General features: G+C 59.4%; 106 protein-coding genes and 1 pseudogene (1 of these 107 running past the window's edge). 40 read left to right on the top strand and 67 right to left on the bottom strand.

Features of this window, described 5'->3' with window-relative positions; translation table 11 throughout:
- From AACY31_RS13220 to rpmH, 23 genes are all read right to left on the bottom strand, one after another.
- Positions 1-166 carry the 5' end (the start) of a trypsin-like peptidase domain-containing protein gene (locus AACY31_RS13220; protein WP_339479843.1) on the bottom strand. 971 nt of this gene lie to the left of the window's left edge, so only the first 166 of its 1137 coding nucleotides appear in the window; the start codon lies at positions 164-166; the stop codon falls past the left edge of the window.
- A 68-nt stretch (positions 167-234) separates the two neighbouring features.
- Positions 235-1233, bottom strand: coding sequence for an ATP-grasp domain-containing protein (locus AACY31_RS13215; RefSeq protein ID WP_339479841.1), 999 nt, complete (start codon positions 1231-1233; stop codon positions 235-237).
- Positions 1234-2115: 882 nt separating this feature from the next.
- Positions 2116-3948 (bottom strand): glutamine--fructose-6-phosphate transaminase (isomerizing), encoded by a 1833-nt coding sequence (gene glmS, locus AACY31_RS13210; protein ID WP_339479839.1) that lies wholly within the window; start codon positions 3946-3948, stop codon positions 2116-2118.
- 1 nt (position 3949) lies between these two features.
- On the bottom strand, positions 3950-4726 hold the full coding sequence (locus AACY31_RS13205; RefSeq protein WP_339479838.1) for a DeoR/GlpR family DNA-binding transcription regulator: 777 nt from the start codon (positions 4724-4726) through the stop codon (positions 3950-3952).
- A 206-nt stretch (positions 4727-4932) separates the two neighbouring features.
- Entirely contained in the window at positions 4933-6300 is a 1368-nt protein-coding gene (gene glmU / locus AACY31_RS13200) for a bifunctional UDP-N-acetylglucosamine diphosphorylase/glucosamine-1-phosphate N-acetyltransferase GlmU (RefSeq protein WP_339479836.1), read from the bottom strand.
- Positions 6301-6415: 115 nt separating this feature from the next.
- Positions 6416-6841 (bottom strand): F0F1 ATP synthase subunit epsilon, encoded by a 426-nt coding sequence (locus AACY31_RS13195; RefSeq protein ID WP_003207087.1) that lies wholly within the window; start codon positions 6839-6841, stop codon positions 6416-6418.
- 45 nt (positions 6842-6886) lie between these two features.
- Complete coding sequence (atpD, locus tag AACY31_RS13190; protein ID WP_339479834.1) at positions 6887-8263, bottom strand: F0F1 ATP synthase subunit beta; 1377 nt, start codon at positions 8261-8263, stop codon at positions 6887-6889.
- A 27-nt stretch (positions 8264-8290) separates the two neighbouring features.
- Positions 8291-9151, bottom strand: a complete 861-nt coding sequence (gene atpG / locus AACY31_RS13185) for a F0F1 ATP synthase subunit gamma (RefSeq protein ID WP_003207090.1) — start codon at positions 9149-9151, stop codon at positions 8291-8293.
- Positions 9152-9201: 50 nt separating this feature from the next.
- Positions 9202-10746 (bottom strand): F0F1 ATP synthase subunit alpha, encoded by a 1545-nt coding sequence (atpA, locus tag AACY31_RS13180; protein WP_339479832.1) that lies wholly within the window; start codon positions 10744-10746, stop codon positions 9202-9204.
- Positions 10747-10767: 21 nt separating this feature from the next.
- Entirely contained in the window at positions 10768-11304 is a 537-nt protein-coding gene (locus tag AACY31_RS13175; RefSeq protein WP_339479830.1) for a F0F1 ATP synthase subunit delta, read from the bottom strand.
- Positions 11305-11316: 12 nt separating this feature from the next.
- Positions 11317-11787 carry a F0F1 ATP synthase subunit B gene (locus tag AACY31_RS13170; protein ID WP_003187193.1) on the bottom strand — a complete coding sequence of 157 codons (471 nt, stop codon included), beginning with the start codon at positions 11785-11787 and terminating at the stop codon, positions 11317-11319.
- Positions 11788-11845: 58 nt separating this feature from the next.
- Entirely contained in the window at positions 11846-12103 is a 258-nt protein-coding gene (gene atpE, locus AACY31_RS13165) for a F0F1 ATP synthase subunit C (RefSeq protein WP_003097235.1), read from the bottom strand.
- A 131-nt stretch (positions 12104-12234) separates the two neighbouring features.
- Entirely contained in the window at positions 12235-13104 is an 870-nt protein-coding gene (gene atpB, locus AACY31_RS13160; protein WP_339479828.1) for a F0F1 ATP synthase subunit A, read from the bottom strand.
- A 16-nt stretch (positions 13105-13120) separates the two neighbouring features.
- Positions 13121-13528 carry a F0F1 ATP synthase subunit I gene (locus AACY31_RS13155; RefSeq protein WP_339479827.1) on the bottom strand — a complete coding sequence of 136 codons (408 nt, stop codon included), beginning with the start codon at positions 13526-13528 and terminating at the stop codon, positions 13121-13123.
- A gap of 148 nt (positions 13529-13676) precedes the next feature.
- Positions 13677-14549, bottom strand: coding sequence for a ParB/RepB/Spo0J family partition protein (locus tag AACY31_RS13150; protein WP_003207098.1), 873 nt, complete (start codon positions 14547-14549; stop codon positions 13677-13679).
- Between the two features lie 9 nt (positions 14550-14558).
- Positions 14559-15356, bottom strand: a complete 798-nt coding sequence (locus tag AACY31_RS13145) for a ParA family protein (RefSeq protein WP_339479826.1) — start codon at positions 15354-15356, stop codon at positions 14559-14561.
- A gap of 18 nt (positions 15357-15374) precedes the next feature.
- Entirely contained in the window at positions 15375-16010 is a 636-nt protein-coding gene (gene rsmG, locus AACY31_RS13140; RefSeq protein ID WP_339504567.1) for a 16S rRNA (guanine(527)-N(7))-methyltransferase RsmG, read from the bottom strand.
- A gap of 5 nt (positions 16011-16015) precedes the next feature.
- A complete protein-coding gene (gene mnmG / locus AACY31_RS13135) occupies positions 16016-17914 on the bottom strand; it encodes a tRNA uridine-5-carboxymethylaminomethyl(34) synthesis enzyme MnmG (protein WP_339479825.1) in 1899 nt (632 codons plus the stop codon).
- A gap of 565 nt (positions 17915-18479) precedes the next feature.
- Positions 18480-19850 (bottom strand): tRNA uridine-5-carboxymethylaminomethyl(34) synthesis GTPase MnmE, encoded by a 1371-nt coding sequence (gene mnmE / locus AACY31_RS13130; protein ID WP_339479824.1) that lies wholly within the window; start codon positions 19848-19850, stop codon positions 18480-18482.
- Between the two features lie 79 nt (positions 19851-19929).
- Positions 19930-21612 carry a membrane protein insertase YidC gene (gene yidC / locus AACY31_RS13125; RefSeq protein ID WP_339479823.1) on the bottom strand — a complete coding sequence of 561 codons (1683 nt, stop codon included), beginning with the start codon at positions 21610-21612 and terminating at the stop codon, positions 19930-19932.
- A 2-nt stretch (positions 21613-21614) separates the two neighbouring features.
- On the bottom strand, positions 21615-21860 hold the full coding sequence (yidD, locus tag AACY31_RS13120) for a membrane protein insertion efficiency factor YidD (RefSeq protein ID WP_010465488.1): 246 nt from the start codon (positions 21858-21860) through the stop codon (positions 21615-21617).
- Entirely contained in the window at positions 21853-22254 is a 402-nt protein-coding gene (rnpA, locus tag AACY31_RS13115; RefSeq protein WP_197685723.1) for a ribonuclease P protein component, read from the bottom strand. The genes yidD and rnpA overlap by 8 nt, the downstream gene beginning before the upstream one ends.
- A gap of 16 nt (positions 22255-22270) precedes the next feature.
- The gene (rpmH, locus tag AACY31_RS13110) at positions 22271-22405 is read right to left on the bottom strand and encodes a 50S ribosomal protein L34 (protein ID WP_003213577.1); all 135 of its coding nucleotides are present in this window, start codon (positions 22403-22405) and stop codon (positions 22271-22273) included.
- Positions 22406-22971: 566 nt separating this feature from the next.
- Between rpmH and dnaA the strand changes: the two genes are divergently transcribed.
- The 5 genes from dnaA (at position 22972) to gabP (ending at position 31028) form a co-directional block, all read left to right on the top strand.
- Entirely contained in the window at positions 22972-24498 is a 1527-nt protein-coding gene (gene dnaA, locus AACY31_RS13105) for a chromosomal replication initiator protein DnaA (RefSeq protein WP_339479822.1), read from the top strand.
- A gap of 39 nt (positions 24499-24537) precedes the next feature.
- Complete coding sequence (gene dnaN / locus AACY31_RS13100; RefSeq protein WP_339479821.1) at positions 24538-25641, top strand: DNA polymerase III subunit beta; 1104 nt, start codon at positions 24538-24540, stop codon at positions 25639-25641.
- A gap of 165 nt (positions 25642-25806) precedes the next feature.
- Positions 25807-26910, top strand: a complete 1104-nt coding sequence (gene recF / locus AACY31_RS13095) for a DNA replication/repair protein RecF (RefSeq protein WP_003196148.1) — start codon at positions 25807-25809, stop codon at positions 26908-26910.
- Positions 26911-26915: 5 nt separating this feature from the next.
- On the top strand, positions 26916-29333 hold the full coding sequence (gene gyrB, locus AACY31_RS13090) for a DNA topoisomerase (ATP-hydrolyzing) subunit B (protein ID WP_339479820.1): 2418 nt from the start codon (positions 26916-26918) through the stop codon (positions 29331-29333).
- Between the two features lie 300 nt (positions 29334-29633).
- Positions 29634-31028: a GABA permease gene (gene gabP, locus AACY31_RS13085; RefSeq protein WP_339504545.1), complete on the top strand. Its 1395-nt coding sequence runs from the start codon at positions 29634-29636 to the stop codon at positions 31026-31028.
- Between the two features lie 62 nt (positions 31029-31090).
- Here gabP and AACY31_RS13080 read toward each other — a convergent pair whose 3' ends face one another.
- Positions 31091-31825, bottom strand: a complete 735-nt coding sequence (locus AACY31_RS13080) for a response regulator transcription factor (protein WP_339479818.1) — start codon at positions 31823-31825, stop codon at positions 31091-31093.
- Positions 31826-32047: 222 nt separating this feature from the next.
- On the opposite strand from AACY31_RS13080, the gene AACY31_RS13075 reads away from it, so the two are divergent.
- Positions 32048-33565 carry a sensor histidine kinase gene (locus AACY31_RS13075; RefSeq protein ID WP_339479817.1) on the top strand — a complete coding sequence of 506 codons (1518 nt, stop codon included), beginning with the start codon at positions 32048-32050 and terminating at the stop codon, positions 33563-33565.
- Between the two features lie 205 nt (positions 33566-33770).
- Positions 33771-34091 carry a phytanoyl-CoA dioxygenase family protein gene (locus AACY31_RS28910; RefSeq protein ID WP_445261539.1) on the top strand — a complete coding sequence of 107 codons (321 nt, stop codon included), beginning with the start codon at positions 33771-33773 and terminating at the stop codon, positions 34089-34091.
- A 509-nt stretch (positions 34092-34600) separates the two neighbouring features.
- Here the strand turns inward: AACY31_RS28910 and AACY31_RS13070 are convergent.
- The 4 genes from AACY31_RS13070 to glyQ form a co-directional block, all read right to left on the bottom strand.
- Complete coding sequence (locus AACY31_RS13070) at positions 34601-35371, bottom strand: lysophospholipid acyltransferase family protein (protein WP_339479816.1); 771 nt, start codon at positions 35369-35371, stop codon at positions 34601-34603.
- An 80-nt stretch (positions 35372-35451) separates the two neighbouring features.
- The gene (gene gmhB, locus AACY31_RS13065) at positions 35452-35991 is read right to left on the bottom strand and encodes a D-glycero-beta-D-manno-heptose 1,7-bisphosphate 7-phosphatase (RefSeq protein WP_339479942.1); all 540 of its coding nucleotides are present in this window, start codon (positions 35989-35991) and stop codon (positions 35452-35454) included.
- A gap of 4 nt (positions 35992-35995) precedes the next feature.
- The gene (glyS, locus tag AACY31_RS13060; protein WP_339479815.1) at positions 35996-38047 is read right to left on the bottom strand and encodes a glycine--tRNA ligase subunit beta; all 2052 of its coding nucleotides are present in this window, start codon (positions 38045-38047) and stop codon (positions 35996-35998) included.
- On the bottom strand, positions 38044-38997 hold the full coding sequence (gene glyQ, locus AACY31_RS13055) for a glycine--tRNA ligase subunit alpha (RefSeq protein WP_003177094.1): 954 nt from the start codon (positions 38995-38997) through the stop codon (positions 38044-38046). Before glyQ ends, glyS begins: the two co-directional genes overlap by 4 nt.
- Positions 38998-39078: 81 nt before the next feature.
- On the opposite strand from glyQ, the gene AACY31_RS13050 reads away from it, so the two are divergent.
- From AACY31_RS13050 to AACY31_RS13035, 4 genes are all read left to right on the top strand, one after another.
- A complete protein-coding gene (locus AACY31_RS13050; protein WP_339479814.1) occupies positions 39079-39636 on the top strand; it encodes a DNA-3-methyladenine glycosylase I in 558 nt (185 codons plus the stop codon).
- A gap of 43 nt (positions 39637-39679) precedes the next feature.
- Complete coding sequence (locus AACY31_RS13045) at positions 39680-40567, top strand: lysophospholipid acyltransferase (protein ID WP_339479813.1); 888 nt, start codon at positions 39680-39682, stop codon at positions 40565-40567.
- A gap of 278 nt (positions 40568-40845) precedes the next feature.
- The gene (locus AACY31_RS13040) at positions 40846-41901 is read left to right on the top strand and encodes an NAD(P)/FAD-dependent oxidoreductase (RefSeq protein ID WP_339504544.1); all 1056 of its coding nucleotides are present in this window, start codon (positions 40846-40848) and stop codon (positions 41899-41901) included.
- 44 nt (positions 41902-41945) lie between these two features.
- Positions 41946-42299: a VOC family protein gene (locus AACY31_RS13035; RefSeq protein ID WP_339504543.1), complete on the top strand. Its 354-nt coding sequence runs from the start codon at positions 41946-41948 to the stop codon at positions 42297-42299.
- 463 nt (positions 42300-42762) lie between these two features.
- Here AACY31_RS13035 and AACY31_RS13030 read toward each other — a convergent pair whose 3' ends face one another.
- Positions 42763-43887 carry a GGDEF domain-containing protein gene (locus tag AACY31_RS13030; RefSeq protein WP_339479940.1) on the bottom strand — a complete coding sequence of 375 codons (1125 nt, stop codon included), beginning with the start codon at positions 43885-43887 and terminating at the stop codon, positions 42763-42765.
- A gap of 349 nt (positions 43888-44236) precedes the next feature.
- Positions 44237-44611, bottom strand: a complete 375-nt coding sequence (locus AACY31_RS13025) for a lysozyme inhibitor LprI family protein (protein ID WP_339479809.1) — start codon at positions 44609-44611, stop codon at positions 44237-44239.
- 1577 nt (positions 44612-46188) lie between these two features.
- On the opposite strand from AACY31_RS13025, the gene AACY31_RS13020 reads away from it, so the two are divergent.
- The gene (locus AACY31_RS13020; protein WP_339479807.1) at positions 46189-46548 is read left to right on the top strand and encodes a DUF6124 family protein; all 360 of its coding nucleotides are present in this window, start codon (positions 46189-46191) and stop codon (positions 46546-46548) included.
- Positions 46549-46650: 102 nt separating this feature from the next.
- On the opposite strand, the gene AACY31_RS13015 is transcribed toward AACY31_RS13020, so the two are convergent.
- The 3 genes from AACY31_RS13015 to AACY31_RS13005 all read right to left on the bottom strand — a co-directional run bounded on the left by AACY31_RS13015 (position 46651) and on the right by AACY31_RS13005 (position 49197).
- Positions 46651-47424 carry a MetQ/NlpA family ABC transporter substrate-binding protein gene (locus AACY31_RS13015; protein ID WP_339479806.1) on the bottom strand — a complete coding sequence of 258 codons (774 nt, stop codon included), beginning with the start codon at positions 47422-47424 and terminating at the stop codon, positions 46651-46653.
- Positions 47425-47515: 91 nt separating this feature from the next.
- Positions 47516-48190, bottom strand: a complete 675-nt coding sequence (locus AACY31_RS13010; RefSeq protein ID WP_014335809.1) for a methionine ABC transporter permease — start codon at positions 48188-48190, stop codon at positions 47516-47518.
- Entirely contained in the window at positions 48190-49197 is a 1008-nt protein-coding gene (locus tag AACY31_RS13005; RefSeq protein ID WP_339479805.1) for a methionine ABC transporter ATP-binding protein, read from the bottom strand. The genes AACY31_RS13010 and AACY31_RS13005 overlap by 1 nt, the downstream gene beginning before the upstream one ends.
- A gap of 221 nt (positions 49198-49418) precedes the next feature.
- Between AACY31_RS13005 and katE the strand changes: the two genes are divergently transcribed.
- The gene (katE, locus tag AACY31_RS13000; protein WP_339491685.1) at positions 49419-51599 is read left to right on the top strand and encodes a catalase HPII; all 2181 of its coding nucleotides are present in this window, start codon (positions 49419-49421) and stop codon (positions 51597-51599) included.
- Positions 51600-51704: 105 nt separating this feature from the next.
- Here katE and AACY31_RS12995 read toward each other — a convergent pair whose 3' ends face one another.
- From AACY31_RS12995 to zur, 4 genes are read right to left on the bottom strand one after another with little or no spacing between them, the layout of a single operon-like run.
- A complete protein-coding gene (locus AACY31_RS12995) occupies positions 51705-52418 on the bottom strand; it encodes a PA5502 family lipoprotein (RefSeq protein WP_339479803.1) in 714 nt (237 codons plus the stop codon).
- Between the two features lie 37 nt (positions 52419-52455).
- Positions 52456-53244, bottom strand: a complete 789-nt coding sequence (znuB, locus tag AACY31_RS12990) for a zinc ABC transporter permease subunit ZnuB (protein WP_339479802.1) — start codon at positions 53242-53244, stop codon at positions 52456-52458.
- A complete protein-coding gene (znuC, locus tag AACY31_RS12985) occupies positions 53237-54019 on the bottom strand; it encodes a zinc ABC transporter ATP-binding protein ZnuC (protein ID WP_018602784.1) in 783 nt (260 codons plus the stop codon). The genes znuB and znuC overlap by 8 nt, the downstream gene beginning before the upstream one ends.
- Positions 54019-54501, bottom strand: a complete 483-nt coding sequence (gene zur / locus AACY31_RS12980; RefSeq protein WP_109752856.1) for a zinc uptake transcriptional repressor Zur — start codon at positions 54499-54501, stop codon at positions 54019-54021. The genes znuC and zur overlap by 1 nt, the downstream gene beginning before the upstream one ends.
- Positions 54502-54567: 66 nt before the next feature.
- Here zur and znuA point away from each other — a divergent pair, with 66 nt between their 5' ends.
- The gene (gene znuA / locus AACY31_RS12975; RefSeq protein ID WP_339479797.1) at positions 54568-55497 is read left to right on the top strand and encodes a zinc ABC transporter substrate-binding protein ZnuA; all 930 of its coding nucleotides are present in this window, start codon (positions 54568-54570) and stop codon (positions 55495-55497) included.
- 149 nt (positions 55498-55646) lie between these two features.
- Here the strand turns inward: znuA and AACY31_RS12970 are convergent, their stop codons facing one another.
- Together AACY31_RS12970 and AACY31_RS12965 are read right to left on the bottom strand one after the other, a co-directional pair.
- Entirely contained in the window at positions 55647-56597 is a 951-nt protein-coding gene (locus tag AACY31_RS12970; RefSeq protein WP_339479795.1) for a homoserine kinase, read from the bottom strand.
- Between the two features lie 59 nt (positions 56598-56656).
- On the bottom strand, positions 56657-56944 hold the full coding sequence (locus AACY31_RS12965) for a DUF2782 domain-containing protein (RefSeq protein WP_307573019.1): 288 nt from the start codon (positions 56942-56944) through the stop codon (positions 56657-56659).
- A gap of 74 nt (positions 56945-57018) precedes the next feature.
- On the opposite strand from AACY31_RS12965, the gene polA reads away from it, so the two are divergent.
- Entirely contained in the window at positions 57019-59787 is a 2769-nt protein-coding gene (gene polA, locus AACY31_RS12960; RefSeq protein ID WP_339504542.1) for a DNA polymerase I, read from the top strand.
- 417 nt (positions 59788-60204) lie between these two features.
- Here the strand turns inward: polA and yihA are convergent, their stop codons facing one another.
- Positions 60205-60846, bottom strand: coding sequence for a ribosome biogenesis GTP-binding protein YihA/YsxC (gene yihA / locus AACY31_RS12955; RefSeq protein ID WP_339479791.1), 642 nt, complete (start codon positions 60844-60846; stop codon positions 60205-60207).
- Positions 60847-61037: 191 nt separating this feature from the next.
- Here yihA and AACY31_RS12950 point away from each other — a divergent pair, with 191 nt between their 5' ends.
- The 7 genes from AACY31_RS12950 (at position 61038) to AACY31_RS12920 (ending at position 68368) form a co-directional block, all read left to right on the top strand.
- Positions 61038-61328, top strand: a complete 291-nt coding sequence (locus AACY31_RS12950) for a c-type cytochrome (RefSeq protein WP_057449291.1) — start codon at positions 61038-61040, stop codon at positions 61326-61328.
- 46 nt (positions 61329-61374) lie between these two features.
- Positions 61375-61986 (top strand): c-type cytochrome, encoded by a 612-nt coding sequence (locus AACY31_RS12945; RefSeq protein ID WP_339479788.1) that lies wholly within the window; start codon positions 61375-61377, stop codon positions 61984-61986.
- Between the two features lie 198 nt (positions 61987-62184).
- Positions 62185-62826 carry a thiol:disulfide interchange protein DsbA/DsbL gene (locus tag AACY31_RS12940; protein ID WP_339479786.1) on the top strand — a complete coding sequence of 214 codons (642 nt, stop codon included), beginning with the start codon at positions 62185-62187 and terminating at the stop codon, positions 62824-62826.
- A gap of 15 nt (positions 62827-62841) precedes the next feature.
- Complete coding sequence (locus AACY31_RS12935) at positions 62842-63720, top strand: endonuclease/exonuclease/phosphatase family protein (RefSeq protein WP_339479784.1); 879 nt, start codon at positions 62842-62844, stop codon at positions 63718-63720.
- Positions 63717-65795 (top strand): GGDEF domain-containing protein, encoded by a 2079-nt coding sequence (locus AACY31_RS12930; protein WP_339492886.1) that lies wholly within the window; start codon positions 63717-63719, stop codon positions 65793-65795. The genes AACY31_RS12935 and AACY31_RS12930 overlap by 4 nt, the downstream gene beginning before the upstream one ends.
- A gap of 104 nt (positions 65796-65899) precedes the next feature.
- Entirely contained in the window at positions 65900-66679 is a 780-nt protein-coding gene (locus tag AACY31_RS12925) for an N-acetylmuramoyl-L-alanine amidase (protein WP_339479782.1), read from the top strand.
- A gap of 75 nt (positions 66680-66754) precedes the next feature.
- Positions 66755-68368: an EAL domain-containing protein gene (locus tag AACY31_RS12920; protein WP_339479938.1), complete on the top strand. Its 1614-nt coding sequence runs from the start codon at positions 66755-66757 to the stop codon at positions 68366-68368.
- 19 nt (positions 68369-68387) lie between these two features.
- On the opposite strand, the gene AACY31_RS12915 is transcribed toward AACY31_RS12920, so the two are convergent.
- Both AACY31_RS12915 and algB read right to left on the bottom strand, forming a co-directional pair.
- Positions 68388-70178, bottom strand: coding sequence for an ATP-binding protein (locus AACY31_RS12915; RefSeq protein WP_339479780.1), 1791 nt, complete (start codon positions 70176-70178; stop codon positions 68388-68390).
- Between the two features lie 10 nt (positions 70179-70188).
- The gene (gene algB, locus AACY31_RS12910) at positions 70189-71535 is read right to left on the bottom strand and encodes a sigma-54-dependent response regulator transcription factor AlgB (protein ID WP_339479778.1); all 1347 of its coding nucleotides are present in this window, start codon (positions 71533-71535) and stop codon (positions 70189-70191) included.
- A gap of 438 nt (positions 71536-71973) precedes the next feature.
- Between algB and AACY31_RS12905 the strand changes: the two genes are divergently transcribed.
- From AACY31_RS12905 to AACY31_RS12885, 5 genes are all read left to right on the top strand, one after another.
- Positions 71974-72294 (top strand): hypothetical protein, encoded by a 321-nt coding sequence (locus tag AACY31_RS12905; protein ID WP_339479777.1) that lies wholly within the window; start codon positions 71974-71976, stop codon positions 72292-72294.
- Between the two features lie 79 nt (positions 72295-72373).
- Positions 72374-72538: a DUF1328 domain-containing protein gene (locus AACY31_RS12900; RefSeq protein ID WP_003177151.1), complete on the top strand. Its 165-nt coding sequence runs from the start codon at positions 72374-72376 to the stop codon at positions 72536-72538.
- Between the two features lie 2 nt (positions 72539-72540).
- The gene (locus AACY31_RS12895; RefSeq protein WP_339479775.1) at positions 72541-72981 is read left to right on the top strand and encodes an inhibitor of vertebrate lysozyme family protein; all 441 of its coding nucleotides are present in this window, start codon (positions 72541-72543) and stop codon (positions 72979-72981) included.
- 704 nt (positions 72982-73685) lie between these two features.
- Positions 73686-75017 carry a glutamate/aspartate:proton symporter GltP gene (gene gltP / locus AACY31_RS12890; RefSeq protein ID WP_339479774.1) on the top strand — a complete coding sequence of 444 codons (1332 nt, stop codon included), beginning with the start codon at positions 73686-73688 and terminating at the stop codon, positions 75015-75017.
- 190 nt (positions 75018-75207) lie between these two features.
- Complete coding sequence (locus AACY31_RS12885; protein ID WP_339479772.1) at positions 75208-76437, top strand: nucleoside recognition domain-containing protein; 1230 nt, start codon at positions 75208-75210, stop codon at positions 76435-76437.
- A 31-nt stretch (positions 76438-76468) separates the two neighbouring features.
- On the opposite strand, the gene AACY31_RS12880 is transcribed toward AACY31_RS12885, so the two are convergent.
- The 10 genes and pseudogenes from AACY31_RS12880 to AACY31_RS12835 form a co-directional block, all read right to left on the bottom strand.
- Positions 76469-77104 carry an ABC-type transport auxiliary lipoprotein family protein gene (locus tag AACY31_RS12880; RefSeq protein WP_339479770.1) on the bottom strand — a complete coding sequence of 212 codons (636 nt, stop codon included), beginning with the start codon at positions 77102-77104 and terminating at the stop codon, positions 76469-76471.
- Positions 77101-78039, bottom strand: coding sequence for an MlaD family protein (locus AACY31_RS12875; RefSeq protein WP_339504541.1), 939 nt, complete (start codon positions 78037-78039; stop codon positions 77101-77103). The genes AACY31_RS12880 and AACY31_RS12875 overlap by 4 nt, the downstream gene beginning before the upstream one ends.
- Position 78040: 1 nt before the next feature.
- Positions 78041-78844: an ABC transporter ATP-binding protein gene (locus tag AACY31_RS12870; RefSeq protein WP_339479766.1), complete on the bottom strand. Its 804-nt coding sequence runs from the start codon at positions 78842-78844 to the stop codon at positions 78041-78043.
- A complete protein-coding gene (locus AACY31_RS12865) occupies positions 78841-79989 on the bottom strand; it encodes an ABC transporter permease (protein WP_339479765.1) in 1149 nt (382 codons plus the stop codon). Before AACY31_RS12865 ends, AACY31_RS12870 begins: the two co-directional genes overlap by 4 nt.
- 52 nt (positions 79990-80041) lie before the next feature.
- Positions 80042-81067, bottom strand: coding sequence for a DUF5924 family protein (locus tag AACY31_RS12860; RefSeq protein WP_339479764.1), 1026 nt, complete (start codon positions 81065-81067; stop codon positions 80042-80044).
- Between the two features lie 203 nt (positions 81068-81270).
- Positions 81271-82653 carry a M16 family metallopeptidase gene (locus tag AACY31_RS12855; protein ID WP_339479763.1) on the bottom strand — a complete coding sequence of 461 codons (1383 nt, stop codon included), beginning with the start codon at positions 82651-82653 and terminating at the stop codon, positions 81271-81273.
- Positions 82654-82838: 185 nt separating this feature from the next.
- Positions 82839-84497 carry a Na/Pi cotransporter family protein gene (locus AACY31_RS12850; protein ID WP_339479762.1) on the bottom strand — a complete coding sequence of 553 codons (1659 nt, stop codon included), beginning with the start codon at positions 84495-84497 and terminating at the stop codon, positions 82839-82841.
- A 343-nt stretch (positions 84498-84840) separates the two neighbouring features.
- Positions 84841-85608 carry a TerC family protein gene (locus tag AACY31_RS12845; RefSeq protein WP_122567730.1) on the bottom strand — a complete coding sequence of 256 codons (768 nt, stop codon included), beginning with the start codon at positions 85606-85608 and terminating at the stop codon, positions 84841-84843.
- Positions 85609-85669: 61 nt separating this feature from the next.
- A pseudogene (locus AACY31_RS12840) lies at positions 85670-86245 on the bottom strand (citrate:proton symporter); the annotation flags it as partial.
- Between the two features lie 128 nt (positions 86246-86373).
- Entirely contained in the window at positions 86374-86700 is a 327-nt protein-coding gene (locus tag AACY31_RS12835; protein WP_339479760.1) for a DOPA 4,5-dioxygenase family protein, read from the bottom strand.
- 85 nt (positions 86701-86785) lie between these two features.
- Here AACY31_RS12835 and AACY31_RS12830 point away from each other — a divergent pair, with 85 nt between their 5' ends.
- Positions 86786-87445, top strand: coding sequence for an NAD(P)-dependent oxidoreductase (locus AACY31_RS12830; RefSeq protein ID WP_339479758.1), 660 nt, complete (start codon positions 86786-86788; stop codon positions 87443-87445).
- A 23-nt stretch (positions 87446-87468) separates the two neighbouring features.
- On the opposite strand, the gene AACY31_RS12825 is transcribed toward AACY31_RS12830, so the two are convergent.
- Complete coding sequence (locus AACY31_RS12825) at positions 87469-88419, bottom strand: choline sulfate utilization transcriptional regulator (RefSeq protein ID WP_339479757.1); 951 nt, start codon at positions 88417-88419, stop codon at positions 87469-87471.
- Between the two features lie 114 nt (positions 88420-88533).
- On the opposite strand from AACY31_RS12825, the gene betC reads away from it, so the two are divergent.
- The 3 genes from betC (at position 88534) to AACY31_RS12810 (ending at position 92782) form a co-directional block, all read left to right on the top strand.
- Complete coding sequence (gene betC / locus AACY31_RS12820; RefSeq protein ID WP_339492884.1) at positions 88534-90048, top strand: choline-sulfatase; 1515 nt, start codon at positions 88534-88536, stop codon at positions 90046-90048.
- A 16-nt stretch (positions 90049-90064) separates the two neighbouring features.
- Positions 90065-90985, top strand: coding sequence for a choline ABC transporter substrate-binding protein (gene choX, locus AACY31_RS12815; protein ID WP_339479754.1), 921 nt, complete (start codon positions 90065-90067; stop codon positions 90983-90985).
- 228 nt (positions 90986-91213) lie between these two features.
- Positions 91214-92782, top strand: coding sequence for a SulP family inorganic anion transporter (locus AACY31_RS12810; RefSeq protein WP_339479752.1), 1569 nt, complete (start codon positions 91214-91216; stop codon positions 92780-92782).
- 113 nt (positions 92783-92895) lie between these two features.
- Here AACY31_RS12810 and aroE read toward each other — a convergent pair whose 3' ends face one another.
- On the bottom strand, positions 92896-93717 hold the full coding sequence (aroE, locus tag AACY31_RS12805; protein WP_339492883.1) for a shikimate dehydrogenase: 822 nt from the start codon (positions 93715-93717) through the stop codon (positions 92896-92898).
- A 13-nt stretch (positions 93718-93730) separates the two neighbouring features.
- Positions 93731-94645: an oxygen-dependent coproporphyrinogen oxidase gene (gene hemF / locus AACY31_RS12800; protein WP_339479749.1), complete on the bottom strand. Its 915-nt coding sequence runs from the start codon at positions 94643-94645 to the stop codon at positions 93731-93733.
- Between the two features lie 163 nt (positions 94646-94808).
- Between hemF and AACY31_RS12795 the strand changes: the two genes are divergently transcribed.
- A complete protein-coding gene (locus AACY31_RS12795) occupies positions 94809-95786 on the top strand; it encodes an NADPH:quinone reductase (protein WP_339492882.1) in 978 nt (325 codons plus the stop codon).
- A gap of 113 nt (positions 95787-95899) precedes the next feature.
- On the opposite strand, the gene AACY31_RS12790 is transcribed toward AACY31_RS12795, so the two are convergent.
- A complete protein-coding gene (locus AACY31_RS12790; protein ID WP_339479746.1) occupies positions 95900-96814 on the bottom strand; it encodes a LysR family transcriptional regulator in 915 nt (304 codons plus the stop codon).
- Between the two features lie 108 nt (positions 96815-96922).
- On the opposite strand from AACY31_RS12790, the gene AACY31_RS12785 reads away from it, so the two are divergent.
- A complete protein-coding gene (locus AACY31_RS12785; RefSeq protein ID WP_339479744.1) occupies positions 96923-97687 on the top strand; it encodes a sulfite exporter TauE/SafE family protein in 765 nt (254 codons plus the stop codon).
- A gap of 192 nt (positions 97688-97879) precedes the next feature.
- Here AACY31_RS12785 and AACY31_RS12780 read toward each other — a convergent pair whose 3' ends face one another.
- From AACY31_RS12780 to AACY31_RS12770, 3 genes are all read right to left on the bottom strand, one after another.
- The gene (locus AACY31_RS12780) at positions 97880-98437 is read right to left on the bottom strand and encodes an L-threonylcarbamoyladenylate synthase (protein WP_339479742.1); all 558 of its coding nucleotides are present in this window, start codon (positions 98435-98437) and stop codon (positions 97880-97882) included.
- A 60-nt stretch (positions 98438-98497) separates the two neighbouring features.
- The gene (gene dprA / locus AACY31_RS12775) at positions 98498-99592 is read right to left on the bottom strand and encodes a DNA-processing protein DprA (RefSeq protein WP_339479741.1); all 1095 of its coding nucleotides are present in this window, start codon (positions 99590-99592) and stop codon (positions 98498-98500) included.
- 81 nt (positions 99593-99673) lie between these two features.
- Positions 99674-100699 carry a LysM peptidoglycan-binding domain-containing protein gene (locus AACY31_RS12770; RefSeq protein WP_339479739.1) on the bottom strand — a complete coding sequence of 342 codons (1026 nt, stop codon included), beginning with the start codon at positions 100697-100699 and terminating at the stop codon, positions 99674-99676.
- A 169-nt stretch (positions 100700-100868) separates the two neighbouring features.
- Here AACY31_RS12770 and def point away from each other — a divergent pair, with 169 nt between their 5' ends.
- The 5 genes from def (at position 100869) to AACY31_RS12745 (ending at position 105595) form a co-directional block, all read left to right on the top strand.
- A complete protein-coding gene (gene def, locus AACY31_RS12765; protein WP_030138961.1) occupies positions 100869-101375 on the top strand; it encodes a peptide deformylase in 507 nt (168 codons plus the stop codon).
- 71 nt (positions 101376-101446) lie between these two features.
- Positions 101447-102406 (top strand): methionyl-tRNA formyltransferase, encoded by a 960-nt coding sequence (gene fmt / locus AACY31_RS12760; protein WP_339479737.1) that lies wholly within the window; start codon positions 101447-101449, stop codon positions 102404-102406.
- On the top strand, positions 102403-103713 hold the full coding sequence (gene rsmB / locus AACY31_RS12755; protein WP_339479735.1) for a 16S rRNA (cytosine(967)-C(5))-methyltransferase RsmB: 1311 nt from the start codon (positions 102403-102405) through the stop codon (positions 103711-103713). The genes fmt and rsmB overlap by 4 nt, the downstream gene beginning before the upstream one ends.
- Positions 103714-103737: 24 nt before the next feature.
- A complete protein-coding gene (gene trkA / locus AACY31_RS12750; RefSeq protein WP_339479734.1) occupies positions 103738-105111 on the top strand; it encodes a Trk system potassium transporter TrkA in 1374 nt (457 codons plus the stop codon).
- A 178-nt stretch (positions 105112-105289) separates the two neighbouring features.
- Complete coding sequence (locus tag AACY31_RS12745; RefSeq protein ID WP_339504540.1) at positions 105290-105595, top strand: tetratricopeptide repeat protein; 306 nt, start codon at positions 105290-105292, stop codon at positions 105593-105595.
- 12 nt (positions 105596-105607) lie between these two features.
- On the opposite strand, the gene AACY31_RS12740 is transcribed toward AACY31_RS12745, so the two are convergent.
- The 8 genes from AACY31_RS12740 to AACY31_RS12705 form a co-directional block, all read right to left on the bottom strand.
- On the bottom strand, positions 105608-105841 hold the full coding sequence (locus AACY31_RS12740) for a hypothetical protein (RefSeq protein WP_339479732.1): 234 nt from the start codon (positions 105839-105841) through the stop codon (positions 105608-105610).
- 266 nt (positions 105842-106107) lie between these two features.
- Positions 106108-106338 carry a hypothetical protein gene (locus AACY31_RS12735; protein ID WP_339479730.1) on the bottom strand — a complete coding sequence of 77 codons (231 nt, stop codon included), beginning with the start codon at positions 106336-106338 and terminating at the stop codon, positions 106108-106110.
- Positions 106339-106804: 466 nt separating this feature from the next.
- Positions 106805-107977, bottom strand: a complete 1173-nt coding sequence (locus tag AACY31_RS12730; RefSeq protein ID WP_339479729.1) for a hypothetical protein — start codon at positions 107975-107977, stop codon at positions 106805-106807.
- A 268-nt stretch (positions 107978-108245) separates the two neighbouring features.
- Positions 108246-109154: a DMT family transporter gene (locus AACY31_RS12725; RefSeq protein ID WP_339504539.1), complete on the bottom strand. Its 909-nt coding sequence runs from the start codon at positions 109152-109154 to the stop codon at positions 108246-108248.
- Positions 109155-109157: 3 nt separating this feature from the next.
- Positions 109158-110132: an aKG-HExxH-type peptide beta-hydroxylase gene (locus tag AACY31_RS12720; protein WP_339479726.1), complete on the bottom strand. Its 975-nt coding sequence runs from the start codon at positions 110130-110132 to the stop codon at positions 109158-109160.
- A 678-nt stretch (positions 110133-110810) separates the two neighbouring features.
- Positions 110811-112211, bottom strand: coding sequence for an MATE family efflux transporter (locus tag AACY31_RS12715; RefSeq protein ID WP_339504538.1), 1401 nt, complete (start codon positions 112209-112211; stop codon positions 110811-110813).
- Positions 112212-112698: 487 nt separating this feature from the next.
- A complete protein-coding gene (locus tag AACY31_RS12710) occupies positions 112699-113058 on the bottom strand; it encodes a hypothetical protein (RefSeq protein WP_339504537.1) in 360 nt (119 codons plus the stop codon).
- A gap of 117 nt (positions 113059-113175) precedes the next feature.
- Positions 113176-113538, bottom strand: a complete 363-nt coding sequence (locus AACY31_RS12705) for a DUF6124 family protein (RefSeq protein ID WP_339492877.1) — start codon at positions 113536-113538, stop codon at positions 113176-113178.
- A gap of 515 nt (positions 113539-114053) precedes the next feature.
- Here AACY31_RS12705 and AACY31_RS12700 point away from each other — a divergent pair.
- Positions 114054-114470, top strand: a complete 417-nt coding sequence (locus AACY31_RS12700) for a hypothetical protein (protein ID WP_445261540.1) — start codon at positions 114054-114056, stop codon at positions 114468-114470.
- Between the two features lie 12 nt (positions 114471-114482).
- Positions 114483-114725 carry a hypothetical protein gene (locus AACY31_RS12695; protein WP_339492876.1) on the top strand — a complete coding sequence of 81 codons (243 nt, stop codon included), beginning with the start codon at positions 114483-114485 and terminating at the stop codon, positions 114723-114725.
- The last annotated feature ends 186 nt before the right edge of the window (positions 114726-114911 follow it).

Genomic DNA, 114911 nt, shown 5'->3' with positions numbered 1-114911 from the left:
TCTGGGGCGCATGGAAAAGGGCCGGTGTGCCTTTAGGGCTACGTTTTTCATCAACCGGAAGAAGAGCAATGGCCGCCGTCGATCCGAAGGCTGTCAGCTGATCGGATTCTAAGGTCCAGGCGGCTTTGCTTCCTGATAAAGCGGTGTTAGCGCCTGGCGCGAGCATGCACTCCCTCCCTGAGTAAAATCGTATTGACTGTACAAAAGTGTAACAACTTGAGAGGCAATTTAATATCAACCAGAGATAGTCACAGCGACGGTGATCGGTTTGACCCGCACACCGTCAATCCAGTCGCTGATAGGTACAGGGAAGCCCAGTCGACGGGTCGCAAAGATACCGGCGAGGTTGATGCCGGTTGCACGGGTGTAACCGATCCCTCCGGAGTAGCGCGCATTGATTTCAAGAAGATGAGGCTGGCCTGCGGCATCGTCGCGGGTTTGAACATTGACGATACCGTCACAGCCAAAATGCTCTGCGGCGCGCAAAGCTAAACGGGTAGCCGGGGTGTCACGTTCGAAAAACTGATGCACACCCTCCTTGCGACGACCGACAAATTCGATGACTTTTCCACCCTCGCACACCATATCTACAGAGCACTCGCTACCCATCATGTAGGGCATGACCAGCATCGGGGGTTGCTCTACAGCCTGCTTGTAAAGGCTCAGGTACGCATTGAAACTGACCTCGCGAGCGTCAGGATTAGCGAAGCAGCGGAAAGGATCGCAGTGTTCATTGAAGCGCCAGAATCCCTGCCCATAAATCCCGACCACCGGCTTGATGCACACCGCACCTTGGGCCGACAGTAGCTGATAGGCAGACACCAGCTCATCGGCATTGTTGACCGTGATAGCAGGTACACAGGCAAGGCCCGCGCGCTCGGCTTCGGCAGTAAACAGGCTTTTGTTATCGACGAGCTCAAACGTTCTAGGTGAGGTACCTCCGGTGACCAGTGCCAGCCCAGCATTTTCGAACTCATGTCGATGTGCCTCATAGGCTCCGCCCACGCGACCCGCTACGACGACTTTGACTGCATTGGCGCGGGCCGTTTTGATCACCCACAGAAGGCGCTCGTCACGATCCAAAGGCTCAACGAAGCTGTGGTCAGCCAGACGGGTGATTTCAGGGCGATCAGCGCGGTGGGAGGCAAAGATTTTAATGCCCACGGGTAAAGCTTCGCGGGCGCCCAGGATGATCTCACGCTGAGAAGCTTGCCCTTCAAGAAACCAGATCATCAGAATCCCTTGGTCAATTGTGTTGGAGAAGACTGGTCTGACATGAAGCACTGCCGATGAGCCGAGCACCAAACGGCACCGGATGGCATTCAAGGCGCAACTATTATGCCCAAGGTATCATCATGCGTTGCTATTAAATCTCTCGCACTGAAGATAAAAAAAATGTATCCAACTGTAACAAATTATCAGCACACGCTGAATAATAGACAGCAACACTTTTTAACCAAGCCCCCCTTGAACTCGAACTACCATGAGTTCCTCGCTGACAAAAACCTCAATCGACCAAACACCTTACACCTCCATGAGCAGATACATATGTAAATAAAGTCATGTGCTGTTGATGCTGCCCCCGGATTGACCTAATTGCCGACGCAAGACTGTCCCATCTCTAAAACTACAACAATCGAGCACAAACAATGATTCACGAGGAGTCAGACTGGGTCAGTAAAATCTCGGCAACTGGGTCAACTCGGCATCGGCGCCAACAGTTAGTGTCCTTGAACACACCAACAAGTGCATAACTGGTGTGTTCATGAAGTAAACGATTGAAGCCGTAGCATCCTGGCCAATTCAGAACTGACGCAATGATTTTTATCGTCAGCTTATCGATTTTGTACGGTAGGAGTTTTTTTAGCTTCGAGAAATCCGGATTTCCCAAATTGAGGTAAAGGATTCGCTGCATATACGAATGTAGCGATTCATCGCGCCGGATTCTCGGAGTCATATGCAGATCGGAGCGAGGCTGCTTCGTGCAGGCAATAGGGATTTTGGGCACGTCCGTAACAGGCGCTGATCAGAACAATCAGCAACCTGCGACAGATTTAATTCACCAGCGACAGTTTTAATTCTCTAAAACCACAATCCGTTACCCGCGCAGCATCCTTACTCAACCGTGACCGATTTCGCCAGGTTACGCGGCTGGTCCACATCGGTACCCTTGAGCACGGCGACGTAGTACGACAACAACTGCAATGGGATGGTGTAGAGAATCGGCGACAGGATGTCGTGGATGTGCGGCATGTGCACCACGTGGGTGCCTTCGCCGTTGGTCATGCCAGCCTTTTCGTCGGCAAAGACAATCAACTGGCCGCCACGGGCGCGCACTTCCTGCAGGTTGGACTTGAGCTTTTCCAGCAGCTCGTTGTTCGGCGCCACGGTGACCACCGGCATATCGTTATCCACAAGCGCCAGCGGGCCGTGCTTGAGTTCTCCGGCCGGGTAGGCCTCGGCGTGGATGTAGGAGATCTCTTTGAGCTTCAAGGCCCCTTCCATCGCCACCGGGAACTGCGCGCCACGGCCCAGGAACAGGGTGTGGTTTTTCTCAGCGAACAGCTCGGCGATTTTTTCCACAATAGCGTCCATGGCCAAGGCTTCGCCCAGCCGGGCGGGCAGGCGACGCAGTTCTTCCACCAGCTTGGCCTCGACGCCTTCACCCAGGGTGCCGCGGACCTGGCCCAGGGACAGCGTCAGCAACAGCAGACCCACCAGTTGCGTGGTGAACGCCTTGGTCGATGCCACGCCGATCTCACGACCGGCCTGGGTCAGCAGGGTCAGGTCAGACTCACGCACCAACGAGCTTATGCCCACGTTGCAGATCGCCAGGCTGGCGAGGAAACCCAGTTCCTTGGCATTGCGCAGGGCGGCCAGGGTGTCGGCGGTTTCGCCGGACTGGGAGATGGTGACGAACAGTGAATCGGGTTGCACCACGACTTTGCGATAGCGGAACTCGCTGGCCACTTCGACCTGGCAAGGAATACCGGCCAGCTCTTCCAGCCAGTAACGGGCGACCATACCGGCGTGATAGCTGGTGCCGCAGGCCACGATCTGCACGTTACGGACCTTGGCGAACAACTCGGCCGCTTGTGGACCGAACGCCTGGACCAACACTTGGCTCTGGCTCATGCGGCCTTCCAGGGTGCGTTGCACCACAGTCGGTTGTTCGTGGATTTCCTTGAGCATGTAGTGGCGGAACTCGCCCTTGTCGGCGACTTCAGCACCGTCGCGGTACTGGACGGTCTCACGTTCCACGCCTTTGCCGTCGAGGTCCCAGATCTGCACGCTGTCGCGGCGAATTTCGGCGATATCGCCTTCTTCCAGGTACATGAAGCGGTCGGTGACCTGGCGCAGCGCCAACTGATCAGACGCCAGGAAGTTTTCCCCCAGGCCCAGGCCGACGACCAATGGGCTGCCGCTGCGGGCCGCCACCAGTCGATCAGGTTGTTTCGAGCTGATGACCGCCAGGCCATAGGCACCGTGCAACTCCTTGACCGTGGCCTTGAGCGCGACGGTCAGGTCCATCAGGTCCTTGAGCTTGTGATTGAGCAAATGGGCGATGACTTCGGTGTCGGTGTCCGAGGTGAACACATAACCAAGCGCCTGGAGCTGTTCACGCAGGGCTTCGTGGTTTTCGATGATGCCGTTGTGCACCACCGCCAGATCGCCGGAGAAATGCGGGTGAGCATTACGCTCGCACGGCGCGCCATGGGTGGCCCAACGGGTGTGAGCGATGCCCAGGCGACCGAGCAGCGGTTCGGCTTGCAGCGCATTCTCCAACTCGCTGACCTTGCCCGGGCGACGCATGCGCTCAAGCTTCTGGTCGTTGGTGAACACCGCCACACCGGCGCTGTCGTAGCCGCGGTATTCCAGGCGCTTGAGGCCTTCAAGCAAGATTGCTGTGATGTTGCGTTCAGCAACGGCGCCGACAATTCCACACATGCTATTTCTCCTGGCTGACAGGCGCACAGATCACGGTGATGCCGCGGGCCTGAATCTGATCGCGGGCCTCTACGGGCAGGCGATCATCGGTAATGAGGGTATGGATGCTGCTCCACGGCAGCTCCAGGTTGGGGATCTTGCGGCCGATCTTGTCGGCCTCCACCATCACGATCACTTCGCGGGCAACCTCAGCCATCACACGGCTCAAGCCCAGTAATTCATTGAAGGTGGTGGTACCTCGAACCAGATCGATGCCGTCGGCGCCGATGAACAACTGGTCGAAGTCATAGGAACGCAGGACCTGCTCGGCCACCTGGCCCTGGAACGACTCGGAGTGCGGGTCCCAGGTGCCACCGGTCATCAACAGCACCGGCTCGTGCTCCAGTTCGCTCAAAGCATTGGCGACGTGCAGGGAGTTGGTCATCACCACCAGGCCCGGTTGTTGGCCGAGTTGCGGGATCATGGCGGCGGTGGTGCTACCACTGTCGATGATGATGCGCGCGTGCTCGCGGATCCGCTTCACGGCGGCCCGGGCAATGGCCAGTTTGTACTTGGAGACGCTTTGCCCGTTATCGGCCACCAACTCCTGCGGCATCGGCACCGCACCACCGTAGCGACGCAGCAGCAAACCATTGGTTTCCAGGGCCGCGAGGTCCTTGCGAATCGTAACTTCCGAGGTTTCGAAGCACTTGGCCAACTCATCCACACTGACCTCACCCTGCTCCTGGAGCAAGGCTAGGATGTTGTGACGGCGTTGTGGTGTGTTGCGTTTCGACATGGCGATATAAGTTTCGATTCGAAAGATAACGTAAGCAATCAAAACCTATTGAAGGGATGTCGTCAAGGTGCCGGGAGAAAAATTCAGAAATCTGCTCACAAATGTGTGCGGGCTTGCTCGCGAATGGGCCAGATCAGGCAATACGGCTTTGCCTGACAGACCGCTTTCGCGAGCAAGCCCGCTCCCACAAGGGTCTGTGGATAACTTTACGGCTTCTTGATTTTTTCCGGTCGCTTCCAGCCGTCGATATTGCGCTGACGGGCGCGTCCGACTGCCAATTGGCCGTTATCCACATTCTGGGTGAGGGTCGAACCGGCCGCCGTGGTCGCGCCGCTGGAGATATCCACAGGTGCTACCAAGGAGTTGTTCGAGCCGATGAACACATCTTCACCCAACACGGTTTTCCACTTGTTGGCGCCATCGTAGTTACAGGTAATGGTCCCGGCACCGATGTTGGTGCGGGCGCCGACTTCAGCGTCACCGAGGTAGGTCAGGTGCCCAGCCTTGGCGCCTTCGCCCAGATGAGCGTTTTTCAGTTCAACGAAGTTACCCACATGGGCACGGGCTTCCAGCACCGAACCTGGGCGCAGGCGGGCAAACGGGCCGGCGTCGCTGCCTTCCCCCATGATAGCGCCGTCGAGATGGCTGTTGGCTTTGATCACCACGCCTTTGCGCAGGGTGCTGTCCTTGATCACGCAGTTCGGGCCGATGACCACGTCGTCTTCGATGACAACCTTGCCTTCGAGGATGACGTTGATGTCGATGACCACGTCGCGACCCACGCTGACTTCACCGCGCACGTCGAAACGGGCTGGATCGCGCAGGGTCACGCCTTGCGCCATCAGGCGGCGGGCGGCGCGCAATTGATAGTGGCGCTCCAGCTCGGCCAGTTGCCGGCGATCGTTGGCGCCCTGCACTTCCATGGCGTCCAGCGGCTGCTCGGTGGCGACCACCAGCCCGTCGCTGACCGCCATGGCAATCACGTCGGTCAGGTAGTACTCGCCCTGGGCGTTGTTGTTCGACAGACGACTCATCCAGTCACCCAGACGCTCGGCCGGTACGGCCAGAATCCCGGTATTGCCTTCAGTGATCGCGCGCTGGGCTTCGTTGGCGTCCTTCTGCTCGACGATGGCGGTTACTTGGCCGTCCACGTTACGCACGATGCGGCCATAACCGGTGGGGTCGTCCAGCTCGACGGTCAACAGGCCCAACTGTTGTGGCGCGACATGCTTGAGCAGGCGTTGCAAGGTGTCGACTTCGATCAGCGGCACATCGCCGTAGAGAATCAGCACCGTATCAGCCGTGATGAACGGCACGGCCTGGGCGACCGCATGACCGGTGCCCAGTTGTTTGTCCTGCAGGACGAAATTCAGGTCATCCGCCGCCAGGCGTTCGCGTACCGCATCGGCGCCGTGGCCGATCACCACGTGAATGCGCTGTGGATCAAGTTGCCGGGCGCTGTGGATAACATGGCCAAGCATGGAATTGCCGGCTACCGGGTGCAAGACCTTGGGCAGCGCCGAACGCATGCGGGTGCCTTGACCGGCCGCGAGGATAACGATTTCGAGAGACATGACTGGCTACCAATCCTGGGTGGTCAGCGGTTGCGACCAGATGATGAGTGTCGGGAAAAGAAAAAAGGGTAGCCGAGGCTACCCTTTTTAATCAATCGCACAGGAAGCAGACGGCCTAGCCGCCGAACTTCTTGCGGATCTGCTGGACGGTGCGCAGCTGAGCTGCGGCCTCGGCCAGACGTGCAGCAGCAGAACCGTAATCGAACTCCGCGCCTCGCTCGTGCAGGGCCTTCTCGGCAGCCTTGACGGCTTCCTGAGCGGAGGCTTCGTCCAGGTCGGCAGCACGTTGCACAGTGTCGGCAAGGACCTTGACCATGTTCGGCTGAACCTCGAGGAAACCACCGGAGATGTAATACACCTCGGCTTCCCCGCCCTGCTTGATCAAGCGGATCGGACCCGGTTTCAGATTAGTGATCAGCGGTGCGTGACCCAGAGCGATACCAAGATCACCCAGCTCACCATGCGCAATCACCATCTCGACCAGACCGGAGAAGATTTCCCCTTCCGCACTGACGATATCGCAATGGACTGTCATAGCCATCTGATTGCCTCAACCTAAATTAGCGCCCGTTGCCGGGCGCCGGGATTACAGTTTCTTGGCTTTCTCGATCGCTTCTTCGATGCCGCCGACCATGTAGAACGCTTGTTCTGGCAGGTGGTCGTAGTCACCGTTGAGGATGCCTTTGAAGCCAGCAATGGTGTCTTTCAGGGAAACGTATTTACCCGAGGCACCGGTGAAGACTTCAGCCACGAAGAACGGCTGCGACAAGAAGCGTTGGATCTTACGAGCGCGGGATACCAACTGCTTGTCGGTTTCCGACAGCTCGTCCATACCCAGGATCGCAATGATGTCCTTCAGCTCTTTGTAGCGCTGCAGTACGTACTGGACGCCGCGAGCGGTGTCGTAGTGCTCCTGGCCGATCACGTTCGGATCCAGCTGGCGCGAAGTCGAGTCCAGTGGGTCAACCGCTGGGTAGATACCCAGGGAAGCGATGTCACGGGACAGAACGACGGTGGCGTCCAAGTGGGCGAAGGTGGTCGCTGGCGACGGGTCGGTCAAGTCATCCGCAGGTACGTATACCGCTTGGATCGAAGTGATCGAACCTTCCTTGGTCGAAGTGATACGTTCTTGCAGAACGCCCATCTCTTCAGCCAGGGTCGGCTGGTAACCTACTGCCGAAGGCATACGGCCCAGCAGTGCGGATACTTCAGTACCGGCCAGGGTGTAACGGTAGATGTTGTCGACGAACAGCAGAACGTCGTTACCTTCGTCACGGAACTTCTCGGCCATGGTCAGGCCGGTCAGGGCTACGCGCAGACGGTTTCCCGGCGGCTCGTTCATCTGGCCATAGACCAGTGCCACTTTGTCCAGAACGTTGGAGTCCTTCATCTCGTGGTAGAAGTCGTTACCCTCACGAGTACGCTCACCCACACCGGCGAACACGGAATAACCGCTGTGCTCGATGGCGATGTTACGGATCAGTTCCATCATGTTTACGGTCTTGCCTACACCGGCACCACCGAACAGACCCACTTTACCGCCCTTGGCGAACGGGCAAACCAGGTCGATAACCTTGATACCGGTTTCCAGCAGGTCGTTGCCGCCCGCTTGTTCAGCGAAGGATGGCGCAGGACGGTGAATGCCCCAGCGCTCTTCGGTGTCGATCGGACCAGCTTCGTCGATCGGGTTACCCAGTACGTCCATGATCCGGCCCAGGGTCGCTTTACCGACCGGTACGGAGATGGCAGCGCCAGAGTCGATAACGTCCAGACCGCGCTTCAAGCCTTCGGTGGAACCCATCGCAATGGTACGAACGATGCCGTCGCCCAGCTGCTGCTGAACTTCCAGGGTAGTTTCCGCGCCTTGTACTTTCAGCGCGTTGTAGATGCTCGGTACGCTGTCGCGTGGAAATTCCACGTCGATAACGGCGCCGATGATTTGAACGATACGTCCGCTACTCATAGCTGGATCCTCTGAATATTTGAACCGTTAAACCGCGGCAGCGCCGCCGACGATTTCCGAGATCTCTTGGGTGATCGCAGCCTGACGCGCCTTGTTGTAGATCAGCTGCAAATCGCTGATCAAATCACCGGCGTTGTCGGTAGCGTTCTTCATCGCGATCATCCGCGCTGCTTGTTCAGCTGCGTTGTTCTCGACCACCGCCTGGTAGACCTGCGACTCCACGTAGCGGACCATCAAGCCGTCAAGCAGCTCCTTGGCATCCGGTTCGTAGAGATAGTCCCAGTGGTGCTTGAGTTCCTGTTCCGGGGTCGCCACCAGTGGAATCAATTGCTCCACGGTTGGCTGCTGCGTCATGGTGTTGATGAACTTGTTGGATACCACGGACAGGCGGTCAATCCGGCCTTCCAGGTAAGCATCCAGCATCACCTTGACGCTGCCGATCAGGTCATTGATCGACGGCTCTTCACCCAGGTGGCTGATAGCGGCGACGACGTTGCCGCCGAAGTTGCGGAAGAAAGCCGCACCCTTGCTACCAATCACGCACAGATCGATCTCGACGCCTTGTTCGCGGTTTACAGCCATGTCCTTGACCAGGGCCTTGAACAGGTTGGTGTTCAAGCCACCACACAGACCACGGTCACTGCTCACCACAACGTAACCGACGCGCTTGATAGCACGGTCGATCATGAACGGGTGGCGATATTCCGGGTTGGCGTTGGCCAGATGACCAATCACCTGGCGGATGCGCTCCGCATAAGGGCGGCTAGCAGCCATGCGCATTTGTGCCTTGCGCATTTTGCTGACCGCCACTTTTTCCATGGCGCTGGTAATTTTTTGCGTGCTTTTGATGCTCGCAATCTTACTGCGAATCTCTTTTGCGCCTGCCATGTAACACCTATCAGGTTAGCAAGCGGGAGCCTTGCGACTCCCGCTGCGGCTTACCAGGTTTGGGTGGCCTTGAACTTCTCGATACCGGCTTTCATGCCAGCGTCGATTTCGTCATTGAAGTCACCCTTCACGTTGATCTTGGCCAACAAGTCGGCGTGATCGCGGTTGAAGTAAGCAATCAGCGCTTGTTCAAAGCTGCCGACCTTGGCGATTTCAACGTCAGTCAGGAACCCACGCTCAGCGGCATACAGCGACAGCGCCATGTCAGCGATCGACATTGGTGCGTATTGCTTCTGCTTCATCAGCTCGGTAACGCGCTGACCATGCTCAAGTTGCTTACGGGTCGCTTCGTCCAGGTCAGAAGCGAACTGGGCGAATGCCGCCAGTTCACGATACTGGGCCAGGGCGGTACGGATACCACCGGACAGCTTCTTGATGATCTTGGTCTGAGCGGCACCACCCACACGGGATACCGAAACACCGGCGTTCACAGCAGGACGGATCCCGGAGTTGAACATGGCCGATTCCAGAAAGATCTGACCGTCGGTGATGGAAATCACGTTGGTCGGAACGAACGCGGAAACGTCGCCAGCCTGGGTTTCGATGATCGGCAGTGCGGTCAGGGAGCCGGTCTTGCCGGTCACTGCGCCGTTGGTGAACTTCTCTACGTATTCTTCCGAAACGCGGGATGCGCGCTCCAGCAGACGGGAGTGGAGATAGAACACGTCGCCTGGGTAAGCTTCACGGCCTGGTGGACGGCGCAGCAGCAGGGAGATCTGGCGGTAAGCCACTGCCTGCTTGGACAGATCGTCATAAACGATCAGCGCGTCTTCACCGCGGTCGCGGAAGTATTCGCCCATGGTGCAACCGGAGTACGGTGCCAGGAACTGCAGCGCAGGAGATTCCGAAGCACTGGCCGCCACGATGATCGTGTTGGCCAGGGCGCCGTTTTCTTCCAGCTTGCGAACCACGTTGGCGATGGTCGATTGCTTCTGACCGATGGCTACGTAGACGCAGAAAATGCCACTGTTCTTCTGGTTGATGATCGCGTCGATCGCCAGAGCGGTCTTACCGATCTGACGGTCACCGATGATCAGCTCACGCTGGCCACGGCCGACAGGGATCATGGCATCGACAGCCTTGTAGCCAGTCTGTACAGGCTGGTCTACCGACTTACGCCAGATCACGCCCGGAGCAACTTTCTCGACCGCGTCGGTCTCGGTGTTGCCCAGTGGACCTTTGCCGTCAACAGGGTTACCCAGTGCATCGACGACGCGACCCAGCAGTTCCTTACCAACCGGAACTTCGAGGATACGGCCAGTGCACTTGGCGCTCATGCCTTCAGCCAGAGACTGGTAAGCACCCAAGACAACGGCACCTACGGAGTCTTGCTCCAGGTTGAGGGCCATACCGTAGACGCCGCCCGGAAACTCGATCATCTCGCCGTACATGACGTCGGCCAGACCGTGAATCCGCACGATGCCGTCAGATACGCTGACGACAGTGCCTTCGTTACGGGCTTGGGAGGTCACATCGAGCTTGTCGATGCGGCCCTTGATAATTTCACTTATTTCGGAAGGATTGAGTTGCTGCATTGCTCTGCTGCCCCTTCAAACTCAAGATTTCAATGCTTCGGCAAGTTTCGCGATTTTGCCGCGAATCGAGCCATCGATAACCAGGTCGCCGGCGCGGATTACAACGCCCCCTATCAGGGACTTGTCTTCCTCGACTTGCAGGCGCACTTCCCGGTTGAGTCGTGCACTGAGAACCTTGGCGAGTTTGTCTTGCTGTTCTTGGTTCAATGCGAAAGCACTGGTCACGTCCACGTCTACCGACTTCTCTTGCTCGGCCTTGTACAGGTCGAAAAGAGTGGCGATCTCCGGCAGTAGCAGGAGACGGTCGTTTTCGGCAACGACGTGAATGAAGTTCTGTGCCTTGGTATCGAACTTGTCGCCGCACACGTCAATGAACGTGGCGGCCTTTTCTGCGCTCGTCAGTCGCGGGGCCTTGAGCACGCGCTGCATGGTGTCGTCTTGCGACACCGCTGCAGCCAGGCCGAGCATGGCTGACCAATTGGCCAGTTGCTGGTGGGCCTGAGCGTGCTCGAAGGCCGCCTTAGCGTAAGGTCGGGCCAACGTGGTCAGTTCTGCCATGATCGCCCTCGCTTAGATTTCAGCAGCCAGTTGGTTAACCAGCTCTGCGTGCGCGTTTTGATCGATTGTGGCACCCAGGATCTTCGAAGCACCGCCAACGGCCAGGGCACCCACTTGGGCACGCAGCGCGTCTTTGACACTGTTGAGTTCCTGTTCGATCTCGGCTTGAGCCTGAGCCTTCACACGGTCAGCTTCGACGCGAGCCTGTTCACGGGCTTCGTCGACAATCTGGGTACCGCGTTTCTTGGCTTGCTCGATGATTTCAGCTGCCTGAGCTTTCGCTTCGCGCAGTTGCTGACCCACTTTCTCATGGGCCAACTCCAGGTCGCGAGCCGCTCGGCTGGCAGCGTCCAGACCATCAGCGATCTTCTTTTGACGTTCGTGCAATGCCGCAATGACCGGAGGCCATACGAACTTCATGCAGAACAGTACAAAAATCAGGAACGCAACGGACTGGCCAATCAGGGTCGCATTAATGTTCACGCCAACACCTCGCAGTTACGTTGTCCATCACACCAATCTACTCGAGACATCCGAGTAATTAGCCAGCGATTTGACCAACGAACGGGTTCGCAAAGGTGAAGAACAGCGCGATACCAACACCGATCATGGTCACGGCGTCGAGCAGACCGGCCACGATGAACATTTTGACTTGCAGCATTGGAACCATTTCTGGCTGACGCGCTGCGCCTTCCAGGAACTTGCCTCCCAACAGGCCGAAACCAATTGCGGTACCCAGTGCGCCCAGGCCGATCAACAGTGCAACAGCGATAGCGGTTAGACCAACTACAGTTTCCATCTTTCCTCCCGACTTTTACGTCGTATGGTTTAGGTTTTTTAGATTAAAGCGGTAAAACAAATCGTTTCTCAGCCCGGTTCGGGCTCCTTCCCGTTTGACCGGGAAGGACATCAGACTAGTCGAGACTGGTCTTAATGGTTTTCTTCGTGCGCCATCGACAGGTAGACGATGGTCAGCATCATGAAGATGAACGCCTGCAGGGTGATGATCAGGATGTGGAACACAGCCCACGCCCATTGCAGGACTACACCCAGGCCGCTGAGCCACAGCAGGCCGCTGCCGAACATCACAGCGATCAGGATGAACACCAGTTCGCCGGCATACATGTTGCCGAACAGACGCAGTGCCAGAGAAATCGGTTTGGCGATCAGGGTCACGAATTCCAGCAGGAAGTTCACCGGGATCAGCAGGGCTTGAACGAGGATGTTCTTGCTGCCGAATGGGTGCAGGGTCAGTTCGCCGATGAAGCCGCCGAAGCCCTTGACCTTGATGCTATAGAAAATGATCAGTGCGAAGACCGAGAACGCCATGCCCAGGGTCGCGTTCGGGTCGGTGGTCGACACGGCGCGGAATGGGATGTGTTGGTCACCGGAGATCAGGATGGCCAGTTGAGGAATCCAGTCGACCGGTACCAGGTCGACGGCGTTCATCAGGAACACCCAGACGAAGATGGTCAGCGCCAGCGGTGCGATCACCGGGCTACGGCCATGGAAGCTGTCTTTCACGCTGCCATCGACGAATTCGACCAGTACTTCAACGAAGTTCTGCAGTGCACCAGGCTGACCGGAAGTCGCCTTCTTTGCCGCCATGCGGAAAAGAAGAACGAAGATCAGACCCAATGCGACCGACCAGCCGAGGGTATCGACGTGGAAAGCCCAGAAGCCCATTTCTTTGGCCTCTGCTGCGGAGTGGGCAAAGCCCCAGCCGCCGTTGGGTAGCTGACCGAAGGTCAGGTTCTGCAAGTGGTGCTGGATATAGCCCGAAGCGGTTGTCTCTGCCATGGTTGCCTCAAACGCCCTAAGGTCTCGAAAGTCTTGTTCTCATTAGCAGGGGAGCGAACCAGCTAACCAGTTGGGTCAGCACGAAGACGCTGAATACAGCCAGCGGCGCCAGTGGCTTCACACCTGCGAACGTCAATGCAAACAGCACTGCCGTCAAAATCAGTTTCCCCGCCTCGCCGGCGTAAAAAGACCGGACGATAGCCTGGGCTGCTCGGGCGCCGGAAAACCGAAAGGCCCTGTGAGCAAAGTAAACATTGGGAAGCAAGGCTATCAGGCCTCCGCAAAGCCCTGAGTATCCGGCGACGACTCCTTTCCATTGCCAGAGCGCCAGCGTGGCGATCAGTACGACGGTGAATTGAGCCATCAAAACCGGGAAAACTGCCAGACGATGGAACGGCAAGCGGTTTGGCGTGCGGGTTTCCATCGCTTTTGCTCTCCAATAGTCGGCCGCCATCATTCAATAACTTGGCATAATTTGTGCCGACAAAATGCGCGCAGAGTATAGGGGCGGTTCTGCCCCTATTCAACTGCCAGGTAGTGATTTCCGACTGCCCGCTACAAGAGCAATTGTTTCAGCGAATGTGCGCAAGGACACCTTGCAGCTCATCGAGGGAGTTGTAGCCAATCACCAATTGCCCCTTGCCCTTCTTTCCGTGGCGGATCTGCACCGCAGAGCCCAGGCGCTCGGCCAGGCGCTGTTCAAGACGAGCGATATCAGGATCGGTTTTGGGTGCTTCGACAGGCGCCGGTTTGCCGCTCAACCACTGGCGAACCAGTGCTTCGGTTTGGCGCACCGTCAGCCCGCGTGCGACAACATGTCGCGCCCCTTCAACCTGTTGATTTTCCGGCAAACCGAGCAAAGCCCGGGCATGACCCATTTCCAGGTCGCCATGGGACAGCATGGTCTTGATGACTTCCGGCAACGCAATCAGGCGCAGCAGGTTGGCCACGGTCACTCGGGACTTGCCCACCGCCTCGGCAACTTGTTGCTGGGTCAGCTGGAATTCCTGCTGCAAGCGCTGCAGGGCCACGGCTTCCTCGATCGGGTTGAGGTCTTCACGCTGGATGTTCTCGATCAGCGCCATGGCAATGGCCGTTTCATCCGGCACATCGCGGACCATTGCCGGGATGGTTTCCTGGCCGGCCTGCTGGCTGGCGCGCCAGCGACGTTCGCCGGCAATGATCTCGAAGCGGCCATTGGCGATCGGTCGGACCACGATCGGCTGCATCACGCCCTGGCTCTTGATCGACTGGGCCAATTCTTCCAGCGCCTGCGGATCCATGTCCCGGCGCGGCTGATATTTGCCGCGCTGGATCAGATCCAGCGGCAAATGCTGCAACTCACGCTGATCGACCTGGACGGCCTGTTCTTCCAGCGAGCTGACAGTGGGCCCGCTGAGCAGTGCATCCAGTCCACGTCCGAGACCTCGTTTCTTGACGGCCATGGGGTTTCCTTAAGTTGGCTGGGCTGCAGCGGTGCGTGGATTGCGGCGCTGACGGCGAACCATCTCGCCCGCCAGGGCCAGGTAAGCCAGCGCACCACGGGATTGTTTGTCGTAGGCCAGGGCCGGCATGCCGTAGCTCGGCGCTTCGGCCAAACGGATGTTACGCGGGATGACCGTGTCGTAGAGCTGCGCGCCGAAGTGTTCCTTGAGCTGGGCCGAAACATCGTTCATCAGGCTCAGGCGCGGGTCGTACATGGTCCGCAGCAGGCCTTCGACCTTAAGGTCCGGGTTCAGCAGTTCGGCGATGCGCTTGATGTTATCCACAAGGTCGCTCAACCCTTCCAATGCAAAGTATTCGCACTGCATGGGGATAATGACCCCATCGGCCGCCACCAGGGCGTTGAGGGTCAGCATCGACAGCGACGGTGGGCAGTCGATCAGGATGTAATCGTAGTTTTCCCGGATCGGCGCCAAGGCGCTACGCAGACGGCTTTCCTTCATCTGCATTTCCAGCAGCACCACTTCGGCCGCCGTCAGGTCACGGTTAGCCGGCAGCAGTTGATAACCGCCGTGTTCGGAGAAGTGCATGGCCTGGCCCAGATCGCATTCGCCGATCAGGACGTCGTAGATGGAGTTTTCCAGACCATGCTTATCCACACCGCTACCCATGGTGGCGTTGCCCTGTGGATCGAGATCGATCAACAGCACCCGGCGCTTGGTCGCGACCAGGGATGCTGCGAGGTTGATACAGGTGGTGGTCTTGCCCACACCACCCTTCTGGTTCGCTATCGCGAATACCTTAGCCATTCTTGCTTGTGTTCCCAATCATGCCGTGCGGCGCAGTATCAGCAGATGGCGTTGGCCTTGGCAACCGGGTACGGCCAAGGCGTGTTCGCTATCGAGGTGGAAGTCTGCCGGCAATGCTACCAGCTCATCGGCCGGATGAACGCCCTTCATTGCCAGCCAGCGCGTATCGGCGTCGCCCAGGTGGCGAGTCCAGTTGCTGAAGTTCTCCATACTGCTGAATGCCCGGGAGATGACTCCGCTAAACGGCTCGGCAGGTTGGAACGCTTCGACGCGGCTGTGGATAACTTGCAGGTTATCCAATTTGAGTTCGAGTTTGACCTGGGTCAGGAAGCGGGTTTTCTTGCCGTTACTGTCCAGGCAGGTCACTTGCGAGTCGGGAAACAGGATCGCCAGCGGGATGCCCGGCATACCGCCGCCACTGCCGACATCCAGCCAGCGACCGTTTTCGATGAAGGACATGACGCTGAGGCTGTCGAGCAAGTGGCGCGAGACCATTTCGTCCGGATCGCGCACGGCGGTCAGGTTGTAGGCCTTGTTCCATTTGATCAACAACGCCAGATAACCCAGCAATTGCGCGTGCTGGGCTTCGGTCAGGCTGACGCCGAGCTGACGGGCACCTGTGGATAACTCTTCAGCGTGTTGCGAGGTGACCATCGAACTCAAGCGCTTTGCTCCAACTGGCGGCCGGCGCCGCGTTTTTTCAAATGAATCATCAACAGCGAAATCGCCGCCGGCGTAACGCCGGGAATGCGCGAAGCCTGGCCCAGGGTTTCTGGACGAGTCACACCGAGCTTGCTCTGGATTTCTTTCGACAACCCGGAAATGCCGGTGTAATCGATATCCACAGGCAGCTTGGTGTCTTCACTCGCGCGCAGACGGGCGATTTCGTCCTGTTGGCGGTCGATGTAACCGGCGTATTTGGTCTTGATCTCGACCTGTTCGGCCACTTGTGGATCTTCCGCGCCCTGGCCAGTCACTTCCACCAGCCCGGCATAATCGATTTCCGGACGGCTCAAGAGGTTCAGCAGGTTGTATTCGTGAGTCAGCGGCGTGCCGAATTTCGCCGCAATGGCATCGCCCTGCTCGGTACCGGGACGAACCCAGGTGCTTTTCAGGCGCTGCTCTTCCAGTTCGATACTCTCGCGTTTCTTGCAGAACGCAGCCCAGCGCACGTCATCCACCAACCCCAGTTCGCGCCCTTTCTCGGTCAAGCGCAGGTCGGCGTTGTCTTCACGCAGGATCAGGCGGTATTCGGCGCGAGATGTGAACATCCGATACGGTTCCTGGGTACCCAGAGTAATCAGGTCATCCACCAGCACACCGATGTACGCCTCATCGCGACGCGGGCACCAGCTGTCTTTGCCTTGGGCACGCAGTGCGGCGTTGGCACCGGCCAATAGCCCTTGGGCACCGGCCTCTTCGTAACCGGTGGTGCCGTTGATTTGCCCGGCGAAGAACAGACCGCCGATAGCTTTGGTTTCCAGGCTGTACTTCAGGTCGCGCGGGTCGAAATAGTCGTATTCGATGGCGTAGCCGGGGCGAACGATGTGGGCGTTTTCCATGCCGCGAATCGACTGCACGATCTGCAGTTGCACGTCGAACGGCAGACTTGTGGATATCCCGTTCGGATACAACTCATGGGTGGTCAAACCTTCGGGTTCGATGAACACCTGATGGCTTTCCTTGTCGGCAAAGCGATGGATCTTGTCTTCAATCGACGGGCAATAGCGCGGGCCGACACCTTCGATTTCACCGGCAGCGGAATACATCGGCGAACGATCGAGGTTCGCCGCGATGATTTCGTGGGTGCGGGCGTTGGTGTGGGTGATCCAGCAACTGACTTGCCGAGGATGCTGTTCCTTGTTGCCCATGAACGACATCACCGGGATCGGCGTATCGCCAGGCTGCTCGGTCATCACCGAGAAATCCACGGACTTGCCGTCGATGCGAGGTGGCGTACCGGTTTTCAGGCGCCCGACACGCAATGGCAACTCACGCAGACGGTGAGCCAGCGCAATCGACGGCGGATCACCGGCGCGACCGCCGGAAAAATTCTGCAAACCGATGTGGATAAGTCCGCCGAGGAAGGTCCCGGTGGTCAACACCACGGAATCGGCGAAGAACCGCAGACCCATTTGCGTGACGACCCCACGTACTTGGTCCTGCTCGACGATCAGGTCATCGGCCGCTTGTTGAAATATCCACAGGTTCGGCTGGTTTTCCAGGATTTCACGGACAGCGGCCTTGTACAGGACTCGGTCGGCCTGGGCGCGAGTAGCGCGCACGGCTGGGCCTTTGCGGCTGTTCAATACGCGAAACTGAATACCACCTTTATCGGTGGCCATGGCCATCGCGCCCCCAAGGGCATCGATCTCCTTGACCAGGTGGCTTTTGCCGATCCCACCAATGGCAGGGTTGCAACTCATGGCACCGAGGGTTTCCACGTTATGCGTCAGCAACAGGGTTTTTGCCCCCATGCGTGCTGATGCAAGTGCTGCCTCGGTACCGGCATGACCGCCGCCGATGACGATCACTTCAAAACGGGAAGGGAAATCCACCACGCACCTCGTGCCTGCTTAATTCAGGTAATTCGGAAATAGGTCTTGAGTCTGGCCAGAGCGTTTTTCGAGCCAGGTCGGCAAGTATAGGGACTTCCCCTTTCCTAAAGAACCCTTTGCACAAAATTTAACCAGCTGTGGAAAACTCGAGGTTAAAGAAATTAAAAAGAAAGAAGTTTATAAAACCTTTGTTTTTATGTTTATTTTTACTGAGCCACTTATCTGTGGGTAAAGTTACGCAGGCCTTTGTTTTCAATGTGTACAGAGATTCAAAACCCTGTGGTCATGTGGCAATGAGGGGCTTGGATAACCGGTGTAAGCCTGTGGATGAATGGGGCTGTTATCCACAGAGGCGGTTATCTCCAGATTTGAAGGGGGTTTATCAACCGACCTCAGTGGCAGTTATTCACAGGGCTTAATCCACAGAAAACCGCCGCAATGGACCGCCGAAGCGTCCACAGGCAAGCCGCCATCAAGGGCAATCGTTTCAAAAACAGAAAAGGAGAAACCGGGTTTGCGTTGGACTCGAGAGGCTTCGAGGACAAACCCGGTGTGAAAGGCGGGGTTATTTACCGATGCAGAAGCTGGAAAAGATCCGCCCCAACAGGTCATCGGAGCTGAAGGCGCCGGTAATTTCCCCAAGGGAATGTTGGGCTTGGCGAAGGTCTTCGGCCAACAACTCACCCGCCCCCGCCAAGGTCAGCTGCGCGCGACCGTGTTCCAGGGCAGCGCTGGCATGGCGCAAGGCTTCAAGATGTCGCCGGCGGGCGCTGAAGCTGCTTTCCGAGGTCTGCTCATAGCCCATGCAAGCCTTGAGGTGTTCACGCAGCAGTTCCAGGCCTTCACCTGCTGACTTCGCGCTCAGGCTGATGGTCACATGGCCGTCGTTGCTGACCTCAAGAACAATCGCTTCCCCGCTCAGGTCGGCCTTGTTGCGGATCAAGGTGACTTTTGCCGGATCCGGGCGGACTTCGAGGAATTCAGGCCACAAGGCAAATGGATCATCCGCTTCCGGTGCAGTGGCATCCACCACCAGCAGGACCCGATCGGCTTCACCGATGGCCTTGAGCGCCCGTTCAACGCCGATTTTTTCCACCTGGTCCTCGGTGTCGCGCAAACCTGCGGTATCCACTACGTGCAGTGGCATGCCATCGATGTGGATATGTTCACGCAGGATGTCCCGGGTGGTGCCGGCGATCTCGGTGACGATCGCCGCTTCGCGACCGGCGAGGGCATTCAACAGACTGGATTTGCCAGCATTCGGCCGCCCAGCAATCACCACGGTCATCCCATCGCGCAACAAGGCGCCCTGGCCAGCTTCGCGCAGTACTGTGGATAACTCATCGCGCACTTTATCCAGCAGACTCAACACATGCCCATCGGCAAGAAAATCGATTTCCTCTTCCGGGAAATCAATCGCGGCCTCGACGTAGATCCGTAGGCCGATCAATTGTTCGGTGAGGTTATGCACACGCAGGGAAAACGCGCCCTGCAAGGAACGCAAAGCGTTGCGTGCCGCTTGTGCAGAACTGGCTTCGATCAAATCGGCGATCGCCTCGGCCTGGGCCAGGTCGAGTTTGTCGTTGAGGAATGCCCGTTCACTGAATTCACCCGGTCGGGCCAGGCGACAGCCCAGTTCCAGGCAACGCTTGAGCAGCATGTCCAGCACGATAGGACCACCGTGCCCTTGCAGCTCCAGTACGTCTTCGCCGGTGAACGAATTCGGCCCCGGGAAATACAATGCCAGCCCCTCGTCGAGGATCTGCTGGTCAGCACTGAAAAACGGGCCGTAATGAGCAAACCGCGGCTTGAGTTCGCGACCGCTGATAGCCTTGGCCGCAACACTGGCCAAGGGCCCCGAAATACGGACGATGCCGACACCGCCGCGACCTTGGGCGGTGGCAACGGCGGCGATGGTTTCACGCGGTGCGCTCATAAACCGGTATCCAGACAAAAGTGACAGATAGCAAAACGCCCCACTAGGGGGCGTTTTGTGTGGTTATCCACAGAGCAAGTTACGCCTCGGCTTTTTTCGTAGCCGCTTCGATCTTACGCGTGATGTACCACTGCTGAGTGATGGACAGCACGTTGTTCACAACCCAGTACAGCACAAGACCTGCCGGGAACCACAGGAAGAAGAAGGTGAAGATGATTGGCATCATTTTCATGACCTTCGCCTGCATCGGATCCGGAGGCGTTGGGTTCAGCTGCTGCTGGATGAACATGGTCGCGCCCATGATGATCGGCAGGATGAAGAACGGATCCTTGATCGACAGGTCGGTAATCCACAGCATGAACGGTGCCTGGCGCATCTCCACGCTTTCCAGCAGAACCCAGTACAGCGCCAGGAATACAGGCATCTGCACAAGAATCGGCAAGCATCCACCCAGCGGATTGATCTTCTCTTTCTTGTACAGCTCCATCATGGCCTGGGACATTTTCTGCCGGTCATCGCCATGTTGCTCTTTCAGGGCGGCCAGTTTCGGCGCCACTGCGCGCATGCGCGCCATGGACTTGTAGCTGGCGGCCGACAACGGGAAGAAAATCCCCTTGATCAGCATGGTCAGGAAAATGATCGACCAGCCCCAGTTACCCACGATGCTGTGGATATGTTGCAGCAGCCAGAAGATCGGCTGGGCAATGAACCACAGGAAACCGTAATCCACGGTCAGTTCCAGACCTGGGGACAACTCTTTCAAGACGGCCTGGCTTTTTGGACCGGCATACAGAATGGCGCTGGTCTCGACTTTTGCACCTGGCGCAGCGGTCAATGCCGGACCGGTGTAACCGACGATGTAGTTGCCTTTGCTGTCTTTACGCGTCTGAACGAGGTTGCTTTCGCCCTTCTGTGGGATCCAGGCGGTTACAAAATAGTGCTGCAGCCAAGCCACCCAGCCACCTTGGACGGTTTCCTTGACCTGGCCCTTGTCCATGTCCTTCATGGACACTTTCTTGTAAGGCTCCGAACTTGTCCACAGGGCTGCGCCCAGGTAAGTCGCAGTGCCGGTGGCCGTGCTCGAAGACGGATCGGAGCTGGCGTCACGCTTGAGTTGCGCGAACATCGCACCGGACCAAGGCTGTGCGCTCTGGTTGTCGATCAAGTAAGAGACGGTTACGTCATACAAGCCACGTTTCAAGGTGAAACGCTTGATGTAGTTGACGCCATCCTTGCTGAACTTCAGGTCCACGACCAGTTGGTCCTGACCGTCAGCCAGTTGATAAGTCTTCTTCTCGGCGGAGTAGATCGGCCGACCGGCCGGGTTCGAATCCGGGCCGTTGGTACCGATCAGGCCACTTTGGGCCAGATAGGTGCGCTCGTTACCGTTGTCGAACAACTGGAACGGGATTTCCGGATGATCCTGGCGACGTGGATACAGCGGCAGCTTCAGCTGGGCGACATCACCACCTTGTGGATCGATTGCCAGCTCGAGCACGTCCGTCTTGATCTGGATGAGATCTTTGCTTGCGGCCACGGGGGCTTCGGCGGGAGCGCTGGTATCGCTTGCCGCGCGCGGGATGTCGTCATTGCTGGCAGCGTTGTTGCCAACTGGGACATCCGGCAGGCTCGGTGCGGTATTGCTGGCTGCAACATTCTGAGTCGGCAGGGCAGCCTGGCCATAGTCCTGGTTCCATTTAAGGACCATGACGTAGGACACGATTGCCAGGGCGACGATCAGGATCGTGCGTTTGATATCCATGATTACTCGGCCATCGAAGAAGAACGGGAGGTAGGGATAGGCGGAACCGGGTCATAACCGCCGGGATTCCACGGATGACAGCGACCTAAACGACGAAAGGTCAGCCAGCCACCGCGCAGTAGGCCATGATTTTCTATGGCTTCGTACGCGTAGCAGGAACAACTGGGGTAGAAGCGACAGTGACTGGCCATCAAAGGACTAATGGCATAGCGGTAAAACTGGATCGGAACGAGTGCCAGTTTACGCATCGGGACTGTCTACCCCTACAGTTTCGGTGTTGACTGCTGGTGCTGGCTTGTTGCGTGCCAGACGCTTCCAGAGCTTGCCGAAATGCTGAATCAATTCGGGGTTTTCTACGTCACCCAAACCTTTGCGCGCGACGATAACAATGTCCCACCCAACCAGTGAATCCTGGTTCAGGCGAAACGATTCGCGCATCAGACGTTTGAGGCGATTGCGCTGAACAGAGAGCTTGACGCTCTTCTTCCCGATAACCAGCCCTAGTCGGGGGTGATCGAGATCGTTACTGCGCGCAAGGAGCAGGAGATTTTTCCCCGGAACCTTGCCGGTAGGGGAGTCAAAGACTGCCTTGAAATGCCGGGGTGTAAGCAGACGCTTTTCCCGACTGAAGTCCTGACTCACCTCCAGTGCCGGATTATCAAACGGCCAGACGCGCACGACCTTTGGCGCGGCGACGCGACAGGACGGCACGACCGTTCTTGGTAGCCATGCGAGCACGGAAACCGTGAGTACGAGCGCGTTTGATAGTGCTTGGTTGGAAAGTACGTTTCATGTCGTGTTACCTGGTTCGTCCACAACGGGCCGGAATGGCCCCCGTTTTAAGAGACCGGGGATTCTAGAGAAAGCAAGCCTCTAGGTCAATTTCCAACCAGCGTTTCCTTTAAATAGATATCCGGGTGCTTCGGCGGATTCATCCCATAGCGCTAGATATAGAAATAAAGAAGGGAATTATTTAAAGCTTTTCTGTAAAGCTTATAAAAGCAAGGCAACCACCTGTCTGTGGATAACCATGCGCAAGCCTTGTAATCCGCCATGTACAGAGAATGACAACTAGGCGGGAAAGCAGTGGTCAGCCTGTGCTGCGCTGTCGGATAAGCTGTGTGTGGAATGCGATGTTATCCACAGGCTGGTTATCCACCGACTTTTGCCCCCACTTGTGCAACGACCTCAGGCCCGGTTATCCACAGAGCTTATCCACTGACCGCCCGTCGTCTTTCTCGCGGTTAACGCATTGATAAATCATGGGCGATCAGCAAGCTGCATGTGGATAAGTGGGCGTCTGCTCGCTACAATGGCCGCTTGTTTTTGCCTCACCGGCTTTCAACTTAGGGGATGTCCGTGTCAGTGGAACTTTGGCAGCAGTGCGTAGAGCTTTTGCGCGATGAGTTGCCTGCCCAACAATTCAACACTTGGATCCGTCCTCTACAGGTCGAAGCCGAAGGCGACGAGTTGCGTGTCTATGCACCGAACCGTTTCGTTCTCGACTGGGTCAACGAAAAGTACCTGGGCCGGGTCATGGAACTGCTCGACGAGCATGGCAATGGCATGGCGCCTGCGTTGTCCTTATTAATAGGTAGCAAGCGCAGCTCGGCACCGCGTGCCGCTCCCAACGCGCCGCTGGCCGCCGCAGCGTCACAGGCCCAGCAGGCCGCCCCGGCACCGGTTAACAACCACGCTGCCCCGGCACCCGCACCTGCCCCGAGCAAACGCAATGCACAAAAGGTCGCCGAGGTCAGCGAAGAGCCCTCCCGGGACAGCTTCGACCCGATGGCCGGTGCCAGCTCCCAGCAGGCTCCGGTGCGTGCCGAACAGCGCACCGTCCAGGTCGAAGGCGCGCTTAAGCACACCAGCTATCTGAACCGGACCTTTACCTTCGAAAATTTCGTCGAAGGTAAATCCAACCAACTGGCTCGCGCGGCGGCCTGGCAGGTCGCGGACAACCCCAAGCACGGCTATAACCCGCTCTTCCTTTATGGCGGCGTAGGCTTGGGTAAGACCCACTTGATGCATGCGGTGGGCAACCATCTATTAAAGAAGAACCCGAATGCCAAGGTCGTGTACCTGCATTCCGAGCGTTTCGTGGCCGACATGGTCAAGGCGCTGCAGTTGAACGCGATCAACGAGTTCAAGCGTTTCTACCGTTCGGTGGACGCCCTGCTGATCGACGATATTCAGTTCTTCGCCCGCAAGGAACGTTCCCAGGAAGAGTTTTTCCACACCTTCAACGCGTTGCTTGAAGGCGGACAGCAGGTCATTCTCACCAGTGACCGCTACCCGAAAGAGATCGAAGGTCTGGAAGAACGCCTCAAGTCGCGTTTCGGCTGGGGCTTGACGGTGGCCGTCGAGCCGCCCGAGCTGGAAACCCGGGTCGCGATCCTGATGAAGAAAGCCGACCAGGCCAAGGTCGAGCTGCCTCACGACGCCGCGTTCTTCATCGCCCAGCGTATCCGCTCCAACGTGCGTGAGCTCGAAGGTGCCCTCAAGCGGGTGATCGCTCACTCGCACTTCATGGGCCGCGACATCACCATCGAGTTGATTCGCGAATCCTTGAAGGACCTGTTGGCGCTTCAGGATAAATTGGTTTCTGTGGATAACATTCAGCGAACGGTTGCGGAATACTACAAAATCAAGATTTCCGACCTGCTGTCCAAGCGCCGTTCGCGTTCGGTGGCACGTCCGCGTCAGGTGGCCATGGCCCTGTCCAAGGAGCTGACCAACCACAGCCTGCCGGAAATCGGCGATGTGTTTGGCGGACGCGACCACACCACCGTGCTGCACGCCTGCCGCAAGATCAACGAACTTAAGGAATCCGACGCGGACATCCGCGAGGACTACAAGAACCTGCTGCGTACACTGACCACTTGATGACCACCAGCGCAGCTTATTAAGGCAAGGGACTAGACCATGCATTTCACCATTCAACGCGAAGCCCTGTTGAAACCCCTGCAACTGGTCGCAGGCGTCGTCGAACGCCGCCAGACCTTGCCGGTACTTTCCAACGTGCTGCTGGTTGTCGAAGGCCAGCAATTGTCGCTGACCGGTACCGACCTGGAAGTCGAGCTGGTCGGTCGTGTGCAACTTGAAGAACCGGCGGATCCGGGTTCCATCACCGTGCCGGCGCGCAAGCTGATGGACATCTGCAAGAGCCTGCCCAACGACGCGCTGATCGACATCAAGGTCGATGAGCAGAAGCTCGTGGTCAAGGCCGGGCGCAGCCGCTTCACTTTGTCCACACTGCCAGCCAACGATTTCCCGACCGTGGAAGAAGGTCCGGGGTCGCTGACCTGCAGCCTGGACCAGAGCAAATTGCGTCGCCTGATCGAACGCACCAGTTTCGCCATGGCCCAGCAGGACGTGCGTTATTACCTCAACGGCATGCTCCTTGAAGTGTCTGCCGGTGTCATCCGCGCCGTCGCCACCGATGGGCATCGTCTGGCCATGTGTTCGATGCAGGCCGATATCGGTCAGCCGGATCGCCACCAGGTGATTGTTCCGCGCAAAGGTATCCTGGAGATGGCCCGCCTGCTGACCGAACCGGACGGCAACGTCAGCATCGTGCTGGGACAGCACCACATCCGCGCCACCACCGGCGAGTTCACCTTCACGTCGAAGCTGGTAGACGGCAAATTCCCTGACTACGAGCGCGTGCTGCCAAAAGGCGGCGACAAGCTGGTCCTGGGTGATCGCCAGGCATTGCGCGAAGCTTTCAGCCGTACCGCGATTCTCTCCAACGAGAAGTACCGTGGCATCCGCCTGCAACTGGCCAATGGTCAGTTGAAGATCCAGGCGAACAACCCGGAGCAGGAAGAAGCGGAAGAAGAAGTCGGCGTTGAGTACAACGGCGGCTCTCTGGAAATTGGCTTCAACGTCAGCTACCTGCTCGACGTGCTGGGCGTGATGACCACCGAACAAGTGCGTCTGATCCTGTCTGACTCCAACAGCAGTGCACTGGTGCAAGAGTCCGATAACGACGATTCGGCGTACGTTGTCATGCCGATGCGTCTGTAATTATGTGGCCTGTGTGGCTAATTCGCGCACTCAACTTCGGCGCCGGAACTTGCCAGACTGCGTTGCCATTCCTCGCCGTAGCGGGCTACGGCTCGTCATGGCGCCTTGGCTGGCAAGCCCTGGCACTCGAATTTGAGTACTCGAATTAACCGTACAGGCCACTAGATGTCCTTAAGTCGCGTCTCGGTCACCGCGGTGCGCAATCTGCATCCGGTGACCTTCTCCCCTTCCCCCCGCATCAATATCCTTTACGGCGCCAACGGCAGCGGCAAAACCAGCGTCCTGGAAGCCGTGCACCTGCTGGGGCTTGCCCGTTCGTTTCGCAGCACCCGCCTGTTACCGGTTATCCAGTACGATCAGCTGGCGTGCACGGTGTTTGGGCAGGTGGAGCTGGCAGAAGGCGGCCATAGTGCCCTGGGGATATCGCGGGACCGGCAAGGCGAGTTCCAGATCCGCATCGATGGGCAGAACGCCCGCAGCGCAGCGCAACTGGCCGAGATCCTGCCATTGCAGTTGATCAACCCGGACAGTTTCCGTCTGTTGGAGGGCGCACCGAAGATTCGCCGGCAATTTCTCGACTGGGGCGTGTTCCACGTGGAACCGCGTTTCATGACGACTTGGCAACGCCTGCAGAAGGCGCTGCGCCAGCGAAACTCTTGGCTGCGACATGGTACACTTGACGCCGTTTCGCAAGCGGTTTGGGACAGGGAACTGTGCCAGGCCAGCGCTGAAATCGATGAATACCGCCGCGCTTACATCAAAGCCCTGAAACCAGTCTTCGAGCAGACCTTGAGCGAGCTGGTTGAGCTTGAGGGCCTGACGCTCAGCTATTACCGAGGCTGGGACAAGGACCGGGAACTGAGCACCGTGTTGGCTGGCTCTCTGCAACGGGACCAGCAGATGGGCCATACCCAGGCCGGACCACAACGTGCTGACTTGCGTCTCAGATTGGGCGCACATAATGCCGCGGACATCTTGTCCCGGGGGCAGCAGAAGTTGGTGGTGTGTGCCTTGCGCATAGCCCAGGGGCATCTGGTCAGCCAGGCCCGCCGCGGTCAGTGTATTTATCTGGTGGATGACTTGCCGTCCGAGCTGGACGAAGCCCACCGCCGCGCGCTATGCCGCTTGCTGGAAGACTTACGCTGCCAGGTGTTCATCACCTGTGTAGACCACGAATTATTGAGGGAAGGCTGGCAGACGGAAACGCCAGTCGCTCTGTTCCACGTGGAACAGGGCCGTATCACCCAGACCCACGACCATCGGGAGTGAAGGCATTGAGCGAAGAAAATACGTACGACTCAACGAGCATTAAAGTGCTGAAAGGCCTGGATGCCGTACGCAAACGTCCCGGTATGTACATTGGTGACACCGACGATGGTAGCGGCCTGCACCACATGGTGTTCGAGGTGGTCGACAACTCCATCGACGAAGCCCTCGCCGGCCATTGCGACGACATCAGCATCATCATCCACCCGGATGAGTCCATCACCGTTCGCGACAACGGCCGTGGCATCCCGGTGGACGTGCATAAAGAGGAAGGCGTTTCCGCCGCCGAGGTCATCATGACCGTCCTCCATGCTGGCGGTAAGTTCGACGACAACTCCTACAAGGTCTCCGGCGGTCTGCACGGCGTGGGTGTTTCGGTGGTGAACGCGCTGTCCGAAGAACTGGTCCTGACCGTTCGCCGCAGCGGCAAGATATGGGAACAGACCTACATCCACGGTGTGCCCCAGGCCCCGATGGCGATCGTTGGCGATAGCGAGACCACCGGTACGCAGATCCACTTCAAGGCTTCGAGCGAAACCTTCAAGAACATCCACTTCAGCTGGGACATCCTGGCCAAGCGGATTCGTGAGCTGTCCTTCCTCAACTCCGGTGTTGGCATCGTCCTCAAGGACGAGCGCAGCGGCAAGGAAGAGCTGTTCAAATACGAAGGTGGCCTGCGTGCGTTCGTTGAGTACCTGAACACCAACAAGACCCCGGTCAACCAGGTGTTCCATTTCAACATCCAGCGAGAAGATGGCATCGGCGTGGAAATCGCCCTGCAGTGGAACGACAGCTTCAACGAGAACCTGTTGTGCTTCACCAACAACATTCCGCAGCGCGACGGCGGTACTCACCTGGTGGGCTTCCGTTCGGCGCTGACCCGCAACCTGAACAACTACATCGAACAGGAAGGCTTGGCGAAGAAGCATAAAGTCGCCACCACCGGTGACGATGCCCGTGAAGGCCTGACCGCGATCATCTCGGTGAAAGTGCCGGATCCGAAGTTCAGCTCCCAGACCAAGGACAAGCTGGTCTCTTCCGAAGTGAAGACCGCGGTCGAACAGGAGATGGGCAAGTACTTCTCCGACTTCTTGCTGGAGAACCCGAACGAAGCCAAGCTGGTGGTCGGCAAGATGATCGACGCCGCCCGTGCCCGTGAAGCTGCGCGCAAGGCCCGTGAGATGACTCGCCGCAAAGGTGCGCTGGACATCGCTGGCCTGCCGGGCAAACTGGCTGACTGCCAGGAAAAGGACCCTGCCCTGTCCGAGCTGTACCTGGTGGAAGGTGACTCTGCTGGCGGTTCCGCCAAGCAGGGCCGTAACCGTCGCACCCAGGCCATCCTGCCGCTCAAGGGTAAGATCCTGAACGTCGAGAAGGCGCGCTTCGACAAGATGATTTCCTCCCAGGAAGTCGGCACCTTGATTACGGCGTTGGGCTGCGGTATTGGCCGCGAAGAGTACAACATCGACAAGCTGCGCTATCACAACATCATCATCATGACCGATGCTGACGTCGACGGTTCGCACATCCGTACCCTGCTGTTGACGTTCTTCTTCCGTCAGTTGCCGGAACTGATCGAGCGCGGCTACATCTACATCGCCCAGCCGCCGCTGTACAAGGTCAAGAAAGGCAAGCAAGAGCAATACATCAAAGACGACGACGCCATGGAAGAGTACATGACGCAGTCGGCCCTGGAAGACGCGAGCCTGCACCTGAACGAAGATGCCCCAGGCATTTCCGGTGAAGCCCTTGAGCGCCTGGTCAACGACTTCCGCCTGGTCATGAAGACCCTCAAGCGTCTGTCGCGCCTGTACCCACAGGAACTGACCGAGCACTTCATCTACCTGCCGGCGGTCAGCCTGGAGCAATTGTCCGATCACGCGGCGATGCAGGATTGGCTGGCCCAGTACGAAGTACGCCTGCGCACGGTCGAGAAATCCGGCCTGGTCTACAAAGCCAGCCTGCGTGAAGACCGTGAGCGTAACGTCTGGTTGCCGGAGGTCGAGCTGATCTCCCACGGCCTGTCGAACTACGTCACCTTCAACCGCGACTTCTTCGGCAGCAACGACTACAAGACAGTCGTATCCCTGGGTGCGCAACTGAGCACGTTGCTGGACGAAGGTGCGTACATCCAACGCGGTGAGCGCAAGAAGTCCGTGACCGAGTTCAAGGAAGCCCTTGAATGGCTGATGGCCGAAAGCACCAAGCGCCACACCATCCAGCGATACAAAGGTCTGGGTGAGATGAACCCGGATCAGCTGTGGGAAACCACCATGGACCCAGGTTCGCGTCGGATGCTGAAAGTCACCATCGAAGACGCCATTGGCGCGGACCAGATCTTCAACACCCTGATGGGTGATGCGGTCGAGCCTCGTCGTGACTTCATCGAGAGCAATGCGTTGGCGGTATCCAACCTGGATTTCTGATCCCTTCAGCAGCACCGCTCCAAAAAAGCCAACGCTTATGCGTTGGCTTTTTTTTACGTTTTAAAAACGTGTACCGTTTTCAGGCTTGTGGACAAAAAGTGGGGGTAGCTCAGTAACACATTGGCACAAAGCCTTCATTCTCAATGGGTTATGAATGGTGTGGAAGCCCCGCATAACGGAGCCTTAGATTTTCTGGCGCAGAATTTGCGTGTTAAATAAACTACACATCGTTTCTTTAATTTGACAGGAAGCGGTGGGTACGAGGTGGCACGAATCAATCCAATACCAAGGATAGTCTCAATGAGCGGTACGCAAACTTCCAATCATCTGGAGCAAGGGCTCAAACCCCGGCATGTAACGATGCTATCCATCGCCGGCGTCATCGGCGCTGGCCTTTTCGTTGGCTCCGGCCACGCTATCGCCGCGGCCGGTCCGGCCGTGCTGCTGGCCTATGCCGCCGCGGGTGCCCTGGTGGTGCTGGTGATGCGGATGCTGGGTGAAATGGCGGTGGCATCGCCGGACACCGGTTCCTTCTCGACATATGCTGACCATGCGATCGGTCATTGGGCCGGTTTCACCATCGGCTGGCTCTACTGGTGGTTCTGGGTCCTGGTGATTCCGTTGGAGGCCAACGCCGCCGCGACGATCCTGCATGCCTGGTTTCCGAACGTGGCGATCTGGGCCTTCACCTTGGTCATCACCCTACTGCTGACGGTCACCAACCTGTTCAGCGTGAAGAACTACGGGGAATTCGAGTTCTGGTTCGCCTTGGTCAAGGTGGTGGCGATCATCGGCTTCATTGGTCTGGGTGTGATGGCGATATTCGGTTTGCTGCCCACCAGCCAGGTCAGCGGTGTTTCGCACCTGTTCGACACCCAGGGCTTTCTGCCCAACGGTATGGGCGCGGTGTTGGGGGCAATCCTGACCACCATGTTTTCGTTCATGGGCACCGAGATCGTGACCATCGCGGCGGCCGAATCGAAGAACCCTGGCCAGCAGATTGCCAAGGCGACCAACTCGGTCATCTGGCGGATTGGCTTGTTCTATCTCGTGTCCATCTTCATCGTCGTCGCCCTGGTGCCCTGGAACGATCCGTTCCTGGCCAGCGTCGGTTCCTACCAGACCGTACTGGAACGAATGGGCATCCCCAATGCCAAACTGATCGTCGATATCGTCGTCCTGGTGGCGGTCACCAGCTGTCTGAACTCGGCGCTGTATACGGCTTCGCGGATGATGTTCTCGTTGGGCAAGCGCGGTGATGCACCGGCCGTTTCCCAGCGCACCAACAAGAGCGGTACACCTCACTGGGCGGTGATGCTGTCGACCGGGGCTGCCTTCCTGGCGGTATTCGCCAACTACGTGGCGCCGGCTGCTGTGTTTGATTTCCTGTTGGCCAGCTCCGGCGCCATTGCGTTGCTGGTGTACCTGGTCATCGCGATTTCGCAGCTGCGCATGCGCAAACAACGCATGGCCCGTGGTGAAAAAGTTGCCTTCAGCATGTGGTTGTTCCCCGGCCTGACCTACGCGGTGATCGTCTTCATTGTGGGAGCCTTGACCATCATGCTGTTCCAGGAAGCTCACCGTGTGGAAATCCTCGCGACCGGTTTGCTCAGCCTACTGGTCGTCGCGTCCGGATTGCTGGTGCAGCGCCGTCGGATCGCCAAGGCAGGAAAAGAGCTACAGATGGCCAGGTGAGACGATCACCCAGGGTTCATCCTCAACGAAAAAGGCCAACGTTTATGCGTTGGCCTTTTTTGCTAACTCGCGACAGACGCTTCGCTCCCCGCTGCCACACTTTCCAACCGATACCCATACCCATAAATCGTCAACAATTGCCAACCCCGGTCTGCCGTCAGACCGAGCTTGTTGCGCAGGCGGTAGATGTGGGTGTCGAGCGGGCGGGACGAGGTCATTTCCTCGTGAGTCCAGAAGCGTTCGTAGAAATACTCCCGAGACAGCGGCCGGCCCAGATTGGCGAACAGGCAGCGGGCCAAGCGGTATTCCCGCTCGGTCAGGCTGATGGGAATGCCGGCGCGGGTGATGGTCAGCTCGGCGTCGTCGAACGCCAGGTCATTGAACACCAGCACGTCGCTGGCGGGGGCGCGTTGCAGGTTGTGACGGCGCAGCACGGCGGTGACCCGGGCCTTGAGCTCGTTGGGCCGGAAGGGTTTGCTCACATAGTCGTCAGCACCGGCGTTGAGGGCCTGAACGATGTCGTGCTCGCCGTCGCGGCTGGTCAGCATGATGGCGGCCGGTGGCGAATCCATATGCTCGCGGGTCCAGCGCAGCAGCGAAAGCCCGCTGATGTCCGGCAGTTGCCAGTCTAGGACCAACAGGTCGAAGGTTTCCCGGCGCAGTTGTCGCAACAAGTCCTCGCCTCGCTCAAAGCTGTGCAGGGTCCAGGCTTGCTCGCCCCTGCCAGGGATTTGTTGCAGGGTCTGTTCTACCCGGCGTAGCTCAGCCGGTTCATCGTCCAGTATGGCGACACGCATGGAATGCGATTCCTTGATCTCGAGAGTAACGGACATCTTCAGGTGGCAATGAAAGGCCGCCAGTGGCTGACTTGATGTCATTGACCTATCGCTGGCTGAGACAATACCGGCTCGAGGCACAGAGGGAAAGGTAGCAGCGCGCCACCCAACGAGTCCGTTATAGTCGTGGGCTTTGCAGGCCTGTGAAGAAATCCCCAGTCCTTGAGTTTGGCCAGGAGGCCTATGAGTATTCAGCGTCGGCGTGAAAGTCGTGAGCCAACCCAAGTCCAGCGGTTGTTTCGTCAGTTGGTGCGGGAATGGTTGTGGATAAGTCTGTTGCTGTTGCCGTTGACGGCCTTGTTGTCGTTGAGCAGCCAAACAACCGGCAACCGTTCGGGCGCCGCATTGTTGTCGATGGGCCTGGTGGGGTGTGTATTGGGTTTGCTGCTGTTGCGCCCGCGCTTGGCCTTATGGACGACGGTGGGCGGCATGAGCTTGGCCCTGTTGATCAGCGCCGTGGTGGGCGCGCGGGGTTGGTGGTGGTCGCCCATGGCGAGTGTGCTGGGCATCATGTTTGGCTACCTGATCTGGAATTGGCGGCGCCTGAGCGTGGTATTGGCCTATTTCGGCTGGGAGCTGGCCCGCCTGGACGCAGAGCCCAAGGTCTTCCCGGAACGTCGCCGCGCCTCCTACGCCGGCAGCGACCGCTTGCAGGGTCAGATCATGGCCCTGGAACAGGCCATGAGTCGCACCCGCGACACCCGGCGCTTCATTGCCGATGGCCTGGAATACCTGCCGGTGGCAACCATGATCAGCGATCCCCAAGGCATGCTGTTGCTCGGCAATCGCAAGGCGCGCGAGTTGTTCGGCCACGGTCTGGCGGGCGGCGACGTGCTGGAGCATCTCGGGCAATTGGGCTATCCAGGGTTGGAGCATGGGGTGCATCACCGGTTATCCACATTGCCCTTGGTGGAGTTTCGCGACATTCGCGAGCGCAGCTTGCGCCTGGAACGGGCGGCGTTATTGCCGGTTGATGGCGATGCGCCGATTGGCTGGTTGTTGAGCCTCACCGACCTGAGCGCCGAACGTGAGGCTGAAGAGCAGCGCAGCGTCATGCTGCGTTTCCTTTCCCATGACTTGCGCGCTCCGCACTCGGCGATCCTTGCCCTGCTCGATGTGCAGCGATACCAGGGAGGTGGGGATAATCCGCTGTTCGACCAGATCGAGCGCCAGGTACGTCGCGCCCTGGACCTGACCGAGGGCTTCGTGCAATTGGCCAAGGCCGAATCCGAGGCGTATCAATTCCAGCCGACGCTGTTCGCCATGTTGGTGCTGGACGTGCTCGACCAGGCGCTGCCCATCGCCCAGGCAAAGCGCATCCAGTTGGTTCATGAAATAGAAGATGAAGAGGCGATGGTGAGGGCGGATCAACCGTTGCTGACCCGTGCACTGTTCAATCTGCTGGAAAATGCCATCAAGTACAGCGCGCCCGACACCTGCATATCGCTGCAGGTTCATTGCACCTCGGGCGGGTTGATCTGCAATGTTGCTGACCAGGGCAAGGGCATCAGCGACGAAGAACTGCCGGACCTGTTCAGTCAGTACCGACGGTTTTCCTCGGCTCACGGGGTCGATGGAATTGGCTTGGGATTATCGATGGTCAAGGCCGTGGTGGATCGGCATGGTGGGCAAATCGAATGTCTGAGCGCATTAGGTGAAGGCACGACGTTCAGTTTGCGCTTTCCGTTGCTGGAAGATTAAAAGAAATCTGCCAGGCGGATTTGTTTCTGGCGCAGCCCAACCGCGACATGAGCGTCTCAGCACGCTGATTCGGATTACCTATACAGTTACGTGCCTTTCAGTCGGGCTTGCTTAACATGTTCATGCTCGAGGTTAGTGTCGGCCACGAATCTAGCGTCGTCCAATCGATGCCTTTTTCTAGTTCAAATCGGCAGACAGACCCGAGATGGGTGCCACGCGTATCGTACCCGGCAGTCACCGAGCGGGACGCAGCGTAGAATTTGAGATCGCGGAAAGCTTCCCAGCAGAGATGGAAAAGGGATCGGTGCTTATCTATGACGGAAAGGTTTACCACGGTGGCGGAGCCAATCGCTCCGACCGAGTCAGGTCGGCAATTAACCTGACTTATGCGCTCGGCTGGCTTCGGCAAGAGGAGAATCAGTTTTTGTCTTGCCCGCTGGAGATTGCTCGTACGCTGCCAGACGAATTGCTGCGTCTTATGGGCTATCAGTGCTGGGCTATGTCCATGGGTTCGAGGATCCGATGACGGTATTGGGGCGCAGCCAACCTGGAAAAATCGTGGGCGCGGAGGTTAATGCTGAGGGCTGAACAGACCGAGGGTCGTAGGTCGTTCCTGCGGGAAGAAAAATTCGATCAAGATCATTTATGAAGCGGGCACGGACCTACCGGCGCTTAACCAAAGTTGTTTTCTAAGCATTGCCTAGTCGCAGCTGGGTTGGAGCTCATCAACCAGACATGAGATTTTGTCTAGCGACAGAGCCGCGAGCAGGACGACGGAAATCCAGGCCACCATGGTAATTGGAAAACCTTAACCTACATTTTTTCGGACTCTGCTTGCAGCCCAAAAAATATTGCAGCCTACGGCGGCTCCCACAAAAGCGTGGAGCTGCCGAAGGCTGCGATTTTTTGCCGCTATAAAAACTTATGCACCTAGGAACGGGTTTTATGTGTTTATGAAATATGTATTAAAAACATAGAGATAAAGCACAAAAGCAACGGATTTCGAAAAAACCGTACACAGGTTATCCACAAATCTCAAACAGCGAGCTGGTCGATGGTGGCCGGTGTCGGAGGCAGCGAACCCATCTCCCGTTGCGTTTGTTCATTCCAGGCTTGTACGCGGTCATTGAGCTCGGCGATGGCACGGGGGCCAGTGCCTTCAGCATACATCGGCGCGCCAATCACCACGGTGATGACGCCTGGTTTTCTGATCCAGCCCGCCTTGGGCCAGAATTTGCCGGCATTGTGTGCAATCGGCAGCACCGGCAGTTCGGCATTCACCGCCAATGCCGAACCGCTGCGGGAGAATTTGCCGACGGTTCCAAAAGGAACACGGGTGCCCTCGGGGAAGATCAGCACCCAAACGTTATCCTTGAGCAGTTCGTCGCCCTTCTTCGCGACCTGTTTGAGGGCCACCTTGGGATTGTCGCGATCGATGGCGATCGGGCGCAGCATGGCCATGGCCCAGCCAAAGAACGGCACGAACAGCAGTTCACGCTTGAGGACCTGGCTCAACGGTTCGAAATAGGCCGAGAGAAAGAATGTCTCCCAGGTGCTCTGGTGGTTGGACTGGATCACACAGGGCCGGTCAGGCACGTTCTCGGCGCCCTTCACTTCATAGCGGATGCCCAGGAACACCTTGCTCAACCACAGTGCACAACGGCACCAGTACACATTGATGAAGCGGTAGCGCGCCTTGAACGACAAGAAAGGCGCGATGAAAAAACTCAGGGAGCACCAGAGCAAGGAGCTGGTGCCCAACAGCAGGTAAAAGAGAAAGGCTCTGATGGCCTGCAATATCGACATAGCGGCATTTACCGTTGCGGGCTATGCCCGCCTGTTCAAGCGCTTCCCGAACAATCCTTGATCAGGTTGTCTTGGGCGCTCTAATTGTGGATAAGTTCAGCGGCAATCGCCGCCAAGTCGTCAAAAATCAAGGTGCCCACCGGTAGGGTCTTGCCCAGAGTCTTTTCGCCTTTCCCGGTCTTTACCAAAACTGGCTGACAATCGACGGCATTGGCCGCCTCCAGGTCACTGAGGCTGTCACCGACGAACCACACACCTGCCAAGGCCACATCGTAGTGAGCGGCAATGGTTTTCAACATCCCCGGCTTGGGCTTGCGGCAATCACAGCCGTCGTCCGGCCCGTGCGGGCAATAGACGATCAAGCCGACCTCCCCGCCCTGCTCCGCCACCAGGGCGCGCAAGCGCTCATGCATGGCGTCGAGGACGGCGAGGTCATAATAACCGCGGGCAATGCCCGACTGGTTGGTGGCAACGGCCACCGTCCAGCCGGCCTTGCTCAACTGCGCGATGGCTTCGATCGATCCGGGCAGCGGCAACCACTCCTCCACCGATTTGATGTAAGCGTCGGAGTCGTGATTGATCACCCCGTCCCGATCGAGAATCAGCAGTTTCAACAGCAGCTCCTCAACCCAGCACGGAAATATCGGCGATATTGAGGAATAGGCTGCGCAGGCGGGTCAGCAATGCATAACGGTTTCTGCGAACGTCTTCGTTGTCCGCATTCACCATCACGGCTTCAAAGAACGCATCGACCGGCTCGCGCAGTGCCGCCAGGCGCGCCAGTGCCTCGGCATAATCGCGTTTTTCCATGAGCGGTTGCACCGACGCATAGGCCTGTTGAATCGCCGAGTTGAGCGAAAACTCGGCGGCATTATCAAAGTAACGTGCTTCAACGGCTTTGACTGAAGGCTCAGCCTTGCTCAGCAGGTTCGACACACGTTTGTTCACCGACGCCAGCGCTGCTGCTTCCGGCAATTTGCGGAACGCCTGCACCGCTTGTACGCGTTGGTCGAAGTCCAGGGCCGAACCCGGTTTCAGAGCACGCACCGACAGGTAGGTCGCGACCTCGACACCTTCGTCTTCATAACGCGCACGCAGGCGATCGAAGATGAACTCCAGCACCGCCTCGGCCAGGCCGGCAGCCTTCACCTTGCTGCCGAACGCGTTGACGGCGAACGCCACGGCGTCGTTCAGGTCCAGGTCCAACTGCTTGTCGATCAGGATCCGCAACACGCCCAGTGCGGCACGACGCAAGGCATAAGGGTCTTTGCTGCCGGTGGGCAGCATGCCGATACCGAAAATGCCGACCAGGGTGTCGAGCTTGTCAGCGATCGCCACGGCCGCACCGGTCAGGGTGGTCGGCAGCTCAGCGCCAGCACCACGCGGCATGTACTGCTCGTTCAGTGCCAGGGCCACGTCTTGCGGCTCACCGTCGTTGAGGGCGTAGTAGTAACCGGCGACGCCTTGCATCTCCGGGAACTCACCGACCATTTCGGTGGACAGGTCGCACTTGGACAGGATGCCAGCACGGGCCGCGCGCTGGGCATCGCCGCCGATACGCGGGGCGATGAACGCCGCCAGTTTCGAAACGCGCTCGGCCTTGTCATAGACGCTGCCGAGTTTTTCCTGGAACACCACGTTGCGCAGGCGCTCGTTGAAGCTTTCCAGGGGCTGTTTCTTGTCTTGCTTGAAGAAGAACTCGGCGTCGGTCAGGCGCGGGCGAACGACTTTTTCGTTACCGGCGATGATCTGCTGCGGATCCTTGCTTTCGATGTTGGCAACCGTGATGAAGCGCGGCAGCAACTTGCCTTCGGCGTCCAGCAGGCAGAAGTACTTCTGGTTGTCCTGCATGGTGGTGATCAGCGCTTCCTGCGGCACTTCAAGGAAACGTTCCTCGAACGAGCACACCAGCGGCACCGGCCATTCCACCAACGCGGTCACTTCATCCAGCAGGTTGACCGGCACGATGGCGGTGCCTTCCTGCAGGGTGGCCAGCTCTTCGGTGCGCTTGCTGATCAACTCGCGGCGCTCGTTAGCGTCGGCCAGCACGTAGGCGGCACGCAGGTCGGCCAGGTAGTTGGCCGGCGAGGTGATGCGCACGCTCTGTGGATGATGGAAGCGGTGACCGCGGGAATCGCGACCGGCCTTCTGGGCCAGGATCGTGCAATCGATGACCTGGTCACCGAGCAACATCACCAGCCATTGGGTCGGGCGCACAAACTCTTCCTTGCGCGCGGCCCAGCGCATGCGCTTGGGGATCGGCAAGTCATTGAGAGAGTCTTCGACGATGGTTGGCAACAGGCTGGCGGTCGGCTTGCCCTTGATGCTCTGGCTGTAGCGCAGCTTCGCGCCGCTCTGGTCGATTTCGCTCAAGTCCACGCCGCACTTCTTGGCGAAGCCCAGGGCAGCTTGGGTCGGGTTGCCGTCGGCATCGAACGCGGCCTGGCGTGGCGGGCCGTCGAGGTTGATGCTGCGGTCTGGCTGCTGGGTCGCCAGGGCGGTGATCAGCACGGCCAGGCGGCGCGGCGCGGCGTACACCTGTTTGGCTTCGTAGCTCAGGCCGGCGGCTTGCAGGCCTTTGTCGATACCGGCCAGGAACGCATCGGCCAGGGTGTTCAGGGCTTTGGGTGGCAGTTCTTCGGTGCCCAGTTCAACCAGAAAATCTTGAGCACTCATTGTGCAGCCTCCAGCTTAGCCAACACTTCATCACGCAGGTCCGGGGTCGCCATCGGGAAGCCCAGCTTGGCACGGGCCAGCAGGTAGGCTTGCGCAACGGAACGCGCCAGGGTGCGTACACGCAGGATGTATTGCTGGCGCGCGGTCACGGAAATCGCCCGACGTGCATCCAGCAGGTTGAAGGTATGGGACGCCTTCAACACCATTTCATAGCTCGGCAATGGCAGCGGCTGGTCCAGCTCGATCAGGCGCTTGGCTTCGCTTTCGTAGAAATCGAACAGCTCGAACAGCTTCTCGACGTTGGCGTGTTCGAAGTTGTAGGTCGACTGTTCCACTTCGTTCTGGTGGAACACGTCGCCGTAGGTCACTTTGCCGAACGGGCCATCGGCCCATACCAGGTCGTAGACCGAGTCCACACCCTGCAGGTACATGGCCAGGCGTTCCAGGCCGTAGGTGATCTCGCCGGTGACCGGGTAGCACTCGATGCCACCTGCTTGCTGGAAGTAGGTGAACTGGGTCACTTCCATGCCGTTGAGCCAGACTTCCCAGCCCAGGCCCCAGGCGCCCAGGGTTGGCGATTCCCAGTTGTCTTCGACGAAACGAATGTCGTGCACCAGCGGGTCGAGGCCCACATGCTTGAGCGAGCCCAGGTACAGCTCCTGGAAGTTTTCCGGGTTCGGCTTCAAAACGACCTGGAACTGGTAGTAGTGCTGCAGACGGTTCGGGTTTTCGCCGTAGCGGCCGTCAGTCGGGCGGCGGCTGGGCTGCACATAAGCGGCGTTCCAGGTTTCCGGGCCGATGGCACGCAGAAACGTGGCAGTGTGGAAAGTGCCGGCGCCTACTTCCATATCGTAGGGCTGAAGTACCACGCAACCTTGCTCGGCCCAGTATTGCTGGAGGGCGAGGATCAAGTCTTGGAAGGTACGCACGGCTGGCGTAGGCTGGCTCACGAAATTCACCTGTTTCTTGGGCTGCGATTTAAAGAGCGGGAGTATACCCGATTCGTTCGTGCGCACGCCCCCTGGAGCCTTATGCCACGCTGCTTTTGGTGTTCTGACGATCCGTTGTACATGGCTTATCACGATCAGGAGTGGGGCACGCCGCTGCGCGATGCGCAGGGTTTGTTCGAGTTGCTTTTGCTCGAAGGGTTCCAGGCCGGTTTGTCCTGGATCACCGTTTTGCGCAAACGCGAGCGCTACCGGGAGGTGCTGTACGGCTTCGATGTGCAGCGGGTGGCGCAGATGAGCGACGCCGAAATCGATGAGCTGATGCTCGACCCCGGCATCATCCGCAACCGCCTCAAGCTCAAGGCGGCCCGCCGCAACGCCCAGGCCTGGCTGGCGTTGGAAGACCCGGTGGCGTTTCTCTGGTCGTTCGTGGGCGACAAACCCATCATCAACCATTTCAAGGACCGCCTCGACGTGCCGGCCATCACGCCCGAGGCACTGGCGATGAGCAAAGGCTTGAAAAAAGCCGGGTTCACCTTTGTCGGGCCGACCATTTGCTACGCCTTGATGCAAGCCTCGGGCATGGTCATGGACCACACCCAAGATTGCGACCGCTACGCCGCGTTGGTAAACGGCGGTTAGAATAGCCGGCTCGCAACACGGCCCATACATTCAGGAGTGACCTGTGGATAAGTTGAAAGGCGCCTTGCTGGTCGGCGCTCTGCGGTTGTTTGCGCTGCTGCCCTGGCGAGCGGTGCAGGCGGTGGGCTCGGCCATTGGCTGGTTCATGTGGAAATTTCCCAACCGTTCCCGCGACGTGGTGCGGATCAACCTCGCCAAGTGTTTTCCCGAGATGGCCCCGGCCGAGCGCGAACGCCTGGTGGGCCAGAGCCTCAAGGACATCGGCAAGTCCCTGACCGAAAGCGCCTGCGCCTGGATCTGGCCGGCCCAGCGCTCCATTGAACTGGTGCGCGAAGTCGAAGGCCTGGAGGTGCTGAAACAAGCCCTGGCCTCGGGCAAAGGTGTGGTGGGCATCACCAGCCACCTGGGCAACTGGGAAGTGCTCAACCACTTCTATTGCAGCCAGTGCAAACCGATCATTTTCTACCGTCCGCCCAAGCTCAAGGCGGTGGATGAATTGCTGCGCAAGCAGCGCGTGCAACTGGGCAACAAAGTCGCGGCATCCACCAAGGAAGGCATCCTCAGCGTCATCAAGGAAGTGCGCAAAGGCGGCCAGGTGGGCATCCCCGCCGACCCGGAACCGGCCGAATCCGCCGGCATCTTCGTGCCCTTCTTCGCCACCCAGGCCCTGACCAGCAAGTTCGTGCCGAACATGCTCGCTGGCGGCAAAGCCGTCGGCGTCTTCCTCCACGCCCTGCGCCTGCCGGACGGTTCGGGCTACAAAGTCATCCTCGAAGCCGCCCCGGAGGCCATGTACAGCACCGACACTGAAACGTCCTGCGCCGCCATGAGCCAAGTGGTGGAACGCTACGTGCGGGCCTACCCGAGCCAGTACATGTGGAGCATGAAACGCTTCAAGAAACGCCCGCCGGGCGAGGCACGGTGGTACTGAAGGCCTGCTGCTTGGGTGTGGTGAATGCTTGATCGTGAACACCCAAGAACCCCTGTGGGAGCCGAGCTCAGCTCCCACAGTTTTTTCGGATTTGTTCACAGACATCGCATCCATCCCCAATCCCTGTGGGAGCGAGCTTGCTCGCGATAGCGCCCTGACAGCCGCAGCCTAACCAACTGACCCGACCCTCCAGTGGCGGGGGAGCTTGCTCCCGCTGGGCTGCGCAGCAGCCCCAACCGAGCTAACGTACTCCCCCAGGCAAACCCAACGGAGACCGAATGGATAACGATCCAGGCAAACGCGTCATCGTAATCGGTGCCGGCATCGTAGGCGCATCCCTGGCCTACCATCTGGCGATCAAAGGCGCGAATGTCACCGTGGTCGAGGCCGAAGGCATCGCGTCAGGCGTGACCGGCAGCTCATTCGCCTGGATCAACACCTCCCATGGCGAACCCGACCCCATTGCGCCATTGCGCGGTGCTGCCATCCAGGAATACCGCCAACTCGAAACACAGCTGCCCGGCCTGAAGATCCAATGGACTGGCGCCCTATCTTACGACCCGAGTTCAAAAGCGTCGGTAAGCCGAATATCCCAATCACAGATCCGTGAGCTTGAGCCAAACCTCAAGAACCCTCCTCAACAGGCTTCGTATGCAGCCGATGAAGGAGCACTGGACGCCGTAGCAGCAACCCATGCGTTGATCGCCGGTGCTCAAGCGAATGGCGCGAAAGTGCTCACTCAAACGCCGGTTCTCGGCTTTAAAACCCAGGGTTCCAGCATGCGGGGCGTTGAAACCGCCGCGGGCGTCATCGAAGCCGATATCGTCGTATTGGCAGCCGGTACAGGCATCACGAAGCTGACCAACCTGCTTGACGTCCGCCTGCCCATAGAAGCCTCCCCGGCAATTTTCATCCGCTACAACTCGCCACCCAACCTGGTACGCACCCTCATCTCCAGCCCTGAAATGGAAGTGAGGCAAACCCCGGAGGGTGCGTTGCTGGCGGCCGAAGACTACCTGGGCGACGCCTTGGAAAACCAACCATCGGAGATCGCGCAGCGCACCGCCAACGCCATCAAAAGCGAACTCCACGGCGTTGTCTCCCTGGATCTGCAATCGGCTCGTGTCGGATACAGGCCCATGCCTGCCGATGACCTCCCTATCATTGGTTATCTTGCGCAGGTTGGCGGCGTATACGTGTGCGTCATGCACCCCGGCGTAACCCTGGCGGCGATTGTGGGTCGTCTTGCCAGCGAAGAAATCCTCAGCGACAAGGCTTGCTCCGCCCTCAACCCCTGTCGTCCGGATCGATTTTTCCAAGCTCGGGAGGGGTAAATGGCCTAAGCTCGCTTACTCCCAAATCAGCCAAGGAAGCGTCAATGGGCATTCAAGGTAAAGACCGTCAGATCGATAACATCGAGTTCAATGTCAGCGACATCGCCCGCAGCAAAGCCTTCTATGCAAGCGTATTCGGCTGGAGTTTCGTCGACTATGGCCCGACCTATACCGAATTCAGCGACGGTCGCCTGACCGGTGGCTTCACGACCGGCGAAACGGTGCGCCCGGGCGGCCCGTTGATCATCTTGTACGCGGATGACCTTGAGGCTACCCAACTCAGGCTCCAGGCCACAGGAGCGACCATCAGCCGTGAAGTGTTCGCGTTCCCGGGTGGCCGACGTTTCCACTTTATCGACCCGGATGGCTATGAGCTGGCGGTGTGGTCGGCTTCTTGATGGTTGATTGATCACGAGGCGCAAAGCCTCAATCGTGTCCATGATTAAAGGCCTGCGATATCGGCGACGTTGGGATGGCAAAGTCATCCCTAGATCCGTCGGATTACCGTCCAGTCAGAAATATCGCACTTGCTCTGGCATCCAGCGCGCGGCGCGCGTCGAGGAAGTCGCCAACATGATCATCTATTAGCCTGAACCCCAATTCTATTGTGAGTTTTCCCTGAAGGCTTCCAGGCGCACTCCAAAGCCATTGCTTGCAGCTCAGTACCAAGCAGAAGCCCGCCGTCTGGCTGGCTGCGCGACCACTATTGAGCGCCAATTCTTGTCGGTAAGCCTCGCCAAAGGTAAGGAGCTTGAGCCCGTTGGCCGAATGGCTGGTGCCCGAACCTGATTTTCTGCTGATACAAAAAAACCGCCGAATTGGCGGTTTTTTTTGGTTTCGCGCTGGGCAAAGCCAACCCGACTAAGCAACAGCCACTCGATTACGCCCCAACGCCTTCGCCCGATACAGGGCTTTATCCGCATCGTTCATCAAGCTGTGAAGATCCTTATTGCAGGCTTTCGTCGACGCGACGCCGAGGCTGGCTGATATGCAGTGAACAGGCTCGATCATCAAACCCGCAATCGTATCGACGAGCTGTTCTGCAATCTGGGTAGCGACTTCGATGGAGGTATCCGGAAGCAGAATGGCGAACTCTTCGCCACCTAGCCGCCCGTGAATATCCGTTGCCCGAAACGACGAACTGATGACCCCTCCCATCTGGCGCAAAACCTGATCCCCGACCTGATGGCCGTAGGTGTCGTTGATGTGCTTGAAGTGGTCCATGTCCAACATGACCGCGCACAACCCCAACTGGTTGCTTTGACATTCGTCGTAGAGCTGCTGGGCATGCTCGAAAAAAGCCCGTCGACTCTTCAGGCCGGTCAGTTCATCGGTTTGAGCGGCGCGGGTTGAAATACTGTTTGCCTGTTCCATTTCACGGGTGAGTCGAAAGGCGATCTCCAGTGCCTGGGACATTTTGTGCGTGGCGCGGGCCGCAAATGCCGCGAACACCAAAATCGAAAGTGCCATGCCGACTTGAATCGGGGACGGCTGAAACAGCAGCCATATCGTGCACGGCAACAACACCACGCCAATGGAGACCAGTGTCATATCGCGGTAAGCCGAGTAGCAGGAGACCGCGCTGACGGACATGCCGACCGTAAAGAGCATGACCAACGCCTGTGACAACAGATCGTCCGCCGGCATGAGAACGAACGCCCCGCCGCCCCAGATGCTGGCGGATAGCACCAGCGTGACCCAGTATTTGCGCTCCCAATGTTCAGGTGTGCGCTGACGTTCGTCGCTGCGAAAATAGGCAACGAACATCGCGATACGCAATAGCGTCGATGCGCTCAGGATGGCCAGCCACCAAAAAATAGCGCTGTGCTCAAACCGATCCCAACACAGCCAACTCAGTATGATGGCCGCAAGGTAACTGCCCAAAACCGCAGAAACGGATTGGCGAAACAGTTGCTGCAAGCGGTCGGTGCGCACTTGCTCGGCTATTACAAAATCCTGGCCATTGCGCAATCTTGGGCCATGCATTTGAACCACCTGGTTATGACGCAACAAAAAACGATTGTGGCACCCTGCTATCAGCGTAAACAACTGAATTACTGTGACGAGGGGATTTAGCGAAGCGTCGCTGGGATCTTCATCTCGCTTTTGCAACTCCCGTGCCTGAAGAGTGCGTGGCGCTGCGAGCCTGGCACTCCAGGATGCAAGCGGGCATGAAAAAAGGGGCAAGTGCGAATTGAGTTCGTTGCTGGCGAATCGGGTGTTGGATAGCGTTGAGCCGCGATAGCGGGTGAGCCCGGCCAAGAAAAACCCGACGCTTTACGTCGGGTTTTTTGGGGGGGACGACTGCAAGCCCGACGTGCTGATTGTTTACGGGTTACTCGACTTGCGACAGCTTAGCGTCGTCGCAACCGGCAGCACGGCACTCGCGCTCGATAGCTTTGAGTATGACGATACGCGCCTCGGTCTTCTCGTTGGCGCAGTTCAGGTAGAGCAGACCATTGTTGGAACAGGCGTTGTCGCGAATTTTGATCCACTGGATTTGAGCGGTTTTCACCTTTTTCTTTTGATCCGGGTTCAGCGCACTCATCGTCTTCTTGTATTGATCATTGATGTCCTGATCCGACTGAACCATTTTCAGCGACGCGCAATAGGTTTTGTCATAGGCGTTTCTAGGGTTATCGCAACTCATCGCAGATGCCGATGCTGATGCCATTGCCAGCAATGCCCCAACCAACAAAGACTTGATCACTTACTTCTCTCCCTGAATGCCCTCTACTCATTAGAGGACGCGGCGGGGAATTTATCATGCGGGTTGTAGAACAATGAAGCAGATCCTAGGGTTCATTCGGCCCGAACAATGGGCAAATGTTGATAGGGGGTGGGAGTGATTGCTGAAAAAGGCTGGGTCGTTCCCGCCGGGTCTTCGACGCTGCGCTGTCGCGCAGCAAACAATTATTCGGCCTCAGATAGGAGGTGCGCGCAGGACAGAGGCCGCAGTTATCACTGGCGTGTTCGCACCCGAGAGGGAGAGCGGCCCACACGGTATCGGCGTGGAGTCGTTGTTGGCATAGCATGCTGTGACCACGTATAGGAGAGTGAACCCTTTCGCCACTGTGTAGCCTGCGCCTTGGAATCTATTTAGAAGATCAGATACCTGAGTTTTTGAATAGGAGCTTGCGCACGAAGTCAGTCTGACGGTTGGCCAGGATTATGGCCGAGTACATATCCATCGCTGCGGTAACGGCCACTTAGGGTTCCGCCCTGACGGCGGGTCACTTTTGGAAGAGCGCCAAAAGTAACCAAAAGCGCTTTGCCCCACCACTTGGTGCCTCGCTTAGGCTCGGCATGCCCGAACGAAGGCATTGCTCCGTGGGCCGCCGCGAAGGGCCATCCATGGCCCAGCGCGGCTACCTCGGCATCCATGCCGAGGTGCCCACTGCGCAATACCTGCGTTCGGCCATCGTGGTTAACGGGGCGCCGAGATCAACGTCCGTCGCGAGGCGGCCTCATAGCCGACCTGGCTCTTCCGGTCGTACTCCGGTCCAATTGTGGGAGCGAGCCTGCTCGCGAAGGCGGTCTGATAGTTGGCCATAGATTCTGGGCAACCACATTTTCAGTGGAAATTGAACATTCTCGCTACCGTGCAGCCTTGACCTGGAATTTGTTATAGAAAATCAAGTGCTTGCGTTTTTGATCGTTCCCACGCTCTGCGTGGGAATGCATCCCGTGACGCTCTGCGTCACCTTCCAGAAGCGGAACGCGGAGCGTCCCTGGCGACATTCCCACGCAGGAGCGTGGGAACGATCGACATGTATTTCCAGCCTTAAAAATCACATGGTTGCAATTTGTTCCATGAGAGCTTGCTCCCGCTGGGCAGCAAAGCAGCCCCCCACCCTCCCCGAAAAATGCCTACAGACTAAGCCGCATCATCCACTTCAAACCCTAACCGAAAACCCGTCTAGCCCCAATTTACGGGCCAAAATAAGCCCTGTTTATTCCGCTGGCGTGATCCTTCCCTCAAGCTACACATCCTTGCGCCATTGCCTACAACTACGCCAGAATCCGCCCGCTTGTGCGCCTTGTCCCTGGGTTCTATCGTTTCCCTGCCACTGCCCATCAGTGGTCGGGTTTAGTAGCCCGAGGTATTTAGTAAGGTGCAAAGCTCTATCAGTCAGGTATCTCCATGCCTGTATTTGATGGCGGTTGTGCGCAGGGCGCTCTCGGGCGCGCCGGCTTGCTAAGTCCCCGGTCTACTAACCTGCGTACAGCTGCCACCCCTTGTTTAGTAGCTAGAGGGTTGCGGCTTCACCTATAGGACTTAAGCACATGATTAAACCTACACCGAATCCGCCAGAGGCGGACCAAGCTTCCCCGCGAACCAAATCCAAAGCCAAGAAACACGACGAAGCCACCAATCGCGCCTTGGATTACTACCTGCTACCAAAACCGGAAAAGTCCGAAGATGGGTCCCAACCGGGCCAGCTCTTCACCGTCGCAAAAAACGCCGACAACGAATCCCTCCTCGCCAACCTAAGCGAAACCCTGGCGGCAGCCGACGCGATGGTCAGCAACCTGGCTTTCGACCTGGAAGGTCCGCGTCGTCACATCCTTCTCGGCATCCAGCAATTGATCGAATTGAGTTCATTGCTGGCGAATCGGGTGTTGGATAACGTTGATCCGCGTTAGCCCGTGATCTTGCGGACCTTTCCGTGACGCCGCACATTTCCGAGCATAAAAAAACGGGCCTGCATTCCCACGCAGCCCCGTTTTTTTCACCACCCGATCAGATCAAAACGCCGGCAAAACCGCGCCTTTGTACTTCTCAAGAATAAAAGCCTTCACTTCCGGGCTGTGCAACGCAGCCACCAGCTTCTTCATCGCCGCACTGTCCTTGTCGTCCGGACGGGCCACCAGGATGTTCACATAAGGCGAGTCGTTACCTTCGATCACCAGCGCATCCTTGGAAGGATCAAGCTTGGCTTCCAGCGCATAGTTGGTATTGATCAACGCCAGGTCCACCTGAGTCAGCACCCGCGGAATGGTCGCTGCTTCCAGTTCACGGAATTTCAGATCCTTCGGGTTCTCGGTGATGTCCTTGACGGTCGACAGGATGTTGTTCGAATCCTTCAACTTGATCACCCCAGCCTTAGCCAGCAGCAACAGCGCACGGCCACCGTTGGTGGCGTCGTTCGGGATCACCACGTTGGCGCCGCCCGGCAGTTCTGTCAGTGCCTTGTACTTGCTGGAGTACGCGCCCAGTGGTTCCAGGTGCACACCGGCCACGCTCACCAGGTGCGTGCGCTTGGCTTTGTTGAACTCATCCAGGTACGGCTGGTGCTGGAAGAAGTTGGCGTCCAGGCGCTTTTCCGCAACTTGTACGTTCGGCTGGATGTAGTCGGTGAAGACTTTGACCTTGAGGTCCACGCCTTCTTTGGCCAATGCCGGTTTGACGAATTCGAGGATTTCCGCGTGCGGAACCGGGCTGGCCGCGACGGTCAGGGTGTCGGCGGCGTGGGCGGAAAACGCTGCGGCGGCAGCGAAGGCAACCAGTAGTTTCTTCATTCAGCTAACTCCTTTTGAGTGCCCGCTTGCGGCGCCTGATCTTGGCGCCTGCCAGCGAATGGCCGGCTCATGGTTTATTGGCCGCGAGGCCTTATTTTCTAGAAAAATGCACAACCAACTTGTCGCCCACGGTTTGCAGGACCTGCACCAGCACCAGCAGCAACACCACCGTGACCACCATAACGTCGGTCTGGAAACGCTGGTAGCCGAAGCGGATTGCCAGGTCGCCCAAACCACCGGCGCCGACCACACCGGCCATGGCCGTGTAGGACACCAGCGTAATCGCTGTCACTGTAATCGCTGCAAAAATGCCCGGACGGGCTTCTGGCAGCAAGGCGTTGACGATGATCTGCCGCGTGGTCGCGCCCATGGCCTGGGTGGCTTCGATGATGCCGCGGTCGACTTCGCGCAGGGCGGTTTCCACCAAGCGAGCGAAGAACGGTGTGGCGCCGACCACCAGTGGTGGAATCGCGCCGGCCACGCCCAGGGAGGTGCCGGTGATCAATACCGTGAACGGGATCATCACGATCAACAGGATGATGAACGGCAGCGAACGCAGGATGTTCACGATCAGCGACAGCAGCGCATAAACGCCCCGGGCTTCGAGTAACTGGCGCGGGCTGCACAAAAACAGCAGCACGCCCAGCGGCAGGCCGAGCAGCACGGTGAACAAGAGCGAACCGAACAGCATCAGGAAGGTGTCGCCCGTCGCCAGCCAGATTTCCAGCCAGTCGATGTTGGAGAAAAACGAATTCAACAGTTCCATTAGCGCAGCACCTCCATGTGGACATCGGCCGCGGTGAAGTGGGCGAACGCCGCCTCCATGTCACCGCCGGTGATGGCGAGGGTCAGTTGCCCGTAGGGGGTGTCTTTGATGCGGTCGATACGGCCGGCCAGGATGCTGTAGTCCACGCCGGTTTCCCGGGCGACGGTGCCGAGCAATGGCGCGTAGGTCGCGTCGCCCTGGAACGTCAGACGCACGATGCGCCCGGGAACGTGGGCGAAGTCGTCGCGCTGTTCGCTTTCGTCGATCTGCTCGTCTTCCTGGACGAAACGCTTGGTGGTGGGGTGCTTGGGGTGCAGGAACACCTGGGCCACCGGGCCTTGCTCGACGATCACGCCGGCGTCCATCACGGCCACTTGATCGCAGACGCGGCGGATCACGTCCATTTCATGGGTGATCAGCACGATGGTCAGCTTCAGTTCGCGGTTGATTTCCGCCAATAGTTGCAGCACCGAGGCGGTGGTCTGGGGGTCGAGGGCGCTGGTGGCCTCGTCGCACAGCAGGATCTTGGGTTTGGTCGCCAGGGCGCGGGCGATACCGACGCGCTGCTTCTGGCCGCCGGACAGTTGCGCCGGGTATTTGCGGGCGTGGTCGGACAAGCCCACCCGCGCCAGCAACTCGGCGACGCGCTGGTCGATTTCGCTGCGGGACAATTCGCCGGCCAGCGTCAGCGGCAGCGCCACGTTGTCGGCCACGGTCTTGGACGCCAGCAGGTTGAAGTGCTGGAAAATCATCCCGACTTGCTGGCGCAAGCGCCGCAGGCCGCTGGCGTCGAGGGCGGTGACTTCCTCGCCGTCGACGATGATCTTGCCGCCAGTGGAATCTTCCAGGCGATTGATCAGGCGCAGCAGGGTACTTTTTCCCGCACCGGAATGGCCAATCAGGCCGAAGACCTGACCGTTCTCAATCGTCAGACTGGTCGGATGCAGGGCGGGGATATCCCTACCGGCGACTCGGTAGGTTTTATGGACATCTTGAAACTCAATCACGTAGCGAACCTTGTGGGGCGCGTTGGAAAAGGATCAGCGGTTAGCCGGGCGCGCATTTTAGCCTGTCCGTATAGAGGTTCTTAGCATTTATTTGCGATCAGACCTGTCATTTGGCAATAACGCGATCAATGGCCATAAAAAAGGAACACGGCCAAACAGCATCGGTCACTCATTAAGTCACTCGAAATGCCCGGGTCATACACCTGCGGCATCGAACTCAGATTCCTGGCCACGGCGAGGAACGCAAAGAGGAGTCATGCCTGATGAGTACCCAAAAGCCCACGGTCAACAAGAGCCAACTGGCCGGTACCGACACGCTGGATCGCGGCAACACCAACGCCAAGCTCGAGAACCTGGAACAGTTTCGTTGCGACGCCACCGAACAGGCGTTGCGCACCAACCAGGGGGTGAAGATCGCCGATAACCAGAACACCCTGCGCGCCGGCCCCCGCGGCCCTTCGCTGCTGGAAGACTTCATCATGCGTGAAAAAATCACGCACTTTGACCATGAGCGTATCCCGGAGCGCATCGTCCACGCCCGCGGGACTGGCGCCCATGGTTATTTTCAGAGCTACGATGCGCATTCGGCATTGACCAAGGCCGGTTTCCTACAAGATCCAAGCAAGAAAACTCCGGTGTTCGTGCGTTTTTCCACTGTGCAAGGCCCACGCGGCTCCGGCGACACCGTGCGGGACGTGCGTGGCTTTGCGGTGAAGTTCTTCACCGATGAAGGCAACTTCGACCTGGTGGGCAACAACATGCCGGTATTTTTCATTCAGGACGCGGTGAAATTTCCGGACTTTGTCCACGCGGTAAAACCCGAGCCCCATAACGAAATTCCTACGGGCGGCTCGGCCCACGACACGTTCTGGGATTTCGTCTCGCTGGTGCCGGAGTCGGCCCACATGGTGATCTGGGCGATGTCTGACCGGGCCATTCCAAAAAGCCTACGTGCGATGCAGGGTTTTGGTGTGCACACCTTCCGCATGATCAACGCCGAAGGCAAAAGCAGCTTCGTCAAATTCCACTGGCGCCCTACCGTCGGCACCTGCTCGTTGGTATGGGACGAAGCCCAGAAACTGGCGGGTAAAGATACGGACTACCACCGTCGCGATCTCTGGGAATCGATCGAGATGGGGGACTACCCGGAATGGGAATTTGGCGTACAAGTCGTCGCCGAGGAAGACGAGCATCAATTCGACTTCGACCTGCTCGACCCGACCAAGATCATTCCTGAAGAGCTGGTGCCCATCACGCCCCTGGGCAAGATGGTGCTGAACCGCAACCCGGACAATTTCTTCGCCGAAGTCGAGCAAGTTGCGTTCTGCCCCGGGCACATCGTGCCGGGCATCGACTTTTCCAATGACCCGTTGCTGCAAGGGCGGCTGTTTTCCTACACCGATACGCAGATCAGCCGACTCGGTGGGCCGAATTTTCATGAGCTGCCGATCAACCGGGCGCTCACGCCGGTACACAACGGCCAGCGCGATGCGATGCACCGCACCACCATCGACAAAGGGCGTGCGTCCTACGAGCCGAACTCCATCGACAGCGGCTGGCCGAAGGAAGCCCCGCCTGGCCCGGAGGACGGCGGCTTTGAAAGTTATCCAGAGCGCATCGACGCCTTCAAGATCCGCCAACGCAGCGATTCGTTCGGTGATCATTTTTCCCAGGCGCGGTTGTTCTACAAGAGCATGAGCCCTCATGAGCAGGAGCACATCATCGCCGCCTACAGCTTCGAGCTGGGCAAGGTGGAGCGGGAGTTCATCCGGGCGCGGCAGGTCAATGAGATCCTCGCCAACATCGACTTGGAGCTGGCCGGGCGAGTCGCCAAGAACCTGGGGCTGCCGGCACCCACCGCCGGTACTGTCGATGTGCCAACGCCCTCGCTGGAGCAATCCCCGGCCTTGAGCCAGGCGAACCTGCTATCCGGCGATATCAAGACGCGGAAAGTGGCGGTGTTGGTGGCTAACGGTGTCGATGGGGCGATCATTGATGCGCTCGAGAAGGCCCTGAAGGCCGAGGGCGCCCACGCCAAAGTGTTGGGGCCGACCTCCGCACCGGTGACCACGGCCGATGGGAAAACGCTGGGGGTGGATGCGTCCATGGAAGGCTTGCCGTCGATTGCCTTTGACGCGGTGTTCGTGCCCGGTGGCGCGGAGTCGATCAAGGCCTTGAGTCGCGACGGCGTGGCGTTGCATTACGTGCTGGAGGCCTATAAGCATCTGAAAGCCATTGGGCTTCATGGTGAAGCCCGGCAGTTGTTGGTGGAGTTGAAGCTGGAGGTGGATGCGGGGTTGATCGAAGATGCGGATGCGAGCGGTTTTTCGCGGTTTTTTGCGGCGATTGCTCAGCATCGGGTTTGGGCGCGGGAGGCTAAGGCCAAGGCGGTTCCGGCCTAAGGAGATTTGTTGTCTGGTAGGGCACTATCGCGAGCAGGCTGGCTCCCACAGGGTTAGGTATCGATCACTAAACCGCATGTGGGAGCGAGTTTGCTCGCGATGCTTTTAAGGCTTACGCGGTGTCAGCACCATCTGCGCCGGCACACTGCGCAGAATCTGCTTCTGCAGCTTCAAATCAAACCCCGGGTCGAGTTTCTTGACCCGCTTGCTCAGCAACGTCGCCAACCAAGGATAATCATCAGTACGCGGCGCCTGGATGCTGACGTCACACTGATAATTCACCACGTCGGCGGCGATGGCATCCAGTTGTCGACGCATTTGCTGTATATCGGCGAGGTTTAGCGCAACCGTGGTGCTGGGTGCGCTGGGGTCGATCACTTTGGCGACCGGTTTGGCTTCGGCGGCCTTGAGGTCGGCCTCGGCTTTATCCAGGTCGGCCTTGCGGGCTTCGGCAATGGCGCTATTGACCTCGCCGGTGAGGGCTGGGGCCTTGGGCATCAGCGCTCGGGCCCGGCTCAGGGCGGCGGCGGCGGCGTTGACGTCACCTTTTTGCAGATCGATCTGGCTGCGGCGCAAATACGCCTCGGCCAGTTGCCGCTGGTAGGGTTCCAGCGACCGATCTGCGGGCGACTGGGCTTGCAAGGCGGCCAGCTGGTTTTCGGCGGTGGCCAGTTCATTGCTGGCCAGGCTTTGCTCGAACTGCGCGATGGCCGGGCCCCGCGTATCGAGGGCCTGGGTGACCGGCGGTGTACTCTGGCAGGCGCCCAGCAGCAGGGAAAATGCGACAAGGAGCAGATAACGGGAGGTGAACGGCTTCATTCCTGCGACTCTCTATTTGCGCAAAAAGCGAGCAAGTCTACACCCCTCGACGAGGCAGGACAAAACTCAGCAGAAACAGCGCGGCGGCGCTGACCACGATCGACGGGCCGGCCGGGGTGTCTTTGAACCAGGAAAGTGCCAGTCCACCACACACCGCGAGCATACCCAGCAGGCTCGCGCCCAAGGCCATTTGCTCAGGGGAGCGAGCGTGACGCTGTGCCGCAGCCGCCGGGATGATCAGCAATGAAGTAATCAGCAACACCCCGACGATTTTCATCGCCACGGCGATGACCACCGCAATCAGTAGCATCAGCGCCAGGCGCAAACCCAGCACGGGCAGGCCTTCGACCCGGGCCAGTTCCTCGTGCACGGTGACGGCCAGCAAGGGGCGCCAGAGTGCCACCAGCAACAGCAGCACCGCCGCGCTACCGCCAAGGATCCACGACAGGTCAGTCGGACTGATCGCTAACAGGTCGCCGAACAGATAGGCCATCAGGTCAATCCGCACGTCATGCATGAAGCTTAGTACCACCAGCCCGAGGGATAGGGTGCTCGGTGCCAAAATGCCCAACAGCGTGTCGGACGCCAGCGGTTGGCGGTGTTGCAAAGTCACCAGCACCAGGGCCAGCAACAGGCAACCAACGGTCACCGCCACCGCCGGGCTGACGTCCAGCAAAAAACCCAAGGCCACGCCGAGCAACGCCGCGTGGGATAAGGTATCGCCGAAATAGGCCATGCGCCGCCAGACCACGAACGAACCCAGGGGACCGGCTACTAGGGCGAGTGCCAAGCCTGCGAGCAGGGCGTACAACAGAAAATCAGCCATGCTTGCAGCCATCTCCATGAACATGATTGGAAGCAGAAGGGGCGCTGACCACCGAACCATGCAGATCATGGGCGTGGTCATGGTGGTGGTGATAAATCGCCAGGCTTTGCGCGTTTTTGCCGAACAACTCGACGAAGGCCGGATCGCCGCTGACTTGCTCGGGATGCCCGGAACAGCAGACATGGCGGTTGAGGCAGACCACCTGGTCGGTGGTGCTCATCACCAGGTGCAAATCGTGGGACACCATCAGCACGCCGCAGCCGTGGCGGTCGCGCAGGCGCGTGATCAGACTGTACAGCTCGGCCTGGCCCGCCACATCGACCCCTTGCACCGGCTCGTCGAGCACCAGCAGTTCAGGCTCGCGCAGCAGGGCGCGGGCCAGCAATACGCGCTGCATCTCGCCACCGGAGACACTTTGCACCGGGCTGTCGATCACCTGTTCGGCACCGACTTCTTTGAGCGCGGCCAAGGCGCGGGCGCGGTCCACACCTGGCACCAGACGCAGGAAGCGCAGCACCGACAGTGGCAGCGTGGGATCTACGTGGAGTTTTTGCGGCATGTAACCGACGCGCAACCTGGGCTTGCGCCAGACGCTGCCGCTGTCGGGCTTGAGTAAGCCCAGCACGGCGCGCACCAGGGTGGTCTTGCCGGCGCCGTTGGGGCCGATCAAGGTCACGATCTGCCCCGGTTCGACGCTGAGGTGGATGTTGTCCAGCACGCTCTGCCCGGCGAACGTCACGGCCACCTGTTCGAGGCGGATCAACGCATTGCTCATCAGGCCCCCTGGCAGCCGGAGCAGAGACCGACCACCTCGACGGTTTGGGTGTCGACCACGAAGCCGACCTCCTTGGCGCTGGCGATGATGGCATCGCTGATGGATTTCTGTTCCAGCTCGATGGCAGCGTGGCATTCGCGGCAGATCAGGAACTGGCCTTGGTGGGCGTGCTCCGGATGGTTGCAGCCGACGAAGGCGTTCAACGATGAAATGCGATGGACCAGGCCGTTTTCCAAGAGGAAGTCCAGCGCTCGGTAGACCGTCGGCGGCGCGGCGCGGCGGCCGTCCTGTTCGCTGAGCACCGCGAGGATGTCGTAGGCGCCCAGTGGCTTGTGGCTTTGCCAGACCAATTCCAGCACGCGCCGACGCAAGGCGGTCAGGCGCAACCCTTGGCGCGCGCAGATGGCGTCGGCCTCGGACAGCGCGCTGTGCACGCAGTGGGAGTGATCGTGGGGACGACTGGCAAGGGGTGTAATAGGCATGGGCAGCGACGAGTTTAGTGAGAGACGTTATTATGTTACCCGTTCTCGCCTCTACGAGTGGCCATCGTGTCTCGATTTTTCTCGCTCTTTGTCGCTTTTGTCGCAAGTTTTCTGCTGATTGGCTCGGCCCAGGCCGACGTCAAGGTGCTCACCAGCATCAAGCCGCTGCAACTGATTGCCGCCGCCATACAGGACGGCGTGGCCGTTCCGCAAGTATTGCTGCCGCCAGGGGCTTCGCCGCATCACTATGCGTTGCGGCCATCGGATGTACGCAAGGTGCAGTCGGTGGACCTGCTGTATTGGATCGGCCCCGATATGGAAGGCTTTTTGCCGCGTGTGCTCAACGGTCGTACGCAGCCTTCCGTGGCGGTGCAGGATTTGCCCGGGCTCAAGTTGCGTCATTTCGCCCAGGACAGCGCGTCCCATGAGGATGATGAGCATGACGGCGATGAACACGATCACGACCATCGCCCCGGCACCGTGGATGCCCACCTGTGGCTCTCGCCGCTCAATGCGCGGGTGATTGCGGCCAAAATGGCGGCGGACCTGAGCGCGGCGGATCCGGCCAACGCGGCGCGCTATCAAAGCAACCTCAAGGGCTTCAACCAGCGTCTCGATGCCTTGGATACGCGCCTCAAGGCGCGTCTGGCCGGGATCGCGGGCAAGCCGTACTTCGTGTTCCACGAAGCGTTCGACTATTTCGAAGACAACTACGGCCTCAAGCACGCCGGGGTGTTCGCCGTGGCTGCCGAAGTCCAGCCCGGTGCCCGGCATGTGGCGGCAATGCGCACGCGCTTGCAGGCTGTGGGCAAGACCTGCGTCTTCAGCGAACCGCCCCTGCGTCCGCGCCTGGCCGAAACCCTGGTGGCCGGGTTGCCGGTGAAGCTGGCGGAGCTCGATGCACTGGGCGGCTATACCCCGGCGACGGCGCAGGGGTATGAGCAGTTGCTGGAGACGTTGGGGAATGAGTTGGCGGGGTGCCTGGAGTCGTTGTAACTCCACCGCAAACGGTGGGAGCAAAGCTTGCTCGCGACATAGGCGACTCGATTTCTGGAAAATCTCATCGCCTTCATCGCGGGGCAAGCCTTGCTGCCACAGGACGAGTCGCTTACTGCTGTGGGAGCAGGACTTGCCCGCGATGCTGTTTACAGGGCGAAAGGCAACACAGCATGGACTGTCTGCCGCTGCGCCAAACGCTGCTGGAACTCCATCGGGTCGTGGATCAACACATCCTGCCCGGCAAACGATTCAGCAGCGATCAACCGCGACAGCCAGAACCGCACGCACGCCACGCGTAGCATGGTGGGCCACAGTTGCGCCTCTGCGGCGGTAAACGGTCGTAGCGCCGCATAAGCGCCCAGCAACGCTCGCGCCCTGGCGCCATCGAGCACGCCGTCGTCGCCCGAGCACCAGTCATTCAAGGCAATGGCCACGTCATACAGCATCGGCCCGGAGCAGGCGTTGTAGAAGTCGATCAGCCCGGTCAGGTGCGTGCCTTCGAACATCGCATTGTCGCGGAACAGATCGGCATGGATGTTGGCGCGCGGTAGCGCCAGGATGCCGATTTTCTGCAACGAGATCTCATTCAGCGCCGCCTCAAGCAGCCGACGCGGCTCGGCGTCGAGGTGCGAGAGCAGCTTGGTGCCCTCCTCCTGCATCCAGTCCAGGCCGCGATCGGTCTTGCGTTTGATCATGTTGCCTTGGGTCGCCAGGTGCAGATGCGCCAGCAACTCGCCGACCTGGGCGCAGTGCTGGGTGTTGGCCTGCTTGATGTGCTTGCCGGCCAGGCGCGGTTGCAACAGCGCCGGCTTGCCCGCCAGTTCCCGCAGCGCGACGCCGTCGGTGGTGCGCAAGGCGTAAGGCACCGGCAAGTTGGCGTCATGCAGCACGTCCAGCAGTTCGATGAAGAACGGCATTTCCTGCACCGGGCCACGCTCGACCAAGGTCAGGACGAATTCGCCCTGCTCCAGGCTGATAAAGAAATTGGTGTTTTCGCTGCCGGCGGCGATCCCCTGGAAATCAAGCAGGCGGCCAAGCCCGTAAGGGGCGAGAAAGGTTTCCAGCTCGGGCCGAGCCAAGGGGGTGAACACAGACATGGTTAAAACTGCCAGTACGGGCGCCCTTCAGTGGGCGCCGGTTAAAGTGCAGAGCGGTATTACCACTCAAAGATTTTCCACGACGGAATCAGCATATCCGGCTGGTCCGAGCGGATAAAGTTTGCATCAGTGCCGTCGGCACGCACCAGGAAATAAGGCTTGCCGTGCTTGGGCGTGACCTTGATCGCGTACAGAAAGCCGTTTTGCCGATACTCCTGAATGGTTCTGTCACCTTCGGTGCGGATGGTGACGTCCGGGTCCGCCGAGGGTGCGTCGTCCGCCGCCATGACGGCTAACGGGGTGATTGCAAACAAGCCAGCCAGTAACAGGCGATTGAGTGTACGCATGATAACCTTGTCCCTTTGTCGTCAACGGTCCCGCTATTCTAGCCCCGGACCCGCCGAAAAGGTTGATCCTGCTCATGAGCCAAGCCCCCCTCGTCCTGGTGGACGGTTCTTCTTATCTGTACCGCGCCTTTCATGCGCTGCCACCGCTGACCACGTCCAAAGGCCTGCCGACCGGTGCGGTCAAGGGCGTGCTGAACATGCTCAAGAGCCTGCGCAAGCAGTATCCAGAGAGTCCGTTCGCCGTGGTCTTCGACGCCAAGGGTGGGACTTTTCGCGATGAGCTGTACGCCGAATACAAGGCCAACCGCCCGAGCATGCCCGACGACATGCGCGTGCAGATCGAGCCGCTGCATGCCAGCGTCAAGGCCCTGGGCTTCCCGCTGCTGTGCGTGGACAACGTCGAAGCCGATGACGTGATCGGCACCCTGGCCCGCAGCAGCGCGGCGGCCGACCGTCCGGTGGTGATCTCCACCGGCGACAAGGACATGGCGCAATTGGTCGACGGGCACATTACCTTGGTCAATACCATGACCGGTAGCGCCCTGGACGTGGCTGGCGTGAAGGAGAAGTTTGGCGTCGCTCCCGAGCAGATCATCGATTACCTGGCATTGATGGGCGATTCGTCCGACAACATCCCAGGCGTTCCGGGGATCGGACCGAAGACCGCTTCCGGCCTGCTGGTAGGCGTCAATGGCGGCCTGACCGAGCTGTATGCGCAACTGGACATCGTCGCCACCTTGCCGATCCGTGGCGCCAAGACCCTGGCCGCCAAGCTCGAAGCGCACAAGGAAATGGCGTTGCTTTCCTACGAACTGGCGACCATCAAGATCGACGTACCGTTGGATGTCGGCCTCGATGACTTGCAAATGGGCCAACCGGATCACGAGAAACTCGCCGAGCTGTACACGCTGTTGGAGTTCAAAAGCTGGTTCGAAGACAACCAGCGGGACGCCAAGCGTGCCGGCCAGGAGATCGTCGAAGTTGCCGAAGAACAGTCCGATGCTGCCGAGGCCAAGTACGAGGTCATCCTTGATCAGGCGCGCTTCGAGGCGTGGCTGACGAAACTGGACAAAGCGCCGCTGTTTGCCTTCGTCGCCGAAACCAACGGCGGCGATGCCCAGCATTCGCAACTCGTCGGCTTGTCGTTCGCCGTGGCGCCTTTCGAGGCGGCCTACATCCCGCTGACCCATTCCTACATGGGCGTGCCGGAGCAACTGGACCGCGACACGGTGCTCAAGGCGCTCAAGCCGCTGCTGGAAAACCCGAACAAGCTCAAGCTTGGCCAGCACGCCAAGTTTGAAACCAACATACTGGCCAACTGCGCTATTGGTGGCGATCAGAACAACGGCATCCTGGTCCAGGGCATCGCTTTCGACACCATGCTTGAATCCTATGTGCTGGACTCCACCGCGACCCGCCACGACATGGACAGCCTGGCGCTCAAGTACCTGGGCCAAAGCAAGACCGATTTCCAGGACATCGCGGGTAAAGGGGTCAAGCAGTTGACCTTCGACCAGATCTCCCTGGAATTGGCTGGTCCTTACGCCGCCGAAGACGCCGACGTGGCCTTCCGCCTGCACCAGGCCCTGCAGGAAAAGCTGGCTGCCACGCCAAGCCTGGGCACGGTGCTCAACGACATCGAAATGCCGCTGATGCCGGTCCTGGCGCGCATCGAGCGCCAGGGGGCGTTGGTCGATGCCAACCTGCTGGGCGTACAGAGTGTCGAGTTGGGCGAGAAATTGGTGGCGCTGGAACGTGAGGCGTTTGCTATCGCTGGCGAGGAATTCAACCTGGGCTCGCCGAAGCAATTGGGTGTGATCCTGTACGAAAAACTCGGCTTGCCGGTGCTCAGCAAAACCGCCAAGGGCCAGGCGTCCACCGCCGAAGCGGTGCTCGCCGAGCTGGCGGAGCAGGATTACCCGCTGCCCAAAGTGCTGATGCAGTACCGCTCGCTGAGCAAGCTTAAGAGCACTTACACCGATCGCCTGCCGGAACAAATCAACAGCCGCACCGGTCGCGTCCATACCAATTATCAACAGGCCGTCGCCGCGACCGGGCGTCTGTCGTCCATTGACCCGAACCTGCAGAACATTCCGATCCGCACGGCCGAAGGCCGACGCATCCGCCAGGCTTTCATCGCGCCGAAAGGCTACAAGCTGTTGGCAGCGGACTACTCGCAGATCGAACTGCGGATCATGGCGCACCTGGCCAAGGACGAAGGCCTGCTTTACGCGTTTCGCCATAACCTGGATGTGCACCGGGCCACCGCTGCCGAGGTTTTCGGCGTCGAGCTGGAGGCCGTCACCCAGGACCAGCGCCGCAGCGCCAAGGCGATCAACTTCGGCTTGATCTACGGCATGAGCGCGTTCGGCCTGGCCAAGCAGATCGGCGTCGACCGCAAGCAGTCCCAGGCTTACATCGACCGCTACTTCGCCCGCTACCCGGGTGTGCTGGCGTACATGGAACGCACCCGCGCCCAGGCGGCCGAGCAAGGTTTTGTCGAAACCATTTTCGGTCGCCGGCTGTACCTGCCGGACATCAACGCGAAAAACCCGGCCCTGCGCAAAGGCGCCGAGCGCACCGCCATCAACGCGCCGATGCAGGGCACGGCGGCCGACATCATCAAGAAAGCCATGGTCGCCGTGGACCGCTGGCTGACAGCGTCCGGGCTGGATGCGAAAGTCATCCTGCAGGTACACGACGAACTGGTGCTGGAAGTGCGTGAAGACCTGGTGAACCAGGTGCGCGAGGAAATCCGCCAGCACATGAGCGCCGCTGCCACACTGGACGTGCCGCTGCTGGTGGAAGTGGGCGTGGGCAATAACTGGGACGAGGCACACTGATTCCGAGGGAGCTTGCTCCCGCTGGCCTGTGCCCAAGGAGCTGCCGAAGGCTGCGATCTTTTAATCTTGATCCTTCACTTGAGATTCAAGCGTCAGGGGAAAGATCGCAGCCTCGTTGCACTCGACAGCTCCTACGGAGCCACTTGTCAGCCCAACCCACGCCACATGGAGTCACCGAAAACCCAGGCGCGGCGTCATTAGCTCTGAAGATTCCTACGGCTATTTCCAAAAATAATCTGAACTAAACCCATGAATTGCCACTCAGAGATGTTGAATGGCTGGTGAAGCCCTTCAATGCTCCTATGTTGTGTTAAGTGTTGGCAGATATCTGGACCCCGCCCTAGCGGTCCGGAACTTGGACCCCGAACTTCCCCCTCCCCATAAGAAGTCCGGGGTTTTTTTTGCCTGCGATTTGGCTTATTCGGCTTCTTCGCTGCCCTTGTCCGCCAATTCCATCCAGTCGGCCAGCACCGTATAGGCTTCTTCCAGGCCCATGCGCTTGGGCGCCGAGAACAGCTGGATGGTGATTGCGTCGCCCCAGCCTTTACGAATTTGCGACTGCACTTTAAGCAAAGTGTTTTTGGCCGCGCCGTAGGTGAGCTTGTCGGCCTTGGTCAACAGGATGTGCATCGGCATGCCGCTGGCGACCGCCCAATCGAGCATCAACAGGTCGAAGTCGGTCATCGGATGGCGAATATCCATCATCAGGATCAGGCCTTTCAAACTCTCGCGGCTGCCCAGGTAGGCTTCCAGATGGCGCTGCCAGTGTTGCTTGAGTGGGATCGGTACCTTGGCGTAACCGTAGCCGGGCAGGTCGACCAAACGCCGTTCATCGTCTAGTTTGAAGAAGTTCAAGAGCTGCGTGCGCCCCGGGGTTTTCGAGGTGCGTGCCAGGCTCGCATGGGTCAAGGTGTTCAGCGCGCTGGATTTGCCGGCATTGGAACGCCCGGCAAAAGCCACTTCGAAGCCTTCGTCGTCTGGGCATTGATCGACTTTGGCGGCGCTGAGCATGAAGGTGGACTGTTGGCACAGGCCAAGGATGGGGTTCTTCAGTTGCATGGGATTTCCGATGTGGGCGGCGTCGGGAATGGACGCGGCAAGCTGTGTCGTTTCCGTTTCAGTGACGCCAGTATATAATGCCGCAGATTTTGTGTGCGCTTTGTCCCAGCGTAGGATGAAGCTCACGGGAGCGACCGACCGAAATTGCGCGTTAGAACGCAGCTCGTTCCCAACCCTGAAAAGGTCGTTTTATGACGAAATGGCTGCTAGCTGCCGGTGTCTTGATGCCGCTTTACAGCGCTCAGGCTACACAGGATCCGGAAGCTGTGTACAACCGTGTTTGTGGTGCCTGTCATTCCGGCCAACTCCCCATGGCGCCCCGCAAGGGCGATCAGGAAGCTTGGACGCCGAGGTTGGCGCAAGGTATGGAGACGCTGGTGCAACACGTGACCCAGGGTTTCAAGGCGATGCCGCCGCGTGGTTTGTGCATGGACTGCAGTGCCGAGGATTACCGAGCCATCATCCAGTGGATGAGCGAGTGAACCCGGCCCATAACTCTTTAACCCTTAGCCGTAGTTGGATTAGCTGATGAACAAACTGATCGTGAGTCTGCTGTTGACCTTGGGGATATCCGGCGTAGCCCACGCCGCTGGCGATGCCGCTGCCGGTCAGGCGAAAGCGGCTGTATGCGGGGCCTGCCACGGCCCGGATGGCAATAGCATGGCGCCCAACTTTCCGAAACTGGCGGGCCAGGGCGAACGTTACCTGAACAAGCAACTGCACGACATCAAGTCCGGCAAGCGCACGGTGCTGGAAATGACCGGTCTGCTGACCAACCTGAGCGATCAGGACCTGGCGGACATTTCTGCGTATTTCGCCAGCCAGAAGGGCAGTGTCGGCGCCGCCGATCCGAAGCTTGTGGCCCGTGGTGAAGCGCTCTTTCGCGGTGGCAACCTGGAAAAAGGGCTTGCAGCCTGCACCGGTTGCCATTCGCCTGACGGTAAAGGCAACGCGGCAGCCGGCTTCCCGCACTTGGGCGGTCAGCATGCCCAGTATGTCGGCAAGCAACTGACCGACTTCCGCAAAGAAGAAGGTGGCCGGACCAACGATGGCGATACCAAGCCGATGCAAAGCATTGCGAAAAAGCTGAGCGACGAAGATATCGCCGCGGTATCCAGCTACATCCAGGGCCTGCACTGAGGCCTTTGGCTGGTGTTGCGAGGGGCGTACATCCCTTGCAACGTTAACGCTCGATTAATCTGTCGATGCGAGCATCAAAAGGGTGGCTTTGGCCGCCCTTTTTTGTGGCCGCTGCCGTTACACTAGAGAACTTGAACCCGCCACAGTCTGTCTTAGAAGCAGGTCTCGCGAGGTCCCCTCATTGTCCAGGAGTAAAGCATGCGTAATCTGATCATCAGCGCCGCGCTCGTCGCCGCCAGCCTGTTTGGCGTAACTGCCCAAGCGGCTGAAAAGCCCGCCGCACCCTATGTCGAATTGTCCAACCCCGTTCCCGTGGCGGCGCCTGGCAAGATCGAAGTCGTGGAATTGTTCTGGTACGGCTGCCCGCATTGCTACGCTTTTGAGCCGGTTATCAACCCATGGGCCGAGAAACTGCCTTCGGACGTTAACTTCGTGCGCATCCCCGCGATGTTCGGCGGCCCATGGGACGCCCACGGCCAGATGTTCCTGACCCTCGAAGCCATGGGCGTTGAGCACCAGGTTCACGCCGCGGTATTCAACGCGATCCAGAAAGAAGGCAAGAAGCTGGTCAAGAAAGAAGAGATGGCGGATTTCCTCGCCACCCAGGGCGTCGATAAGGACAAGTTCCTCGCCACGTTCGACTCCTTTGCCATCCAGGGCCAGATCAAGAAGGCCCGCGAACTGGCGAAGAAATACGAAATCACAGGCGTGCCGACCATGATCGTCAACGGCAAATACCGCTTTGACATCGGCTCCGCCGGTGGCGCAAATGAAGCGCTGCAACTGGCCGACCAACTGATCGCCAAAGAGCGAGCGGCCACCAAGGCTGCCGCCAACTAAGCGCGGCCCACGCCCATGGCCCGCTGGAACACCGAACGCATCGTTGGCCTGCATGAACCGCGGGTCAATGAGCATCATGTCCTCTCCACGGGCCTGCCTGGCGATAGCCGCTTGCGGCTGCTCAGCTTCAATATCCAGGTGGGTATCAGCACCGAGCGCTACCGGCATTACCTGACTCGCGGCTGGCAACATTTGCTGCCGCACACCGGGCGTGCCGGTAATCTGCAGAAAATCGGCGACCTGCTCAAGGACTTCGACCTGGTGGCCCTGCAAGAGGCCGACGGCGGAAGCTTGAGGTCCGGCTACGTCAATCAGGTGGAACACCTGGCCCAGTTGGGCGCCTTTCCCTACTGGTACCAGCAACTCAATCGCAACCTCGGACGTCTTGGCCAGCACAGCAATGGTGTGTTGAGTCGTTTGCGTCCGTGGGCGATCGAAGACCATCCGTTACCGGGGCCGAAGGGGCGCGGGGCGATCCTCGCGCGTTTCGGCGAAGGTCCCGAGGCGCTGGTCGTGGTCATGATGCACCTGGCGCTCGGGGCGCGTACCCGGACGATGCAGCTGGCGTACATTCGCGAGCTGATCGGTGGCTACAAGCACCAGGTGCTGATGGGCGACATGAACACCCATGCCACCGATTTGCTGCAGACTTCGCCTCTGCGCGATCTCGGTCTGCTCGCTCCCCAACTGGAAGCGACATTCCCCAGCTGGCGCCCCCAGCGCTGCCTGGACCATATTTTGTTGAGCCCGACCCTGACCCTCGAACGTGTCGAGGTGCTGGCCCAACCCATTTCCGATCACTTGCCGGTCGCGGTAGAAATTCGTTTGCCGGGTTCGCTCACGGCCGATGCATTCCCCGTGCTGAGTACTGCCCCTCGCGGATCCGATGAATGAGCGACGACGCCGAACGCTGGAGAGAGAAGTACCTCAAGAGTATCGAGCAGCAGGAAAAGCTCGAGCGCCGTTGGGCGGCTCGCCTCGACTTGCTGCGTCGTGGCCTGGTGCGTAGCACCCTGGCCGCCGAGGGATCTGACCGGGCGGTCGATCAATGCATGAAAGAGATGCGCGAGGTGGTGCGCACCGATGACATGGATGCCGGCCTCGCTGCCCTGCTACCGCGCCTGGAGAAAGCCGTACTCGAATCCGAGCAGCGTCGCGAGACCCGGGTCGAGCAGACGAGCTCCGCGCTGATCGCCCTGGTTGCCCAGTTGCAGAGCCTGCCGCTGCCGAAAGAGGTCAGCCGGCCGTTGAAGAAGTTTGCCAGGCAACTGGAAGATCGGGCCGGCCAGGCCCGGGAAATTCCGCTGCTGCTCAGCGAATTGAGCGGTCTGCAAGGCAAGGCACTCAGTGCCCTGGACGCACCTGTCGAACCGAGTCGTCCCGGCCTGCTGCAACGGCTGTTTGGTGTCCAAGACCACGAGGACGCGACGCCCCAGCCCCGCGAGCCAGCCCAGGCCAGCGTGGTACCTGCCTCGGAAATGGCCCTGTCTGTAGCCGCGGAGCCGGCAACGGCCGCAGAATCCGTCGCACCAGCACCAGCACCAGCACCAGCACCAGCACCAGCACCAGCACCGCAGCCATCGGTGGCGGAGCAAGTGCCAGCGTTGGAGACGACGCCCGAACCGATTGCCCTGATTGCGCCGCAGATCGAGAGCGCTCCAGTGCCCGCTCCAACACCTGCAGCCGAAGTGGTTCAGCCCGCCAGTGAACCGGACGACGAAGCAACCGAGCCCGCGCCGACGCCGGTCGCCGATGAGCGTCCGGTTGCGGCGTCCACACTCGAGAATCCCGATGAGCTGATGCCCGAGGAGCCCACCCAGGTCCTGCCCGCCCCCTCGCAGCCTCCTGCGGAGCTCGACGAGCCCCTGGAAGGCGCCGATGTGGCTGACGCCCAGTACGCCCTGCCCGATTCGCCAGAGCCGTCCTACAGCTCGGTCGCCAAGCATATTGAAGACACGCTGTTGGGCCTTTTGGGCGACCTGGCCTTGCCCGAGCGTCATCGACCACAAGCTGAAGCCCTGTGTGAGCGTCTGCGAAATGGTTTGAACTGGTACGAATTACTGCCGATCCTCGATGATCTGGCTGTGCTGATGCTGGCCATCACAGACACCGGCCAGCATGAATTCGAAGCGTATCTGCAGCGCCTCAACGATCGGCTCGAGTCATTCCAGAGCAGCCTGCAGGCCGCCAGTGAAGACCAAGCCGAAAACCTGTCGGCCTCTAGGGAAATGGACACCCAGATTCGTGAACAGGTGGACGGGCTGCAAAGCAGCGTGAAGGACGCCGATGACCTGGAAGGCCTCAAGCAAGTGCTCGAAAATCACCTCGAAGGCTTGCTCGGTACGATGGACCACCACCGCCAGCAACGTGATCAACGCGAGCAGGAGGTCTCGGCTCGCCTGAAAAGCCTGGCCGATCGCGTTGCGCTGATGGAGCAGGATGCCCAGGTCGTGCGGGAAAATCTCGAGGAACAGCGGCAAAAAGCGCTGATTGATCCGCTCACCGGGCTGCCCAACCGCGCCGCCTGGTCCGAGCGTCTGGAGCATGAAGTCGCCCAGTGGCACAAACGCGGTAACAGCTTGCTGCTGGCCATGCTCGATCTCGATCATTTCAAGCGCATCAATGACAACTACGGCCATCTGGCCGGTGACCGGGTGCTGAAACTCATCGCCTCGGTCCTGCGTAAACGCCTGCGTGGCAGCGATTTCATTGCGCGTTTTGGTGGCGAGGAGTTTGTTCTGCTGGTGCCCAATACCTCCCTGGCTGCCGGCGCCAAGCTGGTCGAGGCGCTGCGCCTGGCCATTGAAGCCTGTCCGTTTCATTTCAAGGGCGAGCCGGTGACGGTAACGGTATCCATTGGCCTGACCGCCTTCAAAGCGGGTGAACACAGCGATATGGTGCTTAAAAGAGCCGATCAGGCGCTTTATCGGGCAAAAAATGCCGGTCGCAACCATGTGGAACTGGGCTAAGGGGCTAATTGTTCCAATTTGTTTAATATCACCGCGCGCACCGGATCATCGCGAGGCGATACGTTACACTGTTGCATTACTCACAGTGCGTATTGCCTTCCGCCATGAAATTTTTCTCGCTCATTGTTTCTTTATTTATCCTGGCCGGCTGCACCAGCGGCCCGCGGCTCGACACCCGTCACCCCTCCGTCAACCATGACAACCGCATCCAATTCGTGGTGGTGCATTACACCTCGGCTTCCCTCGAGCGTTCACTGGCCCTTTTGACCCATGGCGAAGTCAGTGCCCATTACCTGATCGGCGACGATAAAGGCGCGACTATCTACAAGCTGGTGGATGAAAGCCGACGTGCCTGGCACGCCGGGGACAGCGAGTGGGAAGGCCGGACCTGGCTCAATTCCAGTTCCATCGGCATCGAAATCGTCAATCCGGGTTTTGTCGACACGCCCACCGGGCGCCTCTGGTATCCCTACAGCGAAGCCCAGGTCCAGGCCTTGATCGTATTGCTCAAGGACATCATCGAGCGTAACGGGATTAACCCGCGCAGCATCATCGGTCACAGCGACATCGCCCCCCTGCGCAAACTCGATCCGGGGCCGCTGTTCCCTTGGAAGCGCCTGGCACAAGCCGGTTTGGGGGTCTGGCCAGATGAACAGGCCGTTGCCCGCCAGCAAGCCGTCTTCGCGCCACAGTTGCCGCCTGCCAGTTGGTTCCAGGCCGAGCTGGCCCGCCTGGGTTACCCGACGCCTCAGACCGGCGAGTGGGACGTGGCCACCCACCATGTGCTGGCCGCCTTCCAAATGCACTACCGACCGACCCGCTTTGATGGCACGCCGGACGCGCAAAGCGCGGCGATTCTGCAGGTGCTCAACCAGACAAAATAATGACGCCCGTCTGACGGATCGGACCAAATCCAAATCAGAAGCTATAACTCATTGGTAACTTTCGGATTACCAATGATGACGGCTGCCCGCGAAACCCTACACAGCTGGCTCCATCGCCCCCTTTTCCTGGCGATGATGGCAACTGCACTCAGTACCGTCCTGCTGCTGGCGGGGAGTCTGTTCGTGGTCGTGCAGCAGATTCAGCAGCGTGAAAGCGATCAGATGAATGCCCAGGGCGAGCGCTTTCTGCAGCGCCTGGAACAACTTTTCGGGCAACTGCGTGAAAGCCTCGACGACTTGCAAAACCAGCCGTTGCGCGGATGCGACGATGACATGATCGCGACATTGCAACAGGTCAGCTTCAACTACCGTTTCGTCTACGAGGCGGTGTATATCGATGGCCGCGGCGCCTGCTCCAATCGTCCACGCCAGAGCGGGTTGTCAGTGACCCGCCCGCCCGATATCCGCGGGCCAACCTACAATTACTGGCTCAACAGCACCACCGAGCCCGACGAAGACCGCGCAGCATTGATGCTGGGCCGCGGCAACTTTCGGGTGGCCACGTCCCGCGGGCATTTGACCGATGTGGTCGATTTACCACCGGGCAGCAGCCTGCTGGTCGTCCTGGATAACGGTAAACGGGCCATTCCCGTACTCGGGACTGACCAATACTGGCCGCCGGTCGAGCCTTGGCCACCGAAAAGCCACAATGCCTTGCAAGTGACGCAGAACCGGTTGATCTACCGGATGCCGACCGACAGCCCGGTGTATCAACTGGTGCTGATCGCCCAGCGCAACGGTTTTCAGGTTCCGGCCAATACCTGGTGGGTGTTGCCCATCAGCCTGATGCTGGGCCTGGGGATTGGTTTCCAGGTGTTTCTGCTGGCGCGCCAGCGCCAGTCCATGGACGCCGAACTGCACGGCGCCATCCGGCGTGGTGAATTGCAGGTGCTTTACCAGCCGATTTTCGACCTGAGCAGCCGTAACTGCGTCGGGGCTGAGGCCTTGCTGCGCTGGCGACGACCGGACGGCACCCTAACCAGCCCGGACTTGTTTATCCCGATGGCCGAGAACACCGGACAGATCCGCCAGATCACTGATTTCGTGCTGCAGCGGCTGTTCGATCAATTGGGCCAGCTGTTGCGGGCCAATCCGCAGCTGTATATCTCGGTGAACCTAGCGGCCTGCGATGTAATGGTGCCGCGTATTGGCGAAGTGATCGCCCGCCTGCTGGCGCTGCATCGCGTGTCGGCGCACCAGATTGCCTTCGAAGTGACCGAGCGTGGGCTGGTCGATGCGTTGGTCGCCCGGGACAACCTGCAATCGCTGCGCGACGTCGGGCATCAGGTGTTGATCGACGATTTCGGCACCGGCTATTGCAGCCTGGCCTACCTGCAAACCCTGCCGGTGGACTGCTTGAAAATCGACAAGGCCTTTATCGACGCCTTGGGCCACGATGCCGCCAGCAGCGGCGTGGCCCCACACATCATTCGCATGGCCCATGCGTTGGAACTCAAGGTGATAGCCGAAGGCATCGAGCATGAAGCCCAGGCGTGCTATTTGAGCAGCGAAGGGGTGAGGTTTGGCCAGGGCTGGCTGTTCGCCCATGCCCTCAGCGCGGTGCAGCTCATCGAACTGATTACCCGTGGCCGACGCCTGCGTGGACGCCGCCTCGATGACGAAGCCTGAGCCTCCTCAGGCCATGAGCTCAGACCGCCAGCGCCATGTAGAACTGTGTGCCCTGCCCCGGCCTTGAATAAACGCCCATGCGCCCGCCGTGGAGCTGGACAATCTCCTTGCACAACGCCAGGCCGAGGCCAGCCCCACCCTTTTTGCGTCCGACCTGGACGAAAGGTTCGAAGATTCGTCCCTGCTGGCCGTAGGCAATGCCTTCACCGTTGTCTTCGACACTGACGATCACCCGCTCGCCATGACGCCGTGCCTGCAAGCGGATCTGCCCCTCTTCGGCGGTGTGGCGCAGGGCGTTATCGATCAGGTTATCGAGCACGCGATCCAGTTGCGCAGCGTCGGCATGCAATCGCGGGAGCGGGCCCTGGATCGCCACGAGCAGCTCGATATCCTTGGTTTGGGCCTGCTCGGCGAACCGCAGCCGGGCCGCTTCCAATAGATCGTCGATGGAACAAGGCGCCAGGGTCAGCTTCTGCAGGCCGTTCTGGTAGCGAGAGAAGTTCAGCAGGTCATTGATGAGCTGCATCAGTCGCTGCATTTCTTCCGTGACGGTGTTGAGCAGGTCGGCCTCGCGCGACTCCTCTGGAAAATGCAGGCGCTCCTGTAGCAGGCCGAACGCCATGTGCATGCCCGTCACGGGCGTGCGCAGCTCATGGGAAGCACGCAAGACGAACTCGCTGCGCACCCGTTCGAAGGCGCGTTGTTCGGTCACGTCATGCAGCACCATGACCGCGCCGAGAATATGGCCCTGGGTATGGCTGACCGGGGTGAGGCTGTAGGTGAGCACCCGCGACTCGCCCTCCACCTCGATGCTCAGGTCTTCCGGCGCGCGCTCCAGGGTTCCACCGCGCAGGACCAGGTGCAGTTCTTCATCCAGCTCAAGGCGCCCCAGCGCCTCGCCCAGTCCTTGGCCCAGGCGCGCCTCATCCCAGCCCAATTGACGCTGGGCCACCGGGTTGAGGTGCTCCAGCCGGCCTTGGCGGTCGATCATCAGCAAGCCGTCGTCGATGCTGTCGAGCACCGCTTGCAAGCGTTGTTGGCCGGCGAGCAGCTCATCGACATTGGTGGCCTGATGCTCACGCAGGGCCTGGGCCATGACCCCGAAACGATGGGTCAGGAGATTCAACTCAGCGGCCGAGGAAACGGGTAGCGTGACCTCGAAATTGCCTTGGCCGATGTCGTCCGCCGCGGCGGCCAGTGCCTCGATCGGCGCACCGAAACGCCGGGCAATACCATGGGCCGTGATAAACCCGATGATCAGCACCGCAAACCCCACCAGCGCCAGTAGCCCGGAAATCCACATCGCGTGTTCACGGGCGCGGTTCTGGGTTTCACTGATGTTGGTCAAGGCCTGGCGATAACCCTCGATCAGACCAATGCGCAGCACGTTGAATTTTTCGGTGAGGTCCTTGATGCCCGTGAGCGGGCTCGGTTGCTGGCGAGAGGCGGTGAAGGCCTCAAGAAACTCCATGTAGTCGGACTTGGCCCTCCTGAAGCTGGCTGGCGCATCGTCCAGCCCGCGTTCGTGGGCGATACCCTCGTCGATCAGCGCCAGGTATTGCTGCTTGGATGCCTCCAGCGCAGCCAGGTCAGGCTTGTCGTCGAGCATGATCATCAACTGATCGCCGAGGGTCTGGCGCAGCTTGAGGCCAAGGTCCAGCAGAATGAAGTTGTCGCGTACCGATTGTTCCTGGGTATCGGCCATCTGCATCACGCTGACCAGGCCAAGCACCAATCCCAGCAAGGCCACGGTGATCAGGGCCGAGATGCTGAGAAACAGTCGTGTGCGCAGCTTCATCGCCAGTTTCATAAGGTGTCGCTCACAGGTTGTACTGCTTGCGTTTGCGGTACAGCGTGGAGGCATCGATACCCAAGGTCTTGGCTGCCTGGTCGAGGGTGTCGGCCGTGGCCAGCACCGCGCCGATATGGGCTTTTTCCAATTCGTCGAGGCTCAGTGCGGCACCGATGCGCGGCGCATTGTTGACCGGTTGCTCGGCCATGCCCAAATGACTGATTTCGACTTTTTCCTGAGGGCAGATAATGCTGGCGCGCTCGACCACGTTGCGCAGTTCCCGGATGTTGCCCGGCCAGCGATAGCCTAGCAGCGCTTCGCGCGCTTCGTCGCTGAAGCCCCGGGCCGGGCGCGCGTACTCCTTGACGAAGCGGGCCAGGAAGCGGTCGGCCAGGGTCAGGATATCTTCGACGCGTTCTCGCAACGGCGGCAGGTGCAGGGTGATGACGTTCAGGCGATACAGCAGGTCTTCGCGAAAACGCCCGTCGCGCACCATGTCTTCGAGGTTGAGGTTGGTCGCTGCGAGAATCCGCACATCGGCGCGGCGGGTGACCGGGTCCCCTACCCGCTCGTATTCCTTATCCTGGATAAAGCGCAACAACTTTGGTTGCAGCGTCAGCGGAAAATCGCCGATCTCGTCGAGAAAAAGCGTTCCGCCGTCCGCTTGGTTGACGCGTCCCAGGGTACTTTCGCTGGCGCCGGTGAAGGCCCCGCGGCTATGGCCGAACAATTCGCTTTCCATCAACTCAGCGGTCAGCGACGGGCAATTGATGGTGACGCAGGACTTTTTCGCGCGCTTGCTCCAGCCGTGGATCGCCTGGGCCAACTCGCCCTTGCCGGTGCCGGATTCACCGAGGATCAGGATGTTGGCATCGGTGCTGGCGACCTGGCGGGCGGTTTCCAGGACGACTTTCATCGCCGGGCTGTGGGAGTCGAGGCCGTCCTTGGGTTTGCGCACCTCCCCTTCAAGGGCTTCGAGCCTTGCCGACAGTTGGCGTACTTCCAATTGCTTGGCGGTCGCCAGGCGCAATTGATCAGGGCTGCAAGGCTTGACCAGATAATCGGCCGCCCCGGCCTGAATCGCATCGACCGCCGTATCGACCGCCGAGTGAGCGGTGACGATGACCACGCGCATCCAGGGAGCCTGGATACGCATTTGCGCCAGGACATCCAGACCGTTGTCCTCCCCCAGGCGCAGGTCGAGAAAACACAGGTCGAACACCTGGCGTTGCAGCAGTGCATCGGCCTGGGTGGCGCTGTTGGCGGTGGCGACGCTATAGCCCTCATCTTCCAGGCAGTATCGGAACGTACGCAGGATGGCGGACTCGTCGTCTACCAGGAGAATGCGGCCTTGGTGCTCAGTGGCGGATTCCATTTTTCCTACGCTCCTTTAATGAATGATGTTGGTTAGTGTCAGAAAAATCGGGCAAGTTGCATGGTCGATTCTGAAGGGATATTACCTACCGAGAATGGCCCTGTTGACGTCTGACTCCTAAAAGACTGATTTGAGTTCTTTTTTTTATGATTCGTCTGCTTCGGACGGTTCGCATCGCTCATTCTGACAGCGGTGTCTGACAGGCAATTCAAAAACAATCTAACGTCTTTTCTCCTTCATTCGTGCAATACGCACGACTCGCGGCTGGGTCATCGTGCAGGATGCGCTCTCGATACCTTGTATTTAATAATCAACTAATTGATTTTAAAGGTTTTTTCCTGTTGAAAAATCCTGGCACGCAGACTGCAAAGCTCTGGTCAACGTGGCGTTGGCGCGCCTCAATCAGATCACCACACCCGGGTGGGGAGGAATTCCAGGATGAATCTTCAAAGTGTCGCCCAATTTGGCGCCGCTCAATTTAAAAGTGCCGCCCAGTTGCGGCGATCTTCCCTGCACATCCAGCAAGGCCTGTGGGCTGTCCTGGCGCTGCTGGTTACTCTCGTAACGGGCCAGCAATGGTTGCTCTGGCATGAAAGCCAACGACCCGAAGCGCCGCAGGTGTCGATTCACCGTGCCTCGCAAACCCATTTCAGCGCCGTCAGCAGCCTCAAAGAAGCGTCCGCTTCAATGCGCATGATGGATGTTGACCAGGCTCAGCCATTGACTGCCATGCCGCGTGAAGAGCGCTGGGTGTTTTAACCCGATGAGCCGGTCGTCCATGCGCCGGAACCATCACCGCAAGACCTTCACTAAATAGAGAAGCGTAAGGAGAATTACCATGTTGAGCTGGGCAATTACCTTCCTGATCATTGCCATCATCGCTGCCGTACTGGGCTTCGGTGGTATCGCAGGCACCGCCACGGGCATCGCCAAGATTCTCTTTGTCGTGTTTCTGGTGATGTTCATCGCGTCCTTCTTCTTTGGCCGTCGTGGCCGAGGCTGACCATGGGCGTTTCATTCAAAGGACTGGCCGCCGCCCTGTTGCTGGGCGGCAGTGCCATGGCAGTGGCTGCCAATGACGGGCAGATGCGCGTCAACCAGTTGCTGGAGGCCGACCCGCAATACCGCGAGACCTGGCAGCACGTCGTACAAAAAGAAGAACGCCTGCCCGAATGGGTGATGAACCTGTCGGGCGATTCGGATCAGATGCATGCTGTCGTGGAAGATGGCGACAAGTATCTGGTGGGACCGCTGTGTGAAAGCCAGGCAACGTGTCGCAGCAAGCACCTGATCGTTGCCTTCAGTTTCGACAAGGACGAGGCCTATGCCATGTTGGTGCAAGTCCCCGCCGGGCTGCCCGCCGACTACCGTTTCCTCGGCAAGCCCGATGAAGGTATGCAGAAACTGTTAATGGAACCACTCAAGAAAGACCCCAACAGGTACTGATTTTGAAAAATGAGAAAAGCAGCCCTGCTTTTCTCTGCTGCACAGCCCGAGGAGGGCCGGTGCATGACCAGGGGGCCGGGACGTTCTGACCGATGAGGGTCGGAGTGACCTACGGGCACAAGGGGTGCCTGCGAAAGGGCCGGGTCAGGTAAAAGCTGCGACGCAGGTTCGCGAAGCCCTCACGGCTTGGCGAACTTGCCTCGCGCTTCGTGGCGTAAGAGGCTTGCGCCAGAGCGGTTGCCTGAGTGGGCGCCGTAGGCCGCTCGGCGATGCGGCATTTTGTCTCCTCCCACCTATTTATTCCCCTTTCCCTGACCGTATATCGGAGAATGCCGACGCAATTTCTCCCGGGGGGCGCGTCTCGATTCGCGGCCGTTACAACGGTTCCCCACGCTTGCGAGAGAAAGCCCAGCTACGCTGAAATGGCCGGCTCGCGGCACTTATGCCTGCATAAATGGCGTATTCGAACCGCTTGGAAGGCGGGTTTCGTTTGAAAAATCTCATGCCGATTCGGCATAGGGTAGGCGTTTACGGCATTAGACGAGTCCCCCTTGCATCGCAATAGTTGCGCCTTTTTTCGCCTGCCAGTAAGCGCGCTCACGCGCTCGGGGTGACCTTATACGGGGGCAGGGGCGCGAGTGTTTTTCGTCATCGACGATCTGTTCGCGCCACTGTCCGAGTCCAACTGAAGTAAGGGTAATGATATGAAGAAGGCACGACTAAGCCTCGCCTGGCAGATCCTCATCGGTCTGGTGCTCGGGATTGCATTGGGCGCGCTGCTCAACCATTTCAGTGCCGAGAAGGCCTGGTGGATCAGCAACGTGCTGCAACCGGCGGGCGATATCTTTATCCGTCTGATCAAGATGATCGTGATCCCGATCGTGATTTCCTCGCTGATCGTCGGCATTGCCGGGGTCGGTGATGCCAAGAAGCTCGGGCGCATCGGCCTCAAGACCATCCTTTACTTCGAAGTCGTCACCACCATCGCCATTGTCGTTGGCCTGCTGCTGGCCAACTTCTTCCAGCCGGGCACCGGCATCGACATGAGCACCCTGGGTACGGTGGATATTTCCAAGTACCAGGCCACGGCCGCGGAAGTCCAGCATGAACATGCGTTCGTCCAGACCATCCTCAACCTCATCCCGTCGAACATCTTCGCCGCCGTTGCGCGTGGCGAGATGCTGCCGATCATTTTCTTCTCCGTATTGTTCGGTCTGGGTCTGTCCAGCCTGCAATCGGACCTGCGCGAGCCGCTGGTGAAAATGTTCCAGGGCGTGTCGGAAAGCATGTTCAAGGTCACCCACATGATCATGCAATACGCCCCCATCGGTGTGTTCGCCCTGATCGCGGTGACGGTCGCCAACTTCGGCTTCGCGTCGCTGCTGCCGCTGGCGAAACTGGTGCTCCTGGTTTACGTCGCCATCGCCTTCTTCGCCTTCGTGGTGTTGGGCCTGATCGCCCGCCTGTTCGGTTTCTCGGTGCTCAAGCTGATGCGCATCTTCAAGGATGAGTTGGTGCTGGCCTATTCCACCGCCAGTTCCGAAACCGTGCTGCCGCGCGTGATCGAGAAAATGGAAGCCTACGGCGCGCCGAAAGCCATCTGCAGCTTCGTGGTGCCCACCGGTTATTCGTTCAACCTCGACGGTTCGACCCTGTACCAGAGCATCGCGGCGATTTTCATCGCCCAGCTGTACGGCATCGACCTGTCCATCAGCCAGCAATTGCTGCTGGTACTGACCCTGATGGTCACCTCCAAAGGCATCGCCGGCGTGCCGGGCGTGTCCTTCGTGGTGCTGCTGGCCACCTTGGGCAGTGTCGGCATTCCGCTGGAAGGTTTGGCCTTCATTGCCGGTGTCGACCGCATCATGGACATGGCCCGTACCGCGCTGAACGTCATCGGCAACGCCCTGGCCGTGCTGGTCATCGCCCGCTGGGAAGGCATGTACGACGATGCCAAGGGCCAGCGCTACTGGAACTCCTTGCCGCACTGGCGCAGCAAAGAGCCGCTGCCGGTGGGGGAAACTTCCAGTAATTGATGCCTGCCTTGAGGCCGCCATCGCGAGCAGGCTCGCTCCCACAATGACGAGTGTTCCTTGTGGGAGCGAGCCTGCTCGCGATGGTGGCGGCACATTCAACATCAAGCCAAGCAAACCCCGGAGAAATCCGGGGTTTGTCGTTTCTGCCAGCCCCGCTATCATTCGCGGCATCTTCCGGGGGATTTGACCGATGCTCAATGGCCTGTGGCTTGGCTTCTTTATCGTGGCAGCCGTATCGGCGCTGGTGCAGTGGTTGATCGGCGGCAACGCCGGGATCTTTGCGGCCATGGTGGAAAGCATTTTCGCCATGGCCAAGTTGTCGGTGGAGGTGATGGTCCTGCTGTTCGGCACCTTGACCCTGTGGCTGGGCTTCCTGCGCATCGCTGAGAAGGCCGGCATCGTCGACTGGCTGGCCAAGGTCCTCGGCCCACTGTTCCTGCGGTTGATGCCGCAAGTGCCTGCCGGCCACCCGGCCATCGGCCTGATTACCCTCAACTTCGCCGCCAACGGCCTGGGACTGGACAACGCGGCCACCCCCATCGGCCTCAAGGCCATGCGCGCCCTGCAAGACCTCAACCCCAGCCCGACGATCGCCAGCAATGCGCAGATCCTGTTCCTGGTACTCAACGCCTCGTCGCTGACGCTGCTGCCGGTAACGATCTTCATGTACCGCGCGCAGCAAGGCGCGCCAGACCCGACCCTGGTGTTCCTGCCGATCCTGCTCGCCACCAGCGCTTCGACCCTGGTGGGGCTGCTGTCGGTGGCGTTCATGCAGCGCCTGCGGTTGTGGGACCCGGTGGTGCTGGCTTACCTGATCCCGGGTGCGCTGGCGCTGGGCGGTTTCATGGCGCTGCTGGCGACGCTCTCGGCCACGGCGCTGGCGGGGTTGTCATCGATCCTGGGCAACCTGACGCTGTTCGGCTTGATCATTGTGTTCCTGGTGGTGGGCGCCCTGCGCAAGGTCAAGGTGTATGAAGCCTTCGTCGAAGGCGCCAAGGAGGGCTTCGACGTCGCCAAGACGTTGCTGCCATACCTGGTAGCGATGCTGTGCGCGGTGGGCGTGCTGCGGGCTTCGGGGGCGCTGGATTTCGGCCTGGACGGCATCCGGCATCTGGTGCAGTGGGCCGGCTGGGACACGCGCTTCGTCGATGCCTTGCCGACCGCGATGGTCAAGCCGTTCTCCGGCAGCGCCGCCCGGGCGATGCTGATCGAGACCATGAAGACTTCCGGCGTCGACAGCTTCCCGGCCATGGTGGCGGCGACCGTCCAGGGCAGCACCGAGACCACGTTTTACGTGCTGGCGGTCTATTTCGGCGCCGTGGGCATCCAGCGGGCGCGCCATGCCGTGGGGTGTGCGCTGCTGGCCGAATTCTCCGGGGTCGTGGCGGCGATTGGCGTTTGCTACTGGTTCTTCGGCTGAACCCCAATCCTTGGCTTCAGGTGGCGCGTCTTCAGTAAGGCGAAGGCGTTGCGAAACGCTGGCCTTGCTCCAATGTCCAGGTCACCACCTCGGCCGTCAGCCGGTCACCGGCCCGGCCAAAGCCGTCCACCACCGCCGGCACTTTTACATCGCTCAATGACTGGCGCACTTCAAAACGGCGACTGGCCAGGATGCGCTGGTCGAACCCGCGCACCAGCAGCGCGTCCAGGCGAATCACCACGCTGGCCGCAGTGCCCTGGTATTCGGTTTGGAACGCCTGCAATTGCCCGCCCAGCTCCAGGTCTGCTTGCAGATTGCTGTCGGCGACGCTCAACAACCTGACGCGTCCATCCTGGGCGAAGCCATCGAGCAGGCGATTGCGCAACAACACCGGGGCGGGGTCGCTCCAGCGCGAGGCAGCGTAACTACTGAACAGATTGCCCTGGGGGATCACCGCGATTTTCGGGCTGTTGAGCACCTCGCTGGCCTGGGGGCTGGCCAGGCGCAGCGACCAGCTCACCGTCGTGCCCGCAGATGCCGGGACCTGGGTGGCGGGTAAGCGATACACATCCGAAGGTTCGGTCTTGGGCAAAATCGAGCACCCGCCCACCAGGACAAATCCTGCCAGCAAGAGAAAAGGGCGGATAAACCGGTTGGACGGCTTCATGGCGTGAACTCCTTGTCCTTGTCATTGCCCAGCAAATAGCCACTGGGGTTGGCATCCAGGCGCCGGGAGATCCCCCGCAAGGCACTCAGGGTTTCGCGCAGCTCACGCACGGCTGGGCCCAGGGCATTGAGGCCTTGCATGCCGTTATTCAACGAATCGCGGTTATCGCTCAACAGTTTGTCGAGGGTCGCGGTGCTGCGAGCCAGGGACTGCATGGCTTGGCCGGCGTTGCTGAACGCCTGTTGGCCCTGGTCGTTAAGCAAACCATTGGCGTTGCGCATCAACGCGGTGGTCTGTTCCAGCGTGGCGCTGGCCTGTTTGCCGATGGACGCCAGTTGCTGCATGGTCTGGCGAATATCGCCGCGCTGCTCGGCAATGACCCCGGTGGTTTGCTCCAGATGCTCGAGGGTCTTGCCCAGGCTTTGGACGTTGTCCGAGGAAAACACTTCATTGGCGTTGTGCAGCAGCAGGTTGATGCTGGTCATCAAGTCATCGCTGTTGTTGAGCAGGCGGGCGATAGGCGAGGGCGCGGCGATGATCACCGGCGGTTCGCCGTCGCGTCCCTTCAGCGCCGGGCTTTGGGGCGTGCCGCCACTGAGCTGGATAATCGAGGTACCGGTGATGCCGGTCAGTGCCAGCTTGGCCTGGGTGTCTTGCTTGATGGGCGTTTCCCCGCTCAAGCGCACCCGCGCCAGCACCCGGCGCGGATCGTTCGGGTCCAGGCGCAGGTTGACGACGTCACCGACCTTGATCCCGCTGTACTCCACCGAACTGCCTCGGGACAACCCGCTGACCGCCTCGTTGAACACCACTTCGTAATCCTTGAACTCGCTGTCCACGCTGGACTTGGCCAGCCATAGGCCAAACAGCAGGGCGCCGGCCACCACAATGACGGTGAACAGACCGATCAGCACATGATGGGCTCGGGTTTCCATGTCAAACCTCGTTCGATTGTGTAGCGGCCGACAACGCCGCGCGGCCGCGAGGGCCATGGAAGTATTCGTGAATCCAGGCATCATCGGTTTCCGACACCTTGTCGATGACATCGGCCACTCGTACTTTTTTCTGCGCCAGCACCGCCACCCGGTCGGTGATGGTGTAGAGGGTGTCCAGGTCATGGGTGACCAGGAACACGCTCAAGCCCAGGGCATCGCGCAGTGTCAGGATCAACTGGTCGAACGCCGCCGCACCGATGGGGTCGAGGCCGGCGGTGGGTTCGTCGAGAAACAGGATGTCCGGGTCCAGGGCCAGTGCACGGGCCAGGGCGGCGCGCTTGATCATGCCGCCGGACAGCGAGGCGGGGTACTTGTCTGCGGCCGAGAGTGGCAGGCCGGCCAACGCGAGTTTCACCGCCGCCAAGTGCTCGGCGTCGGCCCGGCTGAGCCCGGCGTGTTCGATCAGCGGCAGGGCGACGTTCTCTGTCACGGTCAGTGACGAAAACAGCGCGCCTTTCTGGAACAACACGCCAAAGCGCCGTTCCACCCGCGAACGTTGTTCCGGGGGCAGGCTCGGCAAGTCCTCGCCGAACACCCGCACGGAACCCGCGCTGGGCCGGTTCAGGCCGACGATGCTGCGCAGCAGCACCGATTTGCCGCTGCCGGAGCCGCCGACCACGGCGAGAATCTCGCCCTTGTACACGTCCAGGTCGAGGTTTTCATGCACGCTCTGGCGGCCAAAGCGATTGCACAGGCCCCGCACTTGAATCACCGCCTCGGTGGGCGGCCGTAAGGGTTGGCTCACCAGTTCATCTCCATGAAAAACAGCGCGGCCACGGCATCGAGCACGATCACCACGAAAATCGACTGGACCACGCTGGACGTGGTGTGAGCCCCGACCGATTCGGCACTGCCACTGACCTTGAAACCTTCCAGGCAACCCACGGCGGCGATCAGGAAGGCAAAGATCGGCGCCTTGACCATCCCCACCAGAAAATGCTGAACGCCAATGTCTGACTGCAACAGCGTCAGGAACATGGCCGGTGAAATACCCAGCGACAAAGCGCAGACCACGCCGCCGCCGATAATGCCCGAAAGCATGGCCAGGAAGGTCAGCATCGGCAGCGCCACCAACAGCGCCAGCACCCGTGGAATCACCAGCAACTCGACCGGATCAAGGCCAAGGGTGCGGATCGCGTCGATTTCTTCATTGGCCTTCATCGAGCCGATCTGCGCGGTGAACGCGCTGGCGGTGCGGCCCGCCATGAGGATGGCCGTGAGCAACACGCCGAATTCGCGCAGGAACGAGAACGCCACCAGGTCCACGGTAAAGATGCTGGCGCCGAAATCGGCCAGCACCGTCGCGCCGAGGAACGCCACCACCGCGCCCACCAGAAACGTCAGCAGGGCGACGATGGGGGCCGCGTCCAGGCCGGTCTGTTCGATATGTACGACCATCGCTGTCATGCGCCAGCGCCTGGGGCGAAACAGGTTGCGGGCCAGGGTTTCCAGGATCAGACCAACAAAACCCAGCAGTTGCAGGGTGTCTTGCCAGACTCTGTCCACGGCGCGGCCGATCCGTGTCAGCAGCTGTGTCATCACGCTGACCTGCGGCTCTTTCACCGGCACACAGAAGTCCGTCAGCGAACAATAGACCGTCTGCAGCAGCGCCCGCTCGGCGGCTGGCAAGCGGCAATCGGGGTGCTCGGCGGTCTTGCCCAGCCGTTCCGACCCCAGCAGCTCCACCAGCAACGAAGCCCCAGCGGTGTCGAGGGCGCCGAGGCCGTTGAGGTCGATCAGCGTGTCCTCGCCGTATTGGCCGCGCAAGGATTCGCTCAAGCGCTTGAGCTGCGCGTAATGGGCCAGCGTCCAGTCACCGCTGACCCATAACTGCGCCGGAGAGCGAGACGTGTCCAGCCGGGCAGTGCCCGTGTGGGATCCGGGGGTCATAAGCTCCATGCTCGTTCGACTTGAACAGCGCTACCTAATAGCACGACCGCCGTCATTTTGCCTCGGGTGTGGCGGCGCGCACAGAGAAACGCAGCACGCCGATCACCTGGCCATTTTCCGTCAGCACCCGTACTTGCCATTTGCCCGTCGGGTCTTGCGGGAAGTTCTGCTTGTGGGTCCAGGCGCGATAACCGTCCTTGCGCCCGCCGTGGATGTCCAGGGCGATGCGGTCGACTTCTTTGCCGTTGAACTGCCAGACGTGATAAATCCGCTCATCCAGTCCTCGCGGCGCGTTGATGGCGGTGTAGGCATACAGGCCGTTGCCGCGGATCTGGGCCGCACTGACCTCCTTGAGGCTGGCGCCCGGCGTGCGGTCCTCCAGTTGGGTGCTGATCGCCACTTCGGTCATCCACAGCGTGGCCGGCGGTACCCAGGAGCGCAGCACCCAGCCAGTGGCGCCAATCCCCAGGGTGATGCACAGGATCGCCAGGGCGTTGCGCACGGTGCGGATCGGGAAGATCGAGGCCAGGCTGGGAAACGACAGCAGCATGGCAATGCCCAGCGCCAGCTTGAAGCTCTGGTCGGTGGTCAGGTGCAGGATCACCGGCAACGCCGTGAGCAGGGCGGCGAACAGCGTCAGCGTGTGCAACGCCAGGAACGCCCAGCGCCGAGGCGCCAGCCATTTGTAGTACAGCGGGTCGATGATCGAAATCAGCGCCGCGATCGTCAGCAGGCCGGTGAAAATCAGCTGGCTGCTGTTCCAAGTGGTGGTGATGAAGAAAAACGGCAGGACGAAAAACAGGCTTTCCTGGTGAATCATCTGCGTGGCGTAGCGCAACAGCGGCTGGGGGATTTCTCGTTTGAAAATCCGCGCGAACAGCCGGGTCATGCTGTTCTCGACCATCAACCAGAGCCAGCTCACCAGCATCACGATGGCAATCCAGGTCGCCAGGCCCTGCTGGCGGTCCACCAGCATGAAGCTGCCGACCCCGGAGATGAACCCGCCGAGGGCAATGACCCCTGGATAGCGCTTCATCAGTTCAAGGATGCGCTGGATGTAGAGAGTCAGGTTTTGCATTCGGTGGTTTCACAGTAAGTCGTAGGAAACATCCCTGGCAGAGTATCGCCAGGACGTCGATGTGACGAGTGTTCTTGTGGCGAGGGCATTTAGCAAAACTTGGCATCTCCCTGTAGGCGCTGCCGAAGGCTGCGATCTGTTGATCTTGATCTTTCACTTGGGATTCAAGCGCCAGGGGAAAGATCGCAGCCTCGTTGCGCTCGTCAGCTCCTACGTCGCCGGCGTACTTGCCACATCACCATTGCGAGCAACAGCAACCCCAGCAAACCTGCCACCCCCCAGACGAGCTCATCGTCACTGAGCAACGGCTTCTCGATGCGCAGGTAACCCGGGTCCTTGAGCAGTTCGCGCAGGGCCACGTTGGCCTGTTCCAGGCTCACCTCTTGCAGGCGCAGGGCCGGGTTGGCGAAACGGCCGTCTTCATAATCGCCCAGGGCGCCCCAGTAGTAATCGGCCATTGCGCTGTTGCCTTGAACCGCCCAGGACTGATGGGCAATGGCCGCGCGTTTGATGCGCACGAAGCTGGCGGGGTCCAGGCCATCCTTGAGCAATTTTTTGCGCAGTTCTTCCAGCGCCTGTTCGGCTTGGGGCAAGTTTTCGCGTGACAGGTCCGCGTTCAGGCTGAAGAAGCCAACGCCGCCGAACACCTCGCGCTCGGTCCACGGTCCGTAGGACAAGCCACGGGCCAGGCGCAATTGGCGATAGAGCGCCCAGTCCAGATAATCCTTGAGCAGTGCGAAGGTTTCGTCATGCTGCTCGTCCAGCACCGGCTCCGGAAACAGCCAATGAAGCTTGGCGCTGTTGCCGACCAGGCCATGGATCAGGTTGCGCTTGGTGACCGCCTTGTAGCGGATCTGTGGCAGCGCCTCGTGTGGGCTGGGCTCCACCGGCTCGAGTTCGCCAAAGGCGCGTTCCAGGTAGGCCGGCAACAGTCGGTCGAGGTCGCCAACCACGATCAGTGTCATGTTGTTCGGTGCATACCAGTCCTTGCGCACTTGTTCGAGGCGGGCGAGGGTATGGCGCTCGACCTCGGCCCGTTCCGCGCAGCGCAGGCCCAACTCAACCGCCAGTTGATTGCTGGCCTTGTGACCTAGGTCCTGATGATCGAGCCAGCGTTGCAGATGGGTGTAGTGGCCACCGTCCTCGCGTTCCACCACGCGCTTGGCCGCCTCCAGGGCTTTTTCATCGATACGGGTGCGGGTCAGCAGCGCCAGCAGCAGGTCCAGGACCTTGCGTTGATTGCGCGCTGGCGCCTCGATGACGAACGTGGTGTCGGCGTTGCTTGTGAAGGCATTCCACTCGCCACCCAAGGCCTGCATGCGCTCCTCCAGGCCGCCTTCACCACTCTCATCGACGCCGCTGAACAGCAGGTGTTCGAGCAGGTGCGGCAGTTCCTTGTCAGCGCAACTGAAGTCGTCCAGGCCCACGCCGACCACCAAGCGGATCGCCACATGCCCGCGCTCGGTGCCGGGTTTGAGCATCAGTTGCAGGCCGTTGGGCAACGTATAGCCTTCGACCTGGAACCGGTCCAGGGCGACCACGGGCAGTGAGCCGAGCAAAAGAACGGCGAGCAACAGACAACGCATAAAGGCTTCCTGGCGGCTGAGTGGCGGTCCATGGTGCCGGGCAGGCCGTCATCGGCGGCTCGCCGCCCGGAGTCAGCTCGCTCCCCCATCGAATCTATGCGGTGTTCATGACAGTGGGAGCAGGCGGGCCGGCGAACGGTTTCAGGCCCGAGCCTTTGTTACTGACTGACCAATGCGCCAGTCGTTCACGGCGAATGGGTAATGTCGCTAATTTCATCCACCGCCAGCGCGCCGATCTCGGCCGTCTCCAGGACCACATAGGCACTGCCGCAAAACAGCGAATTGAGCCGCCTCATGTCGGCGATCAGCTCCAAGTGAAGGGAACTGGTCTCCAGGCTTTGCACGACCTTGCGCTGTAGACGGCTGACATGGGCGTGGGCCATGCGCCGTTCCTGCGCCCGAAAGCGACGTTTCTCACGCAGCAACTGCCGGGCGCTTTCCCGGTCGGCACTGAGAAAAACCGACAGTCCCAGCCGCAGGTTGGCGATCAAGTGGCTGTGCAGCCCCGCCAATTCCTGCAGGCCAACCTCGGAAAAGGAGCGACGTTGCGAGGTCTTCTGTTGCTGGACCTTGCGCAACATGCGCTCGATCAGGTCGCTGGCCAGTTTCAGGTTGATCGCCAGCTCGATGATTTCCGCCCAGCGGCGGCTGTCCTGTTCACTGAGGTCCTCACGGGGCATTTGCGCCATGTACAACTTGATTGCGCTGCACAACGCTTCGACGTCGTCATTCATGCGCCGTACGTCCTGGGTCACCGCCGTTTGCGTACCCCGCAGCACGTCTAGCATGGCTTCGAGCATGCTTTCGATCAGGTCGCCAATGCGCAAGGTTTCCCGGGCCGCGTTCGCCAGTGCCAGGCTCGGGGTGGCGAGGGCGGTGGGGTCCAGATGTCGCGGTTTGGCCGTGCCATTGGTGTCCGGACGTTCCGGCAGCAGCCAGGCACAGAGCCGCGCCATGGGGGCGACGCTGGGCAGCAGCACCAGGCAACGCACGGTGTTGTAGAGCAGATGGAAACCAATCACCGTTTCCTGGGCGCTGAAATCCAGGCCGTCGAGCCAGCCCACCAGCGGGTCGAGCACTGGAATGATCAACAACAGCCCGATCAGCTTGTACAGCAGGCTGCCCAGCGCCACCTGGCGCCCGGCGGTGTTCTGCATGCTGGTGCTGAGGAACGCCAGTACCCCGCTGCCAATGTTGGCGCCGATCACCAGGCCGATGGCCACTGGCAGGCTGATCACCGCGGCGCCGGCCAGGGTCGCGGTCAACAGCACGGCCGCCAGGCTGGAATAGGAGATCATCGCGAATAACGCACCGACCAAGGCGTCGAGCAGAATGTCGCCAGTGAGCGAGGCGAAGATCACTTTCACGCCCTGGGCATGGGTGATGGGCGCCGCGGCTTCGACGATCAACTGCAAGGCCAGGATGATCAGACCGAGGCCGATGCCGACCCGGCCCATCTGCCCGGCGCGGGTCTGTTTGCGCGACAGGAAAAAAATGACCCCGAGGAAAATCAGCAGCGGCGACAGCCACGATAGGTCGAGGGTCAGCACCCGCGCCATCAGCGCGGTGCCGACATCGGCGCCGAGCATCGTCGCCAGGGCCGGGGTCAGCGCCATCAGGCCCTGGCCGACGAACGAGGTGACGAGCATGGCCGTGGCGTTGCTGCTCTGGACCATGGCCGTGACCATGATGCCGGCGATAAACGCCAGCCAGCGCCGGGACATGTTCTGGCCGATGACATGGCGCAGGTTCGAGCCATAGACCCGCAAAATGCCGGTGCGCACGATGTGCGTGCCCCAGATCAGCAGAGCCACGGCGGAGAGCAAATTCAGCAGGGTCAGCATGAGAAGCCCCCTGTTAGCGTCCCAAAGGAACAAATAGACGATGCCACATTCTTCTTTCTTGTACTTAAGCTGTAGTTGGCGAACGGTTCGGGCGCCAGCATTGCACAGCTAAAGAATCGTTTGAAACAAAACTGTCATGAAAATAAATTCCTCGAAAACACCTCAAACCCTGTGGGAGCGAACCTGCTCGCGATGGCGGCAGCACATCCAACACCACCGGTTCAGACAGACCGCTTTCGCGAGCAGGCTCTCACAGTTGCTCAAGCAAGCGGATCGAGCGGGCGATTTTCTGCCGGCATGAAAAAGGGGCTCCAAGAGCCCCTTCATTCATTGCCCTATACCGTTACTGACCCGGCATATCCTTGCGCAGTTTCACCGGATCCTGCTGCTTGCGCTTGCGCGCCATGGCAGTGCGCATCTTGATGTTGAACGCTTCCACCGCCAGGGAGAACGCCATGGCGAAATAGACGTAGCCTTTTGGCACATGCACGTCCAGCGACTCGGCGATCAGCACGGTACCGACCACCAGCAGGAACGACAGCGCCAGCATCTTCAGCGACGGGTGCTTGTCGATGAACGCGCTGATAGTGCCCGCCGCCAGCATCATCACCAGCACCGCCACGATAATCGCCGCCACCATGACCGGTACATGGGAGACCATGCCCACGGCGGTGATGACCGAATCCAGGGAGAACACGATGTCGATGATCGCGATCTGGACGATGGTGTAGATGAAGCTGCCGCCCTTGCCCGTAGGCGTCTCGCCGGTTTCGTCTTCGCCTTCCAGCGCGTGGTACATCTCCTGGGAGCTTTTCCACAGCAGGAACAGGCCACCGAAGAACAGGATCAGGTCACGACCGGAGATGCCCTGGCCGAACACTTCGAACAAGTCGGCAGTCAGGCGCATGACCCAGGTGATGGACAGCAGCAACAGGATCCGCGTGACCATGGCCAGCGCCAGGCCGAAGATCCGGGTGCGCGCCTGCATGTGCTTGGGCATGCGGCTGACCAGGATCGAGATCATGATGATGTTGTCGATGCCCAGGACAATTTCCAGGGCGGTCAGGGTGAAGAAGGCAACCCAGATTTCCGGATTGGTCAGCCATTCCATGTGAGTTCCTTTGAGCGAGTATTAGGCCGCGCCGCTGATGGCGACGCAACGGGCATTGCTTTTATAGAGTGCTGAATAGCGGAAAAATCCCCATCAGCAATGCGGCGAACATTATGCAGAGGCAAACCAGTATTGCCCACTTCAGGGTGAAGCGCTGGTGGTCGCCGAACTCGATTCCGGCCAACGCTACCAGCAGGTAGGTCGACGGAACCAGTGGGCTTAACAGGTGGACAGGCTGGTCGACGATGGAAGCACGGGCCATTTCAACGGCGGTGACGCCGTAATGGCTGGCTGCCTCGGCGAGAACCGGTAACACCCCGTAATAAAATGCATCGTTAGACATGAAGAACGTGAACGGCATGCTCACCAGCGCGGTAATCACGGCCAGGTACGGGCCGAGGAACTCCGGGATGACCGCCAGCAGGCTCTTGGACATGGCGTCGACCATGCCGGTGCCGGACAGGATGCCGGTAAAGATACCGGCCGCGAAAATCAGCCTGACCACCGCCAACACGCTGCCGGCGTGGGCCGCGACGCGGTCTTTCTGCTGTTGCAGGCACGGGTAGTTGACGATCATCGCGATGCTGAAGGCCACCATGAACAGCACTGGCAGCGGCAACAGGCCGGCGATCAGCGAGCACTCTGGTTAAAACCATGGGGTTTAACCCAGGTTCCGTCAGCGTCATCAATGATGACAACGCGCGTGAGCTGAAGCTGATTATCTGAGCGATCCAGCGCCAAAAGCCGATAGCGCATGAACTGGACTCAGAACCCCGAAAGATCCAACGGCCGCACCGCGCCCATCCAGATCGCATGGTCGGTGTGATCGGCCAGGTTATCGCCAGTCTCCGGGTGCATGAAAATCACCAGGCCTTTGCGATTGAGCGCCAACCATGGCAAGACTACGCCGATGTACTGCGGCTCGAACGCCAGTTGACAGCTCCAGTCCGGATGCGGGCCGACCGGGCGTTGGTGGACGCGGCCCATTTTCAGCGGGAACAGTTGCGCCGCTTCCTCGCACAGGGCCCGCGCCTGGTCGAGGGTATGGGCGTCGAAATACACGTGGGCGTGATAGCCCTTGATCCGCTGCATCTGTCACTCCTTGATAAAGAGGCCGAACCCTCACCGTTTTTCGCGGGTCAGAGGCCTTATACGCGGAAAAAAAGGAAAACCAGCCATGAAAAATGCCGAAACCTCGGTCATCAAAGTGGTGCTTTATGGTGCCATGAGCAGCCTTGGCAGTGCATTGATGGCTGAAATGCTGCGCCGCCAGCACGAGGTCATCGCCATTCTCGACGATCTTACCGCCCTGGCGCCGCGCCCGGGCCTGCGGACCAAGACCGGTGATCTTTTCGATCCCGAGCGGGTCAAGCAAAGTGTTGCCGGTGCCAGCGCCGTGGTGTGTCTGCTGAACGCGCCGGGGTTGCCGATGAACAGCGAACAAGTGGAACGCACATGGATGCCGGGCCCTGTGGAGCAGGTGTTGGCCGTGGACGCACTGATCGCTGGCATGCAGGCGGTGGATATTGCGCGGCTGTTCCTGGTCGGCGACTTTGCGACGCTCGACGAGGAGCCGGCGGATGACGATTTGCAACGCCATGGCGCCGAAGAAGTGCTCGATGCCCTGAAGAACAGCACCTTGCAGTGGACCTTGATCAACGCACCCTATGCCGCGCCAGGCTTGGGCATCGAACATTTCAGCCAGGTCAGTACCAGCCTCGAACCCGGTCTGGCCGAATCCTTGGAGCGGCTTAATCGAGTGGCGGTCGGCATTGCCGATGAGCTGCGCTTGAATCTGCATGTGGGCCAGCACGTCAGTTTCGTCGCGGCCATGTAGACGCTGCCCAAGGTGTGGTTCTTTCAAACCGCAATAGAAGGCAACGGCAGCCCGGTCAGTGATTCAGCGCTATTGGCCTGTTCTTCCATCAGCCAATCGACGAATTGCCTGATCAATGCGCCACGGCGTTTACGCTGGGGCAAGACCACGTAATACCCCAGCCGCGACGGCACCGCTTCAGCGATCGGGCGACATAGCAGGCCCTGCGCCAATAAGTTATCCACAAGGTGACGCCAGCCGATGGCAACACCCTGGCCGCCAATCGCCGCCTGGATGAGCAGTGTGTAGTTGTCGAAGCGCAACTGCCCTGGGGCCGGCGGCGAAGTGATGCCCAGCTCGCGAAATACGCCACTCCAGTCGAACCAACTGTTGCTGTTGTCCGCTCGCAGGTGCAGTAACGGAAGTTCCGCCAAGGCCTGGACCGGCAAGGGCCTGGGGTGTTCCTTGAGCAACAGCGGGCTGCACACCGGAAAGACTTCCTCGCTGAACAGCCAGCGACTTTCGCCTTGCTTGAAGCGACCGTCGCCGAACAATACGGCAACGTCGATATCGGAGCGCAGCATGTTGTGGTTGCGTTCGCTGGTCACCAGGCTCACGTCCACCTGCGGGTTGGCCGCGTGAAAGCGATGCAGGCGCGGCATCAGCCAATAGGCGGCGAACGCGAAATCCGTGGCGACTTGCAGCACCTCATGCTGATGCTGGGCGGTGATCGCGCTCAGCCCGGCATCGATGCTCTGCAAGCCGGCCTGTACCTGCTCGAACAGGATCGTCCCGGCCTCGGTCAGTTCGATGCCGCGATAGATGCGGTCGAACAACCGCGTACCCAGTTGCTCTTCCAGGCGCTTGATCTGCTGGCTGATGGCCGGTTGCGTGGTGCCCAGCTCAATCGCCGCCGCGGTGAAACTGTGTTGGCGCGCCGCGGCTTCAAAGGCGCGGAACAGTTCCAGCGACAGGTTACCCAGAGCGTCATACATAAGCTGTGCTTATCCTAGTCATTGTCCTGTATGGGCTTTACCCAAAAACCTTGGGGCTACATGCTCAATCGCAGCAATATCGCATAACTATCTACTATGGAATGCCGCGAATACATGAAGCGCAAGAACATTCTTTTCATCATGGCCGATCAAATGGCCGCGCCAATGTTGCCGATCTACGGTCCTTCGCCGATCAAGCTGCCGAACCTGTCGCGCCTGGCCGCCGAGGGCGTGGTGTTCGATGCCGCCTATTGCAACAGCCCGCTCTGCGCGCCGTCGCGTTTTACCTTGGTGAGCGGTCAGTTGCCGAGCAAGATCGGTGCGTACGACAACGCGGCGGATTTCCCGGCGGACGTGCCGACTTACGCCCATTACCTGCGCCGCCTTGGTTACCGCACGGCGCTGTCCGGCAAGATGCACTTTTGCGGGCCGGACCAGTTGCACGGCTACGAAGAGCGCCTGACCAGCGACATTTACCCGGCCGACTACGGCTGGGCGGTGAACTGGGACGAGCCGGACGTGCGGCCGAGTTGGTATCACAACATGTCGTCGGTGTTGCAGGCCGGGCCATGTGTGCGCACCAACCAGCTGGATTTCGATGAAGAAGTGGTTTTCAAGGCCCAGCAGTACCTGTTCGATCACATCCGCGAGGACGGCGACCAGCCGTTTTGCCTCACGGTATCGATGACGCACCCACACGACCCGTACACGATTCCCAAGGCGTTCTGGGATTTGTATGACGACAACGACATCCCTTTGCCGCAAACCCCGGCGCAAACGGCGCTCGATCCACATTCCCAGCGGCTGCTGAAGGTCTATGACCTGTGGGACAAGCCAATGCCTGTGGATAAGATTCGTGACGCCCGCCGTGCCTATTTCGGCGCATGCAGCTACATTGACAGCAATGTCGGCAAGCTGCTGCAGACCTTGGAAGACACCGGTCTACTGGACGACACGATCATCGTGTTCTCCGGCGATCACGGGGACATGCTCGGTGAAAAGGGTCTCTGGTACAAAATGCACTGGTTCGAAATGGCTGCCCGCGTCCCGTTGCTGATCAGTGCGCCGGGGCAGTTCGCCAGCGGCCGGGTGAGCGCGGCCGTGTCCACCGCCGACTTGCTGCCGACCCTGGTGGAGCTGGCCGGCGGCACGCTGGAACCGGGCATGCCGCTGGATGGCCGTTCGCTGCTGCCGCACCTGCAAGGGCAGGGCGGGCATGATGAAGTCTTCGGTGAATACATGGCCGAAGGCACCATCAGTCCCTTGATGATGATCCGTCGCGGCCCGTGGAAATTCATCTACAGCGAAGATGACCCGTGCCTGCTGTTCGACGTACGCAACGATCCCCAGGAACTGGAAAATCTCAGCCAATCCCCTGAGCATCAACCCCTGTTCGCCGAATTTCTGGCCGAGGCGCGTGCCAAGTGGGACATCCCGACGATTCATCAACAGGTGCTCGCCAGCCAGCGGCGCCGCCGCTTCGTCGCCCAGGCGCTGGCCCTGGGTAAACTCAAGAGCTGGGATCACCAGCCGCTGGTGGACGCCAGCCAGCAGTACATGCGTAACCACATCGACCTCGACGATCTGGAGCGCAAAGCCCGTTATCCACAACCCTGCCAAAACCAATAACGTAAGGGGCATGCACATGCAAAAGTTATCCACAGTACTGACCGCCGGACTGTTGGCGTTGAGCAGTGTTTCGGCCTGGGCCGAGCAAAGCTGCGAAACCGTGAAGATGGCCGACCCGGGCTGGAGCGATATCGCCGCCACCAATGCCATCACCGGTTTCCTGCTGGACGGGATGGGCTACAAGGCCAAGGTCGACACCCTCGCGGTGCCGATTACCTTCGGTGGCCTCAAGGACGGCCAGATGGATGTGTTCCTGGGTAACTGGATGCCGGCGCAGCAGGGTTTCTATGACAAGTTCGTGGCCAATGGCGACGTCACGCAACTGGCCAAGAACCTGGACGGCACTGAATTCACCCTGGCGGTTCCGGACTATGTCTGGGATGCCGGTGTGCATAACTTTGCCGACCTGAACAAATTCGCCGACAAGTTCGGCAAGAAGATCTACGGCATCGGCTCCGGCGCCCCGGCCAACCTCTCCCTGAAAGAAATCATCAAGACCAATGACTTCGACATGGGCGAGTGGAAATTGGTGGAATCCAGCGAGCAGGCGATGTTGGCGGAGGTCTCCCGGGCGGTGAAGAAACAGAAATTCGTGACCTTCCTTGGCTGGACACCGCACCCGATGAACGTGCAACTGAAAATGCACTACCTCAAGGGTGGCGAGAAATACTTCGGCGACACGGGCAGTGTCTACACCCTGACCCGCAAGGGTTATGCACAGGACTGCCCGAACGTGGGCAAGCTGTTGACCAACCTGAGTTTCACCCAGGACATGGAAAACAGCATCATGGCCGAGGTGGTGAACAACAAGGTCAGCAACGCCGATGCGGCCAAGGCTTGGATCAAGGCCAACCCGGCGGTCCTGGATAAATGGCTGGACGGTGTGAAGACCCTCGATGGCAAGGATGCGCTGGCGGCGGTGAAGGCCAAGCTCTAGGCATAATGGCGAGTGGCTCTTGTGGCGAGGGAGCTTGCTCCCGCTGGGCTCAGTAGGAGCTGTGTAGGAGCTGTCGAGTGCAACGAGGCTGCGATCTTTCCCAGGCACTTGAAGATCAAAAGATCGCAGCCTTCGGCAGCTCCTGCAGTGAAGCCCAGCGGGAGCAAGCTCCCTCGCCACATGGGTTCACCTGATACTCTTGCGCCAACCCCCCATCCTTGAGGCCCCATGGCAATCCCCACGCGCCGTTCACTCTTGCCTTTCCTGAGCTGGCTGCCCCGGCAGACCCGCGCCAGTGTCGGCCGTGACCTGATCGTCGGCCTGAGCGGCGCGATTCTCGCGTTGCCGCAGTCCATTGCCTACGCCCTGATTGCCGGGTTACCACCGGAATACGGCTTGTATGCGGCGATCGTGCCGGTGCTGATCGCCTGCCTGTGGGGTTCGTCGTGGCACCTGATTTGCGGGCCCACGGCGGCGATTTCCATCGTCTTGTACGCCACCGTCAGTCCGCTGGCCGTGCCTGCCAGCCAGGACTACATCACCTTGATCCTGCTGCTGACAGTGTTGGCGGGTGTTTTCCAATGGTTGCTGGGGTTGCTGCGTTTCGGTGCGCTGGTGAATTTCGTCTCGCACTCGGTGGTGCTGGGTTTCACCCTGGGCGCGGCGGTGGTCATTGCCCTGGGGCAGTTGCCGAACCTGCTGGGCCTCGACTTGCCGAACGAAGCCACGGCGCTGAGGGGGCTGCTGATGTTGGTCGAGCACATCGGGGCTGTGGATAAGCCGTCGCTGCTGCTGGGGTTGGGGACCCTGGTCCTGGGCGTGGTGCTCAAGCGCTTGCTGCCGCGCTGGCCGAGCCTGTTGATAACGTTAGTCATCAGCAGCCTGGTGGTCTGGTTGTGGCCGGTGATGTTCGGGCATGTGGCGCTGGTCAGCGCCTTTGCCGGGCGCCTGCCACCGCTCTCGCTGTTGCCATTGGACCTGGAACTGATCCTGCGCCTGCTACCCGGGGCTGTTGCGGTGGGCATGCTTGGGCTGGTCACCAGCCTGTCCATCGCCCGCTCGCTGTCGGTACGTTCCGGGCAATTGCTCGATGCGAATCAGGAGGTGAGGGCGCAGGGGCTTTCCAACATCGTTGGCGGATTTTTCTCCGGATCATTGTCGGCCGGTTCCTTTACCCGTTCCGGCCTCAGCTATGAAGCCGGGGCCTGCTCGCCCCTGGCCGGGGTGTTCTCGGCCTTGTGGGTGGCGTTGTTTGCGGTCGCTGGGGCGAGACTGATCGCGCACATACCGATTCCGGCCATGGCCGGCAGTATTTTGCTGATCGCCTGGGGGCTGGTGGATCATCGCGGTCTCCGGGCGTTGTACCGCGTGAGCCGCGCCGAATTCGTGGTGATGAGCCTGACCTGCCTGGCCACGTTGCTGCTGGAGCTGCAAACTGCTATCTACGCCGGCGTACTGGCCTCGCTGTTCTTTTACCTCAAGCGCACTTCACAGCCGCGGGTGCAGCATTTTCGCGAAGGGGAGGCGGAGATCCTGCGGGTCGGCGGCTCGATCTTTTTCGGCGCCAGCCATTACCTGCAAGCGCGCCTGCAACGGTTGCAGGCGCAGCGGGTGGTCATCGATGCCCAGCAGATCAACTTCATCGATTATTCCGGGGTGGAAATGCTCCACCAGGAAGCCCGGCGCCTGCGCAGCCAGGGGCGCAGCCTGACCTTGCGCATGGCCCGGCCGCAGGTGGTGGAGGAGTTGATGAAGCTGGAGGGGGCGCAGAAGTGCCCGATTCACTTCGAGGACTGAACTGATTCAACCCTGTAGGAGTTGCCGAAGGCTGCGATCTTTTGATTTTGATCCTTTCACTTGTGGCTCAATTGCCTGGGACAAGATCGCAGCCTCGTTGCACTCGACAGCTCCTACAGCGCCAACTGGCGGCGCAGTTCGGCCAGTACTGGCGCGGTGTCGGGGCGTATCCCGCGCCACAGGTAGAACGCTTCGCTCGCCTGTTCGGCGAGCATGCCCAGGCCATCCATTGCCACCGCCGCGCCGTGTTCATTGGCCCAACGGCAGAATGAGGTCGGTTCCTTGCCATACATCATGTCGTAGCAAACCGTCTTGCCGGGCTCGATCAAGCAGGTGGCAATCGGCGGTACATCCCCCGACAGGCTCGCGGAGGTGGCGTTGATGATCAGGTCCACCGGCTCTTGCAGCCAGTCGAAGCCGCTGGCTGAGACCGGGCCCAGGTCGGCGAACAACTCGGCCAGCAATTCGGCTTTTTCCACCGTGCGATTGGCGATGATCACCGAGGCCGGCGCTTCGGCCAGTAGCGGTTCCAGGGCGCCACGCACTGCGCCACCGGCCCCCAGCAACAGGATGCGCTTGCCCCGGAGGTTGAAGCCGGCATTGACGGTCAGGTCCCGGACCAGCCCGGCGCCGTCGGTGTTGTCACCCAACAGACGACCGTCGGCCAGTTTGCTCAACGTATTGACCGCCCCGGCCCGCTGGGCCCGCTCGGTCAGGGTATCGGCCAGGCGGAAGGCGTCTTCCTTGAAGGGCACTGTGACGTTCGCCCCACGCCCCTCGCGGAAAAATGCCTGGGCGCAACCGGCGAAATCCTCCAGCGGTGCCAGCAGCGTGCTGTAGTCCAGGGTTTGCCCGGTCTGCTCGGCAAACAGGCGATGGATCAACGGCGACTTGCTGTGGCCGATCGGGTTACCCATTACAACGTAGCGGTCCATGAAAAATCCCCGTTCAGGCCTTCGCCAGCCAATCGCGATCTTGCAGGAAGTACTCGGTCAGCCGCGCTTCTTCGCTGCCCGGCTCGGCTTTCCAGTCGTAGCCCCAGCGCACTTGCGGTGGCAGGGACATCAGGATCGATTCGGTACGCCCGCCCGATTGCAGCCCGAACAGGGTGCCGCGGTCGTAGACCAGGTTGAACTCCACGTAGCGCCCACGGCGAAATTCCTGGAATTCCCGCTGTTTGGCGGTGAACGCGTCGTGCTTGCGGCGGCGCACGATCGGCAGGTAGGCATCGATGTAGGCGTCGCCGATGGCGCGGATGAAGGCGAAGCAGGTGTCGAAATTCCACGCGTTCAGGTCGTCGAAAAACAGGCCGCCGATGCCCCGGGGCTCGTTGCGATGCTTGAGATGGAAGTAGCTGTCGCACCAGGCCTTGTAGCGCGGGTACACCTCGGGGCCGAACGGCGCGCAGGCCTGCTCGGCGACACGGTGCCAATGGACGCAGTCTTCCTCGACGCCGTAGTAAGGCGTCAGGTCGAAGCCGCCGCCAAACCACCAGACCGGCTCTTCGCCTTCCTTTTCGGCGATGAAGAAACGCACGTTGGCGTGGGAGGTCGGCACGTGCGGGTTGTGCGGGTGGATCACCAACGACACGCCCAAGGCTTCGAAGCCGCGCCCGGCCAGTTCTGGCCGATGGGCGCTGGCCGAGGGGGGCAGACCGCTGCCGAAGACGTGGGAAAAGTTGACGCCGCCCTTTTCGATCACCGTGCCGTTTTCGATCACCCGCGTGCGACCGCCACCACCGGCCGGCCGGGTCCAGGCATCTTCGATGAAGCGAGTGCCGCCGTCTTCGGCTTCCAGGGCGGTGCAGATACGGTCTTGCAGGTCGAGCAGGTAGGCTTTCACGGCCTCGGTGCGAGTGGACATGACATCACCTTGATCAGGGCTACGCTACGCGGCGTATAGCGGGCCGGTGGCAAATGGGCGCACAGGATACCACCGCACTTGCCCACACCACAGTTGACGACGGTCAAGCTTAGGAGTCCGATAGCAGGCTTGGTAAAAGTCCTGCGACAAGGAGAAAGTGAAGATGGCCAAACGTATCCAGTTCAGTTCCCACGGCGGTCCCGAAGTGCTCGAGTACGCCGATTACTCGCCTGCCGAGCCGGGCCCGCAGCAGGTGCGCGTCAGTAACAAAGCGATCGGCCTGAATTTCATCGACACCTACTACCGCAGCGGCCTTTATCCGCCACCGGCGTTGCCATCAGGCCTGGGTGCCGAAGGCGCGGGTGTGGTCGAGGCGATCGGCTCGCACGTCACGCGGTTCAAGGTCGGCGACCGGGTGGCGTACGGCAGCGGCCCGCTGGGGGCCTACAGCGATGTGCATGTGTTGCCCGAGGCCAACCTGGTGCATTTGCCCGAATCCATCAGTTTTGAACAGGCGGCGGGCGTGATGCTCAAGGGCCTGACCGTGCAGTACCTGTTGCGCCAGACCTATGAACTCAAGGGCGGCGAAACCATCCTGTTCCACGCCGCCGCCGGTGGCGTGGGTTCCCTGGCTTGCCAGTGGGCCAAGGCCTTGGGCGTGAAGCTGATCGGCACCGTCAGTTCGCCGGAAAAAGCCGCCATCGCCAAATCCCACGGTGCTTGGGAAACCATCGACTACAGCAAGGAAAACGTCGCCCAGCGGGTGCTGGAACTGACTGACGGCAAGAAGGTGCCTGTGGTGTACGACGGGGTGGGCAAGGACACCTGGCTGACCTCCCTGGACAGCGTCGCCCCCCGTGGCCTGGTGGTGAGCTTCGGCAATGCCTCGGGTGCGGTGGAGGGTGTGAACCTGGGAGTTCTCGCGGCCAAGGGCTCGCTGTACGTCACCCGCCCGACCCTGGCGACTTACGCCAACAACGCCGAAAACCTGCAGCGCATGGCCGATGAACTGTTTGCAATGATCGCCAGCGGTAAGCTCACCGTCGACATCAACCAGCGTTATCCACTGGCGCAAGCGGCCAAGGCTCAGGCCGAGCTGTCGGCGCGGCGGACGACGGGGTCGACCGTGCTCCTGCCTTGAATGACCGCGTGTTTTTGATGGCCTCATCGCGGGCAAGCCTTGCTCCCACAGAGTAAAACCTGTGGGACCAAATTTCCTGGCGTTCTGGCAGATTTTTCGTACAAAACCCAGGTTCAGGAGCGGCTGACGCTGTCACCGTAGGCACGGATCATGTCCAGCAGGTTCTTGACCCGCAACGGCAGGTTGCCGGCGGGATAGACCGCATGCATGCGCGGGTCTTCACCCGTGCTGGAGGTCAGCTTGTATTCGGGGAACACCCTCGTCAGGCGCCCCGACGCCACTTCCGGCTCCGCCATCCAGTCGGCCAGGCGGGCAATCCCGGCGCCGGCCAGCGCAGCCTGGAACACCGCCGCGCCGGAACTGAAGCGAAACTTGGGGTGCACGCGAAAGCTGCCGGCGTGGCCCGGCCCACGAAAATTCCATTCTTTGAGGATCCGTGGCGCCGTGTGCAGGATCAATGCGTGCTGTTCCAGCGCCTCGATGGACGCCGGCAGCCCGCGTCGCTCCAGGTAGTCAGGGCTGGCGTAGAGGTAGCGCGAATAGCTCCACAGCGGGTAGCCGATCAGGTCGCTGGATTGTGGAAAGGCGCCGCGAATTGAAAAGTCCAGCTTGCCCTTGACCGGATCGACCGCCGCATCGGTGAAGATCACATCCACACTGACATCGGGATAACGCTGGCTGTACTGGGTGATCAATCCGGGGACCACCGTGTGGGCCAAGGACTGCGGAGCACAAAAGCGGATCCAGCCAGTGGCCAGGCCGCTGAGCCCGGCCAAGTCCTCGTCCGCTTCACGTTGCAGATCGAGCATTCTGTGGGCGTGGGGCAGTAGCCGCTCGCCGGCCTCGGTCAGCGTCACGGCATTGGCCGAGCGATTGAACAACTTGACCCCGCTGCGTTCTTCCAGCCCTTGAATGGCGCGGGTCAGCGAGCTGGGGGAGCGCCCCAGGCTGCGGGCTGCGACGACAAAACTGCGCTTGCGGGCCACCGTCGCAAAGGCTTCAAGATCAGCCAACATATCCAGTGCCATCGGCCACCTCGTTGCACTTTTCGCAATATGACATTGCAACACAAAAAAGGCCCTTCCGTTAGCCTTCCGCTCTCGACCCCCACCCCGTTATCGCCAGAGCCTGATTCAATGTTCGATATCGTCCTGCTATGTGTCTTTGCCTTCGCCGCCGGCCTGATCGATGCGGCCGTCGGCGGCGGCGGCCTGATCCAGATTCCGGCACTGTTCAATGTGCTGCCCAGCGCCCAACCCGCCGCCCTGCTCGGCACCAACAAGGTCGCGGCGGCCTGCGGCACGGCCTTTGCTGCGCGCTCGTTCGTGCGCAAGGTGGTGATCGACTGGAGCCTGGTGGTTCCTGCCGCCGGCGCGGCTTTTGTCATGGCCTTCGCTGGCGCGGCGACGGTATCGATCGTGCCGCAGGCACTGATGCGCCCGGCGGTATTGGTGCTGATCGTGCTGATGGCGATCTACACCTTCTGGAAAAAGGACTTTGGCAGCCTGCACAAGCCCATGCGCATCGGCACCAAGGAGAAGCTGCTGGCGGTACTGGTCGGTGGCGCCATCGGTTTCTACGACGGTTTGTTCGGGCCGGGCACCGGCAGCTTCCTGATCTTCCTGTTCATTCGCTGCTTCGCCTTCGACTTCTTGCACGCCTCGGCGTCAGCCAAGCTGGTGAACATCGCCACCAATGTCGCGGCGCTGCTGTTCTTTATCCCGACCGGCAACGTGCTCTACCTGGTGGCGCTGCCGATGGCGCTGTTCAATATCCTCGGCGCGCTGACCGGCACCTGGCTGGCGGTGCGCAAGGGAGTGCCCTTTGTCCGTGGGCTGTTCCTGGTGCTGCTGGTGATCCTGATCAGCAAGCTGTCCTATGACCTGGCCCTCCCAGGCTGATCCACCGCAGGCGGCGAACCGTTCGAACGGCAATGCGAAGCCCCCTTCGAGCCGCGGGTCAGCCGCGATGTCGAACAGTCGGTCGGCCAACTGAAGGAACCGGTGCGCCAGTACCTGGAAAATTGTATCGCCAGCCTGCAAGAGCCTGACCTGTGGGAGCAAGGCTTGCCCGCGATGAACGATGACGCGGTATCAGTCCGGCCGAACGACCTTGCCGCTCGCCAGGTCGCGAATCACGCTGGGGTTCTTGCGCCCGCCCAGGTTGCCGCCCAGCACCAGGTCGATCTGCCCGCGAAAATACTGCTCGACGCGAATCCGCGTGCGCGCCGCCGGGCGCCCTTGGGGGTTGGCCGAGGTGGACACCAGCGGCCCGACCAACGAGCATAAGTCGCGCACGGTGGGATGGTCGCTGACCCGCAGCGCGACCGTGTCGTGCACCCCGGTGATCCATTCCGGTAGCAGGTCCTGGTGCGGCACCAGCCAGGTATTGGGCCCCGGCCATGTGCTGGCCATGCGGTCCATCCAGGTTTCGGGGAAATCTTCGAACAGAAAGTCGAACTGGTGGATGTTGTCAGCCACCAGGATCAGGCCTTTGTCGGGCAGTCGCGACTTGATCGCCAGCAGGCGTTCCACCGCCTCCTCGTTCCACGGGTCACAACCCAGGCCCCAGACCGCTTCGGTTGGATAGGCAATCACCGCCCCGGCGCGAATTTCTCGCGCGGCTTGTTGCACACGCCAACTGTTGACCATGAAGATTCTCCCGCAACGCAAATAAGGCTGTGGGCAGTTTACCGATCTTCCCCATAAAACCTAGCGCGCAAACCAGCGTCCGCTGTCACAGGTCGCGCGTCCTTCCATCTCCAGTTCGGTCAACGCCGCCAGCACTTTGGGCAAGCCCCAGCCACTGGCGTCGGCCAGCGCCTCACTGCTCAGCGGCGCGGCATGCAGCAGGCGCAGCAGCGGATGGGTCACGGGTACAGGCTCCGAGGCCAGCGGTAACTGTTGCCAACCACGCAGCGCTTCGAGGATGTGCTCGACGGTTTCCACCAGCGCCGCACCGTCGCGGATCAGTTGATGGCAGCCTCGGGCACCAGGGTGATGGATCGATCCAGGAATGGCGTACACCTCGCGGCCTTGTTCCGCCGCCAGTCGGGCGGTGATCAGCGAACCGCTGGCGACACTGGCTTCGACCACCAGTACCCCCAGGGACAAACCACTGATGATCCGGTTGCGGCGCGGAAAGTTGCTGGCGTGGGGCGGCGCGTCCAACGGGAACTCCGACAACACCGCGCTGCCCTGGGCAATCATCGCCTCCGCCAGCCGCCGATTGCGCTGTGGATAAAAATTTTCCAGGCCGGTGCCCAGCACGCCGACGGTGCGTCCGCCAACATCCAGCGCCGCTTGATGGGCCGCCGCATCGATGCCCAGGGCCAGGCCGCTGGTGATGACAAAACCGGCCCCGGCCAGGCTGCGGGAAAACGCCGCCGCGGTGTCCATGCCGGGGCGTGATGCCCGGCGACTGCCGACCATCGCCAGCTGGGGTTTTTCCAGGATCGAGGTGTCGCCAGCGACGAACAGCAGCGGCGGCGCGCCGCTGATCTGCGCCAGCAGCGCCGGGTAGTCGGGTTGGTCCCACATCAGTAAATGCTGGCCCGAACGCTCCAGCCAGGCCAATGCATGGGCGGCGCCGTCACGCACATCCGGGTTGCGCCGCGCCTCGGCACAGGCCAACGGCAAGCCCAACGCGCGCCAGGCGCTGGCCGGTGCACTGATGGCCTTGGAGGCCGAACCGAAGGCCTCCATCAGGGTCATGAAACGTTTGGGTCCCAGCTCCGGCAAGCGGTGAAGGCGTAGTCGGGCCTCCAGTTCCGCAGGGGAAACCGGCGCAGGTTCAGGCAGTGGCATGTGATCAATCCTTGATCGTTATGAGCCCCGTTCAAACGGGAGAAAGCTGTGGATAACTCTGTTGGTAACTTGTGAGACCCGTTATGGATTACGAACCTTGTCGAGCACCGCCAACGAGCGCGATGCATACAGCACCAGGCCATAGCTGAGCTTGTCGTAGGTGCGAAAAACCATCAGCAGACCGGCCCGTTCATCGGGGATTTTCACCCGCTCGCCCGTGATACGGTCGCGTACGGTTTCACCGGTCTTCATCACCGCCAGCACATTGCCTTCGGCCAGCCCGTCGCGCCGGCCCTTGTTCAGGGTGACCACGTCCAGCGCGCCGATCTGGGTCACGCCTCGCGGCACGTCCAGGATCAACCCGTGGATGTCCGATTTCGGCGCACTGGGCATAAAGGTCGAGTTGATCGAGCGCTCTTCGCCGCTGAACAGGCGATCACCCAGGCGCACTTCCTGGGTGGTGCGTTGCAGGACCAGGGTGGTGACGTCGCCCTCGGTGGCGACCACCTCGCCGCCGCCGATGTCATCGGCGTTGATGCCCAAGAATTCCTGGGTCTCGGGGTCGGTGTAGACCTTGCCCTGGCGGAAGATGCCGTACGCCGTCTGGTTCGTATCGAACGAGCCACGGGCAAAGACCCGATCCCCCATGCCGCTGAGCACTCGCTCGGCATTGCCGGCGACGATGTAGGGGGCCTTGTTGAAATCCTCAGGCGTGTCGACGATGCGGTTGCTCAGCAGGAAGCTGTTGATCGATTGCAGCGCAATGCTCGGGATGGCGTCGGCCACTGGCGAACTGCGAATGCGCGGCGACAGCTTGATGGTACCGCGCGAAGTGCCGCGATTGAGGGTCAGGCGCGGCTGGCCGTTGACGTAGACCAGCGACAGGGTGTCGCCCGGATAGATCAGGTTGGGGTTTTCGACCTGCGGGTTGGCCTGCCACAGCTCCGGCCATTTCCACGGCTCGCGCAGGTACTTGCCGGAAATGTCCCACAGTGTGTCCCCCGTCACCACCGTGTATTGCTGGGGAAAACCTTCCCGAAGTTGCACTTGCCCGTGCGCGATACCGGCCGAGGCCAGGAGCAGCAGGGCGAGTAGTGATTTCCTCATGCGGTGAATCCCTTTATTATGTGCGTTCGCGTAAAACGCCAGAGCCCCCGTGGCTCGCTGCTTAAGGAGCTATTCTCCACAAGCGCAACGTTTTACAACGGTAGCCTGCATCCCAAGACACGCCAGGCCAGCCACCCGACTTTACCTCACACGTGCATTTATCAAGCTTATGGCCATTTTGAACATTCTCGAATTTCCAGACCCGCGCCTGCGCACTATCGCCAAACCAGTGGCCGTAGTGGACGACGAAGTGCGTCAGTTGGTCGACGACATGTTTGAAACAATGTATGAAGCGCCAGGCATCGGCCTCGCCGCGACCCAGGTCAACGTGCACAAGCGTATCGTCGTCATGGACCTCTCCGAAGACCGCAGCGAGCCGCGAGTGTTCATCAACCCCGAGTTCGAAACCCTGACCGACGAGATGGACCAATACCAAGAAGGCTGCCTTTCGGTGCCAGGCTTCTACGAAAACGTCGACCGCCCACAGAAGGTCAAGATCAAGGCCCTGGACCGTGACGGCCAGCCTTATGAACTGATCGCCGAAGGCTTGCTGGCCGTGTGCATCCAGCACGAGTGTGACCACCTCAACGGCAAGCTGTTCGTGGATTACCTGTCTAACCTCAAGCGTGACCGGATCAAGAAAAAACTGGAAAAGATCCATCGCCAGAACGCTTGATGCCCCCCTTCAAAGGCTTGCCGCGGCAAGCCTTTTTCTTTTTGCGACTGCTTTGTAATTGAGAGCTACCCATGACTGAGCCACTGCGCATCGTCTTTGCCGGCACTCCCGAATTTGCCGCCGAACACCTCAAGGCCCTGCTGGCCAGCCCCTACGAAATCGTCGCGGTCTACACCCAGCCGGACCGACCGGCCGGTCGCGGGCAAAAACTGATGCCCAGCCCGGTCAAGCAGTTGGCCCTGGAGCACGGCATCGAGGTGTTGCAGCCGCCGACCCTGCGCGATGCGCAAGCCCAGGCCGAACTGGCGGCGTTGAAGCCGGACTTGATGGTGGTGGTCGCCTACGGCCTGATCCTGCCCCAAGTGGTGCTGGATATCCCGCGCCTGGGTTGCATCAACAGCCACGCCTCGCTGCTGCCGCGCTGGCGCGGTGCCGCGCCGATCCAGCGTGCCGTGGAAGCGGGCGATGCCGAGAGCGGCGTGACCGTGATGCGCATGGAAGCCGGCCTGGACACCGGGCCGATGCTGCTCAAGGTCAGCACCCCCATCAGCGCCGAAGATACCGGTGGCAGCCTGCACGACCGCCTCGCGCTCATTGGCCCGCCGGCCGTGGTCCAGGCCATTGCCGGCCTGGCCGCGAGCAGGCTGGAGGGCGAGGTGCAGGATGACAGCCTCGCCACCTACGCACACAAACTGAACAAGGACGAAGCCCGTATCGACTGGCGTCGTCCGGCCGTTGAGCTGGAACGCCTGGTGCGCGCCTTCAACCCTTGGCCGATCTGCCACAGCACCTTGAACGGCGAAGCCCTGAAAGTGCTAGCGGCCAGTTACGCCGAAGGGAAGGGCGCACCGGGTGAGATCCTCAGCGCCAGCAAGGATGGCCTGGTCGTGGCCTGCGGTGAACAGGCGTTGTGCCTGACGCGCCTGCAACTGCCCGGTGGCAAGGCACTCAATTTCAGCGACCTGTTCAACAGCCGCCGTGAGAAATTTGCCGTCGGCACCGTCCTCGGCCAAGCGGCGGACGCCTCATGAACCCGCGTCTGGCCGCCGCCAAGGCACTTGCCGCCGTCCTCAGCGGCAAAGCCTCCCTCAACAGTTCCTTGCCGACCCAACTGGACAAGGTTGAAGACCGTGATCGCGGTTTCACCCAAGACCTGGCGTTCGGCACCGCCCGTTGGCAGCCGCGGCTGTCGGCCCTGGCGGCCAAGCTGTTGCAGAAGCCATTCAAGGCCGCCGATGCCGACGTCGAAGCGTTGTTGCTGGTGGGGCTTTATCAACTGCTCTACACCCGCGTCCCGGCCCACGCCGCCATCGGCGAAACCGTGGGCTGTGCCGACAAGCTGAAAAAGCCTTGGGCCAAGGCCCTGATCAATGCCGTGTTGCGCCGTGCCCAGCGGGAAAGCGAAGCCCTGTTGGCCGAACTGGAGCGCGACCCGGTGGTGCGCACGGCGCACCCACGCTGGTTGCAAAAATCCCTCAAGGCGTTCTGGCCCGAGCAGTGGGAAGCCATCTGCGCCGCCAACAATGCCCACCCGCCGATGATCCTGCGGGTCAACCGTCGCCACCATACCCGCGATGCCTACCTGGCGTTGCTGGGTGAGGCGGGCATCCCGGCCATCCCGTGCCACTACAGTCGCGACGGCATCGTGCTGGAAACCCCGGGCGATGTGCGCGCCTTGCCGGGCTTTGCCGAGGGCTGGATCAGCGTCCAGGACGAAGCCGCCCAACTGGCCGCCGACCTGCTGGAGCTGGCGCCTGGCCAACGGGTGCTGGACGCCTGCTGCGCACCGGGTGGCAAGACCTGTCACATCCTCGAGGCCGAGCCGAAGCTGGCCGGCGTGGTGGCCGTGGACCTGGAAGCCAAGCGCCTGGTGCGGGTGAAGGAGAACCTCGAACGCCTGGGCCTGGAGGCCGAGCTGATCGCCGCCGATGGCCGCGACACGGCAACCTGGTGGGACGGCAAGCCGTTCCAGCGCATCCTCCTCGACGCCCCGTGCTCGGCCACCGGCGTGATCCGCCGCCATCCGGACATCAAGCTCACCCGCCAGCCGGACGACATTGCGGCATTGGCCGTGTTGCAGGGCGAACTGCTTGATGCCTTGTGGCCGACCCTGGAAGTCGGTGGCATGCTGCTCTACGCCACTTGTTCGACGTTGCCGACCGAGAACACCGACGTGATCGACGCCTTTCTCGCCCGCACCCCAGGGGCGCGGGAACTGGACATTGCCAGCCAAGCCGGCCTGAAACAGCCCCATGGCCGCCAGTTGCTGGCCCAGGAGGGCGGACACGATGGGTTCTATTACGCCAAGCTGATCAAGATCGCCGCCGCACGCGGTTAAGACCGATTCGATAGGAGTGACTGGATGAAAATCATCATCCTCGGCGCAGGACAAGTCGGCGGTTCGCTGGCGGAACATCTGGCCAGCGAAGCCAACGACATCACCGTGGTCGACACCGACGGCGAACGCCTGCGCGACTTGGGCGACCGCCTCGACATCCGCACCGTGCAAGGTCGCGGGTCGTTGCCAACGGTGCTGCGCCAGGCCGGCGCCGACGATGCCGACATGCTCGTGGCCGTGACCAACAGCGACGAAACCAACATGGTCGCCTGCCAGGTCGCCCACACGCTGTTTCATACCCCAACCAAGATCGCCCGGGTGCGCGAAGCGTCCTACCTGACCCGCGCCGACCTGTTCGACAACGAAGCGATTCCGGTGGATGTGCTGATCAGCCCCGAGCAGGTGGTGACCAACTACATCAAGCGCCTGATCGAGCACCCTGGTGCCTTGCAGGTGATCGACTTTGCCGAAGGCAAGGCGCAACTGGTGGCGGTCAGGGCCTACTACGGCGGGCCGCTGGTGGGCCAGCAACTGCGCCAGTTGCGCGAGCACATGCCGAACGTGGAGACCCGGGTGGCGGCGATTTTCCGCCGTGACCGGCCGATCCTGCCCCAGGGCGACACGGTGATCGAAGCCGACGACGAAGTCTTCTTCATCGCCGCCAAAGCAAATATTCGCGCGGTCATGAGCGAAATGCGCCGTCTGGACGAGAACTACAAGCGCATCGTCATCGCTGGCGGCGGGCAGATCGGCGAGCGCCTGGCCGAAGCCATCGAAAGCCGTTACCAGGTCAAGATCATCGAGATGAACCCGGCGCGCTGCCGCTACCTCTCCGACACCCTCGACAGCACCGTGGTGCTGCAGGGCAGTGCCTCGGACCGCGACCTGTTGCTGGAAGAAAACATCGCCGATGCCGACATCTTCCTGGCCCTGACCAACGACGACGAAGCCAACATCATGTCGTCGCTATTGGCCAAGCGCCTGGGGGCGAAGAAGGTCATGACGATCATCAACAACCCGGCCTACGTCGACCTGATCCAGGGCGGCGACATCGACATCGCCATCAGCCCGCAACTGGCAACCATCGGCACCTTGCTGGCCCACGTGCGGCGCGGCGACATCGTCAGCGTGCACTCCCTGCGCCGAGGTGCGGCCGAGGCCATCGAGGCGATTGCCCACGGCGATGCCAAGTCCAGCAAAGTGATCGGCAAGGCCATCCGCGACATCGGCCTGCCGCCGGGCACCACCATCGGCGCGATCATCCGAGACGAACAAGTGCTGATCGCCCACGACGACACCGCCATCCAGACCGGCGACCATGTGATCCTGTTCCTGGTGGACAAAAAGCACATTCGCGATGTCGAGAAGCTGTTCCATGTGGGGTTGAGTTTCTTCTGATCCTGGATGTGCAGTGACAGGAGGGGCCTCATCGCGAGCAGGCTCGTTCCCACAAGGGGTCGCTGTCGTTCACAAAAATTGTGATCGACTGAGATCCACTGTGGGAGCGAGCCTGCTCGCGATAGCTATCTCACATTCAACAGATCAATCACTGACATAACCCCAAAGGACCCACCCCATGCTCGACTCCCTGGAAAAAATGCTCGCCAAGGGTGTGGACAACGCCCTGCTACGCTTCGGCCTAGGCAAAGGCTACCTCGACCTAGGCGAATTCCCCCGCGCCGCCGAACACCTCCAACGCTGCGTCGAATTCGACCCCAAGTACTCAGCAGCCTGGAAACTACTGGGCAAGGCCCACCAAGGCCAGGGCGATGCCGCTGCAGCCCGCCAAGCCTGGCAACAAGGCCTGGAAGCCGCCCGCGCCCATGGCGACAAACAAGCCGAAAAAGAAATGACCGTGTTCCTCAAAAAACTGGACCGATAGGAGCGGCCTCCATCACTTCTCGTACAGCCTTCGACTGGAGATCATCCCCGATCCCGCCGCTATTGCTGCAATCGCAAAGAGTCCGACATCAATGCTGCCAATGAATGACGGCAACACAAATATCACCAAAAAACCCAAGCAAACCAGGGCTATCCCCAGTCGTACCCTGAGCACGTAGCGTCTCACACAAACATGCAGCAGCAGGATCCCCAAACCGGCCAGTACATACTGACTATTGAGACTCATAGCTTATGTTTCCTCGGGATTGAATGATGATGGACGAAGTTGAGCGCTGTGGCCCGATACCACCGCTGACTTGAGCACCCAGGCTGACGATTACATCGCCAGTGTGATAGGTCGGTAACAGGTCCTTGGCCCACCTTCGGCCTAAGTAGCCTGCTGCTGGTGCGACAGCTTTACCAATGCCTGGCACTTGACCCGCCACCCCCGTAAAAATCCCAGTGGCAATGGTGAGAAGATCCGTGCGTTGCTCATTGAGCCAATCCCCCTGGCTACGAGTCAGGGGGATTGGAAATTCCGACGTTCATGACACAAGGCAGATCCCTGGCGAGCATCTTGTCATAGAGCTCCACCAGCAATCGGGTGACTTCAAAGTTGGCCGCTTTCGCCTCGCGAAAATACAGCGTTCTGAGCCCGCCTCTGTCTGCGGGCATGACGGTGAAACGGCTTACGCAGAAAGTGATCCCGTGATGGGGGGTGAACTGATACTTATCGAACTCCATTCTTCAGTCCTTGATGAATTCGCAAGGCTCTGAGTTTTATTCAGATATGGCGATTTACATAAAGGACAATTCCGGTTTGGGCGGGTTGTTTGTCACTTAAAGTTTCCGCAAGGGCGTTCGATTCGGTTGTCCTACAGATAATTCTCAAGAGCCTCGCCAAGTGGCGGCGGCATAGAAATGATTTGAATCCACTACGCTCGGTGCGCGTATGTCTGCAATCAAATCCTGCCGCACCTACCAGGCGGGCGACGTACTGGTCAGCATCGAGGCGCAGGTCAACGGCGGCGTTGGCCCACAACGCACCTCTCGACACTGATCACCAAGACCTGACTGGAAACACACATGCCCGAAATTACCCAAATGATCATTGCCCTGGCGCTGTCCTTTCTGCTCGATCGGTTTCTCAAGCCGTATCTGCTGCGCAAGTGGCCCAATCGGGGGCTATGTTGCCCCCGGATAAGGACTATCAGGCACCTGCTGTTACCGGGCTCGTGTGTCCTTGGGCAAAGCGAGTCGCCGATGTCTGCAGCAATAGAACAATGGACAAGGTAATCATCAGAAACGGTATCAGCCACGCGCTCTCGATCAATGCCAACTGCAGGCTGAGGATTAACAGCAAGACCGGTGTTGCGAGGGCATTCGCCCGGCTAACACACGCACCAACGGCAGCCTCGCTGTAGCGGTAGGCAATGGCTGCTCGGATATGCACCCGCGCACCGCCAAAGGCCATGCCAAGGATCAGCAGGCTCAGCGCCTTGAGCACCAGGGTATCTGGCACCATAAACCATACCGCTGCGGAAATGATGGCCAGCCCGATCAGCCCCGAGAGAAATACCGATAGATTGCGACCGGTATTACTCAGAATGATCAGCACTCCCACCAACGCCATCCCCATGCCAAACACTGCATCCAGCACACCAAGCTCAAATAGCGCCCAGCCATGGCTCGACACATACACGGGAAGCATGAAATTGAAGGCACCGAGGATTGGCCAGATCAGTACCATGGGCACAAACAGGGTGAGTGGAAGCTTGGCTGGCGCAACTGTCTCGCTAGCCTCTTGTGCCACCACCGAGTGACCATGGCGGATGTAACAAATCGCTGATACCAGCAGGAATCCAGCGCCCAGAAAAATGAAGAACCCCATACCCGGCAGGATCGGCATCAAGCCGGCTGCCAACAACGGACCAATCATCAGGGCCGCTTGACCGGTTGCAGTGGTTGCACCACTGATTCGTCTGACAGAGGCTTCATCCATACCACGCTGAACCTGGGTGAACCACATATCCAAGCTGGCTTCGAGCAGCATGAAAACCAGCCAGACAAAGAGGTTGGCGGCTAGTAGAGCGATGGTGATGTCTCGGCTTGCCCCTACCACCAGGCTGAGACCGGCCAGACAAAACGTAAACCAGCTGCTCATTTTTCGTCCGTTCATTCGCGCCGACAGCTGCTTGATGATCACCGGCGTGATGAAGGCCGGAATGAAGGAGCAAAAAATCGCCAATGCCAAAGGTAAATAACCACCTTCGTTCTGGTTGAGGATGGTCCACGTCAGGGAGACCACCAATGCCCCGGAACATAGGCGGTAAGCCGTTGAGCAGACTAAAAAAATAGCTAATTCTTTTGAAAAATTTTTCATGGAAACTTCCCTATCGTAAGCGTTTCGGCATGACGGAAGTGAAAACTACCGCTTGGGCCGTGATAAGTGCAGGCCGTACCGTTTTTGTGCACGCTCAAACCCCGTGTTTAAGACGCTTTGAAAGTTAAAGTTTGCAACTAAATCAACGGGCAAAAAGCGCGCTCCAAAATGACTAGCGAAGCGCACTTTTTTTGGGCGGTTTGGCCGAGACGGCATTGAAGTGGTGCATGCGTTCCTGCGGCAAATTTTAAACCTGAGCAAGGTCGTGTCATCTTTGTATGGCGGTCTTGTTAGATAACTGCTCAATGCTGTGTCGTAGGTTGAACAACATCACGCCGCAGAAAACCAAGCCTATCGATAGAATGACTGTTCCATTTATCGGGTAGCTAAAGAACAAGTAGGAAATGATGATGGCGAAAAACGGAACCAACAAGCCAATGGGGGCCACGGTGGATCCGGAATATTTTCTGATGTTGTAGTTCCATATCCAGTACCCCAGCAGAGTCGTCACGTAAGACTGTGAGATCAGCGACACTATGACTTTGTAGTTTATCGCATCCTTCAGGCTATAGAATGACTCGGCACCCTCAAAGTACAAGGCAAGAACAAATAGAACTGGAAGGCTAAATAAGAAGCTCCAAACCATAAAGGGTAGCAGGTCTTTAGGCTTGTATTTTTGAATAATGAAAGTACACATGCTAAAGCAAAAAGCTGCGAGCAAGCAGATAGCAACGCCCAACGGACCTGAACCCTGATTGTTCTTGATTAGCATCAAGAAAAGGCCAGAGAGTGATATCGCGAGGGCGATAATGCTGATGTTGGAAGCTCTTTCCTTAAAGGCAATCAGGCCAATGATAAATGTCATGAATGCGCTGAGCTGAATGATGAGGGATACAGTGCCGGGAGAGGTTCCTGTATAGATGGCAATGTTGGCGCACCCCCATATTCCGCCACCAAACAATATTCCATAGGCGGCGAGTACATAAGCTGGAATTTTAGGTCTTGGCATGAGAAATACAAACGGGAAGACGCAAAGCGAAAACCTGATGAATGTCATCACGAAGGGTTTGATTTGTTCAAGCCCTACTTTAATTAAGGCGAAGTTCCCCCCCCAGATCAGCGCCACTAGCAATAAGAATGCGTAATCATGTGGGGCGATTTTTTTAAAACTGTTCATTGCTCAGAATCCACTTTTCAGCATGTCATCATAAACATTGCGAAAAGGTGATATTTTGGTCATTTCCTCCAAGCACTCATCGAAAATCTGTTGTCCCATGGGCGTCAACACACCGTCCCGCTTGATCTGAGCTGCGGTCGCGAAAAATCTCTTCTCAGCCGCCCGCCCTTTCTCAAGCGCTTCCTCTGCCAGTTTTCCAGGCGCTATTTTTCCCAAACCAGACATTGCCAGTGCAATTCTAGCCAGTACGAAAAGTGCGTGAAATATACCGAGCATGGGACGGGCGTCAGGCCTGAATGGCGCTGTGTATAATTCACTCTCTGGATTCAAAACAAACTTATCATCTGTGCTTTTTAAAAACAGTCTTAAATGGGCGGCCTCATGGACTACCTGTTGTGCGTAATAGATGGGGCTATGGACTTCATCGGCCCATATCAAAATCAGCCCTAATAAATTGTAACTGCTGGCCGATCTGACATGATATTCATCGCCAGGCCCCGTCAAGACTATTTCATCTATTAGGATCTCAGCTTCATTGTAGAGGTCTATCGATTGGGCCTTGAGAAGTTCTATTCCTGCGATTAATTTTGCTTTCTCGATTTCAGCAACATCAGCGCCGATGAAACCAATGCTGATTTTGCCAGACGCCTCTTCTCGTACTTCATCGGCAACCAAGTCAATTTCTTCTTTTCGGTTGTTTTCAGAGAAGCCAGAAACCCTGAATCCTTCTGATCCATGCCTTTCGTTTTGCTTGGCTTCTTGAAAAAAATGTAAGCCTGAATCTGCATCGTTGGCTTGCAAGCTCTTGATGCACTTATTGTAGAATGCGAAAGACTTCCAAGACAGCTTGGTCACAGAGTCGGATTTTTGATAGTCATCATTAAACACGCTCGCCAAGTAGCTCATCGACTCTTTGTATTGATTGAGCAATGTGTAGGCATCTTGGCGATACTCTTCATTTGTGATTAAGATGCTCAATTGATTTCTCCTTGAAAGCAGGCTCTCCATAAAAAGAAGGACCGCCATAGCGATATGGCAGTCCTTCTAATAAATCACCGTCGAAATTTATTCGCCGATAGATTTGTTTACGCTCGACAGCGCAACCATTGCAGTCAGGCTCAGTGCGGATTGAGATACGATCAGTTTGGACATATCGAGTTTCATAAAAAGCTCCATTTTTTTGAAAGATTATGCCGTTCGCATTTCATTGCAAGGCAAAGCGAAACTAACATAATCATTTTGATAAATGACACTGTTATTTTTTGCGTTATATACTCATTTGCTATATTGGATCCAACTTTTAGGAATATAGATTGTCGCTTGGCCGCCGAAAGGTGTAAGCAGAATTCCTTACGTTGAGGATCGCTTTGCGTCGGGCATGAACTCATGCAAAACAGCTTTTTTGTGGCGAGGGAGCTTGCTCCCGCTTGAGTGCGAAAGCACTCATAAAAAAGCCCACCTCGTTTTCAATACCAGTCCGCCAAACCGACTTATCCCACTAAAAATAAATGCGTCCACTTTTTTACATCCCAATGCCCAGCAGATCTGGGCGAGACAACACCTCAAGACGGGGCGTTTGCCACATTAAGTTTCTATAAGGGCGTTCGGTTCAAATTTCCTACAAATAACTTCTCAAGCACCGTCGAATAATCAGGTTCATAGCGCGCTCTCGCTGGCAGGATGAGGATCGATGTTAAGACGGTTTTCGGCCCCTCGAATGGCTTTGGCGATTCGCCAGAAATAAATTGCGCCAATCAGAAACTCAAACACCGAACCGATGACCCAGCATGTCATCAGCGACGACGGGACATCGCGATTGCTCATTGCGGTGTAATAGATCAACGGAATGCTCATAAACCACATCAGAATCAGGCGCACCACCAGCGAAAATCTGGCCATACCAATACTCTCCAAGACGGCTGCACCCGTCATAGAGAAGACAAAGGCGGCGGAGAATGTCCACAGTACGCGTTGTGTATCGATGGCCAGGGCGACGATCTCCGGGTTGTGCCCCAGTTCGCCGAAAGCCTTGAGCAAGACCTGTGGCACAGTGATTTGAACGGTGGAAACCAGCAGTACGTAGAGCAGCTCGATGGTCACGGTCACCCGTAGGATCGTTGCCAACTCAGTGTATTGCTCCTTGCCCACTGCAGTGGCGCACAGAATGCTGCAACCAATACCCAAACCGATGATCGGGATGATGCCCAGGTAATTGATCGTCAGATTGACGTTGTTTGCCGCTAGCGCACTAGAGCCCAGTACCGCGACTATCCAGATGAATGCAGTATTGCCGAGCTGATCCACCCCGGCGGACAAGCCACTGGGAACACCTCTACGCAGCCGGAAAAACAGCCGGGGCAGTAGGCGCCCGCTACGGGCAATGATGATGTTTATCAACTCAAGCCAGATTTTTCGAGGCAGCATTACTGCGTAGCACGTCAGCATGGACAAAGTGCCGATCAACGTACCGATAGCGGCTCCGGCCATTCCCATTTCGGGCAGCCCGAACTTTCCGAAGACCAGGCCGACGGTGAAGATTGAATCGACTACTTGACCAACGATGCCGACCATGAGCGTTTCGCGGGTTCGACCCACACCGTTGAAGAACGAGGACAGCGCTGTGTCGATCGTCATTACGCCACCGAAGATCGCCGCCCAGAGCATGTACTGCGATTCGAGGCTGACAATCTGCGGTGGGCGGGAGCTGAGCTGTGGGATCATCGCGATCAGCGGGGCGGCGACAAATAGCAGGACACCGCAGCCAATACCAAGGAGCAGCCCCAGTGCGGCTTCATTACAAGCTTCGCTGAGCCCCGATCGACCATTCGCCTGCGCAATAAAGGAACGTGAAACGCCGACGGTGCTACAGAAGAAAGCGATAATCGCCATGCTTGTGAATACCGCAGGACCGGAAGCGGCCAGCGTATCTTGTGAGTAGTGTGCCAGGCATAGCCTGTCGACAAGCATCATCAATAAATTGCCGACCATCGTCCCCATCAACGGAAACGAGACGATCGCGATTCTTTTCGCCACCCCTGCGTCAAACCAATGCCGCATATTCACATTCCTTTGTCTCGCGGCTGCCGAGATGGGCCCTGCTTGAGAAAGCGCTCGTACAACTTCGATTACCTCGGGCTACTAAATCCCACCACTGATGGGCAGTGGCAGGAAGACCATAGAACCCCGGGACAAGGCGCGCAAGCGGTCGGGTTCTGGCGTAGTTGTAGGCATCACGAGCAGGCTCGGAGGCTGTTGCAGATGTTGTGTTCACCACCCGATGTGCGAACGAGCGATAGCTATCTAGCGGAAATGACGGTGTTCCTGAAAAAACTCGATCGGTAGGAGCTGTCGAGTGAAACGAGGCTGCGATCTTCTGATCTTGATGTTGATCTTTCACTCATGACTCAATTGTCTGGGGCAAGATCGCAGCCTCGTTTCACTCGACAGCTCCTACATATCTACAGATGGAGCGAGTCCCCACGCTACAAAGGTGCGTTAATGAAAAGGGGCGGATTTTTAATTAATTCCGTTTTATTTCCTTCTCTTACAACTTGCCAGTGGCAATTTTCTTGAAAGCCGCCTTGAACGCATTTTCTCTTGCCTGAGTGGTGCTGATAGGGCTTGAAAAGCAGCAGAATATTCTGCTGAAGCAGCCTTTTGATGTACTACCTGCTTGGTTGTAAGCGGCTACATAATCCTTGATTATTTTTACCCGGGTTTGGCCGGAAGGGTGAGAGTGTGTTGCGGGGCCTAATAGGGTACCTATCTCGTCTAACTGCGCAGCTATTACGGCCCAGAAGTCGGGGATTCGAGTGAATAATACTTTCGCAGCAATTAAATCGGCCCAAGCTTCATGCTTCTTTCGATTGTCGACCTTTGGGCCGCTCGCATGCAATTCACGCACGTCATCATCCAGGTGTCCTGCACCAGGGCACGGCACGGCGCGACGGACTAATTTCCGCTGATTAGGGCGGAACAAAACCCGGCGCAAACGCCGGGTTCTTTCATGACAAATGCTTACCTACTGCCGCGGCTCCACGTTATCCAACACCCGATTCGCCAATAACGAACTCAGCTCAATCAACTGCTGAATCCCCTGCGCCACATGGCGCCTCGATCCCTCCAGATCAAACGCCAGATCACTCACCATGGCATCAGCCGAAGCCAGCGTCTCAGTGAGGTTGGCAAGCAAGCATTCGTTATCGAGGCCTTTCACGACGGCGTACAGCTGCCCCGGTTTGGGGGCTTCTTGGGATTTATCCGGTTTCGGTAGCAAGTAGTGATCGAGCACGCGTTTGGTGGTTTCGTCTTGCTGCTGGGCTTTGGATTTTGCGGATGTAGAGGTGGAATCTGCTTCTGGCGGATTCGGCGTTATTTTGAACATAAGCTTCGGTTCCAGATGTGGTGCCGACACCCCGAAGCTACTAAACAAAGGGGGGGCAGCTGTACGCAGGTTAGTAGACCGGGGAACCGAAGAAGCCGGCGCGCCTGAGCGCCCTGCGTACAGCCACCATCAAGAACAGGGTCGGGCCCTGTTTTTGAAGCGCTTGTACAACTTCGATTACCTCGGGCTACTAAACCCGACCACTGATGGGCAGTGGCAGGAACGACAATAAAACCCAGGGACAAGGCGCACAAGCGGGCGGATTCTGGCGTAGTTGTAGGCAAAGGCGCAAGGATGCGTAGCTAGATGGACGTTGTAGGCGGGGGCTGTAGGAGAGGAGCGTTTTGGCGATGCATGTGGGTTGTTTTGCTCAATCCGGCGATACGAAATGATTTGAATCCGATCCGCCCGTTGCAGAGAATTGCCACCTTTACCCCAAAAGGATACGGGCGATGAAGTTCGAAGGGACTTTTCAATACATGGGCAATCACGGGATCGTCTTCAACGTCTCGTAGATCACCCTCACCGACAGCGAACGTGGGCGCTTGCGCGAGCTGCATTTTGGCGAGGCAAAAAGCGCCCACTATGAAGTCAACAGCAAGGTCGTCGAGGTATACGACAAGATGCAGGCCAAGGGCCTGCCTTGCGTGATGATGATCGGTATCTCCAAGCCGCTCACCCGGCAACAGGGCGACGCCCTCAACGCCCAGCGCACCACGATCGCCAACCTTGCAACCACGGCCTCGACTGCCGCCGCCAAGGCCGTGGCCCCCTATTACGTGGCGGCGTCTGTAGGGGCCGGTGTGCGCATGTATGCCAATGAAATCCTGCCCACCTACCATGCGGGCGACGTACTGGTCAGCATCGAGGCGCAGGTCAACGGCGGTATCGGCCCGCAACGCACCCTCTCGACATTGATCATCAAGACCTGACCGGAGACGTACATGTCCGTAATTACTCAATTGGTCATTGCCTTGGTGTTGTCCTTTCTACTCGATCGATTCCTCAAACCCTATCTGCTACGCAAGTGGCTAGGCGTGGTGTTGGTGGCGGCGGGTGCGGTTGGCTGCGTTTTGGCCGGTGAGACCCGCGTGTTGGGGTTTGATCTGGGGTTGCTGTCGGCTTTTGCCGTGGCGATAGGGATGGGGTTGTTCATGAAGCGGCGGCGGTTTGAGGAGGTTGGCTGAGCGGGAAAGGCGGATGGATTAATATCAGAAAATAAATCCGTCCTCTTAAGTGGTCCCCTTAAGGATGGTCTGAAATAGCCGGATATTCTCCGGCTATCGAGCCGTCAGTACTTTTCAAAAAACGACCCGCGTCGAAATTTGATCCATTTTCTTCATTTTTCAGCCCTTCCGGGCGCAGCAAGGCGC

The organism is Pseudomonas sp. RL_105y_Pfl2_101 (assembly GCF_963970585.1).
Lineage (GTDB): Bacteria > Pseudomonadota > Gammaproteobacteria > Pseudomonadales > Pseudomonadaceae > Aquipseudomonas.
Note: the sequence above shows the minus strand (reverse complement) of the source record. Positions and strands in the feature narration are given on the sequence as shown.

What these genes read in the sequence shown, in the direction of transcription:
- atpA (WP_339479832.1), bottom strand. Translation starts at nt 10,746, where the DNA reads ATGCAGCAACTCAATCCTTCCGAAATAAGTGAAATTATCAAGGGCCGC.
- AACY31_RS12835 (WP_339479760.1), bottom strand. Translation starts at nt 86,700, where the DNA reads ATGCAGCGGATCAAGGGCTATCACGCCCACGTGTATTTCGACGCCCAT.
- AACY31_RS13195 (WP_003207087.1), bottom strand. Translation starts at nt 6,841, where the DNA reads ATGGCTATGACAGTCCATTGCGATATCGTCAGTGCGGAAGGGGAAATC.
- AACY31_RS12730 (WP_339479729.1), bottom strand. Translation starts at nt 107,977, where the DNA reads ATGAAAAATTTTTCAAAAGAATTAGCTATTTTTTTAGTCTGCTCAACG.
- AACY31_RS12940 (WP_339479786.1), top strand. Translation starts at nt 62,185, where the DNA reads ATGCGTAATCTGATCATCAGCGCCGCGCTCGTCGCCGCCAGCCTGTTT.
- AACY31_RS12740 (WP_339479732.1), bottom strand. Translation starts at nt 105,841, where the DNA reads ATGAGTCTCAATAGTCAGTATGTACTGGCCGGTTTGGGGATCCTGCTG.
- AACY31_RS13020 (WP_339479807.1), top strand. Translation starts at nt 46,189, where the DNA reads ATGATTAAACCTACACCGAATCCGCCAGAGGCGGACCAAGCTTCCCCG.
- algB (WP_339479778.1), bottom strand. Translation starts at nt 71,535, where the DNA reads ATGGAATCCGCCACTGAGCACCAAGGCCGCATTCTCCTGGTAGACGAC.
- AACY31_RS12855 (WP_339479763.1), bottom strand. Translation starts at nt 82,653, where the DNA reads ATGCGTTGTCTGTTGCTCGCCGTTCTTTTGCTCGGCTCACTGCCCGTG.
- atpE (WP_003097235.1), bottom strand. Translation starts at nt 12,103, where the DNA reads ATGGAAACTGTAGTTGGTCTAACCGCTATCGCTGTTGCACTGTTGATC.
- yidD (WP_010465488.1), bottom strand. Translation starts at nt 21,860, where the DNA reads ATGCGTAAACTGGCACTCGTTCCGATCCAGTTTTACCGCTATGCCATT.
- AACY31_RS13015 (WP_339479806.1), bottom strand. Translation starts at nt 47,424, where the DNA reads ATGAAGAAACTACTGGTTGCCTTCGCTGCCGCCGCAGCGTTTTCCGCC.
- glmU (WP_339479836.1), bottom strand. Translation starts at nt 6,300, where the DNA reads ATGTCTCTCGAAATCGTTATCCTCGCGGCCGGTCAAGGCACCCGCATG.
- AACY31_RS13010 (WP_014335809.1), bottom strand. Translation starts at nt 48,190, where the DNA reads ATGGAACTGTTGAATTCGTTTTTCTCCAACATCGACTGGCTGGAAATC.
- AACY31_RS13080 (WP_339479818.1), bottom strand. Translation starts at nt 31,825, where the DNA reads ATGCGTGTCGCCATACTGGACGATGAACCGGCTGAGCTACGCCGGGTA.
- AACY31_RS13215 (WP_339479841.1), bottom strand. Translation starts at nt 1,233, where the DNA reads ATGATCTGGTTTCTTGAAGGGCAAGCTTCTCAGCGTGAGATCATCCTG.
- AACY31_RS12880 (WP_339479770.1), bottom strand. Translation starts at nt 77,104, where the DNA reads ATGAAGCCGTCCAACCGGTTTATCCGCCCTTTTCTCTTGCTGGCAGGA.
- AACY31_RS12785 (WP_339479744.1), top strand. Translation starts at nt 96,923, where the DNA reads ATGTTCGATATCGTCCTGCTATGTGTCTTTGCCTTCGCCGCCGGCCTG.
- AACY31_RS12905 (WP_339479777.1), top strand. Translation starts at nt 71,974, where the DNA reads ATGAATCTTCAAAGTGTCGCCCAATTTGGCGCCGCTCAATTTAAAAGT.
- AACY31_RS12945 (WP_339479788.1), top strand. Translation starts at nt 61,375, where the DNA reads ATGAACAAACTGATCGTGAGTCTGCTGTTGACCTTGGGGATATCCGGC.
- aroE (WP_339492883.1), bottom strand. Translation starts at nt 93,717, where the DNA reads ATGGACCGCTACGTTGTAATGGGTAACCCGATCGGCCACAGCAAGTCG.
- AACY31_RS12845 (WP_122567730.1), bottom strand. Translation starts at nt 85,608, where the DNA reads ATGGAATGGCTGACCAATCCGGAAATCTGGGTTGCCTTCTTCACCCTG.
- AACY31_RS13035 (WP_339504543.1), top strand. Translation starts at nt 41,946, where the DNA reads ATGGGCATTCAAGGTAAAGACCGTCAGATCGATAACATCGAGTTCAAT.
- AACY31_RS12825 (WP_339479757.1), bottom strand. Translation starts at nt 88,419, where the DNA reads ATGTATGACGCTCTGGGTAACCTGTCGCTGGAACTGTTCCGCGCCTTT.
- AACY31_RS12735 (WP_339479730.1), bottom strand. Translation starts at nt 106,338, where the DNA reads ATGGAGTTCGATAAGTATCAGTTCACCCCCCATCACGGGATCACTTTC.
- dnaN (WP_339479821.1), top strand. Translation starts at nt 24,538, where the DNA reads ATGCATTTCACCATTCAACGCGAAGCCCTGTTGAAACCCCTGCAACTG.
- AACY31_RS12745 (WP_339504540.1), top strand. Translation starts at nt 105,290, where the DNA reads ATGCTCGACTCCCTGGAAAAAATGCTCGCCAAGGGTGTGGACAACGCC.
- AACY31_RS28910 (WP_445261539.1), top strand. Translation starts at nt 33,771, where the DNA reads ATGGGTGCCACGCGTATCGTACCCGGCAGTCACCGAGCGGGACGCAGC.
- AACY31_RS12900 (WP_003177151.1), top strand. Translation starts at nt 72,374, where the DNA reads ATGTTGAGCTGGGCAATTACCTTCCTGATCATTGCCATCATCGCTGCC.
- AACY31_RS12920 (WP_339479938.1), top strand. Translation starts at nt 66,755, where the DNA reads ATGACGGCTGCCCGCGAAACCCTACACAGCTGGCTCCATCGCCCCCTT.
- choX (WP_339479754.1), top strand. Translation starts at nt 90,065, where the DNA reads ATGCAAAAGTTATCCACAGTACTGACCGCCGGACTGTTGGCGTTGAGC.
- betC (WP_339492884.1), top strand. Translation starts at nt 88,534, where the DNA reads ATGAAGCGCAAGAACATTCTTTTCATCATGGCCGATCAAATGGCCGCG.
- AACY31_RS12830 (WP_339479758.1), top strand. Translation starts at nt 86,786, where the DNA reads ATGAAAAATGCCGAAACCTCGGTCATCAAAGTGGTGCTTTATGGTGCC.
- AACY31_RS12860 (WP_339479764.1), bottom strand. Translation starts at nt 81,067, where the DNA reads ATGCAAAACCTGACTCTCTACATCCAGCGCATCCTTGAACTGATGAAG.
- glyS (WP_339479815.1), bottom strand. Translation starts at nt 38,047, where the DNA reads ATGAGTGCTCAAGATTTTCTGGTTGAACTGGGCACCGAAGAACTGCCA.
- gltP (WP_339479774.1), top strand. Translation starts at nt 73,686, where the DNA reads ATGAAGAAGGCACGACTAAGCCTCGCCTGGCAGATCCTCATCGGTCTG.
- atpD (WP_339479834.1), bottom strand. Translation starts at nt 8,263, where the DNA reads ATGAGTAGCGGACGTATCGTTCAAATCATCGGCGCCGTTATCGACGTG.
- AACY31_RS13075 (WP_339479817.1), top strand. Translation starts at nt 32,048, where the DNA reads ATGAGTATTCAGCGTCGGCGTGAAAGTCGTGAGCCAACCCAAGTCCAG.
- znuB (WP_339479802.1), bottom strand. Translation starts at nt 53,244, where the DNA reads ATGGCTGATTTTCTGTTGTACGCCCTGCTCGCAGGCTTGGCACTCGCC.
- AACY31_RS12950 (WP_057449291.1), top strand. Translation starts at nt 61,038, where the DNA reads ATGACGAAATGGCTGCTAGCTGCCGGTGTCTTGATGCCGCTTTACAGC.
- AACY31_RS13070 (WP_339479816.1), bottom strand. Translation starts at nt 35,371, where the DNA reads ATGTCGATATTGCAGGCCATCAGAGCCTTTCTCTTTTACCTGCTGTTG.
- AACY31_RS12915 (WP_339479780.1), bottom strand. Translation starts at nt 70,178, where the DNA reads ATGAAACTGGCGATGAAGCTGCGCACACGACTGTTTCTCAGCATCTCG.
- trkA (WP_339479734.1), top strand. Translation starts at nt 103,738, where the DNA reads ATGAAAATCATCATCCTCGGCGCAGGACAAGTCGGCGGTTCGCTGGCG.
- mnmE (WP_339479824.1), bottom strand. Translation starts at nt 19,850, where the DNA reads ATGAGCGCACCGCGTGAAACCATCGCCGCCGTTGCCACCGCCCAAGGT.
- AACY31_RS12885 (WP_339479772.1), top strand. Translation starts at nt 75,208, where the DNA reads ATGCTCAATGGCCTGTGGCTTGGCTTCTTTATCGTGGCAGCCGTATCG.
- rsmB (WP_339479735.1), top strand. Translation starts at nt 102,403, where the DNA reads ATGAACCCGCGTCTGGCCGCCGCCAAGGCACTTGCCGCCGTCCTCAGC.
- AACY31_RS12895 (WP_339479775.1), top strand. Translation starts at nt 72,541, where the DNA reads ATGGGCGTTTCATTCAAAGGACTGGCCGCCGCCCTGTTGCTGGGCGGC.
- AACY31_RS12935 (WP_339479784.1), top strand. Translation starts at nt 62,842, where the DNA reads ATGGCCCGCTGGAACACCGAACGCATCGTTGGCCTGCATGAACCGCGG.
- gabP (WP_339504545.1), top strand. Translation starts at nt 29,634, where the DNA reads ATGAGCGGTACGCAAACTTCCAATCATCTGGAGCAAGGGCTCAAACCC.
- rsmG (WP_339504567.1), bottom strand. Translation starts at nt 16,010, where the DNA reads ATGGTCACCTCGCAACACGCTGAAGAGTTATCCACAGGTGCCCGTCAG.
- rpmH (WP_003213577.1), bottom strand. Translation starts at nt 22,405, where the DNA reads ATGAAACGTACTTTCCAACCAAGCACTATCAAACGCGCTCGTACTCAC.
- glmS (WP_339479839.1), bottom strand. Translation starts at nt 3,948, where the DNA reads ATGTGTGGAATTGTCGGCGCCGTTGCTGAACGCAACATCACAGCAATC.
- fmt (WP_339479737.1), top strand. Translation starts at nt 101,447, where the DNA reads ATGACTGAGCCACTGCGCATCGTCTTTGCCGGCACTCCCGAATTTGCC.
- atpG (WP_003207090.1), bottom strand. Translation starts at nt 9,151, where the DNA reads ATGGCAGGCGCAAAAGAGATTCGCAGTAAGATTGCGAGCATCAAAAGC.
- zur (WP_109752856.1), bottom strand. Translation starts at nt 54,501, where the DNA reads ATGCCTATTACACCCCTTGCCAGTCGTCCCCACGATCACTCCCACTGC.
- AACY31_RS13175 (WP_339479830.1), bottom strand. Translation starts at nt 11,304, where the DNA reads ATGGCAGAACTGACCACGTTGGCCCGACCTTACGCTAAGGCGGCCTTC.
- AACY31_RS13050 (WP_339479814.1), top strand. Translation starts at nt 39,079, where the DNA reads ATGCCACGCTGCTTTTGGTGTTCTGACGATCCGTTGTACATGGCTTAT.
- AACY31_RS12705 (WP_339492877.1), bottom strand. Translation starts at nt 113,538, where the DNA reads ATGTTCAAAATAACGCCGAATCCGCCAGAAGCAGATTCCACCTCTACA.
- dprA (WP_339479741.1), bottom strand. Translation starts at nt 99,592, where the DNA reads ATGCCACTGCCTGAACCTGCGCCGGTTTCCCCTGCGGAACTGGAGGCC.
- def (WP_030138961.1), top strand. Translation starts at nt 100,869, where the DNA reads ATGGCCATTTTGAACATTCTCGAATTTCCAGACCCGCGCCTGCGCACT.
- AACY31_RS12715 (WP_339504538.1), bottom strand. Translation starts at nt 112,211, where the DNA reads ATGCGGCATTGGTTTGACGCAGGGGTGGCGAAAAGAATCGCGATCGTC.
- hemF (WP_339479749.1), bottom strand. Translation starts at nt 94,645, where the DNA reads ATGTCCACTCGCACCGAGGCCGTGAAAGCCTACCTGCTCGACCTGCAA.
- AACY31_RS12865 (WP_339479765.1), bottom strand. Translation starts at nt 79,989, where the DNA reads ATGACCCCCGGATCCCACACGGGCACTGCCCGGCTGGACACGTCTCGC.
- AACY31_RS12695 (WP_339492876.1), top strand. Translation starts at nt 114,483, where the DNA reads ATGTCCGTAATTACTCAATTGGTCATTGCCTTGGTGTTGTCCTTTCTA.
- AACY31_RS12875 (WP_339504541.1), bottom strand. Translation starts at nt 78,039, where the DNA reads ATGGAAACCCGAGCCCATCATGTGCTGATCGGTCTGTTCACCGTCATT.
- AACY31_RS13040 (WP_339504544.1), top strand. Translation starts at nt 40,846, where the DNA reads ATGGATAACGATCCAGGCAAACGCGTCATCGTAATCGGTGCCGGCATC.
- AACY31_RS13155 (WP_339479827.1), bottom strand. Translation starts at nt 13,528, where the DNA reads ATGGAAACCCGCACGCCAAACCGCTTGCCGTTCCATCGTCTGGCAGTT.
- AACY31_RS12850 (WP_339479762.1), bottom strand. Translation starts at nt 84,497, where the DNA reads ATGCTGACCCTGCTGAATTTGCTCTCCGCCGTGGCTCTGCTGATCTGG.
- AACY31_RS12795 (WP_339492882.1), top strand. Translation starts at nt 94,809, where the DNA reads ATGGCCAAACGTATCCAGTTCAGTTCCCACGGCGGTCCCGAAGTGCTC.
- AACY31_RS12925 (WP_339479782.1), top strand. Translation starts at nt 65,900, where the DNA reads ATGAAATTTTTCTCGCTCATTGTTTCTTTATTTATCCTGGCCGGCTGC.
- recF (WP_003196148.1), top strand. Translation starts at nt 25,807, where the DNA reads ATGTCCTTAAGTCGCGTCTCGGTCACCGCGGTGCGCAATCTGCATCCG.
- AACY31_RS12930 (WP_339492886.1), top strand. Translation starts at nt 63,717, where the DNA reads ATGAGCGACGACGCCGAACGCTGGAGAGAGAAGTACCTCAAGAGTATC.
- AACY31_RS12970 (WP_339479795.1), bottom strand. Translation starts at nt 56,597, where the DNA reads ATGTCTGTGTTCACCCCCTTGGCTCGGCCCGAGCTGGAAACCTTTCTC.
- AACY31_RS13145 (WP_339479826.1), bottom strand. Translation starts at nt 15,356, where the DNA reads ATGGCTAAGGTATTCGCGATAGCGAACCAGAAGGGTGGTGTGGGCAAG.
- yihA (WP_339479791.1), bottom strand. Translation starts at nt 60,846, where the DNA reads ATGCAACTGAAGAACCCCATCCTTGGCCTGTGCCAACAGTCCACCTTC.
- AACY31_RS13030 (WP_339479940.1), bottom strand. Translation starts at nt 43,887, where the DNA reads ATGCATGGCCCAAGATTGCGCAATGGCCAGGATTTTGTAATAGCCGAG.
- AACY31_RS12810 (WP_339479752.1), top strand. Translation starts at nt 91,214, where the DNA reads ATGGCAATCCCCACGCGCCGTTCACTCTTGCCTTTCCTGAGCTGGCTG.
- AACY31_RS12790 (WP_339479746.1), bottom strand. Translation starts at nt 96,814, where the DNA reads ATGGCACTGGATATGTTGGCTGATCTTGAAGCCTTTGCGACGGTGGCC.
- AACY31_RS12770 (WP_339479739.1), bottom strand. Translation starts at nt 100,699, where the DNA reads ATGAGGAAATCACTACTCGCCCTGCTGCTCCTGGCCTCGGCCGGTATC.
- AACY31_RS13205 (WP_339479838.1), bottom strand. Translation starts at nt 4,726, where the DNA reads ATGTCGAAACGCAACACACCACAACGCCGTCACAACATCCTAGCCTTG.
- atpB (WP_339479828.1), bottom strand. Translation starts at nt 13,104, where the DNA reads ATGGCAGAGACAACCGCTTCGGGCTATATCCAGCACCACTTGCAGAAC.
- AACY31_RS12965 (WP_307573019.1), bottom strand. Translation starts at nt 56,944, where the DNA reads ATGCGTACACTCAATCGCCTGTTACTGGCTGGCTTGTTTGCAATCACC.
- AACY31_RS13150 (WP_003207098.1), bottom strand. Translation starts at nt 14,549, where the DNA reads ATGGCCGTCAAGAAACGAGGTCTCGGACGTGGACTGGATGCACTGCTC.
- znuC (WP_018602784.1), bottom strand. Translation starts at nt 54,019, where the DNA reads ATGAGCAATGCGTTGATCCGCCTCGAACAGGTGGCCGTGACGTTCGCC.
- AACY31_RS12725 (WP_339504539.1), bottom strand. Translation starts at nt 109,154, where the DNA reads ATGAACAGTTTTAAAAAAATCGCCCCACATGATTACGCATTCTTATTG.
- AACY31_RS12995 (WP_339479803.1), bottom strand. Translation starts at nt 52,418, where the DNA reads ATGAAGCCGTTCACCTCCCGTTATCTGCTCCTTGTCGCATTTTCCCTG.
- AACY31_RS12780 (WP_339479742.1), bottom strand. Translation starts at nt 98,437, where the DNA reads ATGGTCAACAGTTGGCGTGTGCAACAAGCCGCGCGAGAAATTCGCGCC.
- polA (WP_339504542.1), top strand. Translation starts at nt 57,019, where the DNA reads ATGAGCCAAGCCCCCCTCGTCCTGGTGGACGGTTCTTCTTATCTGTAC.
- yidC (WP_339479823.1), bottom strand. Translation starts at nt 21,612, where the DNA reads ATGGATATCAAACGCACGATCCTGATCGTCGCCCTGGCAATCGTGTCC.